The 115,343-nt window shown below is 58.1% G+C and carries 102 protein-coding genes and 2 pseudogenes (2 of these 104 running past the window's edge); 71 read left to right on the top strand and 33 right to left on the bottom strand.

Annotated features, from left to right (window positions below):
* Together ACVWY3_RS25195 and dctA are read right to left on the bottom strand one after the other, a co-directional pair.
* On the bottom strand, positions 1-2,347 hold the 5' portion of the coding sequence (locus ACVWY3_RS25195) for a PAS domain S-box protein (RefSeq protein ID WP_456840873.1). The gene continues 329 nt to the left of window position 1, outside the view; 2,347 of the gene's 2,676 nt are visible here — the first part of the coding sequence; its start codon is at positions 2,345-2,347; its stop codon lies off the left edge, out of view.
* Between the two features lie 1,086 nt (positions 2,348-3,433).
* Positions 3,434-4,744 carry a C4-dicarboxylate transporter DctA gene (gene dctA, locus ACVWY3_RS25190; RefSeq protein WP_456840872.1) on the bottom strand — a complete coding sequence of 437 codons (1,311 nt, stop codon included), beginning with the start codon at positions 4,742-4,744 and terminating at the stop codon, positions 3,434-3,436.
* 1,160 nt (positions 4,745-5,904) lie between these two features.
* On the opposite strand from dctA, the gene ACVWY3_RS25185 reads away from it, so the two are divergent.
* From ACVWY3_RS25185 to ACVWY3_RS25035, 31 genes and pseudogenes are all read left to right on the top strand, one after another.
* Positions 5,905-6,594, top strand: a complete 690-nt coding sequence (locus ACVWY3_RS25185) for a molybdate ABC transporter permease subunit (RefSeq protein WP_456840871.1) — start codon at positions 5,905-5,907, stop codon at positions 6,592-6,594.
* Positions 6,595-6,672: 78 nt separating this feature from the next.
* Positions 6,673-7,934, top strand: a pseudogene (locus ACVWY3_RS25180) (serine hydrolase domain-containing protein).
* An 815-nt stretch (positions 7,935-8,749) separates the two neighbouring features.
* Entirely contained in the window at positions 8,750-9,850 is a 1,101-nt protein-coding gene (locus ACVWY3_RS25175; RefSeq protein ID WP_456843454.1) for a hydrogenase small subunit, read from the top strand.
* 13 nt (positions 9,851-9,863) lie between these two features.
* Complete coding sequence (locus ACVWY3_RS25170; RefSeq protein ID WP_456840870.1) at positions 9,864-11,654, top strand: nickel-dependent hydrogenase large subunit; 1,791 nt, start codon at positions 9,864-9,866, stop codon at positions 11,652-11,654.
* Between the two features lie 4 nt (positions 11,655-11,658).
* Positions 11,659-12,368, top strand: a pseudogene (gene cybH / locus ACVWY3_RS25165) (Ni/Fe-hydrogenase, b-type cytochrome subunit).
* A gap of 11 nt (positions 12,369-12,379) precedes the next feature.
* Positions 12,380-12,961, top strand: a complete 582-nt coding sequence (locus tag ACVWY3_RS25160; protein WP_456840869.1) for a HyaD/HybD family hydrogenase maturation endopeptidase — start codon at positions 12,380-12,382, stop codon at positions 12,959-12,961.
* 15 nt (positions 12,962-12,976) lie between these two features.
* A complete protein-coding gene (locus ACVWY3_RS25155) occupies positions 12,977-13,267 on the top strand; it encodes a HypC/HybG/HupF family hydrogenase formation chaperone (protein WP_456840868.1) in 291 nt (96 codons plus the stop codon).
* Between the two features lie 596 nt (positions 13,268-13,863).
* On the top strand, positions 13,864-14,727 hold the full coding sequence (locus ACVWY3_RS25150) for a hydrogenase expression/formation C-terminal domain-containing protein (RefSeq protein WP_456840867.1): 864 nt from the start codon (positions 13,864-13,866) through the stop codon (positions 14,725-14,727).
* An 88-nt stretch (positions 14,728-14,815) separates the two neighbouring features.
* Positions 14,816-15,907, top strand: coding sequence for a hypothetical protein (locus tag ACVWY3_RS25145; protein WP_456840866.1), 1,092 nt, complete (start codon positions 14,816-14,818; stop codon positions 15,905-15,907).
* The gene (gene hypA, locus ACVWY3_RS25140; RefSeq protein WP_456840865.1) at positions 15,900-16,241 is read left to right on the top strand and encodes a hydrogenase maturation nickel metallochaperone HypA; all 342 of its coding nucleotides are present in this window, start codon (positions 15,900-15,902) and stop codon (positions 16,239-16,241) included. The genes ACVWY3_RS25145 and hypA overlap by 8 nt, the downstream gene beginning before the upstream one ends.
* On the top strand, positions 16,241-17,197 hold the full coding sequence (gene hypB, locus ACVWY3_RS25135) for a hydrogenase nickel incorporation protein HypB (protein WP_456840864.1): 957 nt from the start codon (positions 16,241-16,243) through the stop codon (positions 17,195-17,197). The genes hypA and hypB overlap by 1 nt, the downstream gene beginning before the upstream one ends.
* On the top strand, positions 17,194-19,449 hold the full coding sequence (gene hypF / locus ACVWY3_RS25130) for a carbamoyltransferase HypF (RefSeq protein WP_456840863.1): 2,256 nt from the start codon (positions 17,194-17,196) through the stop codon (positions 19,447-19,449). The genes hypB and hypF overlap by 4 nt, the downstream gene beginning before the upstream one ends.
* Positions 19,450-19,498: 49 nt before the next feature.
* On the top strand, positions 19,499-19,684 hold the full coding sequence (locus ACVWY3_RS25125; RefSeq protein ID WP_456840862.1) for a HypC/HybG/HupF family hydrogenase formation chaperone: 186 nt from the start codon (positions 19,499-19,501) through the stop codon (positions 19,682-19,684).
* The gene (hypD, locus tag ACVWY3_RS25120) at positions 19,681-20,823 is read left to right on the top strand and encodes a hydrogenase formation protein HypD (protein WP_456840861.1); all 1,143 of its coding nucleotides are present in this window, start codon (positions 19,681-19,683) and stop codon (positions 20,821-20,823) included. Before ACVWY3_RS25125 ends, hypD begins: the two co-directional genes overlap by 4 nt.
* A complete protein-coding gene (gene hypE / locus ACVWY3_RS25115; RefSeq protein WP_456840860.1) occupies positions 20,820-21,866 on the top strand; it encodes a hydrogenase expression/formation protein HypE in 1,047 nt (348 codons plus the stop codon). The genes hypD and hypE overlap by 4 nt, the downstream gene beginning before the upstream one ends.
* Positions 21,867-22,243: 377 nt before the next feature.
* On the top strand, positions 22,244-23,356 hold the full coding sequence (ald, locus tag ACVWY3_RS25110; protein WP_456840859.1) for an alanine dehydrogenase: 1,113 nt from the start codon (positions 22,244-22,246) through the stop codon (positions 23,354-23,356).
* 745 nt (positions 23,357-24,101) lie between these two features.
* Complete coding sequence (locus ACVWY3_RS25105) at positions 24,102-24,296, top strand: 4Fe-4S binding protein (protein WP_456840858.1); 195 nt, start codon at positions 24,102-24,104, stop codon at positions 24,294-24,296.
* Positions 24,297-24,490: 194 nt separating this feature from the next.
* Positions 24,491-25,987, top strand: coding sequence for a Fe-S cluster assembly protein SufB (gene sufB, locus ACVWY3_RS25100; protein ID WP_456840857.1), 1,497 nt, complete (start codon positions 24,491-24,493; stop codon positions 25,985-25,987).
* A 63-nt stretch (positions 25,988-26,050) separates the two neighbouring features.
* Positions 26,051-26,803, top strand: coding sequence for a Fe-S cluster assembly ATPase SufC (gene sufC, locus ACVWY3_RS25095; protein ID WP_456840856.1), 753 nt, complete (start codon positions 26,051-26,053; stop codon positions 26,801-26,803).
* A gap of 17 nt (positions 26,804-26,820) precedes the next feature.
* Positions 26,821-28,143: a Fe-S cluster assembly protein SufD gene (sufD, locus tag ACVWY3_RS25090; protein ID WP_456840855.1), complete on the top strand. Its 1,323-nt coding sequence runs from the start codon at positions 26,821-26,823 to the stop codon at positions 28,141-28,143.
* The gene (locus ACVWY3_RS25085) at positions 28,140-29,387 is read left to right on the top strand and encodes a cysteine desulfurase (protein ID WP_456840854.1); all 1,248 of its coding nucleotides are present in this window, start codon (positions 28,140-28,142) and stop codon (positions 29,385-29,387) included. Before sufD ends, ACVWY3_RS25085 begins: the two co-directional genes overlap by 4 nt.
* A 466-nt stretch (positions 29,388-29,853) precedes the next feature.
* Positions 29,854-31,356, top strand: a complete 1,503-nt coding sequence (gene nifD, locus ACVWY3_RS25080; RefSeq protein WP_456840853.1) for a nitrogenase molybdenum-iron protein alpha chain — start codon at positions 29,854-29,856, stop codon at positions 31,354-31,356.
* A gap of 67 nt (positions 31,357-31,423) precedes the next feature.
* Positions 31,424-32,980: a nitrogenase molybdenum-iron protein subunit beta gene (gene nifK / locus ACVWY3_RS25075; RefSeq protein ID WP_456840852.1), complete on the top strand. Its 1,557-nt coding sequence runs from the start codon at positions 31,424-31,426 to the stop codon at positions 32,978-32,980.
* Positions 32,981-33,078: 98 nt separating this feature from the next.
* Positions 33,079-34,722 carry a nitrogenase iron-molybdenum cofactor biosynthesis protein NifE gene (nifE, locus tag ACVWY3_RS25070; RefSeq protein WP_456840851.1) on the top strand — a complete coding sequence of 548 codons (1,644 nt, stop codon included), beginning with the start codon at positions 33,079-33,081 and terminating at the stop codon, positions 34,720-34,722.
* 9 nt (positions 34,723-34,731) lie between these two features.
* The gene (nifN, locus tag ACVWY3_RS25065) at positions 34,732-36,141 is read left to right on the top strand and encodes a nitrogenase iron-molybdenum cofactor biosynthesis protein NifN (protein ID WP_456840850.1); all 1,410 of its coding nucleotides are present in this window, start codon (positions 34,732-34,734) and stop codon (positions 36,139-36,141) included.
* A complete protein-coding gene (gene nifX / locus ACVWY3_RS25060) occupies positions 36,138-36,533 on the top strand; it encodes a nitrogen fixation protein NifX (protein ID WP_456840849.1) in 396 nt (131 codons plus the stop codon). Before nifN ends, nifX begins: the two co-directional genes overlap by 4 nt.
* Before the next feature lie 6 nt (positions 36,534-36,539).
* Positions 36,540-37,016 carry a NifX-associated nitrogen fixation protein gene (locus ACVWY3_RS25055; protein WP_456840848.1) on the top strand — a complete coding sequence of 159 codons (477 nt, stop codon included), beginning with the start codon at positions 36,540-36,542 and terminating at the stop codon, positions 37,014-37,016.
* Positions 37,013-37,213: a CCE_0567 family metalloprotein gene (locus ACVWY3_RS25050; protein WP_456840847.1), complete on the top strand. Its 201-nt coding sequence runs from the start codon at positions 37,013-37,015 to the stop codon at positions 37,211-37,213. Before ACVWY3_RS25055 ends, ACVWY3_RS25050 begins: the two co-directional genes overlap by 4 nt.
* 11 nt (positions 37,214-37,224) lie before the next feature.
* Positions 37,225-37,521, top strand: a complete 297-nt coding sequence (fdxB, locus tag ACVWY3_RS25045; protein ID WP_456840846.1) for a ferredoxin III, nif-specific — start codon at positions 37,225-37,227, stop codon at positions 37,519-37,521.
* A gap of 1,095 nt (positions 37,522-38,616) precedes the next feature.
* Positions 38,617-39,240 carry a host specificity protein gene (locus ACVWY3_RS25040; protein WP_456840845.1) on the top strand — a complete coding sequence of 208 codons (624 nt, stop codon included), beginning with the start codon at positions 38,617-38,619 and terminating at the stop codon, positions 39,238-39,240.
* A gap of 487 nt (positions 39,241-39,727) precedes the next feature.
* Positions 39,728-40,123: a Rieske (2Fe-2S) protein gene (locus ACVWY3_RS25035; RefSeq protein ID WP_456840844.1), complete on the top strand. Its 396-nt coding sequence runs from the start codon at positions 39,728-39,730 to the stop codon at positions 40,121-40,123.
* A gap of 9 nt (positions 40,124-40,132) precedes the next feature.
* On the opposite strand, the gene ACVWY3_RS25030 is transcribed toward ACVWY3_RS25035, so the two are convergent.
* On the bottom strand, positions 40,133-40,723 hold the full coding sequence (locus ACVWY3_RS25030; RefSeq protein WP_456840843.1) for a hypothetical protein: 591 nt from the start codon (positions 40,721-40,723) through the stop codon (positions 40,133-40,135).
* Between the two features lie 272 nt (positions 40,724-40,995).
* On the opposite strand from ACVWY3_RS25030, the gene ACVWY3_RS25025 reads away from it, so the two are divergent.
* The 15 genes from ACVWY3_RS25025 to ACVWY3_RS24955 all read left to right on the top strand — a co-directional run bounded on the left by ACVWY3_RS25025 (position 40,996) and on the right by ACVWY3_RS24955 (position 51,000).
* A complete protein-coding gene (locus ACVWY3_RS25025) occupies positions 40,996-41,316 on the top strand; it encodes an iron-sulfur cluster assembly accessory protein (RefSeq protein ID WP_456840842.1) in 321 nt (106 codons plus the stop codon).
* 18 nt (positions 41,317-41,334) lie between these two features.
* Positions 41,335-41,625: a NifU family protein gene (locus tag ACVWY3_RS25020; RefSeq protein ID WP_456840841.1), complete on the top strand. Its 291-nt coding sequence runs from the start codon at positions 41,335-41,337 to the stop codon at positions 41,623-41,625.
* A complete protein-coding gene (gene nifS / locus ACVWY3_RS25015) occupies positions 41,622-42,794 on the top strand; it encodes a cysteine desulfurase NifS (protein ID WP_456840840.1) in 1,173 nt (390 codons plus the stop codon). Before ACVWY3_RS25020 ends, nifS begins: the two co-directional genes overlap by 4 nt.
* A 5-nt stretch (positions 42,795-42,799) precedes the next feature.
* A complete protein-coding gene (nifT, locus tag ACVWY3_RS25010) occupies positions 42,800-43,024 on the top strand; it encodes a putative nitrogen fixation protein NifT (RefSeq protein ID WP_456840839.1) in 225 nt (74 codons plus the stop codon).
* A 52-nt stretch (positions 43,025-43,076) separates the two neighbouring features.
* Positions 43,077-43,538, top strand: coding sequence for an SIR2 family protein (locus ACVWY3_RS25005; RefSeq protein WP_456840838.1), 462 nt, complete (start codon positions 43,077-43,079; stop codon positions 43,536-43,538).
* Between the two features lie 342 nt (positions 43,539-43,880).
* A complete protein-coding gene (gene nifB / locus ACVWY3_RS25000; RefSeq protein ID WP_456840837.1) occupies positions 43,881-45,437 on the top strand; it encodes a nitrogenase cofactor biosynthesis protein NifB in 1,557 nt (518 codons plus the stop codon).
* 12 nt (positions 45,438-45,449) lie between these two features.
* On the top strand, positions 45,450-45,674 hold the full coding sequence (locus tag ACVWY3_RS24995; protein WP_035730299.1) for a 4Fe-4S binding protein: 225 nt from the start codon (positions 45,450-45,452) through the stop codon (positions 45,672-45,674).
* Between the two features lie 353 nt (positions 45,675-46,027).
* Positions 46,028-46,342, top strand: a complete 315-nt coding sequence (locus ACVWY3_RS24990; RefSeq protein WP_456840836.1) for a nitrogen fixation protein NifZ — start codon at positions 46,028-46,030, stop codon at positions 46,340-46,342.
* Positions 46,339-46,596, top strand: a complete 258-nt coding sequence (locus ACVWY3_RS24985) for a nitrogen fixation protein NifZ (protein WP_456840835.1) — start codon at positions 46,339-46,341, stop codon at positions 46,594-46,596. Before ACVWY3_RS24990 ends, ACVWY3_RS24985 begins: the two co-directional genes overlap by 4 nt.
* Entirely contained in the window at positions 46,593-46,952 is a 360-nt protein-coding gene (locus tag ACVWY3_RS24980) for a DUF3024 domain-containing protein (protein WP_456840834.1), read from the top strand. Before ACVWY3_RS24985 ends, ACVWY3_RS24980 begins: the two co-directional genes overlap by 4 nt.
* Before the next feature lie 34 nt (positions 46,953-46,986).
* Complete coding sequence (locus ACVWY3_RS24975) at positions 46,987-47,256, top strand: DUF6129 family protein (RefSeq protein ID WP_456840833.1); 270 nt, start codon at positions 46,987-46,989, stop codon at positions 47,254-47,256.
* Between the two features lie 41 nt (positions 47,257-47,297).
* Positions 47,298-48,452: a DegT/DnrJ/EryC1/StrS family aminotransferase gene (locus tag ACVWY3_RS24970; RefSeq protein ID WP_456843453.1), complete on the top strand. Its 1,155-nt coding sequence runs from the start codon at positions 47,298-47,300 to the stop codon at positions 48,450-48,452.
* Positions 48,453-48,813: 361 nt separating this feature from the next.
* Positions 48,814-49,035 (top strand): hypothetical protein, encoded by a 222-nt coding sequence (locus ACVWY3_RS24965; RefSeq protein ID WP_456840832.1) that lies wholly within the window; start codon positions 48,814-48,816, stop codon positions 49,033-49,035.
* Positions 49,032-49,505, top strand: coding sequence for a Rieske (2Fe-2S) protein (locus ACVWY3_RS24960; RefSeq protein ID WP_456840831.1), 474 nt, complete (start codon positions 49,032-49,034; stop codon positions 49,503-49,505). The genes ACVWY3_RS24965 and ACVWY3_RS24960 overlap by 4 nt, the downstream gene beginning before the upstream one ends.
* A 1,147-nt stretch (positions 49,506-50,652) precedes the next feature.
* The gene (locus tag ACVWY3_RS24955) at positions 50,653-51,000 is read left to right on the top strand and encodes a (2Fe-2S) ferredoxin domain-containing protein (RefSeq protein ID WP_456840830.1); all 348 of its coding nucleotides are present in this window, start codon (positions 50,653-50,655) and stop codon (positions 50,998-51,000) included.
* Positions 51,001-51,418: 418 nt separating this feature from the next.
* On the opposite strand, the gene ACVWY3_RS24950 is transcribed toward ACVWY3_RS24955, so the two are convergent.
* Positions 51,419-52,150 carry an OmpW/AlkL family protein gene (locus tag ACVWY3_RS24950; RefSeq protein ID WP_456840829.1) on the bottom strand — a complete coding sequence of 244 codons (732 nt, stop codon included), beginning with the start codon at positions 52,148-52,150 and terminating at the stop codon, positions 51,419-51,421.
* Positions 52,151-52,594: 444 nt separating this feature from the next.
* Entirely contained in the window at positions 52,595-53,008 is a 414-nt protein-coding gene (locus ACVWY3_RS24945; RefSeq protein WP_456840828.1) for an ArsC/Spx/MgsR family protein, read from the bottom strand.
* Positions 53,009-53,564: 556 nt separating this feature from the next.
* Here ACVWY3_RS24945 and nifH point away from each other — a divergent pair.
* From nifH to ACVWY3_RS24910, 7 genes are all read left to right on the top strand, one after another.
* Positions 53,565-54,449 (top strand): nitrogenase iron protein, encoded by an 885-nt coding sequence (nifH, locus tag ACVWY3_RS24940; protein ID WP_283081979.1) that lies wholly within the window; start codon positions 53,565-53,567, stop codon positions 54,447-54,449.
* Between the two features lie 149 nt (positions 54,450-54,598).
* The gene (locus tag ACVWY3_RS24935) at positions 54,599-55,390 is read left to right on the top strand and encodes a nitrogen fixation protein NifQ (protein WP_456840827.1); all 792 of its coding nucleotides are present in this window, start codon (positions 54,599-54,601) and stop codon (positions 55,388-55,390) included.
* Positions 55,391-55,691: 301 nt separating this feature from the next.
* Positions 55,692-56,882: a homocitrate synthase gene (gene nifV / locus ACVWY3_RS24930; protein ID WP_456840826.1), complete on the top strand. Its 1,191-nt coding sequence runs from the start codon at positions 55,692-55,694 to the stop codon at positions 56,880-56,882.
* Positions 56,883-57,359: 477 nt separating this feature from the next.
* On the top strand, positions 57,360-57,701 hold the full coding sequence (gene nifW / locus ACVWY3_RS24925) for a nitrogenase stabilizing/protective protein NifW (protein WP_456840825.1): 342 nt from the start codon (positions 57,360-57,362) through the stop codon (positions 57,699-57,701).
* 973 nt (positions 57,702-58,674) lie between these two features.
* Positions 58,675-59,784: an electron transfer flavoprotein subunit alpha/FixB family protein gene (locus ACVWY3_RS24920; RefSeq protein ID WP_456840824.1), complete on the top strand. Its 1,110-nt coding sequence runs from the start codon at positions 58,675-58,677 to the stop codon at positions 59,782-59,784.
* 11 nt (positions 59,785-59,795) lie between these two features.
* Positions 59,796-61,103, top strand: coding sequence for an FAD-dependent oxidoreductase (locus ACVWY3_RS24915; protein ID WP_456840823.1), 1,308 nt, complete (start codon positions 59,796-59,798; stop codon positions 61,101-61,103).
* Between the two features lie 38 nt (positions 61,104-61,141).
* Entirely contained in the window at positions 61,142-61,438 is a 297-nt protein-coding gene (locus tag ACVWY3_RS24910; RefSeq protein ID WP_456840822.1) for a ferredoxin family protein, read from the top strand.
* A 230-nt stretch (positions 61,439-61,668) separates the two neighbouring features.
* Here ACVWY3_RS24910 and ACVWY3_RS24905 read toward each other — a convergent pair whose 3' ends face one another.
* Both ACVWY3_RS24905 and ACVWY3_RS24900 read right to left on the bottom strand, forming a co-directional pair.
* Positions 61,669-62,217 carry a carboxymuconolactone decarboxylase family protein gene (locus tag ACVWY3_RS24905; RefSeq protein ID WP_456840821.1) on the bottom strand — a complete coding sequence of 183 codons (549 nt, stop codon included), beginning with the start codon at positions 62,215-62,217 and terminating at the stop codon, positions 61,669-61,671.
* Positions 62,218-62,223: 6 nt separating this feature from the next.
* Positions 62,224-62,778: a peroxiredoxin gene (locus tag ACVWY3_RS24900; protein WP_456843452.1), complete on the bottom strand. Its 555-nt coding sequence runs from the start codon at positions 62,776-62,778 to the stop codon at positions 62,224-62,226.
* A 1,146-nt stretch (positions 62,779-63,924) separates the two neighbouring features.
* Between ACVWY3_RS24900 and ACVWY3_RS24895 the strand changes: the two genes are divergently transcribed.
* Together ACVWY3_RS24895 and ACVWY3_RS24890 are read left to right on the top strand one after the other, a co-directional pair.
* Complete coding sequence (locus tag ACVWY3_RS24895) at positions 63,925-65,721, top strand: hypothetical protein (RefSeq protein WP_456840820.1); 1,797 nt, start codon at positions 63,925-63,927, stop codon at positions 65,719-65,721.
* 423 nt (positions 65,722-66,144) lie between these two features.
* Complete coding sequence (locus ACVWY3_RS24890; protein ID WP_456840819.1) at positions 66,145-67,083, top strand: Ulp1 family isopeptidase; 939 nt, start codon at positions 66,145-66,147, stop codon at positions 67,081-67,083.
* 123 nt (positions 67,084-67,206) lie between these two features.
* On the opposite strand, the gene ACVWY3_RS24885 is transcribed toward ACVWY3_RS24890, so the two are convergent.
* From ACVWY3_RS24885 to ACVWY3_RS24845, 9 genes are all read right to left on the bottom strand, one after another.
* Positions 67,207-67,884 carry a DUF2478 domain-containing protein gene (locus tag ACVWY3_RS24885; RefSeq protein ID WP_456840818.1) on the bottom strand — a complete coding sequence of 226 codons (678 nt, stop codon included), beginning with the start codon at positions 67,882-67,884 and terminating at the stop codon, positions 67,207-67,209.
* 55 nt (positions 67,885-67,939) lie between these two features.
* The gene (modC, locus tag ACVWY3_RS24880) at positions 67,940-69,064 is read right to left on the bottom strand and encodes a molybdenum ABC transporter ATP-binding protein (RefSeq protein WP_456840817.1); all 1,125 of its coding nucleotides are present in this window, start codon (positions 69,062-69,064) and stop codon (positions 67,940-67,942) included.
* A 1,094-nt stretch (positions 69,065-70,158) separates the two neighbouring features.
* Complete coding sequence (locus ACVWY3_RS24875) at positions 70,159-71,229, bottom strand: cytochrome-c peroxidase (protein ID WP_456840816.1); 1,071 nt, start codon at positions 71,227-71,229, stop codon at positions 70,159-70,161.
* 1,025 nt (positions 71,230-72,254) lie between these two features.
* Entirely contained in the window at positions 72,255-72,800 is a 546-nt protein-coding gene (locus tag ACVWY3_RS24870) for a hypothetical protein (protein WP_456840815.1), read from the bottom strand.
* Positions 72,801-73,564: 764 nt separating this feature from the next.
* Positions 73,565-74,284 carry a hypothetical protein gene (locus tag ACVWY3_RS24865; protein ID WP_456840814.1) on the bottom strand — a complete coding sequence of 240 codons (720 nt, stop codon included), beginning with the start codon at positions 74,282-74,284 and terminating at the stop codon, positions 73,565-73,567.
* A gap of 58 nt (positions 74,285-74,342) precedes the next feature.
* Positions 74,343-75,092, bottom strand: a complete 750-nt coding sequence (locus ACVWY3_RS24860) for a P-loop NTPase family protein (protein ID WP_135174520.1) — start codon at positions 75,090-75,092, stop codon at positions 74,343-74,345.
* A gap of 1,144 nt (positions 75,093-76,236) precedes the next feature.
* Entirely contained in the window at positions 76,237-77,670 is a 1,434-nt protein-coding gene (locus ACVWY3_RS24855) for a M16 family metallopeptidase (protein ID WP_456840813.1), read from the bottom strand.
* The gene (locus ACVWY3_RS24850) at positions 77,670-78,917 is read right to left on the bottom strand and encodes a M16 family metallopeptidase (RefSeq protein ID WP_456840812.1); all 1,248 of its coding nucleotides are present in this window, start codon (positions 78,915-78,917) and stop codon (positions 77,670-77,672) included. Before ACVWY3_RS24850 ends, ACVWY3_RS24855 begins: the two co-directional genes overlap by 1 nt.
* Positions 78,918-79,458: 541 nt before the next feature.
* Positions 79,459-80,169, bottom strand: coding sequence for a hypothetical protein (locus ACVWY3_RS24845; RefSeq protein ID WP_456840811.1), 711 nt, complete (start codon positions 80,167-80,169; stop codon positions 79,459-79,461).
* A 729-nt stretch (positions 80,170-80,898) separates the two neighbouring features.
* Between ACVWY3_RS24845 and ACVWY3_RS24840 the strand changes: the two genes are divergently transcribed.
* Both ACVWY3_RS24840 and ACVWY3_RS24835 read left to right on the top strand, forming a co-directional pair.
* Entirely contained in the window at positions 80,899-81,084 is a 186-nt protein-coding gene (locus ACVWY3_RS24840) for a hypothetical protein (RefSeq protein ID WP_456840810.1), read from the top strand.
* A 391-nt stretch (positions 81,085-81,475) separates the two neighbouring features.
* Positions 81,476-81,721 (top strand): hypothetical protein, encoded by a 246-nt coding sequence (locus ACVWY3_RS24835; protein WP_456840809.1) that lies wholly within the window; start codon positions 81,476-81,478, stop codon positions 81,719-81,721.
* A gap of 686 nt (positions 81,722-82,407) precedes the next feature.
* Here the strand turns inward: ACVWY3_RS24835 and ACVWY3_RS24830 are convergent.
* The 10 genes from ACVWY3_RS24830 to ACVWY3_RS24785 form a co-directional block, all read right to left on the bottom strand.
* A complete protein-coding gene (locus ACVWY3_RS24830; protein WP_456840808.1) occupies positions 82,408-82,566 on the bottom strand; it encodes a hypothetical protein in 159 nt (52 codons plus the stop codon).
* Between the two features lie 108 nt (positions 82,567-82,674).
* Positions 82,675-83,220 (bottom strand): tetratricopeptide repeat protein, encoded by a 546-nt coding sequence (locus ACVWY3_RS24825; protein ID WP_456840807.1) that lies wholly within the window; start codon positions 83,218-83,220, stop codon positions 82,675-82,677.
* Between the two features lie 106 nt (positions 83,221-83,326).
* Entirely contained in the window at positions 83,327-85,444 is a 2,118-nt protein-coding gene (sctV, locus tag ACVWY3_RS24820) for a type III secretion system export apparatus subunit SctV (RefSeq protein ID WP_456840806.1), read from the bottom strand.
* 8 nt (positions 85,445-85,452) lie between these two features.
* A complete protein-coding gene (gene sctY, locus ACVWY3_RS24815; protein ID WP_122405455.1) occupies positions 85,453-85,875 on the bottom strand; it encodes a type III secretion apparatus assembly chaperone SctY in 423 nt (140 codons plus the stop codon).
* Between the two features lie 2 nt (positions 85,876-85,877).
* Positions 85,878-86,417 (bottom strand): hypothetical protein, encoded by a 540-nt coding sequence (locus ACVWY3_RS24810; protein WP_456840805.1) that lies wholly within the window; start codon positions 86,415-86,417, stop codon positions 85,878-85,880.
* 33 nt (positions 86,418-86,450) lie between these two features.
* Positions 86,451-87,341: a SctD/MshK family protein gene (locus ACVWY3_RS24805; RefSeq protein ID WP_456840804.1), complete on the bottom strand. Its 891-nt coding sequence runs from the start codon at positions 87,339-87,341 to the stop codon at positions 86,451-86,453.
* Between the two features lie 115 nt (positions 87,342-87,456).
* Positions 87,457-87,723, bottom strand: coding sequence for a nodulation protein NopA (locus ACVWY3_RS24800; RefSeq protein ID WP_280968683.1), 267 nt, complete (start codon positions 87,721-87,723; stop codon positions 87,457-87,459).
* Positions 87,724-87,760: 37 nt separating this feature from the next.
* Positions 87,761-88,057: a hypothetical protein gene (locus tag ACVWY3_RS24795; RefSeq protein WP_456840803.1), complete on the bottom strand. Its 297-nt coding sequence runs from the start codon at positions 88,055-88,057 to the stop codon at positions 87,761-87,763.
* 885 nt (positions 88,058-88,942) lie between these two features.
* Positions 88,943-90,742 (bottom strand): HrpF/NolX family T3SS translocon protein, encoded by a 1,800-nt coding sequence (locus ACVWY3_RS24790; protein WP_456840802.1) that lies wholly within the window; start codon positions 90,740-90,742, stop codon positions 88,943-88,945.
* Between the two features lie 967 nt (positions 90,743-91,709).
* Positions 91,710-92,411, bottom strand: coding sequence for a secretin N-terminal domain-containing protein (locus ACVWY3_RS24785; protein WP_456840801.1), 702 nt, complete (start codon positions 92,409-92,411; stop codon positions 91,710-91,712).
* Between the two features lie 191 nt (positions 92,412-92,602).
* On the opposite strand from ACVWY3_RS24785, the gene ACVWY3_RS24780 reads away from it, so the two are divergent.
* From ACVWY3_RS24780 to ACVWY3_RS24730, 11 genes are all read left to right on the top strand, one after another.
* Positions 92,603-93,124 (top strand): nodulation protein NolB, encoded by a 522-nt coding sequence (locus ACVWY3_RS24780; protein WP_456840800.1) that lies wholly within the window; start codon positions 92,603-92,605, stop codon positions 93,122-93,124.
* A gap of 17 nt (positions 93,125-93,141) precedes the next feature.
* A complete protein-coding gene (gene sctJ, locus ACVWY3_RS24775; RefSeq protein ID WP_456843451.1) occupies positions 93,142-93,996 on the top strand; it encodes a type III secretion system inner membrane ring lipoprotein SctJ in 855 nt (284 codons plus the stop codon).
* Between the two features lie 19 nt (positions 93,997-94,015).
* Positions 94,016-94,639: a nodulation protein NolU gene (locus ACVWY3_RS24770; protein ID WP_456840799.1), complete on the top strand. Its 624-nt coding sequence runs from the start codon at positions 94,016-94,018 to the stop codon at positions 94,637-94,639.
* Positions 94,636-95,259: a type III secretion system stator protein SctL gene (sctL, locus tag ACVWY3_RS24765; RefSeq protein WP_456840798.1), complete on the top strand. Its 624-nt coding sequence runs from the start codon at positions 94,636-94,638 to the stop codon at positions 95,257-95,259. The genes ACVWY3_RS24770 and sctL overlap by 4 nt, the downstream gene beginning before the upstream one ends.
* Entirely contained in the window at positions 95,256-96,611 is a 1,356-nt protein-coding gene (gene sctN / locus ACVWY3_RS24760; protein WP_456840797.1) for a type III secretion system ATPase SctN, read from the top strand. The genes sctL and sctN overlap by 4 nt, the downstream gene beginning before the upstream one ends.
* A complete protein-coding gene (locus ACVWY3_RS24755; RefSeq protein ID WP_456840796.1) occupies positions 96,587-97,123 on the top strand; it encodes a hypothetical protein in 537 nt (178 codons plus the stop codon). The genes sctN and ACVWY3_RS24755 overlap by 25 nt, the downstream gene beginning before the upstream one ends.
* A 57-nt stretch (positions 97,124-97,180) precedes the next feature.
* Entirely contained in the window at positions 97,181-98,236 is a 1,056-nt protein-coding gene (gene sctQ / locus ACVWY3_RS24750; protein ID WP_456840795.1) for a type III secretion system cytoplasmic ring protein SctQ, read from the top strand.
* The gene (gene sctR, locus ACVWY3_RS24745; RefSeq protein ID WP_456840794.1) at positions 98,229-98,897 is read left to right on the top strand and encodes a type III secretion system export apparatus subunit SctR; all 669 of its coding nucleotides are present in this window, start codon (positions 98,229-98,231) and stop codon (positions 98,895-98,897) included. Before sctQ ends, sctR begins: the two co-directional genes overlap by 8 nt.
* 1 nt (position 98,898) lies before the next feature.
* Entirely contained in the window at positions 98,899-99,174 is a 276-nt protein-coding gene (locus ACVWY3_RS24740; protein ID WP_027563378.1) for an EscS/YscS/HrcS family type III secretion system export apparatus protein, read from the top strand.
* A 660-nt stretch (positions 99,175-99,834) separates the two neighbouring features.
* Positions 99,835-100,650: a type III secretion system export apparatus subunit SctT gene (sctT, locus tag ACVWY3_RS24735; RefSeq protein WP_456840793.1), complete on the top strand. Its 816-nt coding sequence runs from the start codon at positions 99,835-99,837 to the stop codon at positions 100,648-100,650.
* Entirely contained in the window at positions 100,647-101,684 is a 1,038-nt protein-coding gene (locus ACVWY3_RS24730) for an EscU/YscU/HrcU family type III secretion system export apparatus switch protein (protein WP_456840792.1), read from the top strand. The genes sctT and ACVWY3_RS24730 overlap by 4 nt, the downstream gene beginning before the upstream one ends.
* Positions 101,685-101,881: 197 nt before the next feature.
* Here the strand turns inward: ACVWY3_RS24730 and ACVWY3_RS24725 are convergent, their stop codons facing one another.
* The 5 genes from ACVWY3_RS24725 to ACVWY3_RS24705 form a co-directional block, all read right to left on the bottom strand.
* Positions 101,882-102,514 carry a CpaD family pilus assembly lipoprotein gene (locus ACVWY3_RS24725; protein WP_456840791.1) on the bottom strand — a complete coding sequence of 211 codons (633 nt, stop codon included), beginning with the start codon at positions 102,512-102,514 and terminating at the stop codon, positions 101,882-101,884.
* 10 nt (positions 102,515-102,524) lie between these two features.
* Positions 102,525-103,937: a type II and III secretion system protein family protein gene (locus ACVWY3_RS24720; RefSeq protein WP_456843450.1), complete on the bottom strand. Its 1,413-nt coding sequence runs from the start codon at positions 103,935-103,937 to the stop codon at positions 102,525-102,527.
* Positions 103,938-104,005: 68 nt separating this feature from the next.
* Positions 104,006-104,695 carry a response regulator gene (locus tag ACVWY3_RS24715; protein ID WP_456840790.1) on the bottom strand — a complete coding sequence of 230 codons (690 nt, stop codon included), beginning with the start codon at positions 104,693-104,695 and terminating at the stop codon, positions 104,006-104,008.
* A 39-nt stretch (positions 104,696-104,734) separates the two neighbouring features.
* The gene (locus tag ACVWY3_RS24710) at positions 104,735-105,118 is read right to left on the bottom strand and encodes a hypothetical protein (RefSeq protein ID WP_456840789.1); all 384 of its coding nucleotides are present in this window, start codon (positions 105,116-105,118) and stop codon (positions 104,735-104,737) included.
* Between the two features lie 1,591 nt (positions 105,119-106,709).
* Positions 106,710-107,663, bottom strand: coding sequence for a hypothetical protein (locus ACVWY3_RS24705; RefSeq protein ID WP_456840788.1), 954 nt, complete (start codon positions 107,661-107,663; stop codon positions 106,710-106,712).
* Between the two features lie 523 nt (positions 107,664-108,186).
* On the opposite strand from ACVWY3_RS24705, the gene ACVWY3_RS24700 reads away from it, so the two are divergent.
* Positions 108,187-108,627, top strand: a complete 441-nt coding sequence (locus ACVWY3_RS24700) for a VirK family protein (protein ID WP_456840787.1) — start codon at positions 108,187-108,189, stop codon at positions 108,625-108,627.
* A 631-nt stretch (positions 108,628-109,258) separates the two neighbouring features.
* On the opposite strand, the gene ACVWY3_RS24695 is transcribed toward ACVWY3_RS24700, so the two are convergent.
* The gene (locus tag ACVWY3_RS24695) at positions 109,259-111,517 is read right to left on the bottom strand and encodes a hypothetical protein (RefSeq protein ID WP_456840786.1); all 2,259 of its coding nucleotides are present in this window, start codon (positions 111,515-111,517) and stop codon (positions 109,259-109,261) included.
* Positions 111,518-111,809: 292 nt separating this feature from the next.
* A complete protein-coding gene (locus ACVWY3_RS24690) occupies positions 111,810-112,721 on the bottom strand; it encodes a hypothetical protein (protein WP_456840785.1) in 912 nt (303 codons plus the stop codon).
* Between the two features lie 1,365 nt (positions 112,722-114,086).
* Between ACVWY3_RS24690 and ACVWY3_RS24685 the strand changes: the two genes are divergently transcribed.
* Positions 114,087-114,512, top strand: a complete 426-nt coding sequence (locus tag ACVWY3_RS24685; protein ID WP_456840784.1) for a hypothetical protein — start codon at positions 114,087-114,089, stop codon at positions 114,510-114,512.
* Positions 114,499-115,343 carry the 5' portion of an NtaA/DmoA family FMN-dependent monooxygenase gene (locus ACVWY3_RS24680; protein ID WP_456840783.1) on the top strand. It continues 472 nt past the right edge of the window, so 845 of the gene's 1,317 nt are visible here — the first part of the coding sequence; its start codon is at positions 114,499-114,501; its stop codon lies off the right edge, out of view. The genes ACVWY3_RS24685 and ACVWY3_RS24680 overlap by 14 nt, the downstream gene beginning before the upstream one ends.

Here is a 115,343-nt window from a genome sequence, read left to right as displayed (position 1 = left end):
GTTGAAGCTGAATCCGATCGCCGAGGATCCTAGGTAGTCCTTCCGTCAACTCGGTTCGTAATGTCACTCGGTGGCTCACCAGCTCTCGTGTTACCAGCGCAATGACGTCCTTAACGACCTCATTGATATCGAGCGGCACCATCTCAATCTCGCCTTTCTTCGCGAGCGCGCGAATACGACGGATCACCTCGCTTGCCCGGATTGCGTCTTCGATGATCCACTCCACCGAAGAGCGCGCGGCGGAAAGATCAGGCGCTTCCCGGCCCATCCAACCGAGGCACGCATCCGCGTTGCTGATAATAGCGGCGAGTGGCTGGTTTATTTCGTGGGCGATGGAGGTTGTCAGCTCTCCTAAAGTCGTTACACGCGTCACATGCGCAAGCTCCGACTGCGCCTTTCGTAGTTCTTGTTCGGCTTGATCGGCGCGAATGGTAGCGGTGATGTCGGTGCTGACGCCACGGTAGCCGAGAAAATTGCCCTTTCCATCGAAAAAAGGCTTGCCACTCGTGCGGACATAGATCGGAGAACCTGTCCGATTCACGGTGCGGTAGACGAGATCCCGAAACGGAAGATGGGCCTCCAACGTCGCCCGATGCTGCCGCCACTTCTCGGGTTCCTCTTCGACGTCGCACGCAATGTCCCAGCGAAGCAGGCCCATCAATCCTGTCGCCAAAATTCCCGCAGCGCTGGTGTGCTCGGACAAGCGAGTGACCTGATGATCCGGCCCGGTCTCCCAGAGCCAGTCGGAAGCTGTTTCGGCGTAGTCGCGAAAGCGCTGTTCGCTCTCGCGCAGCGCGGCAAGTGTGTTTTCCAGGCGTTCCCTAGCTGCGTGTTGCTCGGTCACATCCATATGTGTTCCGATCAGCTCGCTGACGTTACCATCGCTGCCGATCACCACGTGCGCAACGGAGTGTATGCGTCTTATCCCGCCATCTGGTAGAAGGATACGAAAATCATATTCGAACCGCCCCTCCTTGTGTTCAATCGCCTGGCGCTGCACCTCCTGTAGCCGCGGCAAGTCCTCCGGATGGATGCGCGATCGAATGGTCTCGATCGATACCGGCTCTTGTGGGCTAAAGCCAAACAGGCGATCGACCTCGGCGGAGCGATATATGAAATCTAGACCGTAGACATCCCAGGACCAGCTGCCTGTGTGACTGAGATGCTGGGCCTCGGCCAGATAGGCCTCGCTGCGGCGCAGTTGCTGTTCTGCTCGCCTCGCCGCCGTAATATCCGTAGCTGCCCCAACAAACTCGATGTCCCCAGAGGCTGTTCTCGTCGCTCGTGCCTGCGCATGGATGTGCTTTACCGAGCCGTCCGGTAGTAGAAGCCGGTATTCGTGCTCGAAATCGCTCGGGTCTCGCATCGCGCGATCGATAATTTCTTTAACCGAAGCCCTATCATCTGGATGAGTGCGCTCAACGACGAGCTGGGGCCCCGGCGGCACCGTGTCAGGATCTAATTGGAAAATCCGAAACGTTTCCTTGGACCAGAAGGCCTCGCCCGTAGTGGGGTTCCAGCTGAAGCTGCCTGTGTGGCTCAACTCCTGCGCCTGGGCCAAATGTGCTTCGCTCCGCTGCAGAGCAAGTTCGGTCCGCCTTCGTTCCGTGATATCTTCGCAGGCGATAAGGACAATGGGCTGCTCATCGCCCCAGAGCATGGCTTTGGCGTTTTCACGTACCCACAACACCGAGCCGCCCTTCCTGACTTTCTGGACGTCCCACGTGCGCGTTTGTCCGACATCCTCAAGGCACGTCCGAACGCATTCGCGAACGAACGCGCGATCCTCTTCGAGGAATACGTCCAGCACGGATCGACCGATCAGTTCAGCACGAGCATAGCCGAGTTGTGTCGCGCCGAGCGTATTGACGTTGAGGACAGTGCCAGCTTCATCGACCATGAAGTACATGGCCGGATTGTGCTCGAAGATGGCGCGCCACCGTTTCTCGCGATCCTCCAAATCGGCCGCACTCCGCTGAAGCTTGGCCGCAACCACACGCGCAACCTCTCTCTCCTGGCGGAGCTTTCCGATCAAGTGCGTTCCCACAATCGAGGCAATAAAGAATGCAACAACGACCGGCAGATCTTGGGGGTCATCGATTCGCAGGCTGAACGCCGGCGGCGCAAAGTAGTAAGCGAGAGCAGCGATGGCTACGATGCAAAGTGCGGACGACGCGATGAAGCTGCCCATCAACGAAAACAGCAATACCACTAACAAATAGGCGAACGCCGTCGCGGCGAAATGCGCGTGAAGGTATAAGCAAACCAGTGTTACCACGGCCAGCGTTAAGCTGCCGAAGGTAAACTGAGGGGCTGAACGTTCCAAACTGCTGATCTGGCTACGCATTTTGATACCGTCCGGCCTGTTCTCCGGCGGGAGAGCTATAACATTTTAGGCAAAAATAGGGCAATACCCGGCACCAGCACCCGCTGCCGAGCGCTTCCGAGATCGTTTGTTGGTGCTGAACTGAGCACGCCCGGGAAAAAAATGCATCACAGACATACGTATAGTTGTCCTAAACCTTTCAATATGGCGCACTGACGCCTGCAATCGAAGATTAGATGTCTACTTTCGTGCGCTGCCGATAATTGTGGCCAGGCGCTCGAGGCTGCAGCCGCGGATAACTCCCTTACGCCAGCCACGAGGATAGCGGCTGCAGTTCAGTCAAGACGGTGAGCCGGAACAATCAGGCGCACCTCGCCGAACCGGAAAGAACACTGACAAGCTGCCGGTCCACTCATCTCGCTGGTACGATCGGTCATGCGGAAGAAAGCGCAATGGTCATGTGCCGAGATACGAGGCGAAGTTTCGCGACTGCTTTGTATGCGTTAGCGCCATCACGCCTAGGTGCGAAGCACTTGTCTCCGAGTGGTTAGCCGAAACGAGCGCGCGCAGCCACGCCGAACCGACACTAGCCGTGCACGAGCTGCCACGGCTCTGTCGAGGTGCCGTCTTATCCGCGCTGATCACACCCGTCACGATCTGAGGCGGCAGCGCGGACCGTAACAAGGGACGACGAGTTGCGTCAGCACGATCGCGACCACGTCATTGGTCTGACGAGGCAAGCGCAGTGACCGCGCACATGGCGATTGTACGGAGCAACGCCTAGAGCCGTCAGGCTGGACACATTCTGTCGCAATCCTGTTATCTGGCAGGACAAAATGCCATAGAAGCGTTCAGATGGCCGGGAGCTTGACGGGGAAAGACGCGCTTAAAAATGACTATAAAAAAGCTCCTACTCTTTTGCTCGGCTGGCAGCTTTTTTAGGGCAGCCGCCCGGGGGCGGCGCAGGCAGGGGCTGCGCACTGGAGATCGCGCGAGATAGTTCCGGCTCCTGTCAAATCGACTTTGTCGATTCGAACTACGAGAAATATTGCTGCGCTTGCCTTCGACGCGTCTTTGAATGGCGGCGGTTAGGATCCGGGACCTATCTCATCGTGTGTCAATAGTGGTGGACACGTTGGGCTGGTTGAGCCGAGCTTGCAGCGTCGCGTGCTCGAGCTCGTCCTCCCACCAGGATACGAACACGGCGGCGATGCCATTGCCGGTGATGTTAGTAAGGGCGCGCACCTCGCTCATGAACTTGTCGATCGAAAATACGATGGCCATGCCTGGCACCAGCGCTGGATTGACCACCGACAACGTCGCAGCGAGCGTGATGAAGCCCGCGCCGGTGACGCCGCTTGCTCCCTTCGACGTTAGCATTGCCACGAGCAGGATCGTGAGCTGCTGGCCAAAGGTGAGATCGACCCCGAGTGCCTGGGCAATGAACAATGTTGCAAGTGTCATATAGATATTGGTGCCGTCGAGATTGAAGGAGTAGCCAGTTGGCACCACCAGGCCGACCACGGGCTTGGAGCAGCCCAGCCGTTCGAGCTTCTCCATTAATTGCGGCAGCGCGCTTTCAGAGGACGATGTGCCGAGCACGATCAGAATCTCGTCCTTGATATAGACAATGAACTTGAAGATTGAAAAGCCGACGAGGCGCGCGATCAAACCGAGCACCACCACAACAAATAACGCCGCCGTCGCGTAAAACAGCGCGATCAGACCGATCAAATTGCCGAGTGCTGCCGGCCCGAACTTGCCGATAGTGAAGGCCATGGCCGCGAAGGCGCCGATCGGGGCCGCTTTCATGATAATAGCGATCACGCCGAACACCGCGTGCGCGACGTCGTCAATCATGCCTCGCAGTCGCTCCCCACGGTTTCCCAACGCCATCAGTGAAAAGCCGAATAGGATCGCGAACAGGAGAACCTGCAGAACATCGCCGCGGGCGAAGGCGCCGACCACGGTTTCGGGAATGATGTTGAGAAAGAAATCGACGGTCTTCGACGCTTCCGCCTGCTTGACGTAATCGGCGACCGCGCCAGCATCGGGCTTGACCGCAAGGCCATGACCGATTTGAACCAGGTTGCCCATAAGAAGGCCCAACACCAAGGCAAAGCTGGAGACGATCTCGAAATAGACCAGCGCCTTGACGCCGACGCGCCCGACTTTCTTCGCATCCTGAATATGCGCAATACCAGATGTGACGGTGCAGAAAATAATCGGCGCGATCACCATCTTGATGAGCTTGATAAACCCGTCACCGAGCGCCTTGACCCAGTCGTTGGTCGCGACAGACGGCCATAGGCAACCGACCATGGCGCCAATCAAGATCGCGATCAGCACCTGCACGTAGAGAATCTTATACCAAGCTTGCGACGCGCGTGCGGGCACCGCGGTTGCTATGGTGGTCATGACGCTTCCTTCCCGAATATACTCGCATGCGAGCCACCGCGTCATTGAGAGACGACAGCGTCATACGAGACTCATCATTTTAGCCGTGTCCGATGAAGACGGTTCCGAGAGCCGGTGCGTCGTTCAAAGGCAGGCGTTTAGTTGCGTTATCCTTTCTCGTTAAGCAAGATATGCACCAGTTGGCCAAAGTGCGCCCGATTAAGCAGTCTCGACCAAACCGTCTGTCTCCGGGCGGTATCGGTTTGATTGCCCGGCTCGCGGTCGCAAGGTCGAACAAAAAGTTGTAGCCAGACGCGTAACTTGGTCGGCTGAGCGCATTAGCGAAGTCCCTTCTCGGGATGGAAGTCCGAGCGTGATCGATATGCGACAACTGCTGATGGATGCAACAGTAGATGACATTGGTAAAATTGATAGTTTGGATTGTAATCATCCACGCGATGGAAGCCTGGTTTAGGAGCTCGATTGCGCGGCAATAATCTTGAATCGATGCACTGCCTTATCGCTAGCGGCAAAGCTCGTTCGTGCACGGGGCATTTGTCTCCAGGCCTGTGCTAACGATGCGCATTAGGCAGGTTGATCGAGAAGCGGCCTTCGCTCTCGGCCTCTCAGCGCCTTTTGCAACGTCGCAGAAGCAGCGTCACGATGATTACTCAGCTCGTTCGTTCGCGTTGCTGCCAAGGGGCAGGCTTCCTGCGATCCCCTCCACTGCCGGCCCGGCGAGTGCGGCGTTTGAGTCACCGACAAACCACATAGGCATCTTTGGCGGCGTCAAATTCTCCCGTTCCGTTGCGCAGCCGTCGCTGTCTGCTCGGGAACAGAGATGCCAGAAATCTGACATAGCGTTGGGTCCACGCCACAGCGACATCGACGTCTATGCGAATTTCTCCCATGTTGCGCATATCGCGCCGCGCAGTTCGCACGCGGCACGGGAATTGCTGATTTCAAACGAGGAGGCGCCGCTGTCAGATGGATGGAGCGGCCCTGTCACAGGAGTGCCGATGAGACTTGCGACGCTGCAAACGACGCGCGTGAATGTGGCGGCCGCCATGAAGTGCGGCGCGACTAAAAGGCGATCCGCACCACATACCTGGGCGAGCTGGACGTGCAGGCGATCACTGGGCCCGTAAGGCGACCTGCTTTTCACTTTTTGGCTGACGCACATGGATGTCTTTTCGGCAGAGATTGCGCAATCCGTTGCGCTCACGATTGAGCTAGCCAGCGTAACGACCGTGATCCTCCTCGTGATTGGTGTGCCCCTCGCTTGGTGGCTAGCGCGCTCAAAGAGTCTTTTGAGCGAGGCGGTGGCGACGATGATCGCGCTGCCGCTAGTGCTACCGCCGACGGCTCTCGGCTTTTGCGTACTCGTGTTGCTCGGCCCAAACGGACCGGGTGGCGTTCTCGCCTCTTTGTGGGGCGAGCGCACGCTCGCTTTTACCTTCGCAGGAATCGTGATCGGCTCGGTCCTATCGGCGCTGCCGTTGGTGGTGCAGCCGATCCGTAACGCCTTTGCTGCGATAGGAGACCACGGGTTGGAAACTACGGGGCGCGTTTCGTCGTTGTACGGCTTCATTACCGCCAGGGGGCCGCTGGCACGATTGGAGTTTGTTAGAGCCGCCGTGGTTGGCTTTTCTCATACGATCGGCACATTCGGCGTCGTGATGATGATCGGCGGCAACATTCCTGGGCGCACCAAGGTTTTGTCAGCCTACGTCGTAGACTTCGTTCAAGCATCGCGCTGGCGCGAGGCGAGTGTGGTGGCCGGCGGTATGGTGATGTTCGCCTTTGCGGCAATCGTCACCTTAGCCCTAATCGACAGACACTGTGCCAGGAGAGGCACCGAACCCTCTTAGGTTAGCCGGCTGGACATATCCGATCACGACCGAGCAACAGTATTGCAAGCCGGATGCATCAATCCTTGCGAGGTTACAATGAACAAGCTTATTATGGCCGCGGCGGCTGCTGGGATCGGCTTCAATTCAGTGCACTCCGCGCCTCTGCCCGAAGCGGCGGCCCATGACGTCGGCGTTTCTCAGCAGCGCCTCGCCAAGCTCGACGAGTTCTTCGCTCGCGAAATCGCTAGTAAACGCGTGCCGGGTGCGGTGGTTGCAGTCGCCAGGGACGGCAAGCTGATTCACTACAAGGCATACGGGCAACTCGATCCTGCAAAAGGAAAGTCGATGCGGCTCGACGCGATGTTCGCGCTTGCGTCTATGACCAAGCCGATGGTGGCCGTTGCGGGACTTATCCTCATGGAGCAAGGTCGCCTGCCTCTACGGGCCAGGCTTACGGATTACTACCCGGAATTCGCAAACATGAAGGTGGGGGTGCCACAGCATGACGGCTCATTGGAATTTCAAACGCAGAGTTCTCCGATCTACATCCACGACCTCTATCGCCACACATCCGGGCTCACCTATGGCGCGCCCCCCGAAAGCTCAGACCAAGTGGCGCGTCTCTATCCCGATTTCGCCGCTCCGCCACTAAGGGGCGATAAGCAGGCGTTCATCGAAGCCATTACTAAGCTGCCGCTAGCGCACCAACCGGGGACGGAATTCGAATACGGCTTCTCGATCGATGTGCTGGGAGCTGTCGTGGAACAGGTCAGCGAACAGCGATTGGGCGACTATCTTGCCAGAAACCTGTGGAAGCCCATCGAAATGCAGGATGCCACTTTCCATTTGTCTGAATTGCAACGCGAACGCCTCGCTCATCCATTTCCAGCCGACCCGCTTACGGGAAAGCCACAAGATATCGAGCTCCTCGAAAGTTCGACTAAGTTTGACTGCGGGGGGCTTGCGCATTTGCCACAGTCGGTGACTACGTGCGCTTTGGACAAATGCTGCTCAACGGCGGGGAGCTGGATGGGCAGCGCATTCTCGGTCCGAAGACGGTGCGCCACATGATTTCCGACCACCTCGGGACAGAGATCAAAAATAAGGTCGCCAATGTGGAGGCGCACCGTGCCGGCTTCGGCTTCGGGCTCGGAGTAGCTGTACGCATAAACGAGGGTCTCTCGGCGGTTCCGGGCAATCCAGGTGAGTTCACTTGGACTGGCGCCTACGGGACACAATTTTTCTGCGACCCAAAGGAGCGTCTCGTCGTGGTCGTTGGAACGGCAGCGCCCGGAGAAATCCGGAAGTATTACCGCGAACAAGTTCAATATATCGTCTATGCTGCAATAATCCGATAATCCGCTTTAGGCCGAAAGGCTCGGCCGATCGTTTTCAGGGGTCGGCAGACAGTGCTGCTACTGCGCATCGATGTCGACTGAAGTCGGCGCCGTTACCTGCTATCAGCGTTAGCGCGGATCACGCCATTGCTTCAACAACGGGATCGCCTCCGCTATCGCGAAGAAGCTCTTGCAGGCGGGTTTGGTGTCGCGATAAGCCAAGACGATCGCGAATTGCTATCGATCGGCTCGCGGGACGAGCGCTCCTGTGATGGCTCTGAAAGCCCAAGCTCTCGCTTACGATCCTGCGGCGATGCCGTGAGGCGAGGCGCTTTGAATCACAGGCAGATTGGATCGATCAGACCTAAAAAGCGAGGGCGGTGTTCGCGCCGCGGCTTACCTTCGTCGCTCGAGAGCCCCTTTGGTACGGGCTGCTTGCGCAGTTGCGACTATGAGCGGATTAACGCCCTTGGTCAGCAATCGGCAAGTCTGATTAGCACTGGAGGCAGTTCGGGCCCGTCAACTGACACCAATTCCATTGAACAACCAGCATGACGCGCGAGTGTCGCGGTCGTGCAAACGCGAGCAAGACGTAGTCGCCGTGCAGTGGTAAAACATCGCGATGCCGTGTTGAAGTGCTCACATGGACGTCCAAAACCGGACACCATTGGCATGACAGATCAATCGCGCCGCTTGTGGCTCGCTGGCTGCTTTCGACAGTCCGCAAATCCCGAAGCGGTGACATGGTATCTGTTAAGGGTTTCCCTTCGATGGCTTGTTTCTTGCTGAACGTCAGTAATTCGTTACGACCGACGACAACTCACATGGAACGCTTCATGGGTGGTGCAACGGAAACGTTCTACAGCGTGATCAGACGTCAGGGTATGACACGTCGTAGTTTCCACAAATTCTGCAGTTTGACTGCCGCGAGCTTGGGACTTGGTCCACTCGCCGCAAGCAGTATTGCTAACGCCCTGGAGACCAAGCCGCGTTTGCCAGTCATTTGGCTGCACGGGCTCGAGTGTACCTGCTGCTCGGAAAGCTTTATCCGCTCGGCCCATCCCTTGATTAAGGACGCGCTGCTGTCGATGATTTCGCTCGACTATGACGATACGATCATGGCGGCGGCGGGACACCAGGCCGAAGCCATCTTGGAGGAAACTCGTGCAAAGTACAAAGGCAGGTATGTGCTCGCCGTCGAAGGCAATCCACCGCTGAACGAGGGTGGCATGTTCTGCATTGACGGCGGCAAGCCGTTCGTTGAAAAGCTCAGGTCCATGGCGGAAGAGTCCATGGCGATCATCGCTTGGGGCACGTGTGCGTCTTGGGGATGCGTGCAAGCGGCCAAGCCCAATCCGACTGGCGCGGCGCCGATCGATAAGGTGATCACCAACAAGCCGATCATCAAGGTGCCCGGGTGCCCGCCTATCGCAGAGGTCATGACCGGCCTCGTGACTTTCATCACCACGTTCGGAAAGCTTCCGGAGCTCGATCGCCAAGGGCGTCCAAGTATGTTCTATTCCGAGCGCATTCACGACAAGTGCTATCGGCGTTCCCACTTCGACGCTGGCCAATTCGTCGAAGAATGGGACGATAAGTACGCACGCAAGGGCTATTGCCTGTACAAGATGGGCTGCAAGGGGCCAACCACCTACAATGCCTGTTCGGCCCTTCGGTGGAACGGCGGCGTTTCATTTCCGATTCAATCCGGCCACGGCTGTTTTGGCTGCTCCGAAGACGGCTTCTGGGATATGGGGTCATTTTACGACCGACTCACAACCATCAAGCAGTTCGGGATCGAGGAGAACGCCGACCAGATCGGCATGGCCGCTGCCGGCGTAGTTGGGCTAACCGTCGCTGCCCATGCGGCGGTCACCGCCGTGAAGCGGTTGACCCACAAGTCGGATCCCGCAGCCCACAAAAGCAAACCGAGTTGAGGAGGGGACGACGGTGGCCGTCCAGACACCGAATGGGTTCAATGTTGATCGTTCAGGCAGGCGAATCGTCATCGATCCGCTGACGCGGATCGAAGGCCACCTGCGTGTCGAAGCCAATCTCGATTCCGAGAATGTGATCCGCAATGCGGTCTCGAGCGGAACGATGTGGCGGGGCATCGAAGTCATCCTGCGCGGGCGTGATCCTCGCGACGCCTGGGCGTTCACCGAGCGGATTTGCGGGGTCTGCACCGGCGCCCATGCGCTCACCTCCGTGCGCGCAGTTGAAAATGCACTAGGAATTGCGATTCCGAAGAATGCCAATTCGATCCGCAACATCATGCAGCTGTGCCTGCTCGTTCATGATCACCTCGTACATTTCTATCACCTGCACGCGCTGGATTGGGTCGACGTGGTCTCCGCGCTCAAGGCCGATCCCAAGTCGACCTCGGCGCTCGCGCAGTCTATCTCGCCCTGGCCGCTGTCGTCCCCTGGCTATTTTAAGGATTTGCAGATCCGGCTCACCAAATTCTTCGGATCAGGGCAACTCGGTCCGTTCAAGAATGGCTATTGGGGGCATCCGGCCTACAAGCTGCCACCGGAAGCGAACCTGATGGCTGTAGCGCATTATCTGGAAGCGCTGGACTTCCAGAAGGAGATCGTCAAGATCCAAGCTATCTATGGTGGTAAGAACCCGCATCCGAACTGGCTGGTCGGCGGCGTGCCCTGCGCGATCAACACCGAGGGACCTGGTGCGGTGGGTGCGATCAATATAGAGCGACTGAACATCGTGGCCTCGATCATCGACCGTTCGATCGAGTTTGTCGAGCAGGTCTACCTGCCCGACATTGCCGCGATCTGCTCGTTCTATAAGGACTGGCTCCATGGCGGCGGACTTTCGAGCAAGAGCGTGATGTCCTATGGCGACATCCCCGAAAACGCAAATGACTATTCCGCCAAAAGTTTCAAGCTGCCGCGCGGGGTCATACTTGGTGGCGATCTCAAGGAGATCCTGCCGATCGACCATGGTGATCCCGAGCAGATCCAGGAATTCGTCGCGCATTCATGGTATAAATACCCCAACGATTGCTGTGGACTGCATCCCTGGGACGGCATCACCGAGCCGCATTTTGAACTTGGGCCAAAACTCAAAGGCAGCAAGACGGATATCGAGGAACTCGACGAAGGCGGCAAGTATTCCTGGATCAAAGCGCCGCGCTGGCGCGGCCACGCAGTGGAGGTCGGGCCGTTGGCGCGATACATCATCGGTTATGCGCAAGGCAAAGCCGAGTTCAAGGAGCCGGCCGAGAGACTACTCAAGCGGCTCAATCTTCCCCTGACTGCGCTGTTCTCGACGCTTGGCCGTACTGCGGCGCGGGCGCTCGAATGCCAATGGGCGGCGCATCAGATGCGTTATTTCCAGGATAAGCTGGTAATCAACATCAAGGCAGGCAATACGGCAACTGCCGATGTCACCAAGTGGAAGCCGGAGAGCTGGCAGAAGGAGGCCAAGGGCTACGGGTTCAGTGAGGCCCCGCGCGGCGCGCTTGGGCACTGGATTAAGATCAAGGACGCCAAGATCGACAATTATCAATGTGTCGTGCCGACGACGTGGAATGGATCTCCTCGCGATCCCAAGGGCAATATTGGCGCCTTTGAAGCCTCCCTGATCGGTACCCCGATGCTCGATCCGCAGCGGCCCCTGGAGATCTTGCGCACGATCCATTCCTTTGATCCGTGCTTGGCTTGCTCGACCCACGTGATGAGTCCTGACGGCCAGGAAATGGCTTCGGTCAGTGTTCGTTAGCGACATGCTTGATAGAGCCCGGAAGCTCCTTGCCAGCGTCGATGCGAAACCCACTGAACGAAGCATCGGCGCTGGCACCGCCTTCGCGCCGGTGCGACTGTGGCATTGGGTTAATGCGGGGGCCATTCTGATGCTGAGTTTAACCGGCTATGTCATGGGAACCGGTACACCCGCGATGGCGGGAGAGCCAAGCGGCAATTTCCTGTTCGGCTATATCCGCTTTGCTCATTTCTCGGCGGGATATGTGCTCAGTATCGGCTTTCTTCTGCGGATCTACTGGGCGTTAATCGGAAACGCGCATGCCATGCAGATCTTTTGGTTGCCGCTCTGGCGTAGGTGCTTTTGGCGCGAGGTGTACCACGAGATTCGCTGGTACGCGTTCCTGACAGTTGAGCCCGAGAGGCGGCTCGGGCACAACCGTCTTGCTCAGCTCGCGATGTTTTTCATGTTTACGCAGACGATCACGTTCATGGTCGTCACAGGCTTTGCACTTTATGGGCAAGGTGCCGGTACTGACAGTTGGCAGTACACGTTATTCGCCTGGGTATTTTCAATTTGGCCGAACAGTCAGGACGTCCATACCTGGCATCATCTCGGCCTGTGGGTGATCGTGACCTTTGCGCTGGTCCACATCTACGCGGTGGTCCGGGAAGACTCATGTCGCGCCGGAGCATCGCTTCTGTGATATCGGGTGAGTGCGGGTTTCGCGATTGACTGGGAAGCGGATGCATCCGGAAAACAAGAAAAGGATCCTGGTGCTCGGCATCGGCAATATCCTGTGGGCGGATGAGGGATTCGGCGTACGGGTGGTCGAGGAGTTTCACCGGCACTACGCGATCGATGACAACGTAACCGTCCTCGATGGCGGCACACAGGGACTCTACCTCATCAGTTTTCTGGAGCAGGCCGATTGCCTGATCGTGTTTGATGCCATCGACTATGGATTGCTGCCCGGGCAGTTGAGGCTGGTGCGAAATGACGAAGTGCCAAAATTTACAGCCGCCAAGAAGGTGAGCCTGCATCAGACCGGCTTTCAGGAGGTCTTGAGTGCGGCCGACCTGCTTGGCCGTCGCCCGCGAGAGCTCGCTCTCATTGGCTGTCAGCCGATGAACCTGGAGCATTGGGGCGGTCCGCTGACCGCCCCGGTACGCGTCCAGATTGCACCTGCGATTAAACTGGCTTGCAAACTCCTGGCGCAGTGGGACTCGCCGGCAAAGCCGCGGACCGCGCCGCTGCCTGCATCAGAAGGGCTGTTGGCGAACAATATCGACCGTGCAAGCTATGAGATGGGGGCGCAGCCGATCTAGCGGCCGCGATCGACCATGTGTCTTGGCTTGCCAATGACGATTGTCGAGATCGACGGCATCATGGCGCTTTGCAAGTATGGCAATGAACAGCGGCGCGTCTCGGTCATGCTGCTCTCCGACGCCTCGGCCGGCGCCAAGGTGCTCGTTCATATCGATACCGCGGTGCGGCTTTTGGACGAAAATGAAGCAAGGCTGATCTCGGAAGCACTTGAAGGGCTCGAGGCCACCCTCAACGGCCAGGACTGCGATCGCTTCTTTGCGGACTTGATCGGTCATGAGCCGCAATTGCCCGAGCACCTACGCTAGCAGTTCCGCTCGCCGGTTGCGCCGACCAAGCTTGCTCACAAATCGATTCCAGTCGCACGTAACCTCGGCATGGAAAATGTCAGGGGCTTCTGATTGGCACACGCCTTGCTATTACCCTCCTAGCAGAACCGAACAGTATCAGAAAGGCGTGTGATGAAGTTGCAGCCGGCACAGCATGGTCTGGCGCGGCCCGCTGCGTCCGACGTGGAGCGCGTCAGCGTCGATGCGCGCCTGGTCGCGCACGCTCCCGTGAGAGTGGCCGTGATGCCGCTGCCAGCGGCCGATCCCGTATATCTGCTTCGGATCATCCAGGTCGCATTCTTACTTTCTGAGATGGTCAAGACGTTTCGGCGGCGTAGGCAAGGAGCAGTGCCTGCGCGCGCTGTAGGTGGCGAACTGGTTAAGTGGCTCGACCTGCGAGGCCCGCCGACGCCGATCCTCTGCCGACGGCACGATACACTCCGCCTGATCGGTAGGAGACCGGTCCGTTTCGTCGCGATCGATCGCATTTCGGTACCGAGGGTTCGGCCACACGCCGGCAGCGCTTGTGTCGGCAAGTGCATTGCCTCACGATGCAGCCAACGGAACATCGCGTTATGAAAACAGCGATCCGCGTTGTTTCCGACGTCGCCGTTGGGGCGGCGAATGGCCTTGCCACGGGCTCTGGAAATCTTGATGTATTCTATAGCGGGTTGACGAGTGCGACTGCGCTCGTCAAGCGCGCTTGGCGCGACGGCGACGAGCTTGCAGGGACCTATCCGAATGCCACCGCGCTATTATCGAATGCCGCTGCTGCCGTTGGCAGCCAGAGAAGCAGCGGTCGGACACAACTGTACGGGCTCGCGCATCTCAGCGATCCCGAGCGCAAGCTGATAAGCGAAGTGCTCGGAGCGGGTGAGGTCGCCGGCGTGGTTGCGCTGCCAGATGGCTCTTTGGCGCATATCCGTGAGTCCGTGCTTGCAGGAATTTGGCGCGTGCGCATCGGAAGCGAGCCGGCGCGCGAATATCTTGAGGTCGGAGCGATCCCGCAGATTGTCCGGCGCGCCGCAACTGACCTGACGTCCGCCGACCTTGCGATCGGCCCGGCGCCGGACGGCGCGATGAACGTGCGACCGGTGCTCGCTGAAATACGCGAGCGGGCCCGCGTCTGGCGCCTTGGAATGCGCGCGCATGTCATCAATCTCACCTTGCTGCCGATGAGCGTTATCGACCTGGCATTCCTGCAGCAAAGCCTGGGCAATGGTCCGGTCCAACTCATCTTCCGCGGCTACAGCACGTGCCGAGTGCAGGCGACCGGGATCAGGAACGTCTGGTCGGTGCAGTTCTTCAATTCTATGGACAATATCATCCTTGATACGCTGGAGGTCGGCGGCGTGCCGATGGTTGCGTTGGCTGCCGACGAGGATTTCCGTGACTCTGCCGAGCGCATGCAGGAAATTATTGCGGCGTACTTCACATGAAGAGCTTGGAGAACGTTCGCCGTCCGGTGGGATCCCGCAGTCAGCGACCGCCGGCATACGTGGCGCAGGAGTTGGTGGAGCGGTGCGCATGAGCCTCGCTGCCAGCAACAAAATCGTTATCACCGTATCGCTAGCTGCCGACGTAGTCGCCGCGATCGAGATCCTGCCGCGAGTCCGGCCGCCGCTGGCACGGCTGTTCGCTGGGAAACAAGCCTCGTCGCTGCTCAAGCTGCTGCCGCGGCTCTTCGCGTTGTGTGCCGCTACACAGCAAATTGCACTGCTGTCCGCGGTCGAGACGGCGCGCGAGGAAGTGATCACCCGCACAACAAAGCAGCGCCGTATTGCGCTTATCGTTATTGAGCGCGTTGCGGATTTGCTACGCGGCCTGCTTGTCGGACATCTTGCGCAAGACATCGCGGGCGCGGCGGAAATCCGCTCCCTGGTGCGGGGAATGTCAGCGCTTCTCGGCAGCGCACACTCACCCTGGGGCTCTGCCCAACGCGAAGCAACAGCGCGGATCGTGGGTGCGCTGAACGCGCTCGGTATGTCGGATGAGGGGCGCGCGGTGAGGTCCGGTAGCCCATTGGCGCTTCGCATTGCGGCGCTTGATGAGGTCGGCCTCAAGCCAATTCCGGCGGAGCACTCGTTCCTGTCCGTTGCTGACGACCTCAACATCGTTAAACGGCTGCTCGTGGATGGCCCGACATTTTGCTATCGTCCAGATCTTGACGGACATGTGCCTGAGACGGGTCCATGGGCGCGCCAAATGACGCGTGATCGGCTCCCGCCGAGCCCCTCCCCGGCCGAGCGGCTGGGTGCCAGAATTGCTGAAACCCTCCGGTTATGTGCCTGGCTCAAGACCGGTGCTCAGATTGACTCGGCAGAGCATGGGATTATCGAAACATACAAGTTGGGGCCCCGCCGTGCGGCGGCCGCGGTCGAATGCGCCAGGGGGCGTCTCTACCACGGGGTTGAGCTCGATCCTCAGGGCCGGATATCCCGCTTCGAATTCCTTGCGCCGACGGAGTGGAATTTCCACCCGTGCGGACCGCTTGTCCGCAGCCTGCAGGGAGCGGTGCTGACGGTTGGACGACGTCGGGATGCAGTCGATGCGGTAATTGCATCGCTCGATCCGTGCGTCGGGTTCACTCTCAATTTTCGCGAAGTTGGCGATGCATGAAATGGCGATTTGTCTCGGCATCATTCAAATCGTCGAGGAGGAGGTACGTCACCGACCGTTCTCGCGGGTGCGGAGCGTCTGTCTAGAGATGGGAGCGTTGAGTCATGCCGCGCCTGAAGCGCTCAGGTTCTGCTTTGCTGTCGTTGCAACGCGGACGGTTGCCGAGGGTGCAGTCCTTAATATCGTCGAACTGCCTGGCCTTGCCTGGTGCATGAGCTGTTCGAACAGCGTCGAAATTGCGCGCCGCGGTGAGCGCTGTCCTTGCTGCGGCAGCTATCAGTTGCAGGTAACCGCGGGCGAACAGATGCGCGTGAAAGAGCTGGAGATCGATTGATGTGTACCGTTTGCGGCTGCACCGAAGGGACGCCGTCGACCAAACGCGCCAAGGCGCATGATGTGGAGCGCCATGAGGGATACGCTGCCCATGTGCCGGGCGATTGCGATTGCCATTGTGCCCGTCCGCATGGCGACCAAGGCGCGCAGCGTTCAAACCATGCTGGCGATAGTCATAGTCGCCATCCTCAGTCTGCCCATCACCAGGCTCATGGTGGGCAGGCGCTTCTGAGCGGCGCCGGGCCGGCTGGCTTGAAGGTCGGGGGCATGAGCAGAGAGCGGGTCATTCAGATCGAGCGCGATATTCTTAGCAAGAATAATGGGATTGCGGCGCACAACCGCGCGCTCTTTCTCGCTAATGACCTGCTTGTATTTAATCTTTTATCCAGCCCCGGTGCAGGTAAAACGACGCTACTCGTTCGCGCGGCGTCTGAGCTCAAGCGCAGCCGGCCGGTAGGGGTTATCGAGGGCGACCAGCAGACCTCGAACGATGCCGAACGCATCCGGGCCGCCGGCGTGCCAGCCATTCAAGTTAACACCGGCAAGGGCTGCCATCTCGACGCCGCCATGATTGGCGAGGTTTATCGCCGGTTGCCGCTGCTCACGGGTGGTATTCTCTTTATCGAGAACGTCGGTAATCTGATTTGTCCTGCAGCCTTCGATCTCGGCGAGGCTTGCAAGATCGTACTGCTATCCATTACCGAAGGTGAAGACAAGCCGCTCAAATATCCTGATACGTTTGCCGCTTCTTCGCTGATGGTGATCAACAAGATTGATCTGGCCCCGCTGCTTGAGTTCGATTTCCGCAAGACGATCGAATACGCAAGACGAGTCAATCCAAAGATCGAGGTGCTCTTAGTTTCGGCTCGTACGGGTGAGGGTCTTGGCGCGCTCTACGCCTGGATCGATAGACAGGCAGGGCATCAAAGGCGCCCCGTAGAGGATATAAGGCGATGAGCGCCGCAACCAACTGCGACCGAACGCGGCTGAGGGTGCGCGTGACTGGGGCCGTGCAAGGGGTCGGCTTTCGTCCTTACGTCTATAGACTCGCCATGCGCTACGGATTGGCGGGGTTTGTCATCAATGGCCCCGAGGGCGTTACGATCGAGGTCGAGGGCAACCGTGCGTCGGAGTTTGTAGCAACATTGCCCCTCGAGGCGCCTCCATTGGCACGCATCGACAACATCTGCGTTCGGGAGACTTCCGCGCTTGCGGCGAAAGAGTTTTTGGTCGGCATGAGCGAAGCCGGCAAATTGTCAACCCAGATCGTCGCTGATGCTGCTGCCTGCCAGCAATGCCTCAGCGAGCTGTTCGATCCAGAAAGCCGGCATTACCTTTACCCCTTCATCAGTTGCTGCCATTGCGGCCCACGCTACACCATCGCCGAACGCCTTCCGTACGACCGCCGCAACACCGTGATGCGGGCTTTTAGGCTGTGCGCCGCCTGCGCGGCCGAATATGCCGATCCGGCGAGCCGCAGGTTCCATGCGGAGGCGATCGCGTGTCCGGCATGCGGGCCTCGGCTCAGCCATGGGATCAGCGCCATTGTCGCGGCAATCGCGGGGGGACAAATCGTGGCGATCAAGGGGCTCGGAGGATACCAGCTTCTTTGCGATGCGCGTAACCAGGACGTCGTGCAGCGTTTGCGCAGGAGAAAGCAGCGCCTTCAGAAGCCGTTCGCGGTTATGGTCGATTCCATAGAGCGCGTCAGCGCCATCGCGGAGGCGAACGCGCCCGAGCTTGCGCTGCTCGAATCCGTAGCGCGTCCCATCGTTCTTCTGTCTTCGCGCAACAATTTGGCGCCCGCCATAGCTCCTGGCTTATCGCGCGTGGGTGTCATGCTGCCTGTAGCGCCGCTGCATCACGTCATCCTTCATGCGCTTCGCTCGGCAGGAGCATGTGCGCGGACCGGCCCGGCTATCGTCGCCACCAGTGCCAACCTTTGCGGCGAACCGCTCCTGACTGACGACGCGCAGGCGCTGCGGCGGCTCAAGGGGATCTCCGACCTTATCGTGACCCATGATCGCGACATAGTGACGCGTGCTGATGACTCCGTGGTGTCGGTGGTGGCTGGCCGGCCGCAATTTATTCGTCGTGCCCGTGGCTATGTTCCCGAACCGATCAGGCTTGCGAAGTCTGTGCCGCCTGTGCTCGCCGTCGGCGGTGCACTGAAATCGACCGTCACGATCACGCGGGACAACGAAGCGTTCATCTCCCAGCATATTGGCGATCTGGATACGGCCGAAGGCATCCGTGCGTTCGAGGAGACGATTCGACACCTCACATCGAGCCTTGATGTAGAGCCGGTCGCCATCGCCCATGATCTGCATCCTGATATGGCTTCTACCCGGTTTGCGGAAGCAAATGGCCGCGTGCTGGTCGCTGTCCAGCATCACCACGCACACGCTGCCGCAGTGATCGCCGAGCATGGCCATGCTGGACCAGTGCTTGCCCTGGTGCTCGATGGCCATGGCCTTGGCCCCGAAGGCGGTAACTGGGGTGGCGAGCTATTGTTGTGCGAAGGGACGGGGTTCCGACGCATCGGGCACTTAGCGCCCCTGCAAATGCCCGGTGGAGATCGTGCAGCCCGCGAGCCGTGGCGGATGGCCAGCGCAGTATTACACGGGCTCGGCCGGGGTAACGAAATCGGGCCGCGCTTTGCAGCGCAACGGCAGGCTGGATGTGTGTCGGCCTTGCTCGAACAGCCGGGCGGGGCCACTACGACCAGTGCGGGCCGGTTGTTCGACGCCGCAGCGGCGCTGCTGGGGATTGCGAGTTTGCAGAGCTATGAGGGCGAAGCGGCGATGAAGCTCGAGGCGCTGGTGCGGCGGACTGCGATTCTTGAATCCGGCTGGACGATCGATGGCGGCGTGCTGTCGCTTCGCCCGCTGTTTGCGCGGTTGATTGCAGATGACATTGACGCGGTCGGCGGAGCCGGGCTGTTTCATGGCACCTTCGCCGCTGCCTGCGTTGACTGGGTCACGCGGTCTGCCCGAACAACGGGCGTTAATACCGTCGTTCTGAGCGGCGGCTGCTTCCTGAACGCGGCGCTGGCGGATGAAATCCCGCGCGGTTGCAGCGCTGCCGGCCTTACCCCGCTCGCGCCTCGGCGGGTGCCGCCCAATGATGGCGGTTTGAGCCTTGGCCAGGCCTGGATTGCCGCTCTGCAGATAGCTCAACAGTCGTCCGCCAGGGGAGGAACAGCCTGATATGTGCCTTTCGGTTCCGGCAAAGATTGCGAAAATTCTTCCCAACGACATGGCCATAGTGTCCCTCGATGGCATCAGCCTGGAGATATCGATTGCTCTCCTCGACGAGCTCAAGCTCGGCGATTGCGTTCTTGTCCATGTCGGCTATGCGCTTGCCAAGATCGATCCGACGGAAGCCAAGCGCACGCTGGAGCTGCTGCAGGAGCTAGGCAGCGCAGGGGAACGCCGATCATGAAATATGCCGACGAATTTCGCGACAAGGCCGTCGCGCAGGGAATTGCGCGTGCGATTGGCGCCGAGGTTGGTTTGCAAAGAGCTTATCGATTCATGGAGTTCTGCGGTGGACACACTCATGCGATCTCCCGCTACGCCCTGGAGGATCTGCTGCCCGCGAATGTCCGCATGATCCACGGGCCCGGTTGTCCCGTCTGCGTTCTGCCCGCGAGCCGAATCGATATGGCGATCCGGCTTGTTGACCGACCAGAGGTCACTCTGTGCGTCTACGGCGACCTGATGCGCGCGCCTGGGTCGCACGGACAGTCCCTATTGCGAGCTAAAGCGCTCGGCGCCGACATTCGGATAGTCTACTCGACGCTCGACGCTATCCGGCTCGCCGAACAGGCGCCGAGCCGCGAGGTGGTCTTCTTTGCCATCGGATTTGAGACCACGACGCCCCCAACGGCCGTGATGATCCGAATTGCCGAGAAGAAGCGGCTGAAGGGCCTCAGCGTGTTCTGCAATCACGTGCTTACACCCTCTGCGATGCACAGCATTCTCGAGAACCCCAAAATCCGCGACACCGGCGGGGTTGCAATTGACGGCTTCATCGGGCCTGCACATGTCAGCACCATTATTGGTACGCAGCCTTACGAGCCCCTGGCGGAACAATTTGGCAAGCCGATCGTGATCGCGGGATTTGAACCGCTCGATGTGTTGCAGGCGATCCTGATGCTGGTGCGACAGGTGAACGAAAATCGCTGCGAGGTGGAGAACCAGTACAGTCGCGCGGTGACGCGTGAAGGCAATCGGCGTGCCAAAGACGAGATATCGCAGATATTCGAACTGCGCGAGCAGTTTGAATGGCGTGGGCTCGGACTCGTACCCAACAGCGGACTGAAGCTGAAACCGGCTTACGCGCAATTCGACGCTGAGACGCGTTTTGCGATCCACGACCTGCATGTCGCAGACAATCCAGCCTGCGAGTGCTGCGCGATCCTGCGTGGCGCCAAGCGGCCAGTCGACTGTAAGCTGTTTGGAACCGTCTGCACGCCGGAAACACCCATAGGTTCCTGCATGGTATCGTCGGAAGGCGCTTGTGCTGCGTATTGGACCTATGGCCGAGTTCGCCATGAATCCTTGAGGCCGACGTCATGAGCGTAGAGGGCTATCAACGCAAGCTCGACGTCGAGAACGGACGCGTTGATCTTTCCCACGGATCCGGGGGCCGTGCCATGGCACAGCTGATCTCCGGCCTTTTTCACCAAGCCTTTGGTAATGAATGGCTCGCCCGTTCCAATGATCAGTCGGCGTTTGACGTCGCGGCAGGCAGGATGGTGATGACGACCGACGCCTATGTGGTCTCGCCGCTGTTCTTTCCCGGAGGCAATATCGGGTCATTGGCTGTGCACGGCACGATCAATGATGTCGCGATGTCCGGCGCGCGTCCCCTCTATCTGTCGGCCAGTTTTATCATCGAGGAGGGCTTCCCGTTTTCTGATCTGAAGGCGATCGCGGATTCCATGGGCGCTGCAGCGCGCAGGGCCGACGTTCACATCATTACCGGAGACACCAAGGTTGTTGAGCGCGGCAAGGCGGATGGTCTGTTCATCTCTACAACCGGGATCGGGATTGTGGCCGATGGGCTCGATCTCTCGGCCGACAAGGCAAGGGTCGGGGACCGTGTGCTGGTGTCCGGTAGCCTCGGCGATCATGGGGTGGCGATCATGTCAAAACGTCAGAACCTCGCTTTTCAAACCGAGGTCGTCTCGGATTCCGCAGCGTTGCATAACCTCGTAGCGCTCATGGTTGCCGCCGGCGGTAGCGGCATCCGGGTGATGCGCGACCCCACGCGGGGTGGGCTTGCCGCGACCCTCAACGAGATTGCGCATCAATCCAAGCTCGGGTTCCGTCTGCAGGAAGCATCTATTCCGGTGAAGCCGGCGGTTGGGGCTATCTGCGAACTCCTTGGACTCGATCCGATCCATGTCGCCAACGAAGGCAAGCTCGTTGCGATCGTCGCTCCTGATTTGGCCGATGCCGTGCTTGCAGCCATGAAGGCGCACCCGCTCGGGTCCGACGCAGCTGATATTGGCGAAGCGGTGGCTGACAATCGGAAATTTGTGCAGATGGCGACCGGTTTCGGCGGTCGACGAATCGTCGATTGGTTGTGGGGCGAACAATTGCCTCGGATCTGTTGACCAGCTGCGCATCGTCCAGAACCAAGTTTATGATCAACGGTCATGAGCCGTGACCCGTCGCCATTAGCCTTGGAAACGATCCCTTCTATAGGCAATCTGCCCAACCGGCAGACTGCGACTTCGCTCTTTGGGCGTGCTGAATTTGAGTTGTTAGCTTTTCCACGAGACAAGAACGCAATTCGAAACGATTCACCGCGGTCGCGCAGTTTCGACGGTTGCTCAGCGAGCATGGTCACACGATCCGCTCGGCACCCGTGAGTTTGAAATCCTGCGAAGCTTGTCAAATATCGTTGAATTTCTGCGCCATTTTGACGGCGGCGTCGCAACATCGCTGCTCGCTTCCGATTAGAAAGGCGCTTCAGGCAGGGAGTTTTCAAATGAAGGTCGGAGTCCCCAAGGAAATCAAGGCGCACGAATATCGCGTGGGCCTTACCCCGGGAGCTGTCCGCGAATACGTGGCAGCGGGCCACCGCGTGATGATCGAGACCAATGCCGGCGCTGGCATTGGTGCAACCGATGACGATTATCGCATTGTTGGCGGAACGATTCTCACTTCCGCAGCTGAGGTATTCGCATCGAGCGAGATGATCGTAAAGGTTAAGGAACCTCAGCCGTCCGAGTGGTGTCAGCTGCGGGAAAATCAGATCCTGTTCACTTATCTGCATCTGGCCCCCGACCCGGATCAGGCCAAGGGTCTCCTGAAATCTGGATGCACTGCGATCGCCTACGAGACCGTAACTGATCCGCATGGTGGTCTTCCGCTGCTGGCGCCGATGAGCGAGGTCGCGGGTAGGCTCGCGATCGAAGCGGCGGGCAGCGCCCTCAAGCGGAGTGCAGGCGGACGAGGGCTGTTGATCGGTGGGGTGCCCGGTGTTCAGCCTGCCCGAATCGTGGTGATCGGAGGTGGCGTCGTTGGAACGCACGCGGCACGCATGGCGGTTGGCCTGGGCGCAGAGGTGACCATCATCGACCGTTCAATACTCCGGCTCCGCGAGTTGGACGAGCTATTCGAAGGACGCGCTCGCACCAGGTTTTCAACTATCGACTCTGTGGAGGAAGAGGTATTTGCGGCGGATGTGGTGATTGGTGCGGTGCTCGTTCCAGGTGCGAGCGCGCCGAAGCTGGTCCGCCGGAGCATGCTGAGCTCGATGCGCAAGAGGGCGGTGCTCGTGGACGTCGCTATCGATCAGGGCGGCTGCTTTGAGACATCGCACCCAACCACTCACGCTGATCCTACTTACGAAGTGGATGGCATCATTCATTATTGCGTGGCCAATATGCCCGGGGCCGTGCCGCTGACCTCGAGCCAGGCACTGAATAACGCGACGCTGCCGTTTGGTTTGGCTCTGGCCAACAAGGGCTTTTCCGCCGTGCTCGAAAATCCGCATTTGCGCGCAGGCCTCAACGTCCATCGGGGCCGGCTAACTTACGAAGCGGTGGCCAAAAGCCTCGGGCTGCCCTTCTCACCGATCGAACAGGCTGCGGCCTGATCCCAGAGGCCCTTAGGGGCATTTCCTCCCTGACTTAGGCCACCCTCCGGGGTGGCTTTTTTTTCGGCTCCATCGATCTGCTGACCGGCGCCGGCATGCGTTTCGAACGTGGAGCGAAGCCGAGGATCGCTAGACGAACGCCTCGCTTTAGTCCCCGCACGATGCGAGACAATGTACTTTCGGCCCATACAGCGCATATGAATGCAGTTTTGCCAAGTAATCCGAGCCAATTGAGAATGCGTCCGTGGAGGGCCGCGATAACCGGAGCGACTTTGTCTGGCTTGATCGGCCGCGATTCTGACTGTCTGCGGAGACGCCAACCGGGCCGGTGATGACTGCGCGGGTTATTTACCGTGGTGCTGTCGCCGGAGCCGCCGCTGTACCGCTGAGTGGAACCATCAAGATGCGGCTCGGGGTCGACCCGACACACCGGCGGAGAACTTTTTGAAGTCGCGCGGCGCATCCATTATTGCCGCGGCGCGGTGGCCTTAGCAAAGGATCGCAGATCGTTCCCTGAGTTTGGCGAACGCGGTTCACCTGATCGCTGACTGCGGTGAGATGGACCGTGCGCAAACCACGGCATCGAGCTCAAGCTACTGTCATGCGCGTTGTAGGATTTACGACACAGTGTCGAGGCGGCGAGTTGCGTTATCAAAAATAGCTCAGACAAAATCAAGTTAAACTGTCTGGCACAAGACTTGAAAGCAAGAAGCGGCCCGCAACTTTCGCTCATGGAATCGCAGTGATGGCCTACAAGATAATCGCATCCCAGTGCTCCGTCTGCGGTGCATGTGAGTTCGAATGTCCCAATGCCGCGATCAGCCTGAAGAACGATATATATGTGATCAATCCGACCCAGTGTACCCAATGTGAGGGCCACTTTGACGTGCCGCAATGCGCCGTCGTTTGCCCGGTGCCAGATACCTGCGTGCCGGCATAGGTGGAGTAGTCGATGAGAGGAGCTCCTGCGCGAAACATGATGAAGACGCTATCGACAGCGGCCGTCCGTCGGATTCGTCTTCTGATTCTCTCACTTGCTGGCCCCGAGTTGCCGGCGACTTGCGCGATCCGCTTGGACCGATTGCGGCAGAATCCCCGCCGGCAAGAGTTGTCGTTGCCCCAGTGGAGCGGGCAATGGTAGCTGTACAAGAGACGGTCGAGCGCGTCCGGCGCATCGACGTCGACGAGTATCGATATGGCTTTGAGACGCTGATCGACTCCGAGAAGGCCCCCAAGGGGCTGTCGGAAGATACCGTTCGCTTCATCTCCGCAAAGAAGAGTGAACCGGCCTGGATGCTGGAATGGCGCCTGGCGGCGTATCGCCGCTGGCTGACCATGACCGAGCCGACCTGGGCGCGCGTCGACTATCCCAAGATCGATTTCCAGGACATCTACTATTACGCGGCGCCGAAGCCGAAGAAGACGGCCTCATCGCTCGACGAGATCGATCCGGAGATCCTGAAAACCTACGACAAGCTCGGCATCCCGTTGCGCGAGGTCGCCGCGCTCGAGGGCGTTGAGCCGCCACCCGGCGGCGAGCAGACGCCGAACCGCAAGATCGCGGTCGACGCCGTGTTCGATTCGGTGTCGGTTGCGACCACCTTCAAGGCGGAGCTGAAGAAGGCCGGCGTGATCTTCATGCCGATCTCGGAGGCGATCCGCGAGCATCCCGAGCTGGTGCAGAAATATCTGGGGTCGGTGGTGCCGACCTCCGACAATTTCTACGCGACGCTGAACTCGGCAGTGTTCTCCGACGGCTCGTTCGTCTACGTGCCGCCGGGTGTGCGTTGCCCGATGGAGCTGTCGACCTATTTCCGCATCAACGAGCGCAACACCGGCCAGTTCGAGCGCACGCTGATCATCGCGGACAAGGGTTCCTACGTCTCCTATCTCGAAGGCTGTACCGCGCCGCAGCGCGACGAGAACCAGCTGCATGCGGCCGTGGTCGAGCTCGTTGCGCTCGACGACGCCGAGATCAAATATTCGACGGTGCAGAACTGGTACCCGGGCAATTCGGAAGGCAAGGGCGGCATCTACAACTTCGTCACCAAGCGTGGCGACTGCCGCGGCCATAACTCCAAGATCTCCTGGACTCAGGTCGAGACCGGTTCGGCGATCACCTGGAAATATCCGAGCTGCATCCTGCGTGGCGACAATTCCCGCGGCGAGTTCTACTCGATCGCGATCTCGAACGGCTTTCAGCAGGTCGATTCGGGCACCAAGATGATCCATCTCGGCAAGAACACGTCGAGCCGCATCATCTCCAAGGGCATCGCCGCCGGCAAGTCGCAGAACACGTATCGCGGTCTCGTCACCGCGCACCGTAAAGCGACCGGCGCGCGCAACTTCACCGCCTGCGATTCGCTGTTGATCGGCGACAAATGTGGCGCGCACACCGTGCCGTATATCGAGGCCAAGAACTCCTCGGCGACGTTCGAGCACGAGGCGACGACCTCGAAGATCTCCGAGGACGTGCTGTTCTACTGCACCCAGCGCGGGCTTTCGCAGGAAGAAGCCGTCGGACTCGTCGTCAACGGCTTCGTCAAGCAAGTTCTGCAAAAGCTGCCGATGGAGTTCGCAGTGGAAGCGCAGAAGCTGATCTCGATCTCGCTCGACGGATCTGTCGGATAACCAAACCTCCCGCGAGCCCCTCGAATGCGGTTCGCCAGATGACATTTCAGGGATCAGATCAGAATGGCTCTACTCGAAATCCGAGATTTGCATGTTGGTGTCGAAGACCGCGAAGTTATTCGCGGCCTCGATCTTAACGTCAATGCGGGTGAGGTGCACGCGATCATGGGGCCGAACGGCTCCGGCAAGTCGACGCTCTCGCATGTTATCGCTGGCAAGCCCGGTTATGAGATAACCGGCGGACAAATCCTGTTCAGGGGCGAGAGCCTGTTGCGGATGGAGCCAAATGAGCGCGCCGCCAAGGGCGTGTTCCTGGCATTCCAGTATCCGGTCGAGATCCCCGGCGTCACCACGATGAACTTCCTCCGGACCGCGCTGAATGCGCAGCGCAAGGCGCGGGACAAAGAGGAATTCTCCACCCCCGAATTTCTGAAAAGAGTCCGCGAGTTGGCCGGTTCGCTCAGCATTCGCCAGGACATGCTTAAGCGTGGCGTTAATGTCGGCTTCTCCGGCGGCGAGAAGAAGCGCAATGAAATTTTGCAGATGGCGTTGTTCGAGCCGGGTCTGTGCATCCTGGACGAGATCGATTCCGGCCTCGACATCGACGCGCTGCGTATCGTCGCCAGCGGCATCAATGCCTTGCGTTCGCCGGAACGAGCGATGATGGTGATCACGCACTATCGGCGGCTTCTCGACCATATCGTTCCGGACGTTGTGCACGTGATGTCTAAAGGGCGGATCGTGAAGAGCGGCGGCAAGGAACTCGCGCTGGAGCTCGAGGCTTGTGGCTACGGCCAATTCGAAGACGCGGCCTGACGGCTCTAGGAACTCCGATGAAGCAGGTTTTACCCAAAGCCGACCCCGAACGCGCAATTGGCAATGTTTTCGCTGCGGCGCGTGGACGGCTGCCTGGTGCAGGCCTTGTCCCCCAAATCCGGGCGAGCGCATTTAATGTCTACGAGCGTACCGGCCTTCCGCACCGGGGCATGGAGGACTGGAAATACACAGATCTGCGCGCCCTGATCGGCGAGGTGCTGCCACTCGCTCCGCGACCGGATGCGGAGGCGCTGGTGCGCGCAAAGGTGTCGGCCGAGCAAGTGTCTGCCGATCACGCGGTCAAACTGGTTTTGGTGGATGGCATCTTTGCGCCGGAGCTATCCGACCTCGGCAGGCTGGAAAATGAAGTTGTTGTGCGGTCGCTGCGAGATTTTCTGGAGAATTCGGTCCCTGGCGACATGGCAGGTCTGGTGCTGTCGACGACGAGCGATTCCGCTATCTCGCTCAACGCCGCAATGGCGACAGATGGCCTGGTGATTACGGTCGCCGACGGCAACGCGGTGAATCGTCCAATTCAAGTCGTTCACGTCGCAACCGGCGTGTCGGTGTCCACCTTTACACGCTCGTATCTACAGCTTGGTCGCGGAGCACGTGCGGCCATCGTGGAAAGTTTCGTCTCGGCTGAACGCGCGAGCGGCTATCAAGCCAACGATGCGATAATCGCGCTGGTTGGTAACGAGGCGAGCCTTTCGTATATCCGCGTCGCAGCCGCTGCCCCTGACGCCGTGAATATCTCGTCGGCGATCATCGCAATCGGCGCCAGGGCTAAGCTCGACCTCTTCAGCATGACCTGCAGTGGCTCCATCAGCCGCTATCAGGGATTCATCTCGCTGGCTGGCGAGGGAACCAAGGTCTCGGCGAATGGAGTTAATCTCATCAGGGGCGAGCTTCACGCCGACACAACGATGGTGGTCGACCATGCCGTGCCACATTGCACCAGTCGGGAGAAGTTCCGCGCGGTCATCGACGATCGCGGCCGGTCGGTATTTCAGGGCCGAATTGTCGTTCGTCCTGCCGCCCGGAAGACGGACGCCACCCTGACAACGCGAGCGTTGCTCTTATCCGACCAGGCCGAGGCCGACAGTAAGCCGGAACTTGAAATCTTGGCTGACGACGTGACCTGCGGGCACGGCGCGACATCGGGTGCCCTGGACAACAGTCTCGTATTCTACCTGCGCGCTCGAGGGCTATCCGAGAAGGACGCGAAGTTGTTGCTGATTAAAGCGTTCCTTGGCGAGTCGATTGAGGAGATCACTTCCGAGAATTTGCGCGATTTTGTGACAACTCAAGCTGAACACTGGCTGCAGGCGGGGCGATGAGCGCACATCCCGCCGTGAGCAACGGCAGTTACGACGTCAACCGTGTCCGTACGGACTTTCCTGCGCTCGCCATGACGGTGTATGGCAAGCCGCTTGTTTACCTCGATAACGCTGCATCCGCGCAAAAGCCCCACGCGGTGCTTGACCGTATGATGCAGGTGTACTCCAGCGAATACGCCAACGTTCATCGCGGTTTGCACTACCTCGCTAACGCGGCGACCGAGGCGTATGAAGGCGCCCGTACCAAGGTGGCGCAGTTTGTGAACGCGCGTACAAACGAAGAGGTCATCTTCACTCGGAGCGCCACGGAGGCGATCAATCTGGTCGCCCAGACGTTTGGCCGTGAACGCATTAATGCGGGTGATGAGATCGTTCTCTCGATTATGGAACACCACTCGAACATTGTGCCATGGCACCTTCTCAGGGAACGACTCGGTGCAGTGATCAAATGGGCGCCAGTGGATGATGACGGAAACTTCTTGCTCGATGATTTTGAGCGACTGCTGACCCCGCGCACCAAGATGGTTGCAATCACACAAATGTCGAACGTGCTCGGCACGGTATTGCCGGTGAAAGACGTGGTAAGGATCGCGCATGCTCGTGGTATCCCGGTGCTGGTCGACGGCTCGCAAGCTTGCGTGCATCTGAGCGCCGACGTCTGCGACATTGATTGCGATTTCTACGTCATGACGGGCCACAAGCTCTATGGTCCGACCGGGATCGGCGTGCTGTACGGCAAGGCTGAGCATCTGGGATCGATGCCGCCCTTCAACGGTGGCGGGGAGATGATCCGCGAGGTCTCGCGTTCCTGCGTCATTTATGGTGATCCGCCACATCGGTTCGAAGCGGGTACGCCGCCGATCGTCGAAGCCATCGGTTTAGGGGCGGCCATCGATTACATCAATTCAATAGGCAAGGTTCAGATCCGCAGGCACGAGAGCGTACTGCTCGATTACGCGCAGGAGAGGCTGGCGGGGATCAATTTCATGCGCATGATCGGGAGCCCGGCGGACAAGGGACCGATCATTTCCTTTGATATGAAGGGGGCGCATGCGCACGATATTGCCACCGTCATCGACCGCGCCGGTGTGGCGGTGCGGGCGGGGACCCATTGTGCGATGCCGCTGCTCAAGCGCTTCGGCGTGCTGGCAACGTGCCGTGCGTCCCTCGGACTTTACAATACACGTCAAGAGATCGATGTGCTCGTGCGTGCGCTTATCAAGGCGCGGCAGCTGTTCTCATGATTTGGCGAGCCTACGATGTTCAGGTGGCAAGGCAGCTCGCATTGAGGTCTGGAGGATGAGGTCATGCACCTCATCGCATAACAGCAGGTAAGCACCTGTAGGTCGCAGCAAGCATAGATAGGATTGGCAGACCTGTGTCGGCCAGCCGCCCTTGCGGCCGGCCTTCCTGTGCAGCGCCTTCGGCGAGGGCGATCGCAGAGTACTGCGATCGCGGACACGTTCGAGAATTGGGCGGGCAATTTCACGCATAGCCAGCCCTTGTTCCATTTCGAACAGGGCCAAGCCAAGAGTTCTCTGCCTAAAGCGTAATGTCGGGTTCGCAACAAGAACCCCCATACCCGCACGAGGCCCGCTAAGCGATTTTGATTGCTATGTTTTCGGTGCTCATGAGGCGCTGGCATGCTGGTTGCAAAAGTCTTGCCCAAGAAAGCCGCCCTCGCAACAGCTAACCTTTGAAGGACATCAGATGAGTCTCGCCACGACCCAGAGCATCGAAGAAATCAGGGCTCGCAACAAAGAGCTGATCGAGGAGGTGCTGAAGGTCTATCCGGAGAAAACCGCGAAACGGCGTGCCAAGCACCTCAACGTTCACCAGGCCGGCAAGTCAGATTGCGGGGTGAAGTCCAACATCAAATCCATACCTGGCGTGATGACGATCAGAGGCTGCGCCTATGCAGGGTCAAAGGGAGTGGTCTGGGGACCGATCAAGGACATGGTCCATATAAGCCATGGCCCGGTAGGCTGCGGTCAATACTCGTGGGGCTCGCGACGCAATTATTACGTTGGCACGACGGGGATCGATAGCTTCGTGACCCTGCAGTTCACCTCCGACTTCCAGGAAAAGGATATCGTATTCGGTGGCGACAAAAAGCTGGTCAAAATTCTTGACGAAATCCAGGAGCTGTTTCCGCTCAACAACGGCATCACGATCCAATCGGAATGCCCGATCGGATTGATCGGTGACGACATCGAGGCCGTGTCGAGAGCAAAATCCAAGGAATACGGCGGCAAGACGATCGTGCCGGTCCGTTGCGAGGGCTTTCGGGGTGTGTCGCAGTCACTTGGCCATCACATCGCCAACGACGCGGTGCGCGATTGGATTTTCGACCAGCTCGAGTCCGATGGCAAACCAAAGTTTGAGCCGACGCCGTACGATGTTGCGATCATCGGAGACTACAATATCGGCGGCGACGCCTGGTCATCGCGAATTCTGCTAGAGGAGATGGGCCTGCGGGTGATCGCGCAGTGGTCAGGCGACGGTTCACTAGCTGAACTCGAAGCAACGCCGAAGGCAAAGCTCAACATTCTGCATTGCTACCGTTCTATGAACTACATCTCGCGCCACATGGAAGAGAAGTTCGGTATCCCCTGGTGCGAGTATAACTTCTTCGGACCTTCAAAGATCGCGGAGTCGCTCCGCAAGATTGCTGGCTATTTCGACGACAAGATCAAGGAAGGCGCCGAGCGGGTGATTGAAAAGTACCAACCGCTGGTGAGCGCTGTGATCGCAAAATATCGCCCGCGCCTGGATGGCAAGACGGTGATGCTGTACGTCGGTGGGCTACGTCCGCGTCATGTGATTGGCGCATACGAGGACCTCGGCATGGAAGTCATTGGTACCGGATACGAGTTCGGTCACAACGACGACTATCAGCGCACAGCTCAGCACTACGTAAAGGACAGCACGCTCATCTACGATGACGTTAACGGCTATGAGTTCGAGCGCTTCGTCGAAAAACTCCAGCCTGACCTCGTCGGCTCGGGCATCAAGGAAAAATACGTTTTTCAAAAGATGGGTGTGCCGTTCCGGCAGATGCACTCCTGGGACTATTCGGGCCCCTATCACGGCTATGACGGCTTTGCCATCTTTGCCCGCGACATGGATATGGCCATCAACTCGCCCGTCTGGAAGAAAACGAAGGCTCCCTGGAAGGAAGCTTCGAGGGCCAAGCTCCTGGCTGCAGAATAAACCAATTCATTCTCGCTCTGTGGGAAAGCCGGGGCGACACCAATCTCGATAGTGAAGGATTTCAACAATGGCGCAGAGTGCCGAACACGTGCTCGATCATTTCGAACTGTTCCGAGGTCCAGAATACCAGGAGATGCTGACCAAGAAGAAGATATTCGAGAATCCTCGCGATCCCGCCGAGGTCGAACGCATCAAGGAATGGACGAAGACGGCCGAATATCGCGAAAAAAACTTTGCGCGGGAGGCGCTAGCGGTAAATCCAGCCAAGGCATGCCAGCCGCTTGGCGCCGTATTCGCTTCCGTTGGCTTTGAGGGCACGCTGCCCTTCGTCCACGGCTCGCAAGGCTGCGTGGCCTATTACCGCAGCCATCTGTCGCGGCACTTTAAGGAGCCGTCTTCCTGCGTCTCCTCGTCGATGACGGAAGACGCTGCCGTATTCGGCGGCCTGAACAACATGATCGATGGGCTCGCGAACAGCTACAACATGTACAAACCCAAGATGATTGCGGTCTCGACCACCTGCATGGCCGAGGTGATCGGCGATGACCTCAACGCCTTCATCAAAACGTCGAAAGAAAAAGGCTCGGTTCCGGCGGACTTCGACGTGCCATTCGCCCATACGCCGGCGTTCGTCGGTAGCCACGTCACCGGTTATGACAATGCGCTCAAGGGCATTCTGGAACATTTTTGGGATGGTAAGGCCGGAACAGCGCCGAAGCCGGAGCGCAAGCAGAATGGGACGATCAACATCATTGGTGGGTTCGACGGCTATACCGTCGGGAACCTTCGCGAGATCAAGCGCGTCTTGGCGTTGATGGGCATCCAGCACACCATTCTCGCGGACAATTCTGAAGTCTTCGATACTCCGACAGACGGGGAATTCCGGATGTATGACGGAGGCACGACGCTGGAAGATGCGGCCAATGCGGTTCACGCCAAGGCGACAATCTCCATGCAGCAGTGGTGCACCGAAAAAACGCTGCCATTCGTGGCTGAGCATGGGCAGGACGTCATATCCTTCAACTACCCGGTGGGCTTGTCCGCAACGGATGACTTTATCGTGGCGCTGTCACGCATCAGCGGCAAGGAGATTCCCGAGCAACTGGCGCGAGAACGTGGCCGCCTGGTCGACGCCATCGCTGACTCCAGCGCGCATATCCATGGCAAGAAGTTTGCGATCTATGGCGATCCGGATCTTTGCTATGGGCTGGCTGCGTTTCTGCTCGAACTCGGCGCCGAACCGACCCATGTGCTGTCTACGAACGGCAGCAAGGCATGGCACGAAAAAATGCAGGTGCTGCTTGCGAGCTCGCCATTTGGGCAGGGCTGCCAAGCCTATCCGGGCCGAGACCTCTGGCACATGCGCTCACTCTTGTTCACCGAGCCAGTCGATTTTCTGATTGGCAACACCTATGGGAAGTATCTGGAGCGCGATACTGGAACGCCACTGATCCGCATCGGCTTTCCGGTTTTTGATCGGCATCACCATCACCGCTCCCCCCTATGGGGCTATCAGGGCGGCCTGAATGTGCTGGTGAAGATCCTGGACAAGATCTTCGATGAGATCGACAAGAAGACAAACATTCTTGGCAAAACTGACTACAGCTTCGACATCATTCGTTGATGAGCGACCGTGGCTTGTGCCATCGCCCAATCACTCGGCGATGGCACAAGCACACGACCGTTGACATGCAATTAGTTTGCGCTGAGAGGAAAAAGTGGATGAGTTCACTAGCGACCGCGGTCCAGAATGTTTTTGACGAGCCGGGCTGCGCCAAGAACGGCAGTAAGTCGGAGACTGAACGCAAGAACGGCTGCACCAAACAACTGCAGCCGGGTAGCGCTGCCGGCGGCTGTGCTTTCGATGGCGCCAAGGTTGCGCTGCAGCCGTTCACCGATGTCGCTCACTTGGTGCACGGTCCGATCGCGTGCGAAGGCAATTCCTGGGACAATCGCAGCGCGGCGTCGTCAGGCTCGAATCTGTGGCGCACCGCGTTCACAACCGATTTGAGCGAAACCGATATTGTATTCGGAGGCGAGAAGCGGCTCTGCAAAGCGATCAAGGAGATCATCGACAAGTGCGACCCTCCCGCCATCTTCGTGTATCAAACGTGCATCCCTGCGATGATCGGCGACGACATCAACGCAGTCTGTAAGGCAGCATCTCAAAGGTTTGCAAAGCCGGTGATCCCGATCAATTCCCCGGGCTTCGTCGGCTCGAAGAACCTCGGTAACAAGCTCGCAGGCGAGGCGTTGCTCGACTATGTAATCGGGACGCAAGAGCCAGACTACACCACTCCCTACGATATCAACCTAATCGGGGAATACAACCTTTCGGGAGAGCTCTGGCAAGTGAAGCCGTTGCTAGACGAGCTTGGAGTACGGATTCTCTCCTGTATCTCCGGCGATGGCAGGTATTGCGAAGTCGCTTCATCTCATCGCGCGCGGGCGGCGATGTTGGTGTGCTCAAAGTCCATGATCAACGTCGCACGCAAGATGGAGCAACGCTACGGCATCCCGTTCTTCGAGGGGTCGTTCTACGGTATTCAAGATTCGAGCGAATCGCTGCGTCAGCTTGCCCGGTTATTGGTTGAGCGCGGCGCGCCTACAGATCTGCTCGGGCGCACTGAAGCGGTGATCGCGCGTGAGGAAGCGTGGGCCCGGGCTGCGATAGAACCGTACAAGCCACGATTCGAAGGCAAGAAGGCCTTGTTGATTACCGGCGGCGTCAAGTCATGGTCAATCGTTGCGGCACTCCAGGAAGCCGGGCTTGAGTTAGTCGGAACCAGCGTCAAGAAATCAACCGGGAAAGACAAGGAGCGCATCAAGGAGCTCATGGGGCAGGATGCGTACATGATTGAGGACATGACGCCGCGCGAAATGTATCAGATGTTGAAGGGAGCAAAAGCGGACATCATGCTATCGGGCGGCAAGTCGCAGTTCGTCGCGCTGAAAGCGGCGATGCCCTGGCTCGACATCAACCAGGAGCGTTGCCACGCCTATATGGGCTATGTCGGAATGGTCAAGCTGGTGGAGGAGATCGATAAGTCGCTCTCCAGTCCGATGTGGGAGCAGCTTCGTCGACCGGCACCATGGCAGGCATTGGCCAAGGCGATGGAGCAGATGCAATCGCCGGCGGCGATCGCCTCCGATCCGGCGCTCGGCGAAACCGAGCGCCGCTCGAGGAAGATCTGTGTGTGTAACACGGTCGATCTGGGCACTATTGAGGATGCAATCTACGCGCACGGCCTGAGGAGCGTCGCAGCGGTGAGAGAGCATACCAATGCGGCCGGTGGCTGCTGCCAGCGACGCATCGAAGGTATCTTGGTGTCCGAGCCATCTGCCATGCGACAGGCGGCAGAATAGGGAGGCGTCATGGCCATCGTCACGGCGACGACGAAAGCCTGCGCTGTGAACCCGCTGAAGATGAGTCAGCCGATCGGCGGCGCATTCGCCTTCATGGGGTTGCGCGGCGCGATGCCGCTTCTGCACGGTTCTCAGGGATGCACATCCTTTGGGCTCACGCTCTTCGTCCGGCATTTCAAAGAGGCAGTACCGCTGCAGACCACCGCAATGAGCGAGGTCGCGACCGTACTCGGCGGTTATGAGAATCTCGAGCAGGCGATACTGAACATCCACAACCGTACCAAGCCAAACATCATCGGAATCTGCTCGACCGGTGTCACCGAGACCAACGGCGACGATGTGGATGCCTACCTCAAGCTAATCCGGAACAAGCATCCGCAACTTGCAAAGTTGCCACTGGTGTATGTCTCGACGCCTGATTTCAAGGGCGCGTTCCAGGACGGGTGGGAGAAGGCTGTGGCACGCATTGTGGAGGTGGTGGTGGATGGGCCCAATGCCAATCGGTTGCGGGATCCATCCAGGGTGAATGTTCTCCCGGGATGTCACCTGACGCCCGGCGACATTGATGAACTTCGTGTCATACTGGAAGATTTCGGGTTGTGCCCGTCCTTCCTCCCTGACGTAGCAGCATCGCTCGATGGACATATTCCCGATGAGTTTACGCCTACGACCATCGGCGGCATCGGCGTCGACGAAATTGCGAGCATGAGCCGCGCCGGATGGACGATTGCAATCGGGGCGCAGATGCAGCGTGCGGCAGAGGTCATGCAGCTCAAGACCGGCGTGCCTTTTCGTGTCTTCGAGCGGCTGTGTGGTCTCTGTCCGAACGACGAATTCATGACGTTCTTGAGCGAGATCAGCGGTCGCCCCATACCCTTAAAATATCGGCGCCAGCGCGGTCAGCTAGCCGATGCAATGCTGGACGCGCACTTCCACATCGGTGGTCGCAAAGTTGCTATCGGCGCTGAGCCAGACCTTCTGTTCGATTTGTCCGGCATGCTGCACGACATGGGCGCTCAGGTGGCAGCGGCCGTGACGACCACTCAGTCGGAGGTGATCGAGCGGATCAAGACCAAGGAAGTACTCATTGGCGATCTCGAGGATCTGGAAGCGCTTGCCAAAACACACCATTGCGACCTCTTGATCACGCATTCGCATGGCAGGCAAGCGGCGGCGCGGCTGAAATTGCCGTTCTATCGCACGGGTTTTCCGATGTTCGATCGGCTTGGTGCGGGACACCAACTATCCGTGGGCTATCGTGGTACCCGCAATCGGATCTTCGAAATCGCCAACCTCGTGATCGCGCACCGCGAGGAAAACGATCAGCCTACGCCCGATAGATGGCGGACTGCGTCCGGACTGCCACGTTACTCGGGCGATCGCAGCTCCACCGGCGAGGCTGGGGAGGCGTTTGGATGAAGGTTGCGTTTGCTACTCAGGACCTGAGACGAGTCGATGCCCATTTTGGTTGGGCGAAGAATATCGCAATCTACGATGTCACACCTGGCGGGCACGTGTTTCTCAAAGCGATTGAGTTTGAGGGCGATCTTAAGGAAGACGGCAACGACGACAAGTTGGCGCCGAAGATCGAGGCGATCAAGGATTGCGCAATCCTTTACGTCGCCGCCATTGGTGGTGCCGGAGCTGCGCGAGTGGTGGCCAACAAGGTCCATCCTATCAAGGTGAACAAACCAGAAAGCATTCTGGTGTTGCTCGAAAAACTCGAGCGCGTACTGAAGGGCACGCCACCTCCCTGGCTACGCAAGGCCATGTCAAAGGACCGACGGCGTACGTTCGAGTTTGACGAATGAGATGATATGACCGCAAAAAGTGAGCAACAGGACAGCGTCTTCGACGCGCCGTTCCTCAAGGAGTTGATCAAGATTTGGCGTGCTCAGGATACCAACGGAACCTGGGAGGCGAAGAGCGATCTTGACCTGCTCGAACCGTATATCCTGGACAAGAAGAAACGGCGCGCGTTGCCGATTATCGGTGATCCTGATCCTGATACGCTGTGGCGGCTTAAGCTGTTCTTCGATGCGGTCGCGCTCTCGATCGAGAGGGAGACCGGCGTGATGATCCAGCCGATTCTGGATCTGCATCATGAAGGCTTCGGCCGCATGGTGCTCATCTCAGGCCGGCTGATCGCCGTGAACAAGCAGCTGCGCGATGTGCATCGCTTCGGATTCGATAATTTCGTAAAGCTCGCGCAGGAGGGCGACAAGTATGTCAGCCACGGAATCGACCTGATTCGGAAATTTCCGGACGTGGCAAACTATCGGGGATACTCATGAGCGATCGTGAAACACTGAAGGCGGAACTAAGGAAGGTGTCCGCCAAGGCGATACAGGCCAAGATGGATCTGCACGACCTTTCGGAAGAATTACCCATCAACTGGACCTCGATCATGGTGGTGGCGCAGAAGGCGTACGATGCCTATGCGGAACTTGAGCGGAAGGGCCTCGACTTGAAGGCGCTTGAAAAGACTTAAAGGGGCAATGCATGTCGTTTCAAACACGAGACGGACGCGACTGGACGCCACAATACCTGATCTCGATCGACCCCAAGAAGTGCATCGGCTGTGGCCGCTGTTTCAAGGTTTGCGGCCGTGATGTCATGACGTTGAAAGGAATCAGCGAGGATGGTGAATTTGTCAGCCTCGATGACGACGACGATGAGATCGAAAAGAAGATCATGGTCCTGAATGATCAAGGCGCCTGCATTGGCTGCGGTGCATGCGCCAGGGTTTGCCCGGCCAACTGCCAGACTCACACGTCAGCCATACCTGAAGCGGCGTGAGAGAACACAACTCGTCCTGTCGCGGCACGCGAGATATAGGTGAGGAAAGGTGCAATTTTGATCAGGTGAACTCATGGTGAGGACGGCGCGCCAGAAGGATCTCGATTAAACATCGAATAGCAAGATCGAGCGAGCTAAAGCGCAAGCAAAGCCGGTGGGCGCCGGCTATATTATGCCGATACAACAGCCGTTGTTCACAAACCACTCGTCTCCAAGGTTCACCTATCGTACAACGCGCGCCGCGTCGCGCAGCGCTAAGTAGATCGAAGTGCCTGTCATGATGGAGTCCGAAGAGCATAGTTCAAGGCAGGTAGCCACTACGTTGGCGATTTGATCCGAGGCGATGCAATGCATGTCTGCTTGCGATCGGGAGAAGCTTACGTGTCTGCCGCGCCGCCAATCGTGGACAATGATGTCTGCCTAGACGGTCGATTCTGTAGAGAACGTGATGTGCCGGGAACACCTTAGTTGGTCTTCTTGCACAGGGGTGACGGACGACATTTCGCTGCCCAGTACACAAGTCTTTGCAATAGAGCATGTGGACATCGAGAGCACATCATCAATCAGACACGGAACACTTGGCACGCAGGTCTCTAATTGTCGTGCCGCGCGTACCTGGTTAGGCCCGGTACCGATCTGTAGACGTCGGTCTCTTTGACGGATCGGCAGCCGGCGACCTTACGTGCGTCTACCGCCAAGATCGCGGCTTGTCGCAGCGACTATTTGTAACTCACGCCCAGAGTGCGTCGGGTAGTCACGCCGAAGCACAGAGTGCTTTGGTCAGGTTGTGGTCAGATAGGAATGATATCCTAGTCGCAGAGCTTGCACGGCACGAGCTCAATTGCGTGCAACTTTGCCGATAGGAGAGCGCTCTCATGTATGGCAGAGGCGTTGGCTCATCCAGCCAGTTCATAACCGGTAACCAAACTGACGATTCGTCAGATGCGGGAGATAGTCCCCGGTTTGCGGAAACAGTTGCAGGAATAGAGCGAGGTGGGGTCGTCATCCGAACCTGCGGCGTCATACTCTCTCGTTTCCGAACCGCCCATTAGAGAGATCGACCGAGAGTCCTTCTTGCGCGGAGTTGAGAGATTCTTGCGCAATGATATCAGGCACATCGCCGAGAACCCAGAAGAGTACTCGGACTTCGTCTCCCAGAAGGCTGAGCGCGCAGCGACGGTTGCTGGAAGTTACGCCAACACCTACGACGATCCAAATAAGCCCGCACGATTTTACAGCTACCAGTTGGGCGACGAAATCGTTGGGCTTCTAAGATCAGGAGGCCCGGCTCGGATTAAAGGAGACCATTTTCAGCAGCAGTTTGGGCGCAACGATATCACGTCCGTCGTAGATCTTAGGGTGACTCACCCGCTCGTCGAGAACGCTGGCGATATCTTGCTAGAACATCAACTGCGAGAGGACGGGGACCATCCGCTGATCATGTCGCGCCCGGCCCTAGCAGGCATGGAACCTCGTCTAGCGGACATGGGCTTTGTTCCCGTAGGTCGTAACCACTGGGTGCTTGATCCTCACCAGCGCCCCGATGTGTGGGCGAAGAACGAGAACGATGAGTGGCAGCGGGTAGGCAAGCCTACGAAGTATCTTTCCAAAGATGGGGGCAGTGATGTCGGTCCTCAGAGAAGCTACGAAACAGATTCATCGGACGATGATCCTTCATTTTACTTGGAGCGCGCTCTTAGGGGGATGCACATGGAATAAATCTGCTGCAATAGCAGTAACGGGTCTGAAATGACGGACATTTAACCGTTCTATCTGAGCTCAACGGTCTTGCTTCAAAGGGGGCGCACGCTCGCTGCGTCGCCCCCGCCGGCTGAAACGTTCGTTCAACCTTTCTCCGAAGGCGCTTACGAAGCTGCGGTGGGATGCGATCCGAGGGGCGTAACGGGGACTTCCTACAGTGGCCATCAACGAGCAGCAGCGACCAGCCACCGCAGGCAGCTATCGGGCAATGGTGCAGAGGGCTTGGACCCGAAAGCTGCAGCTGCACGGCCTCCATGGAAACGGCAGCAAGGCCCAAATTGTCGAACTAATCGGTCCGGATTATGCGTCGGGTAATTGGGTGAGCCAGCAATGGCTGGCTTGCGCGTTGGATTACCACAGACACTATCAGCCCGGCACTTGTACGGTTCTTGCAGGTTGATTGCACAGCGACAATGAAAAGCGTCTTGCAATGAATGGGCGATAAATGAAGCCAAATCCCGTCTACGCGATCTGCAGCTTTAACGACATTCCGAGCCGCCAAGCTATGGGATTCCATCTTATGGTCGTGGATGATCACGGCAATCACCGGCCGTGGTCCATCGTTGTGGTGCGCTGGGGCAAAAAGGTGCTTGGCTACACCAATAAATGCCCGCACAACGGCGTCAATTTGGACTGGGTACCGGACGAATTCCTCGATCCATACGGTATCCGGCTAATGTGCGGCAAGCATGGTTCGACCTTCGAACTCGGCACCGGCCGGTGCGTCGAAGGTCCATGTCAAGGTAGGGCGCTCACGCCGATCGCGTTGGCAGTTCTGGACGGTGATATCTGCGTGGTTGGTGTGCATCTTGTCGAAGACGATGTATCGGCCAACAACTGAAGACCGCGCTCAGACCGGCCGATTCTCGTTGCGGTTTTTCACAGGCTCCATCCTCTTTAGCCCGTCTTCGTACGAGATCTCCTCACAGGACAGGTCGAGATCCTTTGCGGCATCGAGGAGGTAATCAAGCTTTCCGCCCGGATCGAGCTTCTTGATATCGTCCTTGTTGAGCCCAACCAGGTCCATCATCTCCTTCCAGACCGTGGATTCATCGCACGGTAGGACGTGAAAGCTAATATCACCGAACCTCACTCGGTACTTCGCCAGTAAATCAATGTTGTTGCAGAAAATGAAGTAGCTGCCGGTTGGGCTTAAGGTGCCGTCAAGGACGGTCGCGATGTCAGCAAGATAGGCGAAGGAATGCAGGTAGCCGGCCAGCACCGGAATAGTGCGTTCGCCGTCCTGCGCGATCGTCAACACCTGCTCAATCGAATAGTCTGGCGGTCGTTTCTCGTCCGCGACCTGAGTCTGGAATTTTAGTGCCACGTCGCCACGAAAGCCGAACCGGCCCGGCTTGGTAGTCCCGCCTTTGAGTACAGCATTGAGCAGGCGGCCCTCCTTCTCAAGTCTGCCGAGTGCGGTGTTCTCGATTGCAGTCATTAAATTCTTCCTCGATCTAAACCCTTCACCGACGCCTTGGCCGGTGCCAGGTGCGATGCAAATTGCTTGCCGTCGCATGCGTAGCGGCCTTCGCCGTAGCTTAGAAAAAAAACGCGTCCGTGGCTCCTATCGCCTCAAGGAGCCTTGTCGGGAACCCGACAACAGCTTCAATGCCAACAGGCGCGATCAAAAGAAGTGAGCATCATCAAGCGTCTGCCCGCTGGCACCTGACTTGCACTTTCCAGCTAGATCCAAGCTGATGAGGGAAAGCCGTGATCAACCTGACGGATAGCGCAGTGAATGCAATCAAGAGCGCGATTTCATCGTCGACCCGCCCGACCGGCGGTCTGCGCGTCATGATCGAAGCGGGCGGCTGCAATGGACTCAAATACAAGATGGCTCTGGTCGAAGAACCGAAGCCTGACGACACCGTGATCGAATGCGATGGGCTGAAGGTGTTCGTCGATAACAAGAGCCGTGAGCATCTGATCGGGACGACAATCGATTTCGTGACGGCAGTAGAGACTTCTGGCTTTACGTTTCACAACCCGAACGCCACCGCGAACTGCTCATGCGGAAAATCGTTCAGCTGATGAGGAGGGCATCGAAGTATGCCGGCCGAACCGGAACAACTGAGGCAATCGTCACCCATTGCTACAGACCGAGAGCGTCGCTTTCGCGGCGCCATCGAAGCGATTGGACCCAATCTGCAACGCGATGGTGGCGACTGTCACCTGATCGGGATTGCTCGCAGCAGGGTCATGGTCAGGCTGTCCGCTGGCCGCAGGTTGTGCAAGCGTTCAAGTGCGACACTTAAAGGCATTCAGGCGCGGCTTGTCGATAAACTCGGCGAATTGGTTCGCCTAATCCCCGTCGCGGCTGCAGGCGAGCTGGCCGATTGAGCGAAAATCGAATGCTGATTTACCTCGATAATAATGCAACGACGCGGACTGATCCATCCGTCGTGCAAGCCATGTTGCCGTTCTTCACCGAGCAATTCGGCAATGCCTCGTCCACGCATGCCTTCGGCAGCGGGGTCGCAGTCGCTGTGAGGCAGGCCCGGCGTAGCTTGCGTATCCTGCTAGGGAACGCATACGATCATGAAATTGTTTTCACCTCGGGAGGGACCGAGAGCAATAATGCCGCGATCCTCTCTGCGCTTGCGATGCAGGAAGATCGCGACGAGATCGTCACCACCGCGGTAGAGCACTCCGCCATTCTTGCGCTGACCGAGCAATTGGCGACAAGAGGAGTCAAGACGCACATTGTACCCGTAGATTCCCGCGGCCGGCTCGACATCGAGGCGTTTCGCGGTGCACTCGGGCCACGCACAGCGATTGCCTCGGTTATGTGGGCCAACAACGAGACCGGAACGATGTTTCCCGTGGAATTTCTGGCCGGGTTGGCCCGTGAGGCCGGCGCGTTGTTTCACACTGATGCGGTCCAGGCCATCGGTAAGGTGTGCGTGAACCTGAAGGACAGTGCGATCGACATGCTGTCGCTATCCGGGCACAAACTGCACGGCCCGAAGGGGATCGGCGCGCTATATTTGCGCAAAGGCACAAAATTCCGGCCGCTGATCTGCGGCGGATCACAGGAACGAGGGCGCCGAGGCGGGACTGAGAATATTCCCGGCATTATCGGCCTGGGAAAAGCCGCCGAGCTTGCGGCGGAGCGGCTTGAACCCGAACGCAATCGCATTGGCGCTTTGCGGGACCGTCTTGAGCAGGGAATCTTGAAGAATGGCGAGTGCGTTGTGCTCGGCGACGCTGGCAATAGGTTGGCGAACACAGCCAATATTGCATTCGACCATCTCGAAGGCGAAGCCATCGCCCACCATCTCGATCGGGCAGGCATCGCTGTGTCGCTCGGATCAGCCTGCAACTCCGGCTCCATTCAGCCATCGCATGTTCTGCGTGCCATGGGGGTGCCGCAGTGGCGGATGCACGGCGCCGTGCGCTTTTCTCTGTCGCGTGAAACCTCTGTCGCGGAGGTCGATGAGGTCGTGTGCGCAGTGTCCGACATCGTGGCTCGCCTGCGCGCCACCTCCCCCGTCGCAGTCAGGGAGTAGACCTCGTGAAAATCATGATCCGCCGGTCTCCGGACGCTGGCCTGTCGATCTACGTGCCAAAAAAGGATCTCGAAGAGCCAATCGTTGAATCGGAGTACGAGACGCTATGGGGCGGCTGGATCAAAGTAGCTAATGGCTGGGTGCTTGATTTGCCTGAGATGCCGAGCGGCACACCGTTACCGATCACAATTAACGCTAAAAAACGGGGCGAGAAGGGGGACGATCCGTGAAGGCGCCTCCACAGATCGACTTTGTCGATGGTGCCGATGCAAAGGCGAGCTCGTGGACATCGCTGCCGGGCTGAGGGCCGCGCGCGCCATTCCCTATGTCGGTCCTAGCCTCGCCGAATCGCGCAGATCCGATATGCCGACCACGCCGGAGGCGTTGGCCAGCTTCTTCGCGAGCAAGGTTACGCCGCCGCGGCGGGCTAGGGACAATGCGTGGGCGCAGCATATCGAGATCAGTCGAGGCGTTGACCGAAATCGACATTCAGACACCAATTCCGGACATCATCAAGGAAACGCGAACACCGGACAGACCTTTCTCTTCATCGGCTGTCGCTTCAACGACCAGCCCTTGCGTAGCTATGCCCGGCAGATCATCAAGCGCTCGGCCGACACCCACTATGCGATCATGGATCCGGGCGCGCTCTCTCGCAACGAGCTTCGCTTTCTACTCGAGCAAGGCCTTACACCGCTTGCGACCGGGCTCCCTTGCGCGGTTGAGATACTGATCACGCATTAGCGTCCTTGTGAAGCCCGAATCCCCCAGCTCGTGTCGAGCTATTTGCGAGAGCCGCAACGCGAGAAGATCCGTTCAGTGGAGCCGGGTTCCGGTGAGCTCATCGCGAGAATGAATGCGCAAGCCATGAAGCGCTGCGTGAGAATGACGACGTATCTGTCGCACTGACAACAAGCGCATCATTGCATGTTCTTACATGAGTCAGCGCCCATCGTTTCCGCTAATTCGTGGAGGTATGGCGGCAATTTCATCGTCTCCGCCATGGCATGCAAGTTGCTACCCAGCTTCTTGAGGCTGGCTCACGGATGGTCTTGGGGCCGATGATGCCTGAAGGGAAAAATGAAAATGAACGCGGTCGTCGGACGCGGAAAATATGTCAAAGCTGCAGTGGATGGCGGCAAGATGAAGTCCGCCGCCGAGCATAAGGGCTGCCGCGCTTCGGCCAACACCGGGCAGGCGAGCTGCGGCTCGCAGGCAGGGCAAGGCGATCTGCCGATCGAAATCTGGGAAAGGGTCAAGAACCATCCCTGCTACAGCGAAGAAGCGCATCATCATTACGCTCGCATGCATGTCGCGGTAGCGCCTGCCTGCAACATCCAGTGCAATTACTGCAACCGAAAATACGACTGCGCCAATGAATCGCGTCCGGGTGTGGTAAGCGAGAAGCTCACGCCCGAGCAGGCGGTAAGAAAAGTGCTCGCGGTCGCGACCGCCATTCCGCAGATGACGGTCGTTGGCATCGCTGGTCCCGGCGACCCCCTGGCCAATCCGGCAAAGACGTTCGAGACCTTCGAGCTGGTTGCCAAGGCGGCTCCAGACATCAAGCTTTGTTTGTCCACCAACGGACTGGCTCTGCCGGACCATATTGATGCCATCGCCAGGTCCAAAGTTGACCACGTCACCATCACCATCAACACGATCGATCCCGAAATCGGCGCCAAGATCTATCCGTGGATCTTCTTCAACCACAAGCGCTACACCGGCATCGACGCGGCAAAAATACTTACAGATCGCCAGCTGCAAGGCCTCGAGATGCTTAGCGAACGAGGTATCCTGTGCAAGGTCAACTCGGTGATGATTCCGAACATCAACGACCGCCACTTGGTCGAGGTCAACAAGGCGGTGAAGTCGCGCGGTGCCTTCCTTCACAATATCATGCCACTGATCTCTGCGCGCGAGCACGGCACCGTATTTGGCCTCAACGGTCAGCGCGGACCGACTGCGTGGGAATTGAAGGCGCTGCAAGATGCTTGTGAAGGGGAGATAAAAATGATGCGGCATTGCCGCCAGTGCCGCGCGGATGCGGTCGGTCTACTCGGGGAGGATCGCAGCGCAGAGTTCACTACCGATCAGGTCATGAAAATGCACGTTCAATATGACTTAGACATGCGCAAGGCATATCAGAGCAGGGTAGAGCGTGAGCGTGCCGCCAAAGTCGCGGCCGGCCAAAAGGAGCTTGCCGAATGTGCCGGAGAGATGAGCGCGATCACTCTTCTAGTGGCCGTCGCAACCAAGGGCTCGGGGTTGATCAACGAGCACTTTGGGCATGCAAAGGAATTCCAGGTTTACGAACTTTCTACATCCGGCGCTAAATTTGTCGGCCACCGCCGCGTGGACGTTTACTGCCAGGGTGGTTATGGCGAGGAGAACAGGCTTTCCGCCATCATGGGGGACATCCATGACTGCCATGCGGTCTTCGTGTCCAAGATCGGCGGCTGCCCGAAAAGCAAACTGATCGAGGCGGGGATCGAGCCCGTCGATCAATACGCCCATGAGTTCATTGAAAAGTCGGCGATCGCCTGGTTCAAATCCTATCTGGACAAGGTGAAGCGCGGGGAGATCCAGCACATGCAGCGCGGCGGCGCCGCGATCCGGCAAGGATCTGAGATCTTTGCAGCGTAAAAGGGGGAATATGTGCCATTCAAGATTGTCGCCTCGCAGTGTACGAGCTGCTCAGCCTGTGAACCCTTATGCCCGAACGATGCCATCTCGGAGAAGGGGGGGAGCTTCGTCATTGAAGCAGCGAAATGCACTGAATGTGTTGGCCATTTCGACGAGCCGCAATGTGTCGCCGCCTGTCCGGTCGACAACACCTGCGTGGTTGACACATCCTTGCCTCGCTACCAGGCGCCAGCTTAAAGCGTGAGGCCCATGAGTGGCATGCCAATAGCTGGTTCAGAAAGCGTCATTAGCTACGTGCTGCGCGTTGGCGGCGGCGCAGGCGCCGACGTTCGGTCCTCCATCACGGACGAGGACTGCGCTGGATTGCCGTGCGTTCGTGCTGTAGCTGGTCGACAGCACGGCCTTGGCGGGCATTTCATTGCGCGCGGTTGTGCAAAGGCGGCTCGCGCTGCCGAGAGCGCCCTTCTCGGCAGGCTGCCATCGTCGATGTAACTAACGATGCCGCGTGATGATGAAGTGATGCAGGATCTTGGCTGCGGTAGCCGCGGCGGCCCCCCGCATCTCAAGGAGCGATGCATGAGGAGCGATACATGAACAGCATCGTTCGCGACAGCGACGTCGTCGAGCTCACCGAGCCGCCTGTCTTCAGCTTTGGCCAAAAGGTGCGAGCCAATCGCACCATCCGCAATGATGGCACCTATCGCGGCAAGGAGATTGGCGACGTCTTAGTCAAGAAGGGAGAGGCGGGTTACGTCGTATCGATCGGCACGTTTCTGCAACAATTCTACATCTACGGCGTCGAATATCTCGAAAGCGGCTACCGAGTTGGCATGAAGCGCAGGGAACTGGAACCGGTGGACACCTGCGAGGAGGTCGATGATCTGCCGTTGCCGGAGGAGTCGTGACGCAGCGCGGTTTTCCGAAATATCGGCGTGGCGAGCGGGACACGACCGCAGTCGACCTCGTCAACGACCGCTCATTTCCCGATACGGAGCCCGAGGGAGTCTTGCTCGCCGCCGGAGCGACCGGCGAGGTTATCAACGTGGCGATCCATACCGAAGCGAACGTGCCGATCTACGTTGTCGATTTTGGTAAGCAGCTGCTCATCCGCTGTTTTGAGGAAGAATCACAGTGCTTTGAATGGAGACTTTCGCCATGAATGCTGCCCTGATGAGAAAGATAAAGGCGGGGCTGGTGCCTCACCCCAACGAGCTCGATCGCAAACGGATCGAGCGCGGCTTGAGCTCACGCAGGCGATATCTCTACGTCTCGCCGAACGTGACGCCGGTGAGGGGGGGCTACCTCGTCGAGAGCCCATGTTGCTCGCGCAACATCACCAAGGATGGCGCTCTCATCGATGTCGCGCTGATTCTTTATGATACCGTGTGCGGGGTCTGGAAGCTGTTTCGCAAGAACCACGCGCGAGGAATCTGGGAATTTTACAGCCTTTGCCATCGGTTGACTTCTGCAATCGACGAATTGAATGCGGATCCCGAGCGTCTGTTTTGGCAATGACGCCCCACCTTTTAGGAGTCAAAGAGGAGCCACGATGGCGCTCACCGCGGAGGAAGTGATCGAAATTGAGCGGCTGCTTGCAGCCGAGGGCGCCGAGATGGGTCCGTTTGTCGAGCTGCGCCGCCGCTTTCCGCAACTTGCTTGGGTGCGCTGTGATGCGTCGGATGTGACGGATCGGCCCTTCCGGCAGTTTCCGCATTTCGACCTTCATCTGATCGATGGAGCGGATCACTGCGTGCAGATTACGGCCGATCCGACGCGGGCGACCGGCATCGTATTGGCCAAAAGGAATGTTGGGCGGTGAGCACTACACTAGCAGAGTATCGGCTTGATGGCGCGCGCACTGTGGAGGAGAATACATCATTCATTCCACTGTCAGATCCCGATATCACCTTCGCCGAGCTCTCTGCAGTTGAAACGCTGCTGTGTTCGCCGCAAATCTCCAACGGGTGGACTACTGAGGCGTTTGAGCACGCTTTCGCCGCCTATCTTGGTCGCAAATATGCTGTTGCGGTCTCGAGTGGTACCATAGGGCTCCTCCTTGCGCTGAGGGCGCTCGGCATTGGCCCCGGGCACGAGGTTATCGCCTCGCCCTACTCCTTTCGTGAGACCGCGCACGCCATCAGTCTCGCAGGCGCACGAGCGGTATTTGCAGATATCGACTATTGGTCGGGAGCATTAGTCCCAGCGAAGGCCGAAGAGCGCATCACGGCCAACACGCGGGCGATTGTCGTCGGCAATCCCAACGGTCATCCAGCGCCATGGTCGGAGCTGCGCGCGGTCGCGCAGCGCCATCAGCTGCTGCTTTTGGAGGATTCCACCGAGGCGATCGGATCGAGCTACAAGGGTGAGCTCGTCGGCCGGTTTGGCGATATCGCGGTGTTCGACTTTGGTCAGCCGGTGGCCCTAACCTGTGGCGAAGGCGCAATGGTGGTGACCGACGATATCGACATCGCGCTCGGCTTGCGTCGCCATCGCGCCCATCGCCTGGACGAGCGCTCTTCCGTTGTTGTCGGTAGCACGGCACCGTATCAGGCCGGCATGAGCGATCTCACGGCTGCCTTGGGCCTGGCGCAGCTCAAGCGTCTCGACGAAATCCTGGAGCGGCGTCGGTTCGTCGAGCAGCTCTATAACACGCATATGCAATCGTTTGAGGGCATCAAGCCACCTTATGTTGGCCCCGATGTGACCGAGGTGAACTGGTTGCTTTATCTCGTTCATCTGGGGACGCGCTTCACGCGATCAGGGCGCGACGCCATTATCGATGATCTGCGCGGTGCGCAGGTTGAATGCGCCGCTTATAGCCAACCGCTGCACTTGCAACGCCACTACTTTGACTTTGGCTACCGGCGTGGCGATTTCCTGGTTGCGGAAAAAATAGCAGATCGCGCTCTTGCGCTTCCGTTTCACACCCATCTCACGAACAAGCAGATCGAGTTTATCGTCGAGACCATGAAAGATGCGTCGATAAACGTGGGAGCGGGTGCCGCGATTTACTAAGATGATCGTCATGCACGGCACCGAACAACGAGGGTTGAATTGCGATGTGCGTGGTAGGTCTCATCGCAAGAAACGAGCAACGGACCGAGAATCGTCGTTTGCGGCAGCGTTGTCGGATACATCGTGCCCCACATGCCGGGAGCGCGCCGCATGCCGCTGGAGGCATGCACTCGTCTTAAGGCCGCAAGGAAAATGCTCCTAGCGAGCGCGAAGAAGACCTGCTCGATAGCAGAGAAGGCGGCGCGTCCAAGGCGCGGCTTGAGAGCCTACGCGCCAAGGTGCCCAAAACCAAGCACATCAAAGTCGAGAGTCTCAGTGTCCGCTCAGGATCGTTTAGAGTTACCAAAAACAGGGGATCGGTATGAACTCGCAACAAGTCATCATCCACGTCCGCTTCGCTCCGAACGGAAGGGTGATCCAAATCAGCGAGCGTCCGGCGAAGCTCACGCCGAACCAGTGGTTTGACGTCCTCAACACCCGTGCCCGCTCCGCCTATCGAGCGCTCGCTCGTGGTCGTGGGATTTTTCAGCTGAGCCGGACTGCGATCGAAGCCTTCAAGCAGGAAAGTGCGAGGCCCGGATGAGCGAACCTATAATCAGCAACCTTATGAGCAGTAAGATCGAGGTTTTTGTCGTCTGTCCGGCCGATGCCATCGAGCGGAGTGGGGCCATGAGCTTTAGCCTGTCGCGGATTGACGATAGGGGCGAGAGCCGGCCGTTTCCGATTATTGTGGTGCGCACCTTCGGCAATGACTATTTTGGTTACGTGAACCGTTGTCCGCATGAGCGCGTCTGGCTGAACATCGGCTCCGGTACGTTTTTCTCGGCGGACCGCTCCTTTCTTAGATGCGGCCGGCACGGAGCGAGATTCGAGATCGACACTGGGATGTGCATCGACGGCCCCTGTGATGGACAATCGCTTGAGCCGGTAGCGCTCGCCGTGATCGAAGGTGACGTTTGCCTGTGCGGCGTCAAGCTGCTCGAGGATGATCGGTTTGCCGACCTCTTCGGGGACAGCGACGAGACCATGGATATCACGATCCATCCGGACTAACGGGCCTATCGCTTTGTTGTACTCCAACTGCCTGAGGCGCTTTGCCCTCGAATGAGGGCGTTATACTCGTGAGCGTTGGTAGACGCGTGTCACAGCTTTTGATTGGTGAGACATAAGAGGCACCTCGTCGGTTGCGAACCTGCACTCCGCGACCTCCGCAGCACCAACAAGCTGCTCTTGCGCTGGCTCGTCAAATCGAGGCCGGCGGGCGGGACATGCTTCCTATCGCTGTCGATATCTTTCAGGGGAAATGCCCCCGGCGGCTGGAAGTTCGCCGAGGGCATCGTCTGGGCTTGGAGAATGGCGGGACCCAGACTGACAGGATCGTTTGGGGGATGAGGAACGACGATCCTGTGTCAGAAGGCCGGCCGGTGCAGCTGGCGTTGTTGCCTGCGCTGCAACTGCCATGCCAAACCTCGGTTCGTGCGACACTCTTAGCGAATCGCGACACCATCGTCAGTCCCTGCCTCGTTGGGCTCGCACGACAGGCGCTATCTGTTGAGCAAACGATAGATGGGCAGCGGCGCGGCGCAGCGTCCAGCTTCAGGGCGAAAAAGATGCTGTGGGCTCACGCCAGTCAATGCGGCCAGCACCCATGGCAGAACACGGCGCTCGATTCACCGCGCTATCCTCGAGCTTCTCGCTGGGCGGCTCGAGGGTCATGAAGATCGCTGCTCATTCCAAGATTTGATAGCGCAAGAGCTGGGCAAAATAACCGAGCTTCTCGTTATTCTGCGTACGAATTGCAGAAGGTTGACGCGGGAGGTCAAACCGCTACGCGAGGTTTGTCGTGTCCGAAACAGAACCGAACGACATTGTCGCGACCTTCGTAACAATTGTAGGTCGCGCAAAGCAAGAGATCGTTGCAGTAACGAACGTTACGCATCTGGTGTGCAACTTGCTTCGGAGAAGTTGGATGGTGAGCAAGTTAAGCGGGAGCAAAAAGATCGAGGTGAGCAGAAGAGGTTGATCTTCAGCGACGACAATCACTAGGGTGCTCACTTATTTAGCCTGTTTTGGCAAGCGCGAGTTGAAATCATTAGCACCAATTGCTCGCTGCGGCGTTCAATCGTAAGAGATTGTGGGTTGCGATGTGCTCGCATCTTGCCTCTTCTCAGATGAAGCACATTGATCACAGGAAAGGCGCATGAACACAGAAACCGAATTCGAGATTTCTCAACTTTATAGGCATCATGTCTTTGCCTGCAACACGCAGCGTCCGCCAACTCATCCGCACGGCAGCTGTGGCGCCTCCGGCGCGCAAGCCCTGTGGGATCGAATGGCCAAGGCGATCGAAGCGGAAGGCCTCAACGATATTGGCTTCACGATGGCAGGGTGCCTTGGCTTTTGTAACTCTGGTCCCTTGATGGTCGTCTATCCTGACGGAGTGTGGTATCGCGCGACCACGCCTGAGGATGTTGACGAAATCGTAAACTCCCACCTCAAGCAGGGAAAACGTGTTGACCGCCTTGTGATGGTGTTAAAGCGAAGCTAGACGCCTCCACTAGCGGCCACTTGCCCGGGCCAGCAAGCATTGACGGCTTGTCCGGCGATGAGCTGGCCGCTCGGAGGTCAGATCGTCTGAGATTGAGCGTAGCTATCGCGCCCCGGATGAGAACAGCAAGTCATTGACGTTTCGCGGCGTGCCGCCCTTCTTCTCCGGCCGAATCGGCAGATAGCGGGTTTGCGGAGCGCACTCTGGGCGATCTGCTTGTGTACTGTCGCTCCATGTCGCGCGATCCGTAGCTCACAGCGAGATCATTGCTGCAAATGGCTCCCGGCGTCTCGCGAAATGACGCGCCCTTGACGCGTCATCTCGCTCTGCTTGCGCTGCGAGGTTAGGGGACGCGCTCGATGAGCTCGCCGCGTCCGGGTTGATCAAAGGGACTCCCCTTTCTGATCCTGTTCTAGTGTCAGAACTTGTAAGTGACGCCGCCGCTGACGAGCCATGGGTCGATGTTGGCGCGCCCGGTGACGGGAATCGAATTGTTTACGGTCGCGGTGTACTCCGGCCGCAGCCATAGCTTCTTCACGTCAAAGTTGAGGCCCCAGTTACGATCAAGCATGTAATCGAAGCCGAATTGGACCGCCGCGCCGAATTGGTTGCTGATGCGCAACTCCGTAACGGCAAGACCGCCGAGCGACGTATTGGCTGCCGATTGGTTGAAGAACGCAGTGTAGTTGATGCCCGCGCCGATATAGGGCTTGAGGGCGCCGAAATCGGTGAAGTGATATTGCAGGGTCAATGTTGGCGGCAACAGCCAGGCTTTGCCGATATCGAGGCCAGTGAGCGCGCCATTGCCGCTGATGTGATGGCTGGTCACGCCAAGAATGAGTTCGGCAGCAACGTTTCTTGTGAAGAAATAGGTGATGTCGAGCTCGGGTATGGCTTGATCGCTGATCGAAAGCCCAGAACTTGGTGAGGACAGCGAGGGTACCCCGGCGACGCTGACTGAGCTGCCTGCGGTATCCGGCAAGACGCCAAGTACGCGCAGGCGGATCATCCATGGATTGAAGGATTGGATCGGGGGCGCTTTATAGTACATCGGCGCCCGGGCCAGATCTGCAGCCTGTACCGGGATGTTGGCGAACGAGGTTGCTAGCGCGAGGAGTGATGCCCTCGTCAGAACTGTCCTTGTTCTCATCGAATTCTCCATTCCAAAAAATCGCGCGAAGAGCCGCGCGAAATCTCTGTCACACAAGGCTAATGGCGGGGATTTGATACCGATCAAAATGGGAGCGAGCAGAGCGCAATTATGCCGCTACGTTGCATAAGGATCACGGCGGCAAAGCGTAGAGATCTGTTCTGATCGTTATTCAATCCAAGAGAGCCGCGTCTCTTCAAGAAGCCGCATCTCGGCTTAGTGCTTCGATCCAATCCACCGCGGACGTCATGCGCGGTCGCGGCCTCTCACAAGAGCGAGCAGCGCGGCGATCGAGCGCAATATAGGCGATGCGCCCTTACGGGCAGCCACTCGCGCGGGCTGTCTCAGCGAAGGTCCCGTCGCCTCTTGCCCAAGAAGGAAGCCGGAAGTGGCAAACGTCATCTTTGGCTTGTTTGATGGACTGGGAGCCGTTCCTTCGTTTCCTCAGGTCTGCGGACAGCGCGTGGGGTTTGCTTCGTGCAGGCATCCCTCGAGATCATCTTGCGTCTTTCGGCCAAGCAGCGACAGCACGGGCTCATGATCGAACCCGGCACATCGTGCCCCGTCTACGTCGATCAGCGGTCGTCGTATCAGGAGCGGATCGCCCACCATCAATGCGATTGCGCTTGCCGCGTCGATAGTATCGGGATTGATCTCGCCTGACTTGATACGTGTCGCCGCCCGGTTGAACCAGGAGGCAACGGGCATATTGCCGAAGAAGCGGCGTAATTGCTCCGCATCCCAAGGCTCCTTAAAGATGTCTTGGGCGATCACCTCGTGGCCGGCGGACTTCAGCGCTTGAATCTGACGCGCGTTAGTGGCGCAGCCGGGCTTCTGATAGAACATGATCGTCGCCACGATATACCTCTGTAGGCGCGCTGAGCTGAACGATTGGCACGGCGCGGCTGCTTCGGGAGCCTGTTCAATTTCTTGCCGATCATCCCCAAAGTCGGCGCACCAAGCGCCGTGCCATGTAATGTGACCTCGCCGCTGGTGCGCCAGGTTTCGGGCCCGACCGGAATACTCACTGTCGTCGTATCGGAGCAACTTCCGTTCCACACCTGAAGGCATCGGAACAGGTCGCGCAAATCGGCGTTTCGCATTGATCGTTGTGGTCGTTGTTAGTTTTCTGACAGCCGCGCAGATCTTGTTAGATCCAAAACAGCCGCGGCCTTGCTCACCAGCTAGTTGATTTTCAGAAACGTAATCAGAAGCTTAAGGATCGCGGTCAAGCGTTGGCACGGCGGTTGCTAATAAGCGGCAGCAACACTGAGTGAGGGCTGAGCGCACGCCGACGCGTAAGACGAGCGATGTGCTCCTTCCCTTGGACCCGTGTGCCCCCGTTTCTGAGAGAGAAACAAGCTCGCGCGCAAGAAGCGCGCAACTTTTGGCAAATCGGTTGATGGAGAGCAACATGTCTTCACTGAGACAAATCGCGTTCTACGGGAAGGGCGGCATCGGCAAGTCGACCACTTCGCAGAACACACTGGCGGCGCTGGCTGAGATGGGGCAGAAAATCCTGATTGTAGGGTGCGACCCGAAAGCAGACTCGACCCGGCTGATTCTGCACGCAAAGGCGCAAGACACGATTTTGAGCCTTGCAGCGAGCGCCGGCAGCGTGGAGGACCTCGAGCTCGAGGACGTAATGAAGGTCGGCTACAAAGACATTCGCTGCGTGGAGTCCGGTGGTCCTGAGCCGGGTGTCGGCTGCGCCGGCCGCGGCGTCATTACCTCGATCAATTTCCTGGAGGAGAACGGCGCCTACGAAAACATTGACTATGTCTCATACGACGTGCTCGGCGACGTCGTTTGCGGTGGCTTTGCGATGCCGATCCGCGAGAACAAGGCGCAGGAAATCTATATCGTGATGTCCGGTGAAATGATGGCAATGTATGCCGCGAACAACATTTCCAAGGGAATCCTGAAATACGCAAACTCTGGCGGTGTGCGGCTGGGCGGTCTGATCTGCAATGAGCGGCAGACTGACAAGGAGCTGGAGCTGGCGGAAGCGTTGGCCAAGAAGCTAGGAACTCAGCTCATCTACTTCGTGCCGCGCGACAACGTGGTGCAGCATGCCGAGTTACGCCGCATGACCGTGCTGGAATATGCACCCGATTCCAAGCAGGCCGATCACTATCGCAATCTTGCGACCAAGGTTCACAAAAATGGCGGCAAAGGCATCATCCCGACTCCAATCTCCATGGACGAGCTCGAGGACATGCTGATGGAGCATGGCATTATGAAGCCTGTGGACGAATCCATCATCGGCAAGACCGCCGCCGAACTCGCGGCCTCGTAAAGGTCGCGAGTCGCGGCCTTGCGAAGGTGCGCGACGAATGCCGGTCTCCCTCACCGCCCATCCCGGGAGGCCGGCATTCTGACGATCGACCCTGATCAAAACCAGGATGCGGCGGCGCAAGCCAGACCATTGTGGAAACTCACAAAATTATGTCCCAATCGCACTTCCTTCCGTTGATGGCTGATTGTGCCGTTGATACCAACAGTCAGATGCACAGGGGAATTGCAACCTACCGCCTACTCACCGGTGTGCCTCCTGCAGATGCCGATATTGCTATTGACAGCAATTTTGATCGCCATGTCCTGGCGTCTATCTTGGCGGCTGCCACAATGGATGGTGGCTTCCTTCCCGAGAAGACCGGCCTGTCCCGCCTTGAACTGGCGGCCCTGCTGGAGCAGTACTTTCCCTCGGTCGAGATCAAGCTCGCGGAGCGGCTCTCGGTTTTCAAGTGCGAAGAGGACGAAGAGATCGCAATGCTGCGCGACCTCTTGCTCGAGCAACGCTCGATGGAAGGGGATATCGGCCACTGGCTGGCTGCGATGATAGCGCGGCGCGCCATTGAGCCTGGCCATCTGTGGCAAGCTCTCGGCTTGCGCAACCGCAGCGAACTCTCCCGGCTGCTGAGCCGCCATTTCGCGCCGCTCGCCGCACGCAATGTCAACAATATGCGCTGGAAGCGCTTCTTCTACCGCATGCTTTGTGAGAATGAAGGCCTCGTGATGTGCACAACACCCGTGTGCAACCAATGTGAAGACTTCAACATCTGCTTCGACGAAGAAAGCGGTGAGAGTCGGATGGCCGAGCGCCGGCGCGATTTTCTGTTGCAGGCGGCTCGGCCGGTGGTTGCCGGCGACTGGCCAACTGAACTGCCACAAAGGTCCGCTATCGCCCCGTCATCAGAGAAAGCCTCGCCGGATTTGGTAAGCCGCGCGGGAGGTTGAGGGCGGCGGCTGACGCCGTTTCAGTGCGAGCGATTGACCATGTGTGTCGAAGGAGGGGCGGCGGCCAGAAGTGCTCCGCGACTATTCTCTCATCCCGGCGCCCGGCAATTGCATTGCGTTCGAACTCGGCGTGGCAACAGGCAAGGCGCGCGCTTCATGAGCCTGTCGCATTTGCGGCAATCCATTTGCTGAAGAGGGGTCGAAGACCGAAGTGTTAGCTTCGCCCGTGGGTTGCCTGGGTCGACGGGCTGGCATGCTGGTTGCTGAGGCTTAGGTAGGTCAAACAATGAGGAGCTCTCGCGTGATTGCCGCCAACACGGCCGCCAAATCGTCTTGCTTCGACCAGGTGCGTGCCAAGCCCACCGTGCTCAACGACACGACATTACGCGACGGCGAGCAGGCACCTGGCGTTGCGTTCACCACAGAGGAAAAGCTGGCGATCGCGCGGGCGCTGGCGCGGGCCGGAGTCACGGAGATCGAGGCGGGAACGCCGGCGATGGGCAACGAGGAGATCGCCGCCATTCGCGCCATTGTCGAAGCAGATCTTCCGCTGACCACCATAGGCTGGTGCCGGATGCGGGAATCGGATGTCGACGCGGCGATCGAAGCAAAGGTGTCCATGATCAATCTGTCGATTCCGACCTCCGATGTCCAGATCGCGGCTAAGCTAGGTCGTCATCGCGACCTGGCGCTGGAACGGGTAAAGCGAGTGGTAGGCTATGCCTGTGCGCGCGGACTTGAGGTCGCCGTCGGTGGTGAGGATTCCTCCCGCGCCGACATCGATTTTCTCATCAGACTGATGGCAACTGCAAAAGCCGCGGGCGCGCGTCGCTTCCGTATTGCAGATACGCTCAGTGTGCTCGATCCCGACGCAACCTACGCGCTGGTCAGGGATTTGCGTGCGACCACCGATCTCGAACTCGAATTTCACGGTCACGATGATCTCGGACTCGCAACCGCCAACACGCTCTCCGCTGTCAAGGCTGGCGTGAGCCACGCCTCAGTGACCGTCATCGGGCTGGGCGAGCGGGCCGGAAATGCCCCGCTTGAGGAAATCGCGGTCGCACTCAAGCAGCTATACGGGCGCGAGACCGGCATCATACTCCCGGAGCTCGAGAACGTCGCCGCGGTGGTAGCAGCCGCGGCCGCACGTGCGATTCCTATGAACAAGGCCATCGTCGGAGAGCATGTATTTACGCACGAATCCGGCATTCATGTCGATGGCCTTTTGAAGGATCAACGCACCTATCAATCGCTTGATCCCGTTTTGCTTGGCCGCTGCAACCGCTTTGTGATCGGCAAGCATTCCGGACTTCGGGCGATCACCGCGTTACTCGATGAACTGCAGCTCGTCGCCAGCGCCGACCAAGCCAGACAGATTCTGTCGCAAGTCCGCAAATATGCCATCGAGCACAAGCGGCCGGTCGAGCGCGAAACCGTCGCGGCGATCTGGCGCGACGTGTGCGGATACCTGGCAACCCACCCCGCGTGAAAAGCCGTGTCCAACAGCATTAGCGTCGACCATTCGCAAACCGACGCGCCGAAAGGACGGTGTGCGATGGCGCTGATGTGCGCGAACGGCGTCCAGCTTTCGCACATCAGATCCCCTGGCGCGATCTCACCTCCAGATCTTACTTGCCGTTCCGCCATACATGCTGTGATCTCCTACCCAATGCCGAGCCGTCCCGGGACTGCCAATCGGCGTCTTTTCGCGCGGCTGATTTCCGGTCCGGCGACGGTCCTGATGAGCGTCAACCTCGATCGTGGTTTCGCAATTGATCTCGGAGCTTCATCGGAACTGACGTCGTCACCGGCGGACCTGCCGATCTGGAGCAGCGAAGTTGAGGGCACCGCTTTCCGGAGTGAGGCTTTGGCCATGCGGACAGCTGTGCGAGGCAGGACGGCAGCAGTCAGCAGGAGCCGCCCCATCTCGTTAAACGTCCAGAGCTAATCCGAAGGAGGACTTTCGATGATCAACTCACCCCCGCCAGCCAGTATCCTGGATCGGCTCAGCAAGGCCTCGTCGGCAGAGGATTTTTTTTCGCTGCTTGGCGTCGATTACGACCTTAAAATCGTGAATGTCGCGCGCCTTCACATCTTAAAGCGCATGGGACAATATCTTGCAAAAGAGCAATTTGCTGGGGCCCCAGAGGCGGAAATCAGAGCTCGGTGCAAGGTGATGCTGGAGCAGGCCTATGCCGATTTCGTGGCATCGTCACCGATCGACCAGCGAGTGTTCAAAGTTTTGAAGGATGCCGTCGCAGATCCTAAGAAGGCCGCGGCCTTTGTCCCGTTGAGCGAGCTGAAGTGATCTCGCGCTCCGCTGCAAGCAAGGTTTGCCCGACGGGGCACCTGGCAACCCCATTCGCGGCCTTCGTCTTTATCCGAGTCAACTCTCTGCAGCCATCACCCGAGCGGCGGCTGTCGTATTCCCGACCCATGTCTGAACTGGTCGTGTCCACGGTATCAGCGGATATTTCAAGTGTCTGCCAAACCATCACTTTCGGCTGACTTTCAATGGTTCTTGCAACTGGTACGACACTTGCTGTTGTCCTGCCGATCCGATCATCGATGCCGGCAGGTGGTAGCCGTCCGAGATGAGCTTGAAGGAAGACCCATGATGATGCTTTTAGTGCCTGCCGAGTCCTGCGCCAACCTACAATCTCGCCAGGTCCGTTCGAAACGGTCTTCGACGCGATCGAAAATTCCGTATCGACGGTGAGATGGTGGTCAATGGATAAGTCGCCTGTTCGCGCTACACCTGGAGAGGGTATGCACTGCGTCGTCCGCATCAAACCGCCCCCCGATTCCGCTCGGATTTGTCTCCATCTCATGGCGGATGGCAGAGAGGGCCACCGTCGGCCCATACAGGTTGTCGGCGCTGGAGGCTCCGCATGGATTGCGTGACAGGTGCGTTGCCAGGATCACCCTCGTCGTCACAGTCAATGTGGCGCCACTGTACCGAAAGTGACGCGCAGGTATTGCGCAGCGATCGGCCTCGCCAACTCAGGCATGGAAGCGAACGGTCAGAATCACCGCGGCACCCTGGCCGCCGCGGTGCCGCTCGTCGAACGCGAAGCGCAAGGGTTGGGTGTGGAAGACCTCGCCAAATCCGGCCGGACCAGTACGTCTATCGCGACGACGGGTCTTGTTGTGAGGCCGGTCCGACCAAGCATCCGGGGCCGAGCAGCCGGCCGCTTGCTGACCAAAAGTGATCTTCAGTTAACGAAGTTAAAAGGCAACCTGTGGCGCGGGCGCGCCTATCTTTCAGGGGAATTTAGAGTATGAGCAATGTCACCAGAACGGCGGTGCCGGCGGCGTCCGGCCGCGCAGCAGCCAAAAAAGAACTGCCGGAGCACTTCAAGGCGTACAAGCACGTCTGGGTCTTCGTCGAGCTGGAGCGCGGCCAGGTTCATCCGGTTTCCTGGGAGCTCATGGGTGCGGGGCGCAGGCTTGCCGATAGGCTAAAGGTGAATCTTGCCGCTGTCGTTATCGGTCCGGAGGGGCAGCACACACGTAACGCCGCGCTTGACGCATTTTGCTATGGCGCCGATATGGCCTATCTCGTGAGCGACAATGTTTTGTCGGATTACCGCAACGAATCCTACACCAAAGCGCTAACCGAACTCGTCAACACCTACAAGCCCGAGATCCTACTGTTGGGGGCGACGACGCTCGGTCGCGATCTCGCGGGTTCCGTGGCGACGACCCTGTCGACGGGGCTCACTGCAGACTGCACCGCGCTGGACGTCGACGCCGATGGTTCGCTTGCGGCGACGCGTCCGACCTTTGGCGGCTCGCTGCTCTGCACGATCTATACCTTGAACTATCGTCCGCAGATGGCAACGGTCCGCCCGCGGGTCATGCCGATGCCTGAGCGCGTCGTACGCGATGCCGCTCGTATCATCGTCCATCCGCTCGGCCTTGTCGAAGACGATATTGTCACGAAAGTATTGTCGTTCCTACCCGACCGCGATGCAGAAACCTCCAATCTGGCCTATGCTGATGTCGTGGTTGCGGGCGGCCTGGGACTGGGATCGCCTGAGAACTTTCGGTTGGTGCGCGAGCTCGCAACTCTGCTTGGCGCTGAATATGGCTGCTCGCGTCCTCTGGTACAAAAAGGGTGGGTGACGTCTGACCGGCAAATCGGCCAGACGGGGAAAACCATCCGGCCAAAGCTCTATATTGCCGCCGGCATTTCCGGCGCGATCCAGCACCGGGTTGGCGTGGAGGGCGCGGATCTGATCGTCGCCGTCAATACTGACAAGAACGCTCCGATCTTCGACTTTGCCCATCTCGCGATCGTCAGCGACGCCATCCAACTGCTACCGGCGCTGACGGCCGCATTTCGCGCCCGGCTTTTGCCGAATTCGCGCGCCCGGATCGCGGTCTAGAGGAGATGATGATGATTGAAGAGAGATTTGATGCGATCGTGGTCGGAGCCGGTATGGCCGGCAACGCGGCGGCATTGACCATGGCCAAGCGCGGCATGAAGGTGCTGCAGCTCGAGCGGGGCGAATATCCAGGATCGAAGAACGTGCAGGGGGCTATCCTCTATGCCGACATGATGGAAAAGCTGATCCCAGAGTTTCGAGAGGAGGCGCCGCTCGAACGTCACCTGATTGAGCAGCGGTTCTGGATGATGGACGATCGTTCCCATGTCGGCATGCATTACCGTTCAGACGACTTCAACGAGGAACGGCCGAACCGGTACACGATTATACGCGCCCAGTTTGACAAATGGTTCTCGTCCAAGGTGCGGGAGGCTGGCGCGACCTTACTGTGCGAGACGACCGTCACCGAGCTCCTACGGGACGAGCGTGAAAGAATCGTCGGTGTTCGTACAGATCGCCGAGACGGCGAAATACATGCCGATGTCGTCGTGCTGGCTGAGGGGGTCAATGGCCTGCTCGGGACGCGCGCGGGCCTGCGCGCGCGGCCGAGACCCGACAACGTTGCGCTCGCGGTGAAAGAGATGCACTTCTTGGCCCGCGAGACCATCGAGGCGCGGTTCAATCTCAAGGGCGATGAAGGCGTCGTGATCGAGGCGGCTGGTACCATCTCCCGCGGCATGACCGGAATGGGTTTCATCTATGCCAACAAAGAGTGCATTTCGCTCGGCATCGGTTGTCTCGTCGCCGACTTCCAGCGCACGGGCCAGACGCCCTACGGCTTGCTCGATCAGTTCAAGAGCCATCCCTCCGTGGCGCCCCTGGTAGCAGGGTCAGAAGTCAAGGAGTACTCGGCCCATCTCATTCCTGAAGGCGGGTACAAGTCGATCCCGCAGCTTTATGGGGAAGGCTGGGTCGTAGTAGGGGATGCGGCCCAACTCAACAATGCCGTTCATCGTGAGGGTTCCAATCTCGCGATGACTTCCGGCCGCATCGCCGCCGAAGCGATAGGTCTGGTGAAATCGCGCGGCGAGCCGATGAGTGCAGCAAATCTGTCGATCTACAAGAAGATGCTAGACGATTCCTTCGTCATCAAAGATCTAAAGAAGTACAAGGATTTGCCGCCCCTAATGCATACCCAGTCACAAAACTTCTTTCTCACCTATCCGCAGCTCATCTCCAAGGCGATGCAAAACTTTGTGCGCGTCGATGGTACGCCCAAGGCTGAGAAGGAGAAGGCGACCCTGAAATCCTTTGTCCAGGCGCGGTCATGGACAGGTTTGTTCGGTGATGCTTGTCGTTTTGCCCGGGCCTGGCGCTGACCGCGACAGTGTGAAGCCCAACGATGGAAAGTCAAAGCATGAATGTCGAATCCCCAGTGCGCGTCGAAGACAAGCTCTATTACAACCGCTATCTTGTCGACATCGGTCACCCTCACGTCAAGGTCCGTGCGCACACGACGCCATCGCCGCAGCTACTTGCACTCTTGAAAGCCTGCCCCGCGCGATGCTACGACCTCAACGACGACGGCCAGGTCGAGATAACAGTTGACGGCTGCATCGAATGCGGTACCTGCCGCGTGATCGCCGAGCCCACCGGCGACATCGAATGGAGCCATCCGCGGGGCGGATATGGAGTACAGTTCAAGTTCGGGTGAGGGTGAAACAGGGCCGTGGTGCGACCGAGTTAGGCGATCGGGTCTCAGCGCATCAGTGGCGCACTACGCGTCACTTGCGCGGCGCCTGGAATTCGAGCAAGACACTCTTGGTGGGGACGCTACACAAGCCGTGGCGTGCAGATGTGCCGCTCGTTCGGGAGCCGCTAAGGACTGGTTGTGGCGTCACTGAGTGGCACCACAACGCAGTCGATCGGATGGCAGAGGAAGGATCAGCCCCTCGCCTGAGAGGGGTTGGGCCCAGCGGCTTCGATTGCGATCGCCACTGACTGCATGATCGCCGCAAAGCGCACGGCGGTTTGGATCGCTTCGGAATTGACACCCGCGGCTCTCAGTGTCTTCTCATGGGCATCGATGCAGGCCCCGCAGCCGTTTATGGCGGAGACCGCAAGCGACCACAGCTCGAAATCGGACTTGTCCACGCCGGGATTGCCGATCACGTTCATACGCAGCCGTGGCGGCATCGTTTTGTATTCCGGGTTGGAAACAAGGTGAGCGAAGCGGTAGTAAACGTTGTTCATTGCCATCAGGCTGACTGCGGCTTTCGCTGCGGCGATCGCTACAGATGTCATCACAGCGGACGCAGCCGATTCCATCGCGGCAATCAGGGCTGCATTGCGGGTGGCAATCGCGCTCGCCAGCAGCAGCCCGTATTTTCGTTGCGGCGAAAGCGTCTCATCAGCCACCAAGGAGGTCAAGTTAAGCCTGACATCCTTCGCGAAATCGGGAATCTGGTCGCTTAGTTGTTCGATCGACGACATGCTGCCTCAAGCAACCTTCAAGGTTTCGCCGCCGATTTCTCGGTTGCATGGACAGAGCTCGTCGGTTTGCAGCGCGTCCAGAACGCGGAGCGTGTCCTTAGGACTGCGCCCCACGCTGAGATTGGTCGCATAGACGTGCTGGATGGTATTTTGGGGGTCAACAATAAAGGTGTAACGATAGGCAACCCCTTCTGGTGAACGCACGCCAAGACCGTCGACGAGGGTTCCCTTTGTGTCGGCAAACTGCCAGATTGGAAGTTTGTGCAGGTCGACATGTGAGCGCCGCCAAGCGAGCTTGCAGAACTCGTTGTCAGTCGAACCACCCAGTACAACCGCATCGCGATCGGCGAATTCCGTGGAAAGCCGGGCAAACTCAGCGATCTCTGTCGGGCAGACGAAGGTAAAATCCTTCGGATAGAAGAAGATGATCTTCCATTTTCCTGGAAAGCTCGCTTCGGTCAGCGTCTCGAATGCACTCTGTCCTCCTTCTTCTTGCGTTTGAAAACCGGGCTTCACGCCTGTGATCTCGAACGGCGGCAACTGACTTCCAATTCCGAGCATGTTGTCCTCACAAATTCGCTTTCTGTCGAAGGTGGCTTCACTGTTGAAGCAAGCTATGTGCCATCCGTTCTCAGGAGTGGAGTCCAGCGGCTTTGATACAGACATGCCCGGGCGCTTGGAGGGTCGATCTGAGAAAAATCTGTAGCCAAGCGCTTCCTTGCCAAGGTTCATGAAAGCAGTCTTGCTTTGCGCGTCCGCCTGAGATGTTCGCGCTGCGAGCGCTTCGTCAAAGACCGTTCTGCGCCCCTTAGAGCAAACCGCCTCATCTCGCCATCAATGTGATGAATGACTGTCGGCCTGCTGAGATCTAATGGAAATACGGAGCCTGACGAAGCGCGAGGTTCGTAGCATCTGGCGCAAACAAGAGCGGCTGTATCGCCGGCGACAACAGATCTCGCCAGTAAGGCCACATGCTCGCTTCTGCCAAACAAGGTGCGAGTAACCAGAGGCTACGGCGCTTCGCGCATTGAGACGCTTCAAGGGGCGCTAGATCACCAGGCTCGAGGGTTTGCCGGATTCTAAAACGCTTAAAAGCCAACCAGGCTCGCCTTCGGCGGCGATTTGGGGCTTGAACTCTACGTAGCGTCAGGTTGTACAGTCTGGATGATACATGCGGCGATCACTCTGAAGCTCCATGATCAGAAGGAGAGACCTCAATGTCTCAAGATCTTAGGTGCGTTAGGTATGTCGCTGTGCAGGCACGACCCGATTTGTCGCGGATGTGAGGGCATTGGCGTGAAGAATTGACTGAGAAGCAAAACTATCAGTCCGAAGTATCAAATCCCGGTAGGTCTTTCCATCGGCAATGGATCAGCCAAATTTCGACGCCGAGGTGCGGCATGCGCCCTTGCCGGGGGGTAGTGGGGCGAATGCCGTTGCGTTTCCGATGAGGCAAGTTGGCTTTCGTTTTCTCTTGGACAGTTTTTTGGTTTTAGCGATGCCACTCAGGAGCGAGCGCTCCGCTGCAGTTGGCCAGCTTGGGCAGGTGTGAGTAATGCACGAGCTCGGAGCAGCGTGCGTTGGGGTCTCTTTTGTTCGGCATCGATCTCGTCGGGCGGCTTTTTTGAGCTGGAGTCTACATGGTCGGTGCACCAGAGTGTGACCTTGGGTCGGCGATGAAGAGTTATGTCATCTAGGGAGAGTGGTATGGAGCCGGGTTATAACGATCCGAACTATTGGATGCGCTGGTACGCCGAGCAACAAGAGCTGCAGCGCGCGCGGCAAGAGGCCGATGCCCAGCCTGCAGATCGAGCTGTCTTCGAGCAGCAGTTCGACGAGCTGCAACTCCGCTCTTCTGAGGAGAGTTCGCCTGAGGCGAGTTCCCCCGAGGCTCCAGCCGCCCGGTCGCATGGAAATATCCACCGTACGGATATTGGTGGTTCGATGCGGATGCCGCCCAGGTCCAACCTGCGGGACAGTTCCTTCAGCAGCACGCGTTATAGCGTCGATGTTCCGCACGCTCATCTTGGCTCGGCCGCAACCGATTACCAATCTGACTTGCGGGACAGGCCATTCAGCAGCATGCGCTACACAGCGCCGTCGGAAGTACAACCGGAGGCGCGGACCAAGGAGAGCAAGTCCCGTGGACTGTTCTCGCGGGTCAAATCAGGGATCGGCAAGGTCTTTGGAGGAAGTCGCCGGGAGAAGTCGTCCGGGGGCTCGTCCTCCGACGCCGTTTATTCAGAGCTCCGCATGGATTTCGCAAAGCGCAGTCGACCGTCCGAAGAGGACCTGGAGCTGATTGAAGAGTTCAAGACAGCATTGGATAGCGCGAACCGTAAGACCAAGACCATCGAGAACTACGTGACGGCTCTTCGAATGTTCAGCGAGTTCCTCCGACCCAAAGGCATTACGCTAAAGGACCTGCTTGGCAACGCTGATCGGCTAGCCGCCTATAAAGATGAATTCATGAAGGTGGCGAGCGCCAACAGCAGGAACTATGTGGGTGGAGCATTGGAAACACTCCAGAATTTCCTGGCTGGAAATGCCATTCCGGCCCCAGCTTTTGTGAATACGCGAGAGCAACCGATGCATCCCCAGGACGAGCGGATGATCCGCCAGTTCATGGAAAACGTCAAAGACTACAGAATTACTCCCGATGGTACCAGAGGCCGCGGGACTGGAAAGGTCCCGGCTGCTACGATCAAGTCCAATGTGCAGGCGCTCAACACGTTCGCTCGTTGGCTCCGAGCCCAGAATAAGGGGCCATTGGCTCTTCGGGCGTTCAATGAACCAAGGTCGCTAGCCGACGACATCGACGAATACGTCGAAGCTGGTGGCGATGATCGTGACCGCCTCAGCGCTGCACTGTCTCACCTGCGCAGGATCGGGGCTGACGGGCTCCAAGCTGTCGGTGCCGGGGCCCGCCTGATGGGGCGCGAAACATTGTCGGCTCATCCGGAGGACATCTCCACGATCGATGACTTTTTGACCGACGCTCTGTCCAAGCTTGGATCTGACGCGACCAAGAAAGAGAAAGCAGCCGTTTCGACGATGGTTTCCCGGCTACGCTCTTTTAGTGATTGGCTTCAAAGGGAGGGCAGGCCGAGCATCATGGACCGAATCGGCGGCGATCCTGCGCAGCAATCGTCATTGAACGCAGATTATGCGGCGTTCAGTAAAGCCACAAAGCGGACGGCCCCACTCGATCCATTTAGAGAATACCTAGGTCTTGAGCCCCAACAAGGATTTCGCCCTTACGACGATGACGCCCGCCTCATCGAGGGCCTCGCTAACGAAGAGCTGAGCAAGCTTGACCCGAGTTCCCAGCACAGGAGAAAAACCATTCAAGGTACTGCCTCGGCGCAACGCAAGTTCAGTGACTGGCTCCGCGCAGAGGGCAAGGAGAGCACGCGAGCCGAATCAGCGGCAACAATGAGCAGCAACGCTCGCTGGATGCAGACTACCGAGCTTACGCCGAAGCCAAAGGGAAATCTGGCGTGACTCTCAAGAAGCTGAGGCAGTATGTGCAAGTCCTCGAGGCAAACCGAGCGCTGGGAGTATCCTTTCCTCAGCAAAGAGCAGGCTCGGACTCAACCTCCATCCCGACCTGGATGCGAGATTTGCCGACGCCGCCGTCCGAAAGTGAGTGGCCGCCGATAGTAGGCCCGTTTGGTCAGGCCGGCTTGCAGGAACCGGCTGGCTCGAGCTCGACCTCGTCCTGGCTGCGAGATTTGCCGACGCCGCCTTCCGACAGTGAGTGGCCGCCGATGGTAGGCCCGTTTGGGCAGGCCGGCTTGCAGGAGCCGGCTGGGCACCTGCCGACCTATTTCGACTTTCCAACGCCAAAAGGGTGAGCCAGCTCGGTCCTCAGACATCTATCGGGGTCTCGGTTCTCTGGTTGACCTGCCGTCCACACCGCAGGACATGCGTGACGATGCCCAGTCAGGACCGGTGCAGAGCCATGCCGGCAGACCTCCGTTCTTCATCGGGCCATCAGGCGTACCTCAAGAGCTGGAGGATATCGGATATCTCGTCGGCGAGGATTGGCAGCATGGCTCACAGCCGGTGCCGGATTTCCTGCTCGATGTACTGGACAATAAAATGCTGTTGCCGAGTTCGCGAATGGCTCCCCAGCCGGTCTCCATCAACGGGGAGACCTACTCCATCACGTTGGGTCCGCGAGGACGCCGCGACGCTCAGCTGATCCATCATGCTGGCCCATCCTCGGCTCCTAAGGCCAGGGTCGGCGGTTCGGCTGCGAGTGCCTCTGCCGGCGACCGCAGCGGGCGGGTGCTCGGAGCCAGGGACTGGCTGGGCGACGAGCATATCCAGCGGGACTACGAACTCCTGGCGCAGGAGTTATGGGCGAGCAACCCAAATCTTGCCGCCCGGACCCGGTTTGTAGATCCTCTCATGGCCTTTCGGGTGGGCCAGGGTACTAACGCCGACGCGCTATCCGCATTCCATCAGATTGTCGATGATCCCAATGGTAACGACACAGCCGACTTTCTGTTCTTGCCGGTGAATGACGCCAGCACCATGGACCTCGATGACCGCGGGTCCCATTGGTCGTTGCTGCTGGTGGACCGCCGCGATCGCAACAATCCGGTCGCCTACCACTACGACTCCGCCCGGGGACGCAATGACAGACCCGCAGCAATGCTCGCAGCGCGGGTGGGAGGCGGAGACAACCTGCAAAACGCCCCGATACGCCAGCAGAGGAACGGCTACGATTGCGGTGTCTTTGTGCTCGACGGTACGCGGGCGTTGGCCAGGCGGTTAGCGGGCAGACGTCAGCCAGACCTGAACCTAAGCAATCTCGTCGTCGACCGGCAGGCACTGCAGAACCGATTGAGGGGTTGATATGGGCGGAACGGGCAGCTGATTGAACTCTCGCCATAGAAGGTCCGCAATCGGCACGTTCGCAATAATCGGCACGTTCGCAATGCATCGCGGTGGCGCAGAGCGTGGGAGCGAACGCAAGAGCTAAGGCTGTTTTCGCAGGCGGCGAAAGAGCCCGATGGGCGATTTCGGGGACGAAGTGGTCGACAGTCTCATTGTCGTCATCAAGCGATCCGGTATCATCGTCCCCAAATAACCGCAGCCGGGGCTGAAGGCCCCGCTGCGCGCCCGGCGCGTTGAGATCTCGCGCCACCACTGCTGCAAGGATTGACGATCACAAGGCAGCAGCGTGCTAACGCCGGCGGTGAAGGTTCGCCAGTCGGCAAGGCATTTTTTCGGAACGGCTGTCAGGACTGGTACGCCTTGGGTGATCGCGTCAACGAATTCGGCGCGCAGGCCCCGGCCAGCGGCTTCTTGTTTGGCGAATTTGTTGATCACGAGAAGATCTATATTGTCGCGAAGTGCCCGGGAAACGACAGCTGCGGCCTCGGCAAGTCCATTTGTATCGAGATTACAGGACATAGCTCCGCTGCCGAGCGGCTGGGAAATCGAGATCTCTTGTCCTGTCGCAACGTCGATCGCGAGCATGACGTGCGTGCCATTTGCGCACCTCGCGTGTCGCTGCACGATGCCGCCGATGCGTACGCCTTGCAGCGCGATCTCCTGCGCGAAATCGGCGAGTAGCCTATCCACATCGTCTTTTGGACGGTAGAGAATAGCCCCCACACTATTCGGATCTATCTCATCCAGATTATCGATCACGGCCGGGCCCCCTGTTGATGTGTTCCTCGTATCGAGCTATAGCTGTCGAACGCTCTCATGCGGATCGTGGCAGGCGTTGCAAGCACCGCTCGGCAGCAGCGAGCGGAACGGCGCGCGCGACCTCCGCAAAAACGTTCGCTCCATTGCTGAGCCGTAGCGCATCAAACGAGCGGCGCGTGATGCGCGCCAAAAGCGGCACGCCAGAACGGCCGGTTTCAAGAGCCAGAACCAAGGTGACCTCCGCCTCGTCGAACGGCAGAAAGGCTTTGATGCGTGCCGGAAATACATTGAGGATCGAGCTTGCACGTGGGGGCTCGCACGCGATGCTGACATCGCCGGCTGCGATGCGTAGCCGCAGCTGTGCGCCCGGTCTAAGCGGCACTCCAGGTATCAGAAAGCGCGCCCCGTTGAGGCGGAGCATAATCAGCCCATAGCGCCCGTCATAGCCGCCGACCAAGGTATCAAGACAGACTGCCGCTTCGCCGCGCCCGGCAAGCGCCGGATCGCTCTGAACGACGTTGAGCGGCCCGGCCGCAGTCACAACGCCATCTTTCATCATGACAAGATGATCGGCAAAACGCTCGATATCAGCGTAATCTTGGGTGATATAGATCATCGGCAATGGGAGCTTTTCCCGCATGCGCTCGAGAAATGGTAAGATTTCGCATTTAGCGGCGCGGTCGAGCACAATGAGTGGATCGTCCAGCAAAAGGAGCTGAGGCTGGCCCAACAGCGCGCTGCCAAGGGCAAGTCGCTGTCGCTCGGCCGCGGAAAGATGTGATGGCGAACGCTCGAGCAGCGGCGACAAGGCAAGCAATTCGACCACTCCATCAAAATCGATTAGTGTTGGTGTCGATGTTGACGCCTTGTATAGGAGGGTGCGCCTCACAGACCAATGAGAAAGAGGAACTGGTGGTCGGAATACATATGCGATGGGACGCAGATGAGGCGGTCGAAACTTTGTCTCGTCCTGCCAAATCTCTCCATCGACCGCACAAAATCCAGTCGGCACATGCTGCACGCCAGCGATGCAGCGCGCGAGTGTGGTCTTGCCGCACCCGGGCGGACCAAAAATTGCTGTGACGCCTTTGGCCGGCAGACTGAATTGCGCATCTAACGGAATGTTCGCGAGAGAGCCGTTGAACGCAACCTCAATATAGCCCGCTCTTGCTTCTCTCATGAACCTGCGCCTGTGCTGTGTCTTCCCATCCAAGTCACGAGCACAATCGCTGCAATAGAGTGCTCGCCTGAGGGCATAAGCTGCGGCGGCGGACTGCAGATCTGTGTTAAGATCAGAGGCTTCTTGAGCATCTCCGCGCAGCGACGATCGTGACAGTCGGACGCTGCCCAGTGCGCTCGCCAATGAGAGGGAAAGCGCCTCTCCCTTAGCGCGAGGTTTTCAGCCTGCTTCGCCGGCCCGGGGGCTTTTGCTGAATGTCCAAATTGCGCGGCTTGAGAGGTTTGGCGGTAAAGATGTCGGCTCAGGCCAGAGCTGAATACTGGCTCGGGGCCCGAAATCCGCATCAAGGATCCCACGGCTTTGCTAGCCGATTTGAAGTTTGCGCCGGGAGCCACGGTCATGGCTTCTGCATTCTCGGGTGCGACCAGCATCAAAGCCAGATCAATCAAGATGAATCGGATAAATCTCATTGAAACTCTGGCTCCCCGCGCCCCTTCCTTGGTGGCGACTGGTTGATCCCTACCCAGCAATCCGCGTGCCGTTTCAAGGAATATCTGCGCGTCTTGCGCAAGGGAGGTTTTGTATCGGTCTCCACCCGACATCTTAATTCGTCACATCTTATTGTAGGACTGTGGACGCTCGCGTCACCATGCGCACATGTAGGAGCTACCACATGAAAGCTTAGGATGATCCATCGCCTTTTGGATTGGGGATGGTGCTGTGGCGAACATGCGACCGTAAAACTCGTCAATGAGGGACAAGTGCACGCCATCCGAGCTGGCGCACGTTGCGATCTGTGCGGAGGAGAAGGTCGGCGGCCGGGCGCTTGAAAAAAGGGCTGATGTGAGATGATATGCGGTGCCCGCGAGCTACGGCAGAACGTCTACCTAGCAGCACGGGTTGCCGACGTATTTCAGGGCGCGCGGTCCTTCGTTGCCTCGCGAGTCGACGCAGGATTGAGTTGCCCAAGACGGATGATTTGACCCGCTAAGGAACTCTGGCTCGGCGACGAACGGGTTGGGGCGCGAGGTCCGCAATTTGAGGCTACTGAATGCTCCAGCTTGGATCGCCTAGGGTGTCGCTATCGTGAAGGCCTATTTGTCTAAGGAGGGCTTTGGCGTTGCAATGGTGCGCGTGGGCAGTATCGGGTACTCGATCTTCGGCAGCTGCCCGGTGAGCGAATTCAGAAAGGCGACAATCTCGTCAGTTTCTTCATCGCTGAGCTTTGCTCCAAGCTGAACCTCACTCATGGCGCCGACCGCTTGCTTTAGACTCCAAACCTGACCAGAATGAAAGTAGGGCGGGCGCAATGCGACGTTGCGCAACGGCGCCGAGCGGAAAACATACTCGTCGCCGAGATCCTTGGTGACGGCAAAACGACCCTTGTCCTCCTTTGGAAGCAGGCTTTCGGCTGGCCTTTTAATGACGCCGAAGCGAAAATAATCCTGTCCACCGACATTAATTCCGTTGTGGCAAGAGGAACATCCCTTTTCGATGAATAGCTTTAGCCCGGTTTTCTGCTGATCGCTGAGAGCATATTCGTCGCCCTCGAGGTACCGATCGAAGGGTGCGGCGGGAGTAATCAAGGTTGCCTCGAAAGCCTCGATGGCCTTGGCGAAATTTTCAAACGTAACGGGCGCCACTTCGTTTGGAAAAGCCTTACTGAACATAACGACATAATCGGTCATTGAATTCAATGTTTTGAGCACGTGATCGGGCGTCGCATTCATTTCGACGCTGGCCTGGACAGGGCCTGCGGCTTGCGCCTTAAGATCCGCCGCTCGCCCATCCCAGAACTGCGCCACGTTGAAGACCGCGTTATAGACTGTTGGCGCACGACGTGACCCCAGCTGCCAACGATGACCAATCGACCTCGGCCCGGCATCTACCCCGCCCGTCCCAAGGTTATGACACGTATTGCAGCTAATAACGCCGCTCGCCGATAGCCTCGAATCGAAAAACAAGGATTTGCCAAGTGTGACCTTTTCATGGGTGATAGGATTGTCCTTCACCGCTGGAGCGACTGAGGGAATTGGCTTGAAAATCCGCTTGGCGACGCGCATCAAATCCTCATTGGCGCCTGCTGCGGGGGAAACCAGAATGGCTGAGGCCACAACACTTAACCTACCGGCCCTGGAAAGCTCGCGTACCGCTATTTTCCTCATGTGATGTCTCGCTTTTCTCCTAGATCGTGGAATCGCAAACATAGCGCTCGGTCCGCGTCCCCCCGCAGAACGACGTGCAGCAGTCAACGAATGATCCGTATGTTGGGCTAGGCTGCACCCAGGCCGACGCTCCGCCGGTGCTATAGCAACCGGCGTGCCAGCGGCCTCAAGGTCGAAGCCTACTGAGCTGGTTTCAAGCAATTGCGCACTGTGAATTGCAGCAAGCGGCTTGAGGCTGTCGAATCGACGGTACGTGACGGGTGCGACGAATCATCATCCAGCCACGGGAATCCTGGCCTGTCGGTCCAAGCCTCCGTGCTTCTCGGAAACTCACCCTACGGCACTCTTTGACTCTGCCGGTCAGCTGGCTGAGACCGCGAACAAAGCGAGCTGCGCCGGCGGAGCTTTTCGCTGCTCGGCTCGATGCGTGCGCTTTGAGCCTTCAACCCCCACACTAAGCTAATCGCCAGCAACATCAGTGACGTTCCTACCCGCGGGGCAGTCGGTCAGGCGTGCAGTTGTCAGGAGTTCGTCCTACTGCCAACAATGTGGGTACGCCCGTCTCAGCACGTATTCACACGTGCCGGACGCTCAAAGTGCTTGAATCGACCGTAGCGTCAGGTTGTAGGCATTGCGAAGCAGAACGCCGCCGGGAGACAGCATCGCCACGCGCTAATCGGCCGATCTTTGTCGTACCTCCGTCTTCGCAATGAGCATGTTGTGCGTGGCGGGACGATGATTCGGAGGCGGTAATCATTGCGGCTGCCCCGCAACGGGCGCGATCATGCTGCCGAGGCGCCCAATCCGGCAAACAGATTACGCTCGCGAGGCAAAGAATAATAGTGAAGGATATGCGGCTTAAGACAGGTTTGGTGAATCAAGAGCGACGAATGAGCTGGATTTGCAATGCGCATAGCTGTGCATCCGCCCTCGCTGCGATCGTGATTGCGATCGCAGCCACATGGTGTACAGAACAAGCTCGTGCGCGAGATCGTGGGGCCGAGCAAGTCTTAATGTCATGCAGACTAGACGTGATGCGCTTCTGTGACCGCTTTAGAGGGCCTAGCGATGTGGAGGTAGCCATCTTTTGCCTTAGGGACAACTTCAAGAATTTGCGCGGCGAATGCCGCCGCATCATGCCAATTGCGGCGGAGAGAAAAGAAGGACCAAGACGGCGTCTCAACAGGCTTCCGATCGTCCTCCATCGAGAGTGAGGCGTCCGAGTGGCAGTTCCAGAAATTGAGCGACAGTGAGGTGTTCAGACCTGCGGGCCAGAGTTTAGCCAGCGTGGCCGAAAGTCGATCGGGCTGAAGCATCAGCCTGCCGCGCCGCAATTCATCTATCCGGGGGCCGAGCTCCGTGAATCGATTGGCGCCGATCAGCAATGGATGTGCGCCCACGCGTGCTACGAGATTGCAATGCGCTCTGAACTTCAATTTCGTACTGAAGCAGTTGCGCTCTTCATCGCTGCAGCGATCCGCCGAGTTTGGGCTCGCCGTGAGATTGCCATCGGCTTGGTCGTGGCTGTCGGAAGGACAATCTGCGTAACTGTGGTGGTTACGGCAGGACATCTGCAGGAATTCGTGCTGCCCATCAATCTATGGCGTTGTGGTCGGCAACCAAGTATTTTCCGGCAGGTGGCTAAGTCGGCTATAACTGGCAAAAGATCGCCGGAACGTTAGCGTTGGAGGTTGTTCCGTCGTGGTCTTCTTCAGGTTTCTCAGCTGGAGAATAGCGTGGTTTCGACTGCCGGGCTCAAGACACAGATAGAGCCAGGAAACCTCTTTTGTTATCCGCCCGTCGACTTCCCGAAGGAACTCCTTGATGCCATTGCGGCGTTGTCGATGGGCGCTTCAGGGGAATCAGTTTGCCCGATCGTGATGCTCTTGGCCGAATACCGTTTCGGGCTCAAGGTCAAAGGAAACGCCGTCGCCACGAGCCGTTCAAAGGCAGAAAGTTGTTCAACCAGACGATTCTCGATGGCGTTGCGCTCCGCGCCAGGTAGGTCCGCTTTAAGGAGCCGACGGCACCGCCAGATTTCGCTCCGGAGCGATCTGGTCTCACTTAATGCATCATCAATTGAAGTCATCACAGATGCGTCGTCCCTGAACTATCAAGCATCGCGATGGTCATCGAGCGTCCATTCGTTGGCTCCGCATTCCTGCCGAATAATTGCACCCGAAGACTCGCGACTTTCCCGCCCATTCGTTCGGTGAGCAAAGATGCGCAGTCTACTGAAGAGTCGTAAATCGCAATTCATGCGTTCGAGACCGTTCAGAGCGCCATCGAAGACGACCCATAGGCCGGACGAATAGATGGCAGGCAGATCGCAAACTCAAGTAGCCCTTGTGCAACGTAGGCTGTCGATATCCGTGCCCCGAGATCGATAGATCTTTCGCAGCATCACACTCGAATCCAGATCGCGAAACATGCTGTAGTTCCGTCGGATCCATTGATGCAGCTCGGTGGACCAGTCATTCTCGTTGCGTAGATATCCGGTGAAGGAAAAGCCAAGCCGGTCTATATATCTCTTCAGGAACAGCGGAAGCGCGGGAATCCGAAGCACCCGCTCGCCATCCATCGCTTCAGGCAATTCGCCACGAAGCACGAATTCATTGTGGACGGTGACCAGCGACGCCGGCGGAATTCGGCGCCGCAGCATTTCATAACCGCGAAAGGAGATGCGGTCAGCGCCCGCGATGAAGAGAATGATGGGGGCGACATAGCAGCGCGCCGTCTCCTTCATGAAGCCGATCTCTTCGCACATCCTGAAGAATTCATCGAAGGCGTGAAAGCCGAGATCGATGACCTTGGCTACCCGGTCGTGGATGATAAGAGGGTCCATCAGCTGCATCTTGCCATAAGTGTCGATCACATCCGCGGTCTCCGTGATGTTGGGCAGGTAGTCGAGCAACGACGGCTCTTTCAAGTTGACATCAAACGACAGCGCTGTGCCGTTTTTCAACAGCAAGAACTCGCTCATGACCCGAGCGATGAGAGTTTTACCGACCTGCGGGCTAGGAGAGCAAATGATGTAGATGGGGGTTGCTAACATAGCCAGCAGATCAATTTCGTTTCGTACGTGGGCCCGACCTGAGCTCGCCGATGTGCGACTACTTCTCGCCGGCTCGGGTGGCGGACTTGGCGCCGGCCAATTCCGTCAAGTTGATGCGATCAAATTCGCTCCAGACATTTGCCAGCCAATGCCGGACATAACCGCGCAGCACGAAGGAGTTGTTCGCGGGTTCATCGTTCCGCCCCTTGTTCGCGACGAAGTCTACGAATGGGACGGATGCAACTTCCACCTGCTCGTAAGCCATCTCGTTGAGCTTCGGTATGACCAACTCAGTCGCATGTTTGATGCGGTGAAAATAGGAATTATAGGTCGCTTGATCCCACTGGAAGAATTGAGTGTCGTTGATGAAGTTCTTGACTAGGTAGTACTTTGCGCCGTTCATGAAGGTCGCGGTCTCCGCGATCTCGTCTAACGAAGCGATGGATGATCCCAGAATATGGAACACGGCGAATGTTATCTGGCCAGACCGCGCCGAGTCCAGAAATCCGATGTCACGCAAGGAAGCCAGCGCAGAGGACAGCAAGCCTGCGCGAGCATCAATGACCGTGACGGACAGCCCTGAGTTCAGGGTATCGAAGATCTTCATCTGGTCCGCTGTCGCCGTCATGTCAACGATCTCGGTGATCTCGGGATAAAAGCGCTTCAGCGTTCCCCGTGGCGACTCAGTGTCGAATGCGCGTGTTTGCACGTTGTTGACGCTGAAGTAGTCCAGTAGCGTTCGTGATACGGTGGTTTTGCCGACCCCTCCCTTGTCCGCACCTACCACAATTACAACTGGCTTCACCATGGAAATCTCCTGAGACACTCGCTATTGCCGCGCGCAAACTGCGCAACCGACGCGTCTCTGCTTTGGATGCGAACATGGCAGAAACAAGGGGCAATGAACCTTCGGATGCGAGAGATATGCAACCGATGAACATTTCAACATCAAGCGAGTGACGTCCTTGGATTGCAACGACGATGCAAGCCGATAATGGGGAGTAAATCACCTGTGGTGGCGATCTACGTGAGGTTTGTAAGCGGTTGGAATGCGTGCCGCCAAGAACCAATGGCCCGCCTGTGGTGATCGTTGCGTTGCCATAAGTGATCTAGCGACGCCGCAATCTAGATTGGCATAAAGCGACCGAATCTTACGTAGCGTTAGGTTGCGAGCTCGAGGAAGATGGCGGTGCTACGCGGCACGACTATGGCTTGGTAAATCGTCAAAGGTCCGCTGGATCAGATCGTCGTCTTTTCGGCAGACAGTGACCTTGAACGAGCGAGCTCTTACTCTGCTGAAGAGATCGAGATATGCGAGCGGTGAAACGGGCTGCTGAGTCGGCAAACCCGCCTGAAAGGGAATGCGAGGTGCGCGTCCACTTCTCGTTTCTTCTGGCCGGTCGCGCTTTATATAGTTGCTCTGCATATTCGGCCTCGGGTAAAGTTACACCACGCTTGCCTTCACATGGGGCAACCACCGGAGCGCTGCCAGACAGCCCCTAGGGTTTGCGCTGGAGGGGCATCGATGCCGCTGGCGCCACGGTACAGACGTGCCGGCTTAACGCAGCTCGAGCAAAGGCCGAAGGCGGTCGAAAGTAGCGATCCTCTGGCGCTGCGAAGAGCTCGATCCGGCCATCGTTGATAGCCTGGAAATGAAAAGAATTCGGACAAGCCATTTGGTAGGGGTTATTTCCACACCTGAGCTATTGCCCAATGGAGGACGACAGTGCCTCATCTTACTGTTCGCCGGCGCTATTTTCTATCTTGCATTTGGTTGCCCTGAAGACGTCAACCCGGACTACTTGTTTGGCAACGCGATTGAGCAAAAGCCGTGCTCGAGCGGCCGCATGGTAACTGTCCACGAGCGATATCTCTACGAGCTAAAGGCGGGTGGCTAGGCGCACTCTGTGCGGAGCAGCCAGGCGCTTGCTAAGCGCCTGGCTGCTAGAAGGTTAATTCGGTGGCGCCATCGGAGCGGCATCTAGCTGCTCGGTGCCTGGCGGAGGTATGGTCGCCGATGGCATAGTGGTCGGCTGCGTTGCGTCCTTTGGGGAGCGGCCAACGATAATTGTGAGCAGACCATCGCCCCACAGCCGCCGCGCTGCTCTCTTCGCGTCCGCCAACGTCACCCCATCGACCACGGCGTTGTGCTTTTCGAAATAGTCGATGGGCAGCTTGTCAAGCTGCTGCTGCTGCAGCGTCCGCGCAAGCTTTGATGATGTGTTGAGAGCCAGCAGTTGCGAACCCTTCAGGTAGGATTTTGCATCATCGAGTTCCTGCTGAGTCGGTCCCTCCTCGGCGATGTGGCGGACCTGCTTCTCGATTTCTTCGACCGTTTCGTAGGCACGATCGGCGCAGGTGCCGCTATTGCCTAGAAACATGGCTGAATGATCCAGCCAGACCATGTTCTCACGAACCGAGTAGGCTAGTCCGCGCTTCTCGCGGACTTCGCGGAACAAACGCGACGTCAGGCCGGCGCCGCCGAGGATGTGATTGACGACATAGGTGGCCATGAAATCGGGCTCGGTACGACGGACGGCTGGACCGCCAAAAGTTACAACTGTCTGTGGAACGTCGAGCGGAATAAAGACCCGCTGCGGCGGCTTTGCTGCGATGACGTCGGCGACCGGCGTCGCTTCCGCTTTGGTCGGCAGGCTGCCAAAGGTTTTATCGAGCAGCTTGCAGAGGATCTCTGGATCGACGTCGCCGACCACCGCGAGTTTGAGCGTGTCTTTTGCGAGCACGCGTCGGACATAGCCCTTGAGATCCGCGACTTCGATCTTCGGCACGCTTTCCAGCGAGCCCCCGACTGGGCGAGCATAAGGATGATTGCTAAAGGCGACTTCGAGGAACTTGCGATGGGCCAGAGACGAAGGATCGGTCGAGTCGTGCCGAAGGCGCGCAAGGACAGTGGCACGGATCCGTTCGACATCGGCCGCGTCGAAACGCGGCGAGGTCAGCGCCATGCGTAAAAGGTCGAAGGCGTCGTCTGCGTTGTCCTCGAGCGTGCGCAAGGAACCGCGGAAGTGATCATGGGTCGAGTGAAAATGCAGATCAATGGCACGATGCTCGAGCCGCTCATGAAAGGTCTTGAAGTCAAGCTCGCCGGAACCTTCCTTGAGCAGGCCAGCAACCATGTGGCTTACGCCAGGTTTTTGTTCGGGGTCCTGAGTCGCGCCGCCGGTGAAGGCAAATTCCATCGCGATCAACGGGACAGTGGAGTCCTGCACGAACCAGGCTTCTATACCGCAAGACGAAACCAGGCGCTTGATCCTGGTCCGGGCAAGCGTCCTCGTGGCGGCAAGCGAATTGGGCGAAGCGAGCGTGGCGATTGAGAGCGAGCCTCCCCCAAGGAGGACCTCACGTCGTGTGCAAGGATGGATCATTAGAGCTTCTCCCCGTATTTTGGGGTGGACTCTTTGATGAGATAGCCGGTCACCCCTCGCTTCTTGTCGAACCATTTCCGCGCGGCCTCCTGCACCTGCTGGGCACCGACCGCGCGGATGCCATCCGGCCAGCCCCGAATATCGTCGATGGATAGTCCCGTTGTGAGGCCGCGGCCATACCAGCGCGCGAGCATCTCCTGATCGTCCTGGGCGTAGGTTACCCGCGCGATCAGCCGTGTCTTGACCCTCTCGAGATCTTCGGTGCTCGCGGGATTACCCGCAATGTCGGCTATTACCTCGTCGATGGAGCGCTCGATCTGGCTGAGTTTGACGCCGGGTTTTGGTACGGCAGAAACCGCGAATAGCGAGGGATCGAGCGCGGCAGAGTGGTAGCTCGCTCCGGCAGTGACCGCGAGCTGCTTTTCGACCACCAGCGAGCGATAGAGATATGAGTTGACGCCGCCGCCCATCAACTGCTCGAGCACGTCGAGCACTGGACCCTCGCCGGCAGCCGCGGTGCGAGCCGATGGTATAAGATAATAGCGGTGCAGGGCTGGCTGCTCGATGCGGGCATCGGCCAACGTCACTGTGCGCGGCGCGGCCGGCGTCGGCTCCTGCGGCCGCAAGCGTTCCGGGGGAATTGATGCTTGCGTGGGGATGCCACCAAATGTCTCCGTCACCATCGAGCGGATTTCCTTAGGGGCGACGTCGCCAGCGACAATCAGGATCGCGTTGTTCGGTGCATAAAAGCGCTTGTAAAAAGTAAGCGCATCCTCTCGGGTAAGCTTTTCGATTTCATGCCGCCACCCGATAATGGGGCGACCGTAGGGGTGGTTGAGGTAAAGCGCCGCCATCATCTGCTCGGCGAGACGTTCACGCGGATTGTTGGCGACGCTCATATTGAATTCCTCCAGAACGACGTCGCGCTCGCAAAGCACGTCCTCATCTTTGAGAATGAGACCGGTCATGCGGTCGGCTTCAAATTCCATCATCTTACCGAGGTGCTCGCGCGGCACGTGCTGGAAGTAGCTGGTGTAGTCGAGCCCGGTGAAGGCGTTGTGAGTGCCGCCGGCGCGCAGGACGGTCTTGGAGAAGGCATCCGCCGGATGTTTGGAGGTGCCCTTGAACATCAGGTGTTCGAGGAAATGCGCCAGCCCCGATTTGCCAGACGGCTCGTCGGCGGAGCCGACCTTATACCAGATCATCTGAGTCACAACGGGTGTGCGATGATCCGGGATCGCGAGCACCTGGAGGCCGTTCTGAAGCGTGAAGCTAGCGGGCCGATCTGATCTGACCCTGTCGGCAAAGACGCTCTCCTCTTCAGGTAGATATAAGTCACTGCTATCATCCCATCCTGTGCTCGACCGCCGGCGCGGTGAGCGTCGTCGAGCCGGAGGTATTAGCGGCGGTACCTCCTGCCTTGGCGGTGACCGAACTCAGAGTCTTCATGGTATCGCCTTTCATTCCATGCTGATCCACGTTCATGGCAGGCAAATCCGACAAAGCGCGGAGCCGCCCGTTTTGCCAAACAGCAGAGCAAAGACCGGACCAGTTGCTGGAGTCGCGTACTCACGGCCGCGCGCACGCCAAGTGGATACAGAACAGAACTGGCACCTACCATCCTGGCAAAAGGTGAACCGTCGACGTGTCGTGAACACGACATTTACGCACGACGCGTCAAGAAAACCTGGCGTCAACTGGCAGAATGGAAACTTGCAGAAGAGATCGATTGAGCGGCGGTATGAGGTCGGACCAACTTTCCGCAGGCTCGCGGCTATAGATCTCGCTCTATACGATGAGTGGCTTGGCGATATTTCTCATGGTCGCGAGGCGGGAGTCGGCGAGCAGCTCCCTGGAGTACACTGCGCCGAAGTAGTCCAGGACAAAGGTACCAGAATAGCGTAGAGTATCGGCCGCGCGGATTAGGTTATCAAGAATTGTGCCGACTTGGCCGATGCGATCGCGATAGCGCGAGCGGATAACATTAACGGCGTTCATCGAGTGGACCGCCTCGTCGGCAATTACCTCCCGCAGCCAATGATGGAATGTGTTGTTCCCAAGGGCGTCATAAAACGGTTTTTCTGCTGCATAGGCGCGGCAAGTGCACATTTCATCAAATGCGATCATAACCATCACGGAAAATTCGTCCTTCAGGTGTTCAACGATCGGCCCAAAATCATGAGATCGAGCATCCAATCTCTCCCGAAGAGTCTTTTCGGATTCATTAGCGACAAGTTCAATGATCCGGATGAATCCGTCGGTGTGGCGCTCTTCGTCAATCGCCCAGGCGTTAAAGAATGCAGCAGCTTCATCGGAAGCGATAAGATTTCGCGCCACTAATTCTTGTTTCAAGTACCGGGCGTCATATTCGGTGTACAGATCAGGCCACAATTTGTCCCAACGTGCGCGGACAGCCGACGGCTCGGCGGCGAACATCGCTGGCGTAAGAGTATTGAATAATTCTTTTGGACTCCAGTTCCGTCGGAACGGCGTGATCATCCGAGTGCCCCTAAACGCGTAGGATGCGAGCGCGCCGGCGCACAATTGTTGTCATCTGTTCGCTCGTGTCATCCGTCGCTCGCATAGCATATGCTACAAACAAGAGGCCGTCGTCTCCCTGTTTTGGTAGGCTGATGGCCAGAGGTCTTTCGGCTGGCTGAAGCGTCCCCTTGAATGGCGCAATAGCCTTTTGTGATCCACACAGCCGCAAAACCCGGGACACTTGTCATTGCTCGTTGCGGGTCTAAAACGGCCTCCTTGACCTCGCGAGGGGCGCTCTGGCGGGCCGCCATGCTGACTGGCACGATAGTTTCAGCAGATCCACGACGCCGCCAGGGGTAAAAGGATGGCGACAAAGCACCGGCTCTCTGTCTTTCAAGTCACCAATAAACGGATTGCCTAAATTAGTTAGTGAAGAGTCGAAAGACAGACCAGTTCACAGTCATCTCGATTGAGATGCAAGCCGAAACGTGCCTCGCTCGCGCTAGCTATCGCTAACTCCGCTATCCAACCAAATAAGCTGAGCCAACGGGGTGCAGAAGCGCCCGGATGGAGCACTGCCGAGCGGTTTTATGTGGATGTGATCCTTGTGGAAGACATTCATTATCGGCCCCCGTCATGCCGGCAAGATTCTGCCAACCATTCACGGCTTCCACTCCGACCGCTAACGGATCGAAAACGGTTTTCGAGCAAGTTCTTGCCCGGGATAGCAGGGGAGGAGATCCACACATGAGCGGACCGGCCGTTATGGAAAACGTGCGCCGCTATCGCGCGATAGCTTCGTTGTGCCGTCAGTCCGCCGCATTTCGGCCAATCCAACGGGACTCGTTGCTAGCCCAAGCTGCAGAGTGGGAGGAACGCGCGATCGCAGAGATCGAGAAATACTTCAGTTGTTCTGCTGCACGTCCTGCTTGATTGCGCTCGACGATGAAAAGTATCCACCATCTGGCCAATAGGTCGGATCATGAAAGGCAATGCTGGCCAAACGATCCAGTCGCGCAAGCGGCCGCGCTGGGAATTCATCGGTGGGAGCTTCGAATAGAACGCTCAAATAACTTCATCATCTCCGCCAGCACATCCCGGGCCCTCGTCCGGCCACCGGATAGCTCAGCTCTATTGCTTCCGCCCGGGCCGACGCTGTGCCAAGGGGCCCATTACGTTGCCCGGGGGATGATGCGTTCGCATTCGGCAAGAAGGAGTCCTTGGTTCGGCACCGTTCGTCGCGGTGCCGTGCAAATATTAAGCCCTAAAGCCGACCGTAAGAGGGCCATGCCGAGTAAATCTGCTAGCCGCCGGGAGCTCAGATATGTTCAATGATCGCCTGATGAATGTCGGCGCGCGCTGGACATCCGGAAGATCCGATGTTGCGCCGCGCAAGGAAAACGGAAACTCCGGCTTATCAAAAGCGCGATTCCGCCGTCCCCTGCGGATGCAGAAATCATTGATCAAGAGTTATATGGCGAAGGGCATGATATGCGAGGCTGACCTCGCCAAAGTCGATCTGGCCAATGACGTCGGTTATCTTCGTGTAGAGCCTGTACGCTCTACATAAAATATATTCATCATACGGATCGCTCGCAGGCTTTACCGCACTCTCGGTCCACCTGGCATTGCCGCTATTGTCTTCAGTTGCGGCAAGTACAAGGGCGGTTTACCGGCTCGTTGCCTTGTCCTTTGTTTTCTATTTGTCCTCGTGCTTGGTGGAATCAAGTGCCATCATCGAGTCACTTACCTCAACAGCTGCTGCGCGGGCTTTCGCTTCCGGATTGAAAGAGTGAGAGAGAACGAGGGTTCGCTGCCGTCGATCCGGAGCTGATGTTCAAGCAAGATATCGCCCGCGTTATCGACAAGCGGATGAGTAGCCTGGAAATCCATTATTGAGGTGAGTTCATCTCACCCAGGTAATTGTTCGCGCCAAAGTTTCTTGCGCTTAAGCAGCTCCCTCGGACGACCTCCGGCTTCGGTTCTCAGGAACCCGGCGCTCTTGTTCCCGAGCTGATAGCTGAAATATCGCGCTTTCTCCGAACCAGACTTCGTGCGGAAGAAAAACGCAACGTCCGCTGTGCGTCGAGCCTTTCGGGACACCGGAGCTCGAGTATCGCTGCGGATTCGCAGCAATATCCTCTGTGTCTCCGCCATAAAACTCTGCCAGCTTGTTCTCGAATGAAGATCTTGAGATCTCAACCGCCGGTGGCTCGTCAACCAGCGCGTATGGCAGGACTGCAGTCGAAAAATGAATCAGAGGATAAACTCGATGGCGCCGAATTCAGGAAGGAGAGTATATCCAGCGAATCCTTGGCGATGCGCGTAGTACCGGTCATCAGTCCCGCTCGTTCTCATTTCATCGGCCTCGGAAGCGCATTTTGTATCGGATAAATTGCTGGTGCGCTGAAACATGAAGCCTCCCATTTGTATCCGCGAGGTCGCGGGGGCTGCCGCCGATTGAGTGTTCCGCGTTCATGGCAAGCCGAGCTGTCGGCATGCTGACAGCTAAGCATCAAGACGTCACCATTCCGATCCGCTCCCGCATGGGCTTGTTCGAGATAGCGCCGCGAGGCGCGGGCCGTCCGCCTGCGGTGCTGGGTTGGCGCCGCCGGTCTCCGTCTGACCTTCAAGGGCGATGGACAGTTTGAAGTTATTGCGCAGCATCGGGTTTGCGGGTTCCGCTGCGAGAGCTTGGCGGTAGAGTTCTTGGGCCTCCCGATGTCGGCCCTCATGATCGAGAACAACTGCTTTGGCGTTCAATGCGCGCAGATCGCCAGGGGCTGCCAATAGGATGCCGTCGAGCACCTCAAGCGCATCATTGGGGCATTTGCGTGCCAGCAAAGCCCGCGCAAGAGGAATCGCGGCATCAACATTGTCCGGTCGTTGCTTCAGCGCATCGCGCAAAGCCTTCTCGTCAGCATCCCGACCGAGGGCGAGAGCGATGCGCTCGCGCATAGCTGGATCGACCTCCTTGGCCCCGACCAGCTCTGCCGCAGACGTCGGCTCCTGTGAAAGACCCGACTTGTGCGAGTTAACGCAACCTGCGAGCAGCACGATGGCAAGCATGGGGAGGAAGGCCGAGCACGAATAGCGACGAAAGTTACTCCAGCGCCGCAGAACGTTAATGTTACATAGATTCATAAGCGACCTCACGATCCCAAACCTGTGCTCGTCAGCCGGCCGCAGGGAGGAGGTCACGACGCCCGCCTGTAGGAGTCTTGTCCTTGCCAGGCGCAAGTTTGACGGAGCCAATCGGCTGGATGGTGAAATCCGAGGCGAGATCCTGATAGGAGAGAACAGGTAGGTCTATTCCATTGCGAGTGAGAAAGCCGCGGACGAAGCGTCGGATATCCATCGATCCCAGGATAACTGGCTGATTCTGACTGCGTGCGATGCTCGAATGGATCTGGCGAAATTGTGAAAGCAGCATCTCGCTTTGCCGATCCTCCAAAACGAGATAGGGACCGACAGCGGTCTCGCGCACCGCACTGCGCACGATATCCTCGGTCTCGCGCTCGACGATAAAAGCCGCGACAACACGATGGGCGTTGGCGTAGCGGTGACAGATCTGCCGCTTCAGGGCGGAGCGGACATATTCGGTGAGCAGTACGGCATTTTGTTCCCGTTCGCTCCATTCTGCAAGCGCCTCCAAAACCAAACGGGTGTTCCGGATCGGGATGCCCTCGTCCAGCAAGCGACGTAGGACATCCGCGATGCGAGGGATCGGTGTCGTGCGCAGCACCTCTTTCACCAGATCGGCATATTCCTGCTCCATCCGGCCAAGCAACTGACGCGTTTCCTGAATGCCAACCAAGCGCTGTGCATAGCGTGTCAACGTTGACTGGACGCGCAAGGCGATGATTTCGCTCGGATGGTGGTGCCCTATTCCGGCTGCTTTGAGAGCAGGCGCATGGACTTGTTTGATCCAGATCCGATTCGTGTCTGGGTCGTGCCAAAAGGGGATCCCGCTCAAATCAATGTTCGCCACGTCGTCATTAAGTAAGAGTTGTGTGGGGTCAATGGCGCCCTCTTCTACGGGCACTCCTTCGACGTCCACCCGGAATTGCAATTGGGCCAGGTGCTTTGCGCTTTGGGCGGGAATGCGTGGAATTGTGATGCCAAGATCAGCTGACACCAGTGCCGCAACCCGAGCGACGCACTGCTCGAGTTCCCCTACGTCGATTGCCTGCATCAAGCTCGGCGCTAGCAACAGCGTAATTGGAAGTGCCTCCGCGGGCACGGCTTGCTTCTGACCCTGTGCGGAAGCGGGAGCCGAACCGGTGGGACCGGCGCCGGCTTTGGGAGCGGTCTTGCCCTCTTGCACGCCAACCTTGAGAAAGCTGGCGGCGGAGAAGAGCGCGGCCAGTATGACAAAGGGGGGCAAAGGGAAGCCAGGAACGAGCCCCATCACAAGCAAGACACAGGAGGCCAAGCGTAGCGCTTGTGTGCTGGCCGTAAGTTGGTTGACGATATCGGCGCCGAGATTGAGTTTGGAAGGACCGTTGACACGAGTAACAATGGTTGCCGCGGTAATTGACAGTAGCAGAGCCGGAATCTGCGAAATGAGCGCATCACCGATCGTCAGGATGGTGTATTGATGCATCGCGTCCTCGAGGGACATGCCCTTGGAGAGTGATCCGATCGTGATGCCACCCAGCATGTTGATGCAGATGACTATAAGTCCGGCTATGGCGTCGCCCTTCACGAATTTCATAGCGCCGTCCATCGCGCCGTGCAGTTGGCTTTCTCGCTCCAGCGCGCCGCGCCGGCTGCGGGCTTCGTGCTGATCGATATGGCCGTTGCGCAGCTCCGCGTCGATCGCCATCTGCTTGCCCGGCAGCGCATCGAGCGTGAAGCGCGCCGATACCTCCGCCACCCGTTCGGCGCCCTTGGCGAGGACCATGAACTGCACCATGGTCACGATCAGGAATATGACAATGCCGACGGCGATGTTGCCGGATATGACGAAATCGCCGAAGGTATGGATGATGCTGCCGGCATCGCCCTCGGCTAGGATCAGTCGCGTCGTTGCAACGGTAAGAGCGAGACGAAAGACGGTGGAGATCAGGATGACGCCCGGTAGGGATGAAAAGTCGAGCGGCGTGTTGAGATACAAGGCTACCATCAACAGCAATATGGCAAACCCTAGGTTGAAGCCGATCAGCATATCGATCACGATGATCGGGATCGGCATGATCATCATTCCGATGGCCAAAAGAAGCATCAACGCGACCATCAAATCCGGGTGAGCCGGCGCGCGCGTGATGAGAATTCGTAGAAGGTTGGCCATCAGAAGCCTTATTGTTGTTCAATTGCAGCTGTGCTGCCCCGCAACAAAACATAGCGCTTGAAGACGGCTTGCGCTTCGGTCATGCGGCCAGCGTGACGCAGGGCGTGGCTGCGCATCAGCATCAAGGGCAGACACGAAGACGGCTCGTCATCCAGTTTGTCAAGCTTGTCCAATACCGACAGTGCTTCGTCACCGCGACGCTCCGAGATGAGAGCGTAGGCCAGGATGCGGAGCAGTCCGATGTCTTGGGACTGTTCGTGAGCGACCAGCCGCAACAGAGCCAGGCTCTTGGCGCTCTGTCCGCACGCAAGGTAGACATAAGAAAGCACGCAGAGCAAATCTCGCTCCGGCCCGGAGATCAGCTCGACAGCGCCGGCTTCGGAAACGCGCTGTGTAGATGTGAAGTGTTGCACTTTGTCTGGCCCGGCCATCGCTAGCCTTTGATCAAGCCGTTGTGACTCTGCCGGAGCAGGATTAATCGCTGCAGCTCCAGTTGCAGAAGCGCGGCCCCTTCACGTGACACCAAATCCTCTGGCGCGGCTGATAGCGTATCAGCCAAACGCTCCAGAAGAAGGCCGTGTTGCTCTGGACGCAGAACATGCGAATGACGTAAGCGCGGCGTGACGAAGGAGAGCAGACCGTGCGCGAGATTGGGCTCATTAAGCCAAGCGAGTTCCGAGCCTGGCTCGACCTGACCTGGCGGGGCGCGCGCCTCGTCGAGATTGACGCGCGAAACTGCATCGATCGAACTGAGCTCGAGCGCGCTCTCAATCGTGGCGTCCACCAACGGATCCAGCACGTCGCTGTGACGAGAAATTGAGGTGTGGCTCTTGTTATCATTGCCACGCGTCCGATCAATCCCGATGGACTTGCCTCGAGGACTAACGGGCGTGATGGCAGATGCATGATGATCGACGTTTGGCTCCTGAAAAGAGGTGCCAGGCTTGACGGGATTCGGGGGCAGCCTAGTCATGGCACGTTGCTTCCTTACCTGCGGCCTAAAACGCTAATAGGGTAGGGTGGCAAGCCGACCATCCCGGCTCAGCAAAACACGCCCTTCCTCAATCCCGCAGACGGTCCATCCATTGCTCAAGAGCGCGCCGACGAAATACTTTTGACCAGCAACGACAATATAGGGTTCGCTCCCGCGCCAAACAGCTTGGACCTCAATTGCTGGGGGCGTCTTCTCAACTTTGATGGCGACCGCATTGACAAGCGTATAAGCGCCATTGCTATTTTGATCAAACCGCTGCTGGACGTCTCGCCATGTGGCGAGCGAGGCGGGCGTAACGGTGCCGTCGGCGGTGACAACGCCCGCCCCAGAGCCGACCTTGATGCCGACAAGGCCCGCTCTGTCAACTTCCTCTTGCAGCCGCTCGGCAGCTGCATTGGTGGCCAAAGCATCAGGAGCGCTGAGCGCCAGCGTGGGTGCAATGGTCGTAGTAGGGGACGACCGACTTGACGCCATGGTGGTGTCGGTCTGGACAAAACTGGATGAGACCGCGCCAACCGCGGCAGAGCTGATCAGGACAAAAGTGAGAACGGCGAGCGATATACGCCGGCGGTCGATGGAGCCAGCTTGTTTGTAGTCCTCGATCGTCCAGCGAATGCACATCGCCCCGGCATGCAAAACGACAGGAAGAGGGACAACAATGGGCTCATTAGCTAAAACAGTCTCGTGCCCCTCGATCCTGACGTCCCTCGCAAGGGCCTCGATCTCGATTGAATTGGAATGCGGGGTGACACGGACATGGTGCGGTTCGAGGCCTTGTTCGACGAAGATTAAGTCTGCATCGAGGCTGCTGCCAATCAGACACGATCCGATCCCCACTTTACTTGTCAGCCCAGAATACCCCCCCGACAGCACTTCGAAATGCAAGCAATTTGGTTCATTCACGGTCAGTTTCCTGAATAGCGAACGGGACCGTACGGCAAAACCGTACGGCCCGTTGCGACTTCACAGACTAAGCAGCCGGGGAAAGTGGGGCGGCGACGCCGCCCCATCTCATCCCTTACTGCACCCGCTCATCGGCCGCTTTTTTGATAGTCGAAAGCTCAGTCGAGACAACGCGAAGTTCCACATCCCTCTCAGCAGCCTTTGTGCTGGTCGCAGTCAGAGCGGCGATTTGCTTCTGGAATGCCGCCTCTCCAGCAACTTCAGCAGCCGTGGAAGCTGCCGCAGCAGTAGCGGTGCCGGCTGCCCCACCTGCGGTCGAGGTACCAGACGCACCAACTCCTTTACCCATACTATTCTCCTGTTTGCTCGATTTCGCCGCCACGTGCGGCTCCTATTTCCTAACGTCGCAACATGCGACGTCAGGAATCCTCCTCTGTCTCGGCCATGACATCGTCGAAACGGCTCATTGCACTATTCGCAAATTGGAGAGCAACGGCTCCAAGAGCGACGTTGAACGCTTGCTGCATAGCGGCTTCATGCGAGCTACCGCCCGCAGTGGACGCGCCGCCGTTTACGGGAATGTTTGCATCAGACGATCGGCCATGATCGTCGCGCTCGCCAGGCTTGTGAGATGCGTTTTTGCCGCCGCTTTTGCCGCCAGCCGCATGGAGGTCAGCATCAACGTGCCCAGCGGCGCTAGAGCTAGTAACGCGCATCGGGTTCTCCTATGTCAATTCGATCTGCCAATCGAGGCAGTTTCCTCCCTCCACTCTGCAAGTATTAGCTTTCGACAAGCTGACGAGTCGTAGAAAATACAATGAGCCGATGGTGGATCGTCATTAAACGTTTCACCAGCAGACCGTATTTGAAAGGTTGCCGGCGAAAGCTGGAGATCAGATGCAATCGTTTGTGGAGCTTGATCGGGTGAGCACGTTGCTCATTGCTTCGAAAGCGTTCAATTGGCGAAATATCAAAGCCACCACTAATAAAAGCGTTTTGGGCTGAACGTGCTGCAATCTCTGGCTCACGTCCCTTGCGGTGCCTCCGAGCTCTTTGGACGATTTGCTTGCGGTCAGGCGATGCGGCACGGAGCTTGACCTCGTCGGGAGCGAGGCTGAAAGCCAGAGTGACGGCGGATTCAGCGGCCAGAGCGGTCCATCGGCCCTGGCTGGCCTATGGCAGATCCGTCGATCGCGACCCATTTCAGGGAGACCGAGCAGGAGCCCGCTACTCAAGAAAGAGCGCTTTGGTTCCTACCGCTCTGGACCAATGTGCTCTCGATCCTTGCGCAACCGGCAGGCTCCGCGGCTGTGGCCGGTCTGTCGGGTATTGTTAATGCATCGCGATGTTGACAGGCGGCGTATGCAGTCAATGGAACTTCACAGCGGCAGACTGGGTTTGAGGTCGGATTCGAACGATCGAGTGCGGCCAACATAGTTTATGCGCAGCGAAGGGCCGAAATAAGTTTCTCGGATTCGGGGGCGGTCTCAAGTATGCTGGTGGAGCTTGCGCGACCTACTGCTCGGCAGAGAGGCCCAAGCGCCCGGAGGTCGCGCAAGCTCAGTTTCCAGCGTGATCCTGAGAGGCTAGCGTCCTTCCGCCTAGGCGTAAGCGCCTGCAGCTTGCAAGCGCTCGGACTCGATGCGAGCCTTGAGGTTATTCAAATAATCCTCCGCGTAGGACTGGGCAACCGAAACCGGCAGGTTGATGCCGGCCGTCGCGGCTTCTTGAATTGCCTGCTTCACCAAGCCTTCTCGCATTGCTAATTTGACCTCAGGTCCGGCGATGCAGCCCACCGCCTGTGCCGCAAGGCTCAGCCCGGCTTCTTCCAGCGCTTGCTTTATGTTGCCGCCACTGATGGCAGTGTGAAGAAGATTTGCAGCTTGGGCCTCGGCTTCGAGCACCATTGACGCCAGATCGGCCAATTCACCCAAACCTGGAATGAAGCCAAGTACACCGACTGCTGTCGCGGCCCAGTCGAATACCTTAGAGCCAACTTTGAGCACGTCATTAAGTGCGTGCATGAAGGCGCCACCGTTCTTTTTGGGAGACTTGATGTCGGGCTGGTCTGCCACGCCCATCGTCATATCCGCGACCGCGTCCTGCTCGGCTGGCGTTCGGACGGCATGCGTCTTCACTTGGTGGACGGTGCGGTTCGCACCCGACATGTTGTTGAAGAACTGGTTGAAGTCGCTGTTGCTGATGTTGCCGGAATCGACCGTATGCCCGCCGCCGAAGTCGAAGAACTTATGGTGGGTTTTGTAGCCCGTAATCGCGTTGTTCATCAACCCGAACAACACGGGATCGGAGAGCAGCTGGGAGGCCGCCTTTCGCACCTCGGGCGTGAGGCTCTTATCATCGACCATGCTCGCCAGCTTTTCCCGGGTCAGATCACCGTTCCCGAAGAAAGCTTTTTGGTTCTTGTTGATCGTATTGAGCATATCGAGCTCGGCCTGCGTGAGAGTCATCGATGATGAAGCAATCTGCAGGAAGTCCTCTTTGTGGACCTTGTCTATCGAGCCACCATACAACTGCTTCCATTCATCCGGGTGATCGAGGAAGTATTGAGCGGCCGCGAGGACCTGTGGCGGGCATTTTCCGGTTTTGGCTTCGCCGTCGACGATCCGCTTGAAATCCGCAAGGCTCAGGTTCTTAGGCAGGTTGTCGGAATACCGATAGAGCTCGCGCAATGCATCGGTCTGGGTCATAACCGATGGCTCGCCATTGCCGGTGCCGTCGGAAGGGATGTAGTTTTGCGTATAGCTCTTTGCCCGCTGCTCCTGGAACGCACCAACCTGAGGGTGGTGATCGGAGAAGCCGGAGAGATCACCTGCTTTAATCTTCCCGCCGCAGCGGCCGTCACCTTGCGAGCCTATCGCATAGAAGAGCTCTGGGTCCTGTTGCAGAGCCTCGATCGCCGCTTTTAGATCCGGTGGTGTGGAGGGATCGTTGGCCAAATCTCCAAGAGATTTCCAATCCAGCGGGCACTTGTCTTTGTGTCGGTTCAGCACCGACACAATCTGCAGCTCGGCATGAGTCAACGTGCCGCTGTTCCACGTGATCCTGGAGCTTTGTACGGGTGCCTCTGCAATCTTCGGTGCGCTCTCAGCGGAGGAGGACTCCGTGGAGGATGGCTCTGGCGCCTGCTGACTTGCGTCCAGGGCGGCCTTGATCTCCGGCGGGAGGATGTTCCGCACCTCCCGCGTGAGTTCCTCCGTCAGCTGCTTGGCTGAGTCTGCAGCCGCCGGATCTTGCGGTGCGGAATGGTCATCGACTTTGTCTTTCAACGAGAAACTAGCCAGCATCGCCTCGAAATTTGAAAGATCCCGCGCCGATGAGGGCCCGGGCGCCAGCCCGGACAAAGTGGAGCTGGCGATTAGCGACAGGTTGTTGACTGACATTATACGTCCTCTGATTTGAGATCGCACCACAAGCCGGTCATGTGGCGCAGCCCGAGAATCGCGACGAACAACGAGCAATAAATGTTGATAGGATTCGATGGCACCTACCACTTGCTTCCGATTGTTCAGTGCGCCCCAGCGCTCAGTTCCGCTACAATCTATAGGCACATCGCCGTCTAGATATTCACGCTGTATGGTAGGTTCGATTAGCTTTCCAAAAGCTGACGGCATTCAAAGGTTTCATAACAAGACGCGAAATGACAGTGGAAAGGCGGTGATGGTTCTTGATATCGGAATCGGCTTTCCTGCTTTGTTTCGATCGCTCGCCTCCACGCCAATTAGGTCGAATTAATGAATCCGAGTCTGCCGCTTTGCGGATGGTCACGTGCGCTGATTCCTGCAACAACGTCGCAAGTCTCCGCAGCATCTGACGGTGAAATCACCCACGCGTAGCGACCTGGCGCCTGCGCCCGACGAGCGTGTTGGCGTCTGCCCGATGAGCCAGATACAGAATGATCGTATCAGATTGACTGGCGTAGATGCTCGAAAGAGTCCGGCGGTATTGTGCCGACCATGTTGCTCCGAGCGGATGGAAGCTCAGCTGCGCCTGGCATTCTTTATGTCACCATGCTTATCCGCTTGGCGAGTGTTCGCTCGAGCCTGCAGGCCAAAGGGCAGAGTTTAGCGATGGTTTGATACGAATAAACCTGCTTCTCGCCTTTCCGCCCTGTCAGGCACACCCAGGTTGGTGAATGTGGTTGTCCGGGCAGCCCTGGTCGGGATGCTGTTGGCCAGGACTCTGGTTCGCATCCGTGGCTCCGGCCTGGACGTTTATTTGCACCGCCCTGCAGCATCGGCCATCTACATATCCGCGCTCTGACACTGGCAGCAGTAGCTTTCGAAAAGCTGACAGAGGGCACTAGACAGACGCATGGCATCTCTTCGTAGGCGATCTGTTGTCATCAGGTCATTTCTTACTTGCATCGGGTAGGTGGACCATGCCGTCTTGATGTGGTGCCTCCGGCCGAGGAGCGTCATTCGGTCGTCCTTCGCGAATGACCACGCTGGAGGATCCCCGGAACAGCATCAAAACTGACTCGTGCGGCGGCTTTTCGCCACCGCTCGGGTTTCGCCGTGCCTGTGCCTCCGCCGCAAGTCCTTTGAGTGTTTGCTCCACAAGCGCGACAAAGCGGGGTGGACCAGAGGCGAAGACGAGGCCATCTCCCGGTACGGCTCTCACGATGTAACGCTCGTCGGAGATGTTGAGCGCATCGAGTGCCGCCTTGAGCGCATCAAAGCTGATTGGACTCAAGACCAAAAGGCGGCTTTGCGCCTCATGCGCGTCGGATACATAGAGCACCAGCCCATCGTAGTACCATTGAAGATTGTAGAGATTGATCAACCGTTCGAGGAACTCTCGCGGTGGGAGATCGGGCATTCGCCCGCGAATCCGCCCCTTCACCCCGGTGCTGACATTGACTCTGATATTTAGGTTGTTGCCGAATTCCTGCAGTGCGGCCGCGAGGTCCTGATCCAGAACTGTGTAACTATAAAGCGTCGATGGCAGCTCCAGGGGAGCGCCGAGGGCCTCGACGACGCCCAAGCAAATGAAAACACCAGCATAGAGAAGTTTCTTCAAGATGTGCCGCCTTGTGGATGGAATGAGCATTCCTGCTACTTTTACGCTTGGGAACAAGCACCGGAATTCGTCCCAAAATTTGGAAGCCGCTGCTTCGTCGCAAATTGGAAGCTGACCGTGATCATTAGATGACAGCTGCTCGTCAGTTTTTGGTCAGCTTGCTTCTCTAGCGTGCCGGCCCGTTCGCGTGAACTGACGGCTCACCTCACTACGTGACAGAAATGATTTCCTCCATCTTGTTTGGCATTACGTCGACCCCTGTCAACTCCGTCGAGTGTGCCTCCAGCGGCTGTTCGCCGGCACACGCCCAGTTTGATGAGAGTCTTGCGCAGGCGGGCTCGAACCAAGGTGTCGCCTCTTCTGTGACCGAGCGCGCGCCAGCTCCATTGCTGCCGGAAGTGCAGCGCGCAGTCATGTCGGCGAGCCCGCTCGGCGATCGCGTCCTTCAGGGCATTTCTGCTATCCATCAGGGCAAGCCATTTCCGTCGGGTGCAGTTTCGCCGACGCTCGTCGGTGAGCCTGATCCTACCAAGGGTCTCCAGCTTGGGCCGGCAGCGCAACCAGTCTTGCGTGTTCAGCAAGTCGAGGTACATCCAGCGGGCAAACCGGAAGGTGCGGATCATTTCGACTCGGCGCTGGCGAATCTGCGGGATGTTTACAACGGCGTCATCCAGGTTTCGCTCCTCTCCAAGGGGACAGGTGCGGTCAGTTCATCTCTGAACAAGCTTCTATCGGCGGGCTGAGCGGGCCGTTGGCTGTCTTGACGAAAGACAAGATCGGTAACGGCTGTCCCGCAAGAAAGCGGCTTCATGCTCTCGTCCTGTTGCCGCTTTTGCTGACCCTCGCCGGTTGCAAAGCTGATCTGTATACCAAAGTTCAAGAACGCGAAGCCAACGAGATGCTTGGGCTGCTCCTGAGCAAGGGCGTCGATGCCATCCGTGTTGTCGGTAAGGATGGGACCAGCACAATTCAGGTGGAAGAAAAGCAGCTCGCCTACTCGATCGAGATTCTGAATGACCAGGGCTTGCCGCGCCAACCCTTCAAGAGCCTTGGTGAGGTGTTCAAGGGGGCGGGCCTCGTTGCCTCTCCGGTTGAGGAGCGAGCCCGCTACGTCTATGCTCTCAGTGAAGAATTGTCGCGTACGATCAACGATATCGATGGTGTTCTCTCCGCCCGTGTTCATGTCGTTCTGCCGAAGAATGATCTTTTGCGACAGGATGCAACCCCGTCTTCGGCGTCGGTGTTCATTCGATACGCCTCGAACGCGAAGCTCTCAGCCTTGCTGCCGCAGATCAAGATGCTCGTCGCCAACAGCATCGAAGGTCTATCATACGACAAGGTGGCGGTCGTGTTCGTGCCGGTTGAGCGGGCTCAGCATGAGGTCTCCGTTGTGCCAGCGGCAGCTTCCGCCGAACCAACCAAGTTCAATGCAACCCACATTGCGATCGGTGCAGGAGGTGGGCTCGCCGCGTTGGGCATTCTATCTTACGTGCTGCTGAGCACACGTGGGCGACAGCTTCGTCAATCCTGGCGCAAAGTGACGAGTCTCGGCAGAGATGCCAGCAGCCCAGCGGTCCAGTCCGCCGGCAAAAAGCTCTCCTCCGATCCGAAATAGCGGCAGCAGGTCCGTATCGATGGCATCCACTAACCCAAGTGTTTCATTCAACCCGCATTCCGATCGCCTGCGTGAGCTTGCCGCTTTGATCCATCCCAGCCGGTTTGCCGGCCATCTTGATGAGCGCCTGTCGACCGCCACAGTGCTGCAGTTGCAAAAGTCTCCCAGACTGCAGAAAAGACTGGTCGAATTGCTGCTAGGTAGTGAGGAACTGGTTTCGAACGGAACCGATTGGGGTGGGGACGCTCTGCTCGGGCATGATCCGCGTCGGGCGGCGCTGCTCGCTGGCAGTATCTGGCATGCCCGTTCGGTGCTGAAGCTTGTGTCAAGGCATGATGTGGCAATTCTGATCGAAAATATTGGTGCCGAAGCACATGCTTTCGCAATCCGACACTTATCCAGCGCTGTCGCAACCACATCGATTGACGATCCGCAGAAGCTGGCGAGCCAGATTGAACATGACGGATTTGCCTGCCTTGGCGCTTGGCTCAACGACGCATCGGAGCTTGACCGTGTGCGCGTTCTTTTCCGCTTACCTGTGGGGACCACCGCCGAATCTCCAGCAGCCGAACACCACAACTCAGCGGGGCAGTTACTGTCTTTGGTGGTAGCCCACTTAGCCACGCAGGAGCCAGCGGCATGACGGCCAATGAAACAGTCTTGCCAGATAGCCCGCAGATACGGCCGCTCGGTCCGCTCATACCAGCCGCGGAACTTGGCATCTGGTACGATGCGGTGCAGACGCGCGCGCTAGCCGAGCGATACCTGCGGCAGGTTCGCAGTTGGGCAAGGAAGGCCTATCAGCAGGAGCGGGAGCGCGGGCACTGCGAGGGTCTAAGGTCAGGCTCGGACGAAATGGCACGGCTGATTGCCGGAGCTGCTTCCGATGTGGCCCGGCGAAAAGCCGTTCTGCAACAGGAGTTACCACAGCTCGTCATTGAGATATTGACCGATTTGTTGGGCTCCTTTGATCCGGGTGAGATGTTGGTAAGGACCGTTCGTCACGCCGTCGAGAAAAGATATGGCAGCGGAGAAGTATGCCTTCACGTGTCTCCTGTGAACGCTGATGCACTAAGACATGAATTCCTGGCGTTCGATGGAGCGAATGGTCGGCCGAAAGTCAGAATTGATCCGGACCCTGCCGTGGGGCCGGACCAGTGCGTTCTGTGGAGTGAGTTCGGCAGTGTCGATTTAGGACTTGCCGCGCAGCTCCGCACATTGCGTCTCGGCCTTAATCCATCTTCTCAGGAAAGCTATCCGTGACGACGCAACGATCAGGCCATGATCAAGCCGGCGGAGAAGGAGATGTGCATGCGGCGATAGCATCTCTGAGATTCGCAGCAAAGGATGTCGATACGCGTGCCTTGCGGGGACGGATCACGCGTGCGATCGGCACCTTGCTCCATGCCGTGTTGCCAGGGGCCCGTGTTGGAGAACTTTGCCTATTGCAGGATCACGCTTCCGGATGGTCACTTGAGGCGGAAGTCATCGGTCTGCTGCCGGACGGGGTGTTGCTGACGCCGATTGGCGATATGGTAGGCTTGTCCCACCGCGCGGAAGTGGTCCCGACCGGGCGCATGCAGGAAGTGTCAGTCGGGCCCGACCTGCTCGGCCGCGTGATCGATAGCTTCGGCCGTCCACTCGATGGCAAGGGGCCGATAAAAACGGTCCACACTTGTCCGCTCCGCGGTAAGGCGCCCAACCCGATGAGGCGGCGTGGCATCGAGCAGCCGTTTCCGCTCGGCGTTCGCGTGCTGGATGGACTTCTGACGTGTGGCGAAGGTCAGCGGATCGGAATCTATGGAGATGCCGGTTGCGGTAAGTCGACGCTGATGTCGCAAATTGTAAAAGGCGCGGCCGCCGATGTCACCGTCGTTGCGCTCATAGGGGAGCGTGGACGCGAGGTGCGTGAATTCATCGAACGTCATATTGGAGATGCCCTCGCTCGCACGATCGTTGTCGTTGAGACATCCGATCGATCGGCAATGGAGCGGGCGCAATGCGCTCATATGGCGACCGCACTCGCCGAGTATTTTCGTGATCAAGGGCTGCAGGTCGTTCTGATGATGGATTCGCTGACGCGCTTTAGCCGTGCGATGCGCGAAATCGGCCTTGCCGCCGGAGAACCTCCCACCCGGCGCGGCTTTCCTCCTTCCGTCTTTGCGCTGCTTCCTGGTCTGTTGGAGCGAGCCGGTATGGGCGAGCGGGGCTCGATCACGGCATTCTATACCGTGCTTGTCGAAGGTGACGGCACGGGCGATCCGATCGCCGAAGAGTCGCGCGGCATTCTCGATGGTCATATCATTCTTTCGCGCGCGCTGGCCTCCCGAGAGCATTTTCCCGCCATCGACGTGCTGTCGAGCCGAAGTCGCGTCATGGATGCGGTCGCCTCTGGTCCGCATCGCAAGGCGGCATCCGCATTCCGCGATCTGCTCTCGCGCTACAATGAGGCTGAGTTCCTGATCAAGGTCGGTGAATACAAGCCGGGCAACGATCCACTGACTGATCGGGCAATCGAGTCAATCGAGGAACTGCGCGCATTCTTGCGCCAGGGACAGGACGAGCCGTCTAGCTTTGAGGAGACCGTTTCATGGATGTCGCGTCTGACGGCCTGAATCTCGTGCAAGCGTCGAAATTGCGGCTTGTGAAAGACATGAGAGAGCGAAGCGCGCTTCGTGAATTGTCGAACATGGAAGCCAGGCGCCAAATTGCGGTCGCAGCGCTGCAGCGAGCGTCTGAGAATGTTAAACGCGCGGAGAATCGTCGCGCCAAGGCCGAAGCTGACCTTTATCAGGAGCTGGCGTCGCTCGAGATGATGTCCGTGACCGAGCTCGATCGTCGCTGTCAACTCGTCCTTGGGCGGCTGGCAGCAGAGATCGAATCGGCACGTCAGGCGCGTGAGCAGGCGCGCATCGCGCATGAGCAGGCCCAGCGGGCGGTGAATGAGGCGCGGACCATATGGGCCAAGCGTTCGGCGGCGAGCCAGAAATGGCAGGAGATTGAGGGCGATGTCCAGCGCACTACCGCTGTCCGTTCGGAGTTTGCAGCCGAAGTCGATGCCGACGATGAGGTTTTGCTCCGATATCAGGGTGGTTCGCGCAGCCAGACGGTCGATGGCTCGAATTAATGGCTGGTTCTCTTACCGCGTCGCGAGCTGCACCCGCGGAACCTGTCGATAAATGCCATGGGTGAACCCGCACTATTTCAGCCAGCGGCAAAGCTGTCGCATGAAGTGGTCTCCTGGCTCAACGAGACCGCCGCACCGCGCACGGTTCTGCAGAGCCGCATTGGCGATAAGCCGCTATCGATCCGTATGAGCCGACTTGTTTGGCAGGCCGAGCCATATGCCATGCCGGTGCTCGACTGCGTATTTTGCGCCGGAGGCGAGACCGCTGTGTTGTCCTTGCCCCGCCTTCTCGTCGAGGCACTGATTTCAACGGTCCAGTCTGGCCTTACTTTACCTTCCGACCCAACCCGCTCGCTCCTTCTCGAACTTGCACTGGAACCTTGGCTCGCTGCATTAGAGATCGTGCTCGCGCGGAATTTGCAGCTGATCCGCGTCGAAGACGCAACGGCCAAAGACCCCTATTTGGAGTTCGACGTTGCTTTCGGGCCGCTGGCGGCCAAGGCTCGCCTGTTCTTGTTCGCGCCTCTTGACGGTCTGGTTCCGTCTGCATTTCGTGTCTTAGGCGAGTTGATCGGCCAATTGCCGCGAGATTTAGGTAAGATTTCTTCGGAATTGCCGGTCGTAGTTGCGAGAGAGATCGGCTCGCTGCGTGCGCCCATCAAGCTTCTTCGCCAAGCACAGCCCGGCGACGCACTGGTGCCCGACGTCATTCCCTTTGCCCATGGCCTGCTCATCCTCGCTGCGGACAAGTTGTGGGCGCCGGCGCAGGTCGCGAGCGACAGACTTATCCTTCGGGGACCATTCCGCCTGCAGTCCCATCCTCTAAGGTATGCAAATATGACGATACGCCCCCAAGCTGAACAAGCAATCCCGCCCTCGGAAGCCGACATCGACAGTGTTGAGATCACGCTTGTGTTCGAATGCGGCCGCTGGCCGATCCCGCTGGGTACGTTGAGAAGCATCAACGAGGGGCACGTGTTCGAGCTTGGCCGGCAGGTGGACGGTCCGGTCGACATTGTTGCCAATGGTCAATTGATCGGCCGCGGCGACATCGTACGTATCGGTGAAGCGTTGGGCATCCGGTTACTTAACAAGTTGGCGATCAATGGCTGACATTCAACCGAGCATCCTTGCGCTTGTTGCGGCGACCGCCGGTCTTGGCCTGCTGGCATTCGCAGTTGTCACAACAACGGCGTTCATCAAGGTTTCCGTCGTTCTCTTCCTAATCCGCAACGCGCTCGGCACTCAGTCCATACCACCGAACATCGTTCTGTATGGTGCTGCATTGATCCTTACCGTGTTCATAGGCGCCCCAGTATTCGAGCAAACCTACAACCGCGTGACCGATACGCAACTTCGTTACCAAACCGCCGATGACTGGCTGACCGCCGCCAAGGAAGGTAGCGAGCCGCTGCGCGCCCATCTCAAGAAGTTCACCACTGAGGAGCAGCGCACGTTCTTCCTCTCGTCGACGGAACATATCTGGTCGGAGGAGATGCGCGCCAACGCAACAGCCGATGATTTTGCGATCCTCGTGCCGTCTTTTTTGATCTCGGAGCTTAAGCGTGCGTTTGAAATCGGTTTTCTTCTCTATCTTCCGTTCATCACGATCGACCTGATTGTGACGACAATTCTGATGGCCATGGGCATGTCAATGGTATCACCAACAATGATATCCGTTCCTTTCAAGCTCTTTCTGTTCGTCACAATCGACGGCTGGTCGCGGCTCATGCACGGATTGGTCTTAAGCTACGCATCTCCGGGGGGCGGGTGAGATGGACGAGGCCAGCATCCTCACCCACCTGAGCCGATCATTAGTCCTGTTCATGATCTGGGTTCTACCGCCGCTCCTGGCAGCCCTCGTGGCCGGATTGGGTATTGGCATCGTGCAGGCAGCGACCCAGCTCCAGGATCAAACCTTGCCGCTTACCGTGAAGCTCCTCGTCGTCGTCGCCGTGCTCGTTCTGTTTGCTCCGGTGCTGAGCGCGCCGCTGATCGAGCAAGCCCAGCGTATCTTCACTGAGTTCCCAGCGCTCACAGCGAGGTATTAGTGCACGCGGTAGCGTCGCGTTTGTTGGCCTTCATTGCGAACCACAAATGGGCGAGTTCGTCATCTTATCGAAAGCTTGCCTCACTATTATGAGACGGATAGACATCCGAACTGTCCTGTTCGGCTCTATGAGCTGCCGTATTCGGAGGAAGAATGACTCCATTTGGAATGTCTATCCGTTCGATCCAGGTTTGCTTACGATGTGATGGAATTACCTGCTGAGACCTGGTCCTCGATGCGCACAGCCTGGCGAGTTGTCGACGCAAGTGAACGGGAAACCGCTTTGATTGCAAGCGGCCCCACGATTCTGGCATTCTGGTGAATGAGCCAGCGAATGAAGGTGCCGCTCGAGACCGATCTCCATAGACTGCGAAATTGATGAAAGCTTTGAGGCCCTCAGATCTCCAAACCGCGCTGCGGCCGGTGAGAGCGTGGCTTGTAGGCCGCGCGCGATTTCGCGGGTGCTCTCATCGAATGGCCATACCTCTGCGCCGGATGGCTGTAGTCATATGGATAGCTGAAGCCGAAGCCATCTGCCTTGGGAGGCCTGTCGCTCTGCCACCGCTGGGACACGAGATCTGCAGAGTTCTTGGCGTCTCACATCATGGCGAACGTGAGTGCGACGGTTGCATTGGCTAAAGGAACGACGAGCTGAGCTCAAATGGATGCCTTGTCACCCGCCGAGACGCAAGCTCTGATTCAGACTGCTGTCGAGTTCGTCGTTGCGGCCGGTCTTGGCGCGGCCCGGGCGCTCGGCATTATGCTGGTTCTTCCGGTATTCACGCGACCGCACATTGGCGGGATTATCCGCGCAAGCGCGACGGTTGTGATTGGATTGCCTTGCTTGATGCAGATCAGGAGCGGCTTGCAGACACTAGATCCGAGCACCCGTATGGTTGCGGTCTCGCTCCTCGGTTTGAAGGAGATATTTATCGGCCTGCTGTTCGGGTTTCTGCTTAGTATACCACTTTGGAGCATCCAGGCCGTTGGTGACATCATTGATACCCAGCGTGGCATCTCCAGCCAGCTGGACGATCCTGCGACACACAGTCAAACTGCCGCGATGGGACTCTTTCTCGGGACTGCCGCGGTTACGATCTTCGTTGTATCAGGAGGTCTGCAGACCATGGTCAGATGCCTCTATGGAAGTTATCTGATCTGGCCCGTGTATCGGATGCTACCGCCCCTGACCCACCGCGGGGCAATGGAGTTTATTGGGCTTCTCGACCATATCATGCATGCGACCCTCGTGGTCGCCGGGCCCGTGCTGGCTCTGCTGCTTCTGATCGACGTATCCCTCATGCTGCTCGGGCGCTTTGCGCCGCAAATCAAGCTGAACGATCTCTCTCCGACCATCAAGAATGCCGCTTTTGGCATCATTATGGTCAGCTACGCCGTCTTCCTAATCGAATATATGGGAGCAGAGATCATTCGGTTTAACGGCGTGCTGGAGTGGCTCGAGAAGTTCTTGAAATGAACGACACGAGCGAAGAGAAAAACCTTCCACCAAGTCACAAGAAGCTGCGGGACGCGCGTAAGAAAGGGCAGAGCCCGCGCAGCGCCGACTTTGTGACCGCGGCAAGCCTTTGCGCTGGTTTCGGTTGCCTGTGCTTCAGGGCCAGCTCGATCGAAGACGGATGGCGCGAAGCCGTGCGGCTCATCGACAAGCTGCAGGAACAGCCCTTCAACAATGCGGTCCGGCAGGCGTTGGTCGGATTGATGGACCTTTCTATAACAGCCGCGGCTCCCATCCTAGGTGCGGCGGTTGTCGCGGCGATTCTGGCCGGTGTCTTGGCCGGCGGCGGGCTGACGATTTCCGTTGAGCCGCTTAAACCCAGCTTTGAGAAATTGGACCCCGTCAAAGGACTGAAGCGGATTGTCTCCCAGCGGTCGGTTGTCGAGCTTGGAAAGTCTATCGTCAAAGTTTTGGTTCTTGGCGCTACGTTCGTTTTCACTGTGCTCGCAAGTTGGAGGGCACTGGTATACTTGCCCGTGTGCGAGTTGAGCTGCTTTGGTTTTGTCTTTAAAGAGCTCAAAGTGCTGATCGCGATTGCTGCCGGCGCTCTTCTGATTGGCGGCTTGGCCGATCTGCTCATTCAGCGTTGGTTGTTCTTGCGCGACATGCGTATGACGCAGAGCGAAGCCAAGCGCGAGTCCAAGGAACAGGATGGTAATCCGCAGATCAAGGGTGAACACCGCAGGCTCCGCCGGGAGTCGGCCAACGAGTCTCCGCTCGGCATCCATCGGGCGACATTGATACTGACGGGGCGAGCGACATTGGTTGGGCTGCGCTACGTTCGGGGCGAGACCGGCGTCCCGGTACTGGTGTGCCGCGGCGAGGGCGAAACGGCTTCACGGTTACTGGCGGAGGCGCGAGCCCAACGTCTGAGCATTGTCGAGGATCATGTATTGGCGCGTCAGCTGATCCGAAAAGGTGCGATGGGCAGGGCAGTTCCGATGGAGTGTTTCGAGAGGGTTGCAAAGGCAGTCTTTGCCGCCGGCCTCGTTTAGCGTCGCACAAAACAGCGATGCGCTCAAATCTCTGGTCAATGACCCAACTGTCCCAAAACCTGATCTGCAAGCTGCACGATCCCAAGAAAAGGATCGAGAAAAGATTCGACTCCAGGAGGCTCCTCGGCCGATTCCAAGACTGATATTGACAAGAATGGCCAACCGAGCGTTCATGCTGCTCGGGTCTTACGAGCCGCTTATTGGGTTTCTGGCGCAACCCTGTTATGCGTTTCATCCTCCAAATTGCTCCTGTTGCCCGCCGACGTGGCCCCACGTGCGGTGATGGGAAGCACTGCACGATCACCACTGGTCGGCATGACAGCGCCATTGCCTAACAAGTCGCCGGGGTCATTGACCATGACCGCAAGGTTATTCCGGACTGAGCAGCCAAGGGTTGGATTGAACGAATTGTCGTTCACTGTAGGACCGACGATGGAGAGCGAGGGGCAGACCGGAGGATGGGCTTCGAAAGTGATCGCTTCGATCCTCACCCCGGAACGAGCCGGCAAATCCACACGAGAAGCGGACAGGTGGATGTTGTAGGTGGCAACCCCCATGGCGCGAGCCTCGTGGGCCACCTGTGCAATGAGTCTGGGTGGGCCGATGACACCCACATGGATGGCATCCCGCCGGCCCCGACTGGTCGCTGCAATAAAGTTTCGCAGCCGATGCCGTTCGGGGCCACGAAGGCTCTGCAGGAACAGCACGCTACTCTTCTGCTCGACCTGGATCTCTTGGTCAGCCGGCGCGGGCTGGATCGAGGCAGTATTTGCGCAGCCGCCCAATGTTGCTCCAATAACGATCGGGTAGCACAGATGTCGCAAAGTCATTTGACGATCCTCATTCGATAATAAAGCCGGCGCTGCCGGTCAATCCTGGTGCGCTGGCGCGAGGCGCATCGCGCTCTCGCGGCGGCCGGGCAACCGTGTTCGTCAAAATCCGCCCCGCGTCTGAGGGCGGAGAGATGCGGTCGCTCGGCGCACTCATCCGGTTCGGATTCGGTCCAGGCCGAACAATGTAGGGCGTGACAATAATGACCAGCTCGGTTTCACGTTTTTGAAACGATGAGGAGCGAAAAAGCGCGCCCAGGATCGGCACATCGCCGAGCCAGGGAAACTCGCCGATATCAGTGTTGAAGTTGCGCCTGATGAGGCCGCCGATTGCAAAGCTCTGACCGCTGGCGAGCTCGACCACGGTGCTCGCCCGCCGAGTCGAGAGGGCGGGGACCGCCATGCCATTGATTTTGACTTCGCCTTCGCTCGACAGTTCGCTGACTTCGGGCTTCACACGGACATTGATCTGATTGTTGTTGAGAACCGTCGGAACGAACTCGAGGCTCACGCCGAACTGGCGAAATTGGACCGAAACCTGCCGGTTGTCCTGCATCACTGGAATAGGGAATTCGCCGCCGGCGAGGAAGCTCGCGGCTTCGCCGGACATTGCCGTCAGATTCGGCTCAGCCAGGATTGAGGCGAGGTGCTCGCTTGCGAGAGCGTCCAGAACAGCGCTCAAGTTGGTGTTGCCGGCGCTAAACCCAATCCCGATCGTGCCGCCGCCGCCGGCTGCGCCGGACCCTCCCCCTTTGCCGGTGACAAGAAAAGCGCCGTTTGGGCTCGAGGCGGTGAAGTTGATGTTGAGATCCTTGACGGCGCTGCGGGAGACCTCTGCCACCCGTACGCTGAGATTCACCTGTAGTGAGCCGGCGACCTGGATCTTGTTGGCAACCAGCGCGCCAGCCCCAAGAAACTGCTCAGTGACCTTCCTGGCGGTCTCGACGACCTCGGCATTAGGCGCCGTACCGCTAAGGATCGCGCCGCGCGGGGTATAGCTGACCTGAATCGGATAGTCGCCGACCTCGGCCTTCAGCGCGGCCCGCAGATCCTCGATCGGTTGGGTGACGACAACACGCAGCTCGGCGAGAGCCTCTCCGTTATCGTTTAGGGCGAACAGGCTAGTCCGTCCCGGCTTTTTGCCAAACACGAAAATCGTGGTGTTCGAAGGCGCCTGATAATCCGCAATGGCCGGGTCGGCAATAAAAATGCTCGCAGCCGGTCCGGTCAGATGAACTGTCTTTCCCTGTGAGGAGGTAAGGTTGAGCGTGCCGGTGGTGCTGCCAGGCGCCGCACGTGGCGGTTCTCCTTTGCCATCTCGCTTTACCTGAGCTGCGGCAGCAAGCGGAAGTAGCAGAGCGACTGCGCACAGGGCGTAGCAGAGGCGGGGAAAAGCGGCAGAGTGCGAGCTGCTGGCGGCCATCGACGGCTCATCGGCGCCGGCGTCATTGCTAACGACGTTCAAGGGATTGTTGCCTTCAAGTGAGCCTGCTAGGCAGCCGATGCTGCGCCGATGAGTTCAAGGGTGTAGCCGACACCGCGCGCGGTCTTGATCCTGAGCGTTGCGCCCGCCTGGTTCAAATGCGCTCGTAAGCGGTAAATCCCGACTTCCAGCGCATTGGTCGAGACCTCGTCGTCAAATGCATACAAGCTTTCTTCGAGCGCTGTGCGGGGCACGGTACGGCCTGCGCGGTTGAGCAAATGTTCAAGGATGCACACTTCGCGGCGCGCAATTCTCAGTACTCGTCCACCGACGGAGACTTGTCTCGCGATCGGATCGAAATGCAGATTCCCGAATGTCACCACCGGCGCGGTCATCTGCGTTGATCGTCGCAGAATAGCTCGCATGCGAGCAACGAGCTCGTCGATAGAAACGGGCTTGGGCAGAAAATCATCCGCTCCGGCGTTGAAGATCGCAATCCGCCGACCGAGATCATTGAGATTGCTCATCATCATAGTCGGCATTGATCGTCCTTCGCGCCGCAACTGCTTCAACCAGTCCAAACCATCTCCATCGGGCAAGAAGGATTCGAGCAGTATCATGTGGTAGTTCGCGCAATCCAACGCGGCCGACGCCTCATCCAGCGTCCGCGTCACGTCGACGGCGAACCCGCAATTCAGCAGCGCTTCCTTTACGGCGCGGCCAAAGTCCGCATGATGATCAACCAATAGAATTCGCATTCATCGCCTCTCGTCCATCCTCGGCAGGACTTGAGCGTGTCACGCTTGACCATGACGATCGGCGGAACCCAGAGGATGCCGCTTTGGCGTAAATTCGAAATCCTGAGCGCGATACGCACGGGCTTGTTGGCAGGCAGCCAATGTCTGCACGGCCGCCGTCGGCGGATAGGCGGGGGCCTGCGGCGGATGGTTCCAGCCCGCGGCGCGGCTCAAAATCTCCTTTACTCCGGCAAGAGATTTGCAATCTCTCACGAGGCTGGGAGCCCCGGCGATGTGCTGATTCATGTGCGGGCCGAGCATAGCGGTGGCTGCATGCATTACGCGAACGCCTGCAGTGCCGATCGCGCCAAACTCGCGGAGCGAAAGAAAAGCGCAGGCGAGAGCGGCTGTATTTGCCGCCGAACGGACTTGCGAAACCGACATTGGAACTCCCAAATCGTCTTGATCCGCGGTCAGTCCTGCAAGGCTGTTGAGCCTGTAGTGTCGTCAAGTCACTACGATACAAGTTTTCCGCGTTTAAGACAGTTCACGCGCTATGCGTCGGACGACGGGCTGTAAAAGGCCAAGATGCGATGAAACGATCAACACGCCCATCGGCGGGTTAGACATTGTCTCGCGAGCCGGTGATAATGGCCAAACATGGTGTCAACCGTCCTGAAGCTCGGTTGCTTCCAAGATCTTCTCCGCGCCAGCCGAGCAAAGGCTGCCAAGGAAGGAAAAATTGAGCCTGGCATTGCTGTCGCGCATTGTCTGAGGTGTCGGCTCAATTTCGTCAGACGGGTTGAACGGCGCAAGAACGATCTAGTCTCAAGCTTGGACTCAGCCGGTGATCGGTACGGCGATTGATCGCCTTGTTCTCGTGCGCTGGATCCTGGTCTGGCTGCGAAGAGCGCGCTTCGTCTTGCGTTCACAGAGCAGACTAACGATGCAAGCTCTGTATCGGAGCAGTCGAGCAGTGTCCCAAGCCGTATCGGCCGAGCATTGAAGTTCTGAGACGTTCGCAATTGTCGCTACCTGTCAGGAAGAGTTCACGCGAGTGGATTCTGTCGCGAGACTGTCGGAAATCCTACAATCTGACGCTGGGTGAGATTCAAGTGCCTTTAAGGGCTCTTTGTATCGGCGCCATCAACATCGGACTCCTTGTGAGGCAATGACGACACAGGGAGCCATGCTGTCGAGCTGTGCGAAGGTCAATCGCGCTCTGTCCAAGGTCGTGAGCATTTGTCCCTCCAATCAAGTGTAGCGCCATAACGCCTTGAAGCGCGCGAAGAGGCAGTCGTTCGGCTATGACGCCAAAGATCGGCCAATCCGATCTGCCTCATGCTTGGCAATTTAGTGGGAAAATCGGGGCGGGCGCGGGACGTCGATGTGACGCGCAGGACCTAACGTCCGAGATCCAGACTGCCGATCGCGCGAGCCAAGTTGTTCGGCAGGGGACTGAGGAGAGAATCGATTGCCAGACGTCATCTTGAATGCGGTCTCCATACATTGCGATCGACTATGAGGCCTTTAGGCATGCTCGGCAAAATCGATTGTTTTGATGGAACGCATCCAGGTTGCGGATCGGCTGTAATGCAATAGCGCCACTTGCTACGGCTGAGTGAATGTATGATGCGATCGCGGCCGAAACACTGTTGGTTGACGCGCGATTATTGTCAGAAGGAGTTAGCTAACGCGAGGGATGCTGCGCTTGCCGCGGCTTACCTCGCCAAATCCGCGTGCCAACCCCTGAAGCCGGCTGATAAATTCCTGCCTCGCGACACAATGCATCCAAGATGCCACGATGCTTCAACGAGCGGAAAGGGATGAGGGGACAAGATCGGTGTCTTCCTGACCTTCCGTCGGAACTGTCAACCGCTGTACGGCTCGATCGGCGCCCCCATCGAGCCGTCGGGCGCCCCCTTTACGCTTAATCTGTTGTGCATGAGGCGGAGCTGATGCGCCGCTTTTCTTCGTTGCAGGGTGTTGTGGCGCTTGGTCGCCAACGAACCTGCCAAATGGCGCGATCGACCATCTACTCATTACTCTCGCGCTTGTAGGGATTTTCTTCGCTACTGGTGCGGTAGCTTTCCAAATTGCCTCCGAGGAACAGGCGCTCGGTTTCCCGGGTCGGCGTTCTGCCCAGTGAGCACATCAATTCGACGTCCCCATCGATGGTGTCCTGATCCTCGGCGTTCATTCCAAGCCCAATGCTACTCAGCACGTCGTCGGGCGTCCAGATTGTGGTCTTCGGTACGATATAGGTGTGTAGCGCGTCCGCATTGTTGGCAATCGCTCTCGCCCACGGATCGCGAGAGACGACGAGTTTTGACGGATCCTCGACTAACGATACGAAGGGTGAGGCTGTAGTCTTCCCCCGCATATGCCACCCAGCTTGGCGGGCTCGGTCCAGGGGATACCGCTCCAGAGGATCTCCAACGGAAGAATGATCCCGAGCCGTGTTGCGGACATGAGATATTGCACTCGTGTTTTCTTCCGTGTGCGGCTTGCAATCAGTGTCCTGATTCTGAAAACGCCGCAGCGTGACATATGACGACCCCGCCACGTCGTCGAATACGCGATCTCGATCAATGGCAGCGTCGGTCGCCGATGACCAACGTGCTGCTTGTTGCGCGGCAAGTTCGATCTCGTTCCGAAGTGCTTCAAGAGTAGCGCCCGTCAATGTTGCGGCAAGCTGAGCGCGCGCACTGACGTATGATGAGGCTGGATAGCGACTGGGTTCCGAGGCCGGCTCGTTTGGCGCAGATGAGGGCGCGGCGCTCGCGGAATCTGCCGCCAAGGAGACTGGCTCCGAGGTTGGGTAGACCGAATCCAAGTCATCTAGAGCCAAGTCATTCAGCTGCTGCTCAAAGTTTGCTTGGTCTTCTGAACTTGTCCGTGCGCTAAGCTCGTCCTGCTGTCGAGCGACGTGGTGCGGCCGCTGAACCTCAAAGGAATTGTCTGCGGCATTCCGTGGATCAACATTCATCTCTCTACTCCCTTCGAAGTGCCGCCTATCGGCGTGGATTGTTGCAGGTGCAGCTTTCGATAAGCTGACGATCGATTAAGCTGAGACCGGGTTCCTCGACCGCCGCGCCGCGTTCTCTTCACCTGTCGCCTAGGACAGACAGTCCTTGCAGACTAAGAGGGACACGCAAGCGCATATGGCTGATCGAGCGCTTCCTTCGTAGATCGTCTGCTCCTGCAGATGTGACGGCTGCGTGTTCTCGCTCATAATTCCCGAGTGGACCAGCGCGACCGTTCGTCGTTTGTAGTTTCCAAGCGGTCGACGATCGAACAAATCGTTCTGGTCGACGCCCGCACGGCGAAGCCCCCAGAACCTGACCTACGAGGTTGTGATGTCGGAATAGCCGTCGCAACTACTTGCGCCTGATTGCGGCAGGCTGTTTTTGTACAGGCGCGAGCGCGCTTGCTGAAAGAAAGCCAAACAACGCGCGAGCACGACATCTTGAAAAACGCAAGCTGTGGTACTTTTCGAGGGAGAAGAGCATATGAAGATTACCGGCAAAGAAATGACGATCCTGTTGTCCTTGCTTTCGGTCGCGAGCGTTAGCTCTCTGGCGAGAGCCGATGAGACCTCGCCGAAATACACCGAGGTTCTCAATGCCCTGCAGGCGGGGAAGAATGTGAAGCTCATACTGGACATGAGCCGCTGTAACCCCGCGGAGGGCGGCAAGCCTGCATCGGCGACGCAGGCCGGTCTGCTTATCAATGCATTCAGGGTGACGGTCCAGAACGGAATCAGCTTCTCCAATGCTCATCAAACGGTCGACAGCTCTGGACATGCCGTGACCGAGTACATCCGCCATAGCCTTAGCCGCGAAGGCAAGCTGACGGTGCGAGCCTCCAAGCTTGTTGTCGGAACGACCGAGCTTATGAACCAGGGCGAATTCATCTGCGAACTGCCGGATGGGGCAAAGTTCATCTGGTAACGAAGAGCACAGAGAAGAAGGACGCTCCGAAGAGTTGATCCTTTAATCGTGTAGAGACATTCGCAGTATAACGGATCCTTTCGATCTCAGGGACGCTCAGAGGGTTTCTGGCCGTCTTTTCGTCGGGGAAGGATCGAGTTGCGCCAACTTGCTGCTGTTCGACCAAGGTAAGTCATGAGAGCCGTCGATCTTCATTCGATCTCAGTGATTGGAGGATCGGCGGTTCGGGCTGCCATCATATGGTTGGAGCCAAAGCATCTCAGTTGAACGCTCCAGATGAGACGGGCAAGGTACGTCCCCACGAGCCCTCCGCGGTTCTGTTGGGCAGTAGTATTTACAAGCCGATCAAGCGGCGGGCGGGCTCGTGATGATTTCGCTCGATCCTCGGCCGCCCCAGCATGAGGGTATCTTTCATCCCGCGTCTTTTGGGGGTCCACTTGAACCTTCCTGCTGCCGAATGCAGCCGCAGGGTGATTGAACCATGCCGCTTAAGATCATGCTGTGAATAGCCGCTACGGAGTTTGCTCACCAGCTTAATTGTCGTTTGGACGCGGTTCTGATGTCCGAAAATTGGCGATCCGAGTGGATACGGGAGCTTGAGGAACTGCCCGAGGTGCCGACAGCATATCGTTCAGCCAAATTGCGGCCGGTGGAAGAGAAGAACGCGGCCACCGGGTAGGCTTTCAGCCGTGTAGGGCTCGCCATGGATCAAAAAGCGGGTCATGGGGACGCCCTGGCTCGGCAGAAGGTCCAGGTTTTGGAGCATGTCAATCACGAGAGGCGAAGCTTCTCGCGGGCCGTGCCTCCAGTCGTGGCCGAACAACTCTCCGAGTTCAGGCACTTGCGGGAGCGGGTGGTGGCCCGAGAGGGGCGCTTCGGATGGCAGTTGGAGGTTCGCCGCCTGCAATTCGAACCCGGAGGACCGATCAAGGCCAGATGCGAGGCTGTCGTATGTATGAGGGGGAGCCATCGGCGTCACCGACGCAGCTTCACTCCCCGAAGCGAACCTTGGGTGATGGATGAGTTGAACGTCATTGGATCCTCTCGGCCCCAGCACGGCCGTATAGCGTTCCCCACCGATCTCATAGTTCATGAGCGGATATTGCGCATTAGGCAAGAAGTCCCACTTGCCCAGCTCGGAAAGCATCATGTCGGGAGCCAGCTGGGTGCGATGGGAAAAATCTTTGGGCACTGCGAATGAAACGTCAAATGTATCACCAACAGCAGGAGAGCGCAGATGGATGAGCTGAAGATCGCCACGCCCACCCGGTCCTAGCACGCCCGTATAGTGTTCACCATGAATGTTGTAGGTCTTTACCCGATGTGCTGCATCCGGCATCTGACCCCAGCGGCTGAGCTCGGAGCGCATCATGTCCGACGCGGGCTGGGTGCCATGGGAAAAACCTTCGGTGACGGCAAAGGAGGCGTCAAAGCTCTCGCCGGCTGTCTCCCCATCTTGATCCATCGTCCGTCCAAAGTCTTTTTCAGAGGCGGGACCCTGCGGCCGTGAGCTGGGCTGCCAAATCACGGCTTCGAAAGGATCCGCCCCGCCGGCGCTATGGGTTGTCGCCTCCATTGCCCACCATAACTTCGATGCCTGCAGATCGAAAGCAGGCGCAAACTGGTCTCGATCTGGGACATCGAAAAGCTCTTCCTGGGCGACACCTTGCACATGCGAATGGGTGACTGAACCAGCGGTTGGCCAGCGCACCGGTGCATCGTAGGATGTCGTCGGCAAGCCCTCGCGGTCAGCAGCACCTAAAAGCTGTTCCTGGGCGACATCTTGCACGGGCGAGTAGGCGACCGAACTCATGCTCGGCCAAAGCGCCGGTGCATTGATTGGCGGCAGGACCTCGCGATCGGCGGCATCGAAAAGCGCTTCCTGAGCGAAACTCTGCAGGGGCGAGGGGGCGGCGGCACGCATTCCCTGCCACAGTGCCGGCGCATCGACGCTGGAAGGTGGAGGCACATCGTTTTGGCGCACAGCGTCGAAAAGCATATCCTGGGCGACACGTTGCGCGGGAGAACGAGCGGTTAAACCCGTTCCCTCCCAAAAGTGCTGAGCATTGAAGCCGCCCGCCGGCAATGAGCCGTCCGCGTTCCCTGAAGGCTGCTCACGTTCGAAAAGCTGGACGGGCAAATCGGCGGCCGGCTGCATTGGCTGGCGCGAGTCGCCCCCGTAACTCGGCGAGTTGTCCCGCCCCGCGATTCGGCGGTAGTCATTCAGCCTGTTCAACGCGTAGATGAGTTTCTTGTCGTTCGGAAACAAAGCATCGGCATGGCCGAGCAGCGCTTTGTGGCTGAGCTTAGCAATCCCCAAGGGGCGCAGTGCTGCCGCTACCTTGCGAAGACAGCTAGCGTAATTTCCGGCGGTTTTTGCGTCAATTGCTCGACCAAAGCCCGCCTCGGTCGCCTCTCTGATGAGGTTGGCGTCTTCCTTAGACGGACGATAATGTGTTCTGGGCGGCGGAGCGGTATCGCTGGGCTCCCGGTACCTACTCACCATTGACAATGCAGAGAAGATGACCTTGTCTTCTGGCAGTAGCTGCTTGGAGCGCTCGAGCAACGTGTCGTCATTGAGCTCAGCAATCGAGTGACCAGACTGCTTCAGCAGCTCTGCCAATTTGCGAAGCCGACGGTCATAGATTTCGATGGTAAACGCGTTTGGCGGTGGGCCTCGGTCAAGGGCAGCACCAGACGCTGCTTGGATGAGGCGATCGTCCTGTTCCGTGATGTCATACAGCCCACTATGGGAATATACCGGGCCGAGCTGCCGCACCTCTCGCAAGTGTTGCTCGAACCCCGCTTGCGGTTCTTTGGGCTGTTCAACGGTGGTATCTGGCGCAGCGGAATCTTTGTACACTGGGCTGATCGCGTTGTATCGATCCATGCTGCAGTCCGCTGGCTTGGTTTCCTCGTTCTTTCGCTACTCACGTTAGCTTTCCAAAACCTGACCCGGCCGAGCCGAAAGTTAGAATGAATATTGGTCAAGTGCCTTTTCGAAGCCGACTACGAGTGCGGCGAACGTAAAGACGGTACAGGCGTCGGCTGAAATTCCGATTTTCCAGGTGCGGCCAGCTCCCTGACGGCCAGCTCGGCGGGAGCAGTATAGACGGGAGCGAAGGCTGCTTTCGATTTTCCGAGCATCGAAAACAGCCAAGTTATCTTGCTAAGCCCCACCCTCAATCTTCTTTCCCTGACTTTCTGTAGGGATTCGACGCGCTCGCAGTCCGATAGTCATCCAGATTCCCGCCCAGAAACAGTACCTCGCGCTCCTCAGTTGGGGTATCGCTCACCCAGGCCAGATCGGGTTCATCATCCTCAGTCCCATCCTCAAGAATACTGACAATCTCATCGGCCGTCCAAGCGGTGATCCTCGGCACCGTGTACGTGTGCAACTCATTCGCATTTTCAGCGATCACTTTGGCGCCATACTCGTTGTCGTCGTCTGGCGAGAGGAGCAATTGTGAGGCCTCCTCGGACAATGACACAAAGGGCGAAGAAGTGGTGTCGCCCCTCATGTGTTCTGCCGCTGCGCGACCCAGATCAAGTCGTTGGCCTCCCCAGATATTCCAGGGGGCGGCGTCGAAACGCGAAGCCGCCATGGAACGCAAATGAGCCATCGCGCTTTGATTGGCCAATCCGCGCGGCTTGCAATGGCTGGGGTGGTTTTGAAAGCGTTGCAGCTCCAAGTATGAGGATGCCACTACGTCGTCGTAAACGCGGCGACTATCCACGTCGCCGGCCGACGGTCCAGTCCCTCCTGACCATGGTGTCGATGTCTGCGCAGCGAGTGCGATTTCCCTTCTGAGTTCCGCAATGTTCGCGCAGGTCAGCGTTGCGGCGAGTTGAGCGCGCGCTTTTACAAAGGATCCGGCTGTGCACCGTTCGTTTTTCGGGATAAGATCCGCTCTCCTATTGCCATCCGTTGCAGTTCGGGTCGATCCAGCGCCGGCTGAAGCTGGTGCTGGGAGGACTGGCCGATGCTCTCTAAGCCGCAGCTCAAAGTCTGCTTGCGGCCCGGTCTCTTCCTGTTGCGGCTCGACGTAACTGATGCGAGCCGCGGACGGGTTGACGTTGTCAAATGGGTCCATTCCCTTCTCCCACTGGTTGCCTTGTCAATGTCATCGAGCAAAGTTGGTTCGATAAGGATCAGAGGCCGGGCCGGGCGCAACTCTCGATAAAATTGCAGCGGACGGTATGTTGAGGGCGTACCGAACGGGCTGAGCCAGGATCCAGATCCTTCTCTTCCAGGTCTTGCGCCATCAAGTGGGCCTGCTAGTCCAGAGATGTTGCTATGCTAAAGAGCTTAGCTGTCGAATAGCTGACCAGGCCTATTGGTTGAAGTAAAGTTCGGGCCCTTGCCGCTGTGCTGTCGTGCCTGTTGTTCATTGCAGAGTTGAGTTTGGCGAGATGGATCCTTCGCCCCTGTCTAGCTCCAACGGCAGCGCGGTGTGAATGGTCTGGGAGAAGCGGTGCGCGATCGCGCTGCAATCGAGAGCTTGCGCGGGGTGGATAAGTTTATCTGGGGCAGCTTGCATTGTGCGCTAGTCGATCTCGTAGAAAGGTTCGTCCAGGGGCTAGCTCTGATCCGAGTAGCCGATGCCGCAGCCATCGGGCTCGTGATTGCGCCGGTCTGGCGTGAAGCTCATCGCCCTTTGTTGACTGCTGTTTGGGACGAGAAGTCGCGCGGGCGCGGCGAAGGCTGGTCGCAAAACACGACCCGCTCGATGCAATTTCAACCCGGGCCTCCGCCGCGAGACGTTGAGTTGCCAACCAGACGTGACAAGACCACGAACGATCGATCCCAAGAGGCGTCCACTCCCATGTGCCGGTAAGGGACGCGGTCCGATATCCAGCTGGGTGATTTCGTCGACGTTGATGCCGCCGCGCTTTCTTGATGCTCAAAGGCTGCTGTGCCCAAGATAGCTGAGTCCCGTGCACACATCGGTGCGCTCGCGGGGCCGTGAAGACGGGCGTTCTTGGCAAATTGGCGGTGCGTCATCACGCCCGTAGCGTACGCGAGGACATGCGCCGCGCGCGCGAGAATTAACGACGCTCCAGCATCTTCGAATCCAGCGCAGCTTCGAAGGGGTGCCGTAACGCGGCATCTATAATCTAGAATGGTTCATCACATTATTAGATGTTGGGCTTAGCGACGCCTTATTGATCCGATGTCACTTTGCAGCGCGGCAGCAAGCGGTCGACCAATTGTGTCGCTCCAATACTGGCGTGTGTTCTCGAGCCCATCGAGTCATCTCTTTTGCGTCGCGCCGGCGCTCCCAATTGCAGTCGCTGCAATTACGCAGCGCGTGTTCGGTGAGCCTGATCAGAGAACGCTTGGGATTAAGCGAGGGAAGGTTAGACACGGCAATAGAAGAGGATGCCAAGAGACGATAGTAGATTGAAATACTCAACTATTGCGTTTGCATGGTCTGGACCTCTAAAGATCCTCTAGCATGATCATTGCTCGCTCGGTCGGGAGTCCAAACGTTTCGATCGCGAATCCCATCCAAAACATCTTCCTGAAAAGAAGCTGGCTTCTTGATGAATTCTGGAGAGCCGATGTGAATGTACTCGTGTGGAAGCAACCCGCCGCTGGAGACAAGCTGTCACGTCGGCGTCAATCGGCAACCAGCGTGGTCGAAGCTCTTCTCGGCCGCGCCCGCTCGGAGAAGATCGCAAGATCTAGCAAAAGCTTCTTTGGTGACATTCTTCTCACATCAGCCGGCTGTTGGTTGTCTGTCCCTCAAATTGGCTGCCCGGAGCACATGCAAGGTACGCTTGCGCGAAAGCGCAGGCTGGCTGCCGAGATCAACTCGTCTACAATTCCTGCCAAGCAGCTCAGATGCCGCCGCATGAGGGGCTGTTATGTCTTCGGGTAACTCGATGCTTCATCTTGGCTTAAATCTTCATGGTGCCGGTGGTCATTCCGCCGCATGGCGCTGGCCGGGCACAAATCCAAGCGCCTTTTTCGACATCGAGCACTACGTCAGCGCTGCGAAGATTGCGGAGCATGGTCTGCTGGATGCTGTATTCCTCGCCGATACCCCCGCGATAAGTTCCGACATCACGCACCAGCCGCCGCTTAATGGGCTCGAACCGACGCTGGTTCTCGCTGTGATTGCACGTGAAACGGAACGGATTGGTCTGATTGCGACAGCGTCGACTACCTACAACGAACCATACAATCTTGCCCGGCGCTTCCAATCGCTCGATGTCATCAGCCGCGGGCGCGTTGCGTGGAACGCGGTCACGACGTCGAGTCCGGCGACAGTTGCGAACTTTGGCGGTCGAGAGGTTGGGCGAGCAGATCGCTACAGGCGTGCCGAGGACTTCGTTGAAACGGTCCGTGCTCTCTGGCTGAGCTGGCGCGGCGAGATGGTCATCGCCGATCAGACTGCGGGTGTTTACGCAGATCAGAGCCAATTCCGCCTGCTCGATCCCACTACCAATAGCTTCGGCATCCGCGGCCCACTTACGCATCCCGCTTCACCCCAAGGCCACCCAGTCATCGTTCAGGCCGGCGGTTCGGATCCCGGATTACAGCTTGGCGCCCGCAGTGCAGATGTCGTGTTTGCGGCAGCCGGGGACTTGTCAACGGCTCTGCAGGAGGCAGAGCGCCTGCGCGCTCTTTCTCGGCAATTCGGCCGCCCTGCGGCCCCGCTCATCCTGCCAGGCCTTGTCACTTGTATCGGGGGCACCGAGGAGGAAGC

The sequence above is a fragment of the Bradyrhizobium sp. USDA 4486 genome, assembly GCF_054057995.1.
The sequence above is the reverse complement of the archived record's forward strand: the minus strand, read 5'-3'. Positions and strand labels throughout refer to the sequence as shown.

What these genes read in the sequence shown, in the direction of transcription:
- nifE (WP_456840851.1), top strand. Translation starts at nt 33,079, where the DNA reads ATGAGTTCACTAGCGACCGCGGTCCAGAATGTTTTTGACGAGCCGGGC.
- ACVWY3_RS24990 (WP_456840836.1), top strand. Translation starts at nt 46,028, where the DNA reads ATGAACAGCATCGTTCGCGACAGCGACGTCGTCGAGCTCACCGAGCCG.
- ACVWY3_RS25125 (WP_456840862.1), top strand. Translation starts at nt 19,499, where the DNA reads ATGGCCATAGTGTCCCTCGATGGCATCAGCCTGGAGATATCGATTGCT.
- ACVWY3_RS25035 (WP_456840844.1), top strand. Translation starts at nt 39,728, where the DNA reads ATGAAGCCAAATCCCGTCTACGCGATCTGCAGCTTTAACGACATTCCG.
- nifB (WP_456840837.1), top strand. Translation starts at nt 43,881, where the DNA reads ATGAACGCGGTCGTCGGACGCGGAAAATATGTCAAAGCTGCAGTGGAT.
- sctL (WP_456840798.1), top strand. Translation starts at nt 94,636, where the DNA reads ATGACGGCCAATGAAACAGTCTTGCCAGATAGCCCGCAGATACGGCCG.
- hypE (WP_456840860.1), top strand. Translation starts at nt 20,820, where the DNA reads ATGAGCGTAGAGGGCTATCAACGCAAGCTCGACGTCGAGAACGGACGC.
- ACVWY3_RS24830 (WP_456840808.1), bottom strand. Translation starts at nt 82,566, where the DNA reads ATGTTTCAGCGCACCAGCAATTTATCCGATACAAAATGCGCTTCCGAG.
- ACVWY3_RS25160 (WP_456840869.1), top strand. Translation starts at nt 12,380, where the DNA reads ATGCATCCGGAAAACAAGAAAAGGATCCTGGTGCTCGGCATCGGCAAT.
- ACVWY3_RS25030 (WP_456840843.1), bottom strand. Translation starts at nt 40,723, where the DNA reads ATGACTGCAATCGAGAACACCGCACTCGGCAGACTTGAGAAGGAGGGC.
- ACVWY3_RS25175 (WP_456843454.1), top strand. Translation starts at nt 8,750, where the DNA reads ATGGGTGGTGCAACGGAAACGTTCTACAGCGTGATCAGACGTCAGGGT.
- nifW (WP_456840825.1), top strand. Translation starts at nt 57,360, where the DNA reads ATGATCAACTCACCCCCGCCAGCCAGTATCCTGGATCGGCTCAGCAAG.
- ACVWY3_RS24860 (WP_135174520.1), bottom strand. Translation starts at nt 75,092, where the DNA reads ATGGTGAAGCCAGTTGTAATTGTGGTAGGTGCGGACAAGGGAGGGGTC.
- ACVWY3_RS25050 (WP_456840847.1), top strand. Translation starts at nt 37,013, where the DNA reads ATGAGCGATCGTGAAACACTGAAGGCGGAACTAAGGAAGGTGTCCGCC.
- ACVWY3_RS24965 (WP_456840832.1), top strand. Translation starts at nt 48,814, where the DNA reads ATGAACTCGCAACAAGTCATCATCCACGTCCGCTTCGCTCCGAACGGA.
- ACVWY3_RS24935 (WP_456840827.1), top strand. Translation starts at nt 54,599, where the DNA reads ATGTCCCAATCGCACTTCCTTCCGTTGATGGCTGATTGTGCCGTTGAT.
- sctQ (WP_456840795.1), top strand. Translation starts at nt 97,181, where the DNA reads ATGGGTGAACCCGCACTATTTCAGCCAGCGGCAAAGCTGTCGCATGAA.
- ACVWY3_RS24730 (WP_456840792.1), top strand. Translation starts at nt 100,647, where the DNA reads ATGAACGACACGAGCGAAGAGAAAAACCTTCCACCAAGTCACAAGAAG.
- ACVWY3_RS24950 (WP_456840829.1), bottom strand. Translation starts at nt 52,150, where the DNA reads ATGAGAACAAGGACAGTTCTGACGAGGGCATCACTCCTCGCGCTAGCA.
- sufD (WP_456840855.1), top strand. Translation starts at nt 26,821, where the DNA reads ATGAAGCAGGTTTTACCCAAAGCCGACCCCGAACGCGCAATTGGCAAT.
- ACVWY3_RS24955 (WP_456840830.1), top strand. Translation starts at nt 50,653, where the DNA reads ATGAACACAGAAACCGAATTCGAGATTTCTCAACTTTATAGGCATCAT.
- ACVWY3_RS24840 (WP_456840810.1), top strand. Translation starts at nt 80,899, where the DNA reads ATGAGCGGACCGGCCGTTATGGAAAACGTGCGCCGCTATCGCGCGATA.
- ACVWY3_RS24715 (WP_456840790.1), bottom strand. Translation starts at nt 104,695, where the DNA reads ATGCGAATTCTATTGGTTGATCATCATGCGGACTTTGGCCGCGCCGTA.
- ACVWY3_RS24855 (WP_456840813.1), bottom strand. Translation starts at nt 77,670, where the DNA reads ATGATCCATCCTTGCACACGACGTGAGGTCCTCCTTGGGGGAGGCTCG.
- ACVWY3_RS25150 (WP_456840867.1), top strand. Translation starts at nt 13,864, where the DNA reads ATGAAAACAGCGATCCGCGTTGTTTCCGACGTCGCCGTTGGGGCGGCG.
- ACVWY3_RS24910 (WP_456840822.1), top strand. Translation starts at nt 61,142, where the DNA reads ATGAATGTCGAATCCCCAGTGCGCGTCGAAGACAAGCTCTATTACAAC.
- ACVWY3_RS24685 (WP_456840784.1), top strand. Translation starts at nt 114,087, where the DNA reads ATGATCATTGCTCGCTCGGTCGGGAGTCCAAACGTTTCGATCGCGAAT.
- sufB (WP_456840857.1), top strand. Translation starts at nt 24,491, where the DNA reads ATGGTAGCTGTACAAGAGACGGTCGAGCGCGTCCGGCGCATCGACGTC.
- ACVWY3_RS24875 (WP_456840816.1), bottom strand. Translation starts at nt 71,229, where the DNA reads ATGAGGAAAATAGCGGTACGCGAGCTTTCCAGGGCCGGTAGGTTAAGT.
- modC (WP_456840817.1), bottom strand. Translation starts at nt 69,064, where the DNA reads ATGAGAGAAGCAAGAGCGGGCTATATTGAGGTTGCGTTCAACGGCTCT.
- ACVWY3_RS25155 (WP_456840868.1), top strand. Translation starts at nt 12,977, where the DNA reads ATGTGTCTTGGCTTGCCAATGACGATTGTCGAGATCGACGGCATCATG.
- hypF (WP_456840863.1), top strand. Translation starts at nt 17,194, where the DNA reads ATGAGCGCCGCAACCAACTGCGACCGAACGCGGCTGAGGGTGCGCGTG.
- ACVWY3_RS24725 (WP_456840791.1), bottom strand. Translation starts at nt 102,514, where the DNA reads ATGACTTTGCGACATCTGTGCTACCCGATCGTTATTGGAGCAACATTG.
- ACVWY3_RS25020 (WP_456840841.1), top strand. Translation starts at nt 41,335, where the DNA reads ATGCCGGCCGAACCGGAACAACTGAGGCAATCGTCACCCATTGCTACA.
- ACVWY3_RS24705 (WP_456840788.1), bottom strand. Translation starts at nt 107,663, where the DNA reads ATGAATGTTGATCCACGGAATGCCGCAGACAATTCCTTTGAGGTTCAG.
- sctT (WP_456840793.1), top strand. Translation starts at nt 99,835, where the DNA reads ATGGATGCCTTGTCACCCGCCGAGACGCAAGCTCTGATTCAGACTGCT.
- ACVWY3_RS24890 (WP_456840819.1), top strand. Translation starts at nt 66,145, where the DNA reads ATGCGTGACGATGCCCAGTCAGGACCGGTGCAGAGCCATGCCGGCAGA.
- hypB (WP_456840864.1), top strand. Translation starts at nt 16,241, where the DNA reads ATGTGTACCGTTTGCGGCTGCACCGAAGGGACGCCGTCGACCAAACGC.
- nifN (WP_456840850.1), top strand. Translation starts at nt 34,732, where the DNA reads ATGGCCATCGTCACGGCGACGACGAAAGCCTGCGCTGTGAACCCGCTG.
- ACVWY3_RS24920 (WP_456840824.1), top strand. Translation starts at nt 58,675, where the DNA reads ATGAGCAATGTCACCAGAACGGCGGTGCCGGCGGCGTCCGGCCGCGCA.
- ACVWY3_RS25145 (WP_456840866.1), top strand. Translation starts at nt 14,816, where the DNA reads ATGAGCCTCGCTGCCAGCAACAAAATCGTTATCACCGTATCGCTAGCT.
- ACVWY3_RS24785 (WP_456840801.1), bottom strand. Translation starts at nt 92,411, where the DNA reads ATGCTCATTCCATCCACAAGGCGGCACATCTTGAAGAAACTTCTCTAT.
- ald (WP_456840859.1), top strand. Translation starts at nt 22,244, where the DNA reads ATGAAGGTCGGAGTCCCCAAGGAAATCAAGGCGCACGAATATCGCGTG.
- ACVWY3_RS24810 (WP_456840805.1), bottom strand. Translation starts at nt 86,417, where the DNA reads ATGACTAGGCTGCCCCCGAATCCCGTCAAGCCTGGCACCTCTTTTCAG.
- ACVWY3_RS24780 (WP_456840800.1), top strand. Translation starts at nt 92,603, where the DNA reads ATGATTTCCTCCATCTTGTTTGGCATTACGTCGACCCCTGTCAACTCC.
- nifK (WP_456840852.1), top strand. Translation starts at nt 31,424, where the DNA reads ATGGCGCAGAGTGCCGAACACGTGCTCGATCATTTCGAACTGTTCCGA.
- ACVWY3_RS24740 (WP_027563378.1), top strand. Translation starts at nt 98,899, where the DNA reads ATGGACGAGGCCAGCATCCTCACCCACCTGAGCCGATCATTAGTCCTG.
- ACVWY3_RS24975 (WP_456840833.1), top strand. Translation starts at nt 46,987, where the DNA reads ATGGCGCTCACCGCGGAGGAAGTGATCGAAATTGAGCGGCTGCTTGCA.
- nifX (WP_456840849.1), top strand. Translation starts at nt 36,138, where the DNA reads ATGAAGGTTGCGTTTGCTACTCAGGACCTGAGACGAGTCGATGCCCAT.
- ACVWY3_RS25105 (WP_456840858.1), top strand. Translation starts at nt 24,102, where the DNA reads ATGGCCTACAAGATAATCGCATCCCAGTGCTCCGTCTGCGGTGCATGT.
- ACVWY3_RS24700 (WP_456840787.1), top strand. Translation starts at nt 108,187, where the DNA reads ATGAAGATTACCGGCAAAGAAATGACGATCCTGTTGTCCTTGCTTTCG.
- ACVWY3_RS25055 (WP_456840848.1), top strand. Translation starts at nt 36,540, where the DNA reads ATGACCGCAAAAAGTGAGCAACAGGACAGCGTCTTCGACGCGCCGTTC.
- ACVWY3_RS24870 (WP_456840815.1), bottom strand. Translation starts at nt 72,800, where the DNA reads ATGTCCTGCCGTAACCACCACAGTTACGCAGATTGTCCTTCCGACAGC.
- ACVWY3_RS24835 (WP_456840809.1), top strand. Translation starts at nt 81,476, where the DNA reads ATGTTCAATGATCGCCTGATGAATGTCGGCGCGCGCTGGACATCCGGA.
- ACVWY3_RS24755 (WP_456840796.1), top strand. Translation starts at nt 96,587, where the DNA reads ATGGATGTCGCGTCTGACGGCCTGAATCTCGTGCAAGCGTCGAAATTG.
- ACVWY3_RS24720 (WP_456843450.1), bottom strand. Translation starts at nt 103,937, where the DNA reads ATGGCCGCCAGCAGCTCGCACTCTGCCGCTTTTCCCCGCCTCTGCTAC.
- ACVWY3_RS24845 (WP_456840811.1), bottom strand. Translation starts at nt 80,169, where the DNA reads ATGATCACGCCGTTCCGACGGAACTGGAGTCCAAAAGAATTATTCAAT.
- sctR (WP_456840794.1), top strand. Translation starts at nt 98,229, where the DNA reads ATGGCTGACATTCAACCGAGCATCCTTGCGCTTGTTGCGGCGACCGCC.
- hypA (WP_456840865.1), top strand. Translation starts at nt 15,900, where the DNA reads ATGCATGAAATGGCGATTTGTCTCGGCATCATTCAAATCGTCGAGGAG.
- dctA (WP_456840872.1), bottom strand. Translation starts at nt 4,744, where the DNA reads ATGACCACCATAGCAACCGCGGTGCCCGCACGCGCGTCGCAAGCTTGG.
- sctV (WP_456840806.1), bottom strand. Translation starts at nt 85,444, where the DNA reads ATGGCCAACCTTCTACGAATTCTCATCACGCGCGCGCCGGCTCACCCG.
- ACVWY3_RS24710 (WP_456840789.1), bottom strand. Translation starts at nt 105,118, where the DNA reads ATGTCGGTTTCGCAAGTCCGTTCGGCGGCAAATACAGCCGCTCTCGCC.
- ACVWY3_RS24770 (WP_456840799.1), top strand. Translation starts at nt 94,016, where the DNA reads ATGGCATCCACTAACCCAAGTGTTTCATTCAACCCGCATTCCGATCGC.
- hypD (WP_456840861.1), top strand. Translation starts at nt 19,681, where the DNA reads ATGAAATATGCCGACGAATTTCGCGACAAGGCCGTCGCGCAGGGAATT.
- ACVWY3_RS24980 (WP_456840834.1), top strand. Translation starts at nt 46,593, where the DNA reads ATGAATGCTGCCCTGATGAGAAAGATAAAGGCGGGGCTGGTGCCTCAC.
- ACVWY3_RS24915 (WP_456840823.1), top strand. Translation starts at nt 59,796, where the DNA reads ATGATTGAAGAGAGATTTGATGCGATCGTGGTCGGAGCCGGTATGGCC.
- ACVWY3_RS24905 (WP_456840821.1), bottom strand. Translation starts at nt 62,217, where the DNA reads ATGTCGTCGATCGAACAACTAAGCGACCAGATTCCCGATTTCGCGAAG.
- ACVWY3_RS24960 (WP_456840831.1), top strand. Translation starts at nt 49,032, where the DNA reads ATGAGCGAACCTATAATCAGCAACCTTATGAGCAGTAAGATCGAGGTT.
- ACVWY3_RS24825 (WP_456840807.1), bottom strand. Translation starts at nt 83,220, where the DNA reads ATGCTTGCCATCGTGCTGCTCGCAGGTTGCGTTAACTCGCACAAGTCG.
- ACVWY3_RS24795 (WP_456840803.1), bottom strand. Translation starts at nt 88,057, where the DNA reads ATGCGCGTTACTAGCTCTAGCGCCGCTGGGCACGTTGATGCTGACCTC.
- ACVWY3_RS24690 (WP_456840785.1), bottom strand. Translation starts at nt 112,721, where the DNA reads ATGGACCCATTTGACAACGTCAACCCGTCCGCGGCTCGCATCAGTTAC.
- ACVWY3_RS24900 (WP_456843452.1), bottom strand. Translation starts at nt 62,778, where the DNA reads ATGCTCGGAATTGGAAGTCAGTTGCCGCCGTTCGAGATCACAGGCGTG.
- sufC (WP_456840856.1), top strand. Translation starts at nt 26,051, where the DNA reads ATGGCTCTACTCGAAATCCGAGATTTGCATGTTGGTGTCGAAGACCGC.
- nifH (WP_283081979.1), top strand. Translation starts at nt 53,565, where the DNA reads ATGTCTTCACTGAGACAAATCGCGTTCTACGGGAAGGGCGGCATCGGC.
- ACVWY3_RS25085 (WP_456840854.1), top strand. Translation starts at nt 28,140, where the DNA reads ATGAGCGCACATCCCGCCGTGAGCAACGGCAGTTACGACGTCAACCGT.
- fdxB (WP_456840846.1), top strand. Translation starts at nt 37,225, where the DNA reads ATGTCGTTTCAAACACGAGACGGACGCGACTGGACGCCACAATACCTG.
- ACVWY3_RS25185 (WP_456840871.1), top strand. Translation starts at nt 5,905, where the DNA reads ATGGATGTCTTTTCGGCAGAGATTGCGCAATCCGTTGCGCTCACGATT.
- sctY (WP_122405455.1), bottom strand. Translation starts at nt 85,875, where the DNA reads ATGGCCGGGCCAGACAAAGTGCAACACTTCACATCTACACAGCGCGTT.
- ACVWY3_RS24865 (WP_456840814.1), bottom strand. Translation starts at nt 74,284, where the DNA reads ATGTTAGCAACCCCCATCTACATCATTTGCTCTCCTAGCCCGCAGGTC.
- ACVWY3_RS24790 (WP_456840802.1), bottom strand. Translation starts at nt 90,742, where the DNA reads ATGTCAGTCAACAACCTGTCGCTAATCGCCAGCTCCACTTTGTCCGGG.
- ACVWY3_RS24695 (WP_456840786.1), bottom strand. Translation starts at nt 111,517, where the DNA reads ATGGATCGATACAACGCGATCAGCCCAGTGTACAAAGATTCCGCTGCG.
- nifD (WP_456840853.1), top strand. Translation starts at nt 29,854, where the DNA reads ATGAGTCTCGCCACGACCCAGAGCATCGAAGAAATCAGGGCTCGCAAC.
- ACVWY3_RS24895 (WP_456840820.1), top strand. Translation starts at nt 63,925, where the DNA reads ATGGAGCCGGGTTATAACGATCCGAACTATTGGATGCGCTGGTACGCC.